We start from the raw sequence: 115,343 nt of genomic DNA on the forward strand, positions 1-115,343 counted from the left end.
ATGAATTATTATATTAATGTAATAAAGACCTGGAAGAAATAAAATGATCTAAAAAATTAATATTCCAAACATGAATAATACTGGTTAAACAGTAATTTTTATTAAAATAATTTAATGCTTGAAAAATATTAATTAATAAATTGAGTTGAAATTTTGCTTTTAAAAAAGGATTAATAAATTGACAAGCTGGAAAAGTTGTTATAATCTCATAAACATAAATTCATCGGGAGGTCTTCTTATGCTTTTAGATAATACTCAAAGTCTATGTTGTTGTGGCTCGCATCTTTTGCGAACCATCATTTTGAGTGTCTAAAATTTTTCGAGGACAATAATGATGTTTGTAAAAGGTGCGGATTCTTTTGAATCTGCACCTTTTTTATTTTAAAAAAATAGGAGAGTGGAAGAAATGAAATTTAATACAAAACTTATTCATGGCGGAATCAGTGAAGATCAAGAAACAGGAGCAGTTTCAATTCCAGTTTATAGAACATCAACTTTTCATCAGCACAAACTTGGCGATAATCCAACTTGGGAATATGGAAGAACAGGCAACCCAACCAGACATGCTTTAGAACAATTGATCGCTGATATTGAAAATGGTAAATATGGATTTGCCTTTGCATCTGGTTCAGCAGCAATTCATGCTGTGTTCTCATTATTTTCAAGTGGTGATCATATTATTGTAGGTAATGATGTTTATGGTGGAACCTTCAGATTGATCAACAAGGTACTAAAACGATTTGGACTAGAATTTACAGTCGTTGATACACAGAATTTAAAAGAAGTTGAAGCAGCTATAAAATCTAATACTAAAGCAATTTATTTAGAGTCACCAACTAATCCACTTTTAAAGATCTCTGATATAGCAGCAATTTCAGAAATTGCACATCAACATGATTTGAAAACGATCGTTGACAATACTTTTGCGACACCATATAATCAAAATCCATTAACACTAGGTGCTGATATTGTCTTACACAGTGCTACTAAATATTTAGGTGGACATAGTGATGTTGTTGCAGGATTAGTAGCAACAGCTGATGCGAAGATTGCCGAAGAGTTAGCATTTTTACAAAATTCGATCGGTAGTGTCTTGGGACCAGATGATAGCTGGCTACTTATGCGTGGGATCAAGACTCTTGGCGTTAGAATGAGAGTTCACCAAGAGAATGCCCAGATTATTTTTGATTATCTAAAAGACAACGAAAAAGTAGGACAAATCTACTATCCTGGTAATCCAGATGGTAAAGATTACGAAGTCGCTAAAAAACAAATGAGTGGTTTTGGAGCCATCATCTCTTTTGAATTAAAGGAAGGATTGGATCCTAAGAAATTTGTTGAAAGCTTAAAGTTAATTGATTTAGCAGAAAGTCTGGGTGGAATCGAAAGTTTAATTGAAGTTCCAGCCATTATGACTCATAGTGCTATTCCCCGTGATATTCGTCTAAAGAACGGTATTACTGATGAATTGATCAGATTTTCAGTCGGAGTTGAGGATTCAGAAGACCTCTTAGAAGATTTAAAAAATGCCTTTAGTGAAATATAATATAAGTAAAATTGTTGAGGCAGATTAAATGAATTTTAAAATTGATCCAGTATTGGTTAATAAAACAGCTTTAGGCATAACAGAAATTGATTTTAAAAATCAAACATATGATAAAAAAATGTGGGATGAACTATTGAATCCGCTTAATGAAAAAATAAGTCACGATGATACTTTAGAGACAATTAGAAATAATCCTACTATTATATCTACTAAAAAGGTATATAAAGATTTGGGAAAAGATCCCTCAAGATTTCGACCATCATCTGATAGTTTGTGGCGAAGAGTTGTAAAGGGAAAAGGATTGTATCAAATTAATGCTTTGGTTGATTTGAATAATTATTTATCGTTGATTCATAAAATACCATTTGGTAGTTATGATTTAGAAAATATTTCAGGTGATATTACCTTTACAGTAGGCAAAACAGGCCAGGCATATCATGGTATCGGTAAAAAGAACATTAATCTGGAAAATATGTTGCTTTTAAGTGATGATAACGGTCCATTTGGAGGACCAACGTCTGATTCAACTCGAGCCATGATCAGCGATGACACAAAAAAAGCAGTAATCGTAGCTTATATGTTTAATTTAGATGAATCAATTATGACAAATATTCAAGACTCGGTAGCTAAATATGTTAATGAATATTTGCAAGATGCTGATATTAGAGATCAAAAAATTATTCAATAATAAATAGGGTGCGACGAAGTCGCACCCTATTTTTAACGTTTAAATTTTTTATTATTCTTTAGCTGAATTATTATGTTTTCTTACAAAATAATATACAGGTAAACCTAAAATAGTGATAAACAAACCAAGTAGTGCAAGGGATGTTTGTGTGAAGATTGTTGAAACAACGATGAAGATACCACCTAAAATAGCAATAATTGGAGTGAATGGATATAGAAGAGCCTTATAAGGACGTTTCATATCGGGCTCACGTTTTCTCAAGATTATTGTAGCGGCAAATGTCATCGTGTAGAAAATCCAGATAACGAATACCAACATATCTGTCAAAGTATTGAAGTCGCCAAGAAATACCATGATAAAGGCAATACCAAGTTGCAATAGTGCAGCAGCCGTTGGAATACCAAATTTAGATACGTGTGATAATGTCTTGCTGAAAGGTAAGGATTTATCTTTAGCAAGAGTATACGGAATTCTTAATCCCGTCATTGTATAACCATTAATGGCACCATAAACTGAAATTAAGATACCAATTGTAACTAATCTTCCACCGAAATCACCAAAAATAACTTTAGCAGCATCAGCGGCAGTATTATCATTACCAACGATACTTTGAATAGGTAGAGCTTTTAAGAATGCATAATTAATAAATAAGTAAATTACAGTAATACCAAGTAATCCAAAAATAATTGCTCGAGGCAAATCTTTCTTAGGATTCTTTAACTCACCGGCAATGTTACCAACTTGGATCCAGCCATCATAAGCAAACATCGTAGCAAGAAGACCGTGACCAAGACCGGTTATAAAATTAATATTTTGTCCTGATTTAATTGGGAACAATGGGACAGGACCCCCGTGCTTTGAAACTAAACCAAAAATAATTATAAGTGCAATAGGAATAAGTTTAAATACAGTCGTAAAGGTTTGGAAACCACCACCATATTTTGATCCGCATAGATTGATCAAGGTAATCGAAAGTGCCACTACTAATGCCATCGGTATTAACCATTTCATGCTTATATCAAGTAAGTAAATAAGTTGGGTACTGAATATAATTGATAAAGCAGAGATATTAGCAGGGAAATAAATTATCATTTCTGCCCATCCCAGTAAGAAAGAGGGCGTTTTTCCATAAGTATGATTAATATACTCAACCATACCACCGGTTTTTGGAATGGCAGCGGAGAGTTCAGCTGTTGTTAATCCCGCAGCGATAGTGATAAGTCCACCTAGTAACCAACTAAATAACGTCAAACTTGACGAACCAGTTACTTGAGTAACCACAGGTGTCTTAAAGAATACCCCCCCACCAATCGCAGTTCCAATTACTGTTGAAAGAGCCGCCCAAAAGCCAATATTTCTTTTGAGCTGTCCATCTTCATTCATTATACTTTCCTCCTTATATTGAGAATGATTTCACAATCATTCTACCAAAAAATAAATTTTTTAAAAGGCAAAACAGATATATTTATAAAAAATAGCTCACTCTTCATTGAGGTTTTAGGTGAACAACTTTGATTTTTTTGATTATCCATTCAAAATTCTAGATTTAGCCGTTGCTTTTTTTGCACCAATAATAAACAAGTGTTTATAAAATGTGAACATAAGATTTGTTGATAATTTACTTGTCAAATCAATTTGAAAGTATTAAATTAGCAAGAATCTGCGGCACATTAACGATGTGTTCATTTTGGATGATCATTTATCCCAATGATGTCGAGTGTGTGTAAACAAAACGTTCTGGTTGATTAAATGCAGGTAAAATTGATTTTTAAAGAAATAATACTCAATACAATTAATTTAATAAAATTAGTTTATATTTCAAACTATAATTAGTGAATATAATCACTAATAACTTTCAAAATAAAATATTTTGTATGTTAAAAAAATCACGAAGTTTACCTGAAATTATAAAAATAGTGCTATGATAATAACAATTACAAAAATTTGAAAGCTTGGGAGTAGGGTATTATGCGACGAAAATCAATTGATGATTTAATTAATGTTTCAAAAGACAAGCCCAAAACATTAGGGCTTTTTGATCTAACGATCATGGGAATTGGCGCAATTATTGGTACTGGAATTTTGGTTCTAACTGGAATTGTAGCTGCTACGGACGCTGGTCCGGGTGTAATATTTTCATTCTTAATTGCTGCACTAGCAAGTGCACTAATCGGTTTATGCTATTCGGAACTAACAACGGCTATACCAAGTTCTGGTAGTGCTTACGTTTATTCTTGGATAACGATGGGTGAACAGATTGCCTTTTTCTCTGGTTGGACTTTGCTGGGTGTATATATAACTACAACCGCAACTGTTGCCACTGGATGGACAGGTTATGTCGCTTCATTTCTAAGAGAAGTAGGAGTCAACTTGCCTAAAAGTTTGATAGAATCACCATTCAATGGAGGACTAGTTAATTTACCGGCTATTATAGTTGTATTGCTGATAACACTGTTATTAACAAGAGGGATGAGTGAAAGTAAAGTTGTTAACGATGTTTTAGTCTTAGTAAAAATTGGAATCATACTTTTATTTGTAATTGTAGGTTCTTTTCACGTTAAGACTACAAATTGGCAACCATTTTTACCATATGGAGTAAAAGGGGTATTCACTGGAGCTTCAACGGTATTCTTTTCCTTCTTAGGATTTGATGCCTTGGCAACATCTGCAGAAGACTGTAAAAAGGTCCAAAGAAACTTACCTATTGCTATTATCGCATCATTAGCAATTTCAACATTGTTATATATTATTGTCAGCTTAGTCATGACTGGAGACGTCAAGTATAACTTATTAAATGTCCCAGAAGCAATGTCATTTGTCTTGATAACACTTAAACATCCATATGTTGCTGAAATTGTTTCACTTGGAGCGATTCTAGGAATTTTAGCGGTAATCTTAGCATTTATCTATGCATCTTCAAATATTGCCATGGCAATGAGTCGAGGTGGATTCTTACCTCCAGTATTTAGTAAATTAAATGCTAAAACACAAACACCTAACAAAGCTCTATGGTTAATTGGAATTATCACTGCTGTTTGTTCAGGATTATTGGATATTAAAAAATTAGCCACATTCGCTAATGTCGGATCATTATGTATTTTCTTCTTGATCTCTGTATCAGTTATTCTTTTAAGAAAACAACATCCAGATTTAAAACGTCCATTTAGAGTACCATTTGGAACCGTTTTGCCAGTTCTATCAGCAGCAGTATGTATCTTATTGTTATTTAATTTACCAGGTACAGCATGGCTTAGCTATATTGGTTGGTTAGCAATCGGTGTTATTTTGTACTTTGCCTATTCAAAATCTCATGTTATATATTAAAATCAGTGTTCAGTTAGAGTGAATAAAAAATACTTTTTTGTTCACATTTGTTAAACATTTCACTAAATTTCAAAATGTATAATTTATTTTTGAAAAAAGGAAAGATAATTTTTTGACATGTGAAAATGAATTGAAAGCATAATCTGTCTCTGATCATCAGAATGATATCGAGAGTCAAATGTCCTATATAGTTGACCGATTATAACTTTTAAATACATTTTCTTGAAAAATAAAAATATGTTGTATTGATATAAATGGCTGTAAATCAAGTTTCAGCCATTTTTTTAATGCCGAAATTTTAAATTGATATTAAACTCAAAAAAATCAGTTATCTAATTAAGAAAATGGATTTTAATGATCTCAATCAAAAATAAATTTATTATTTTTTCGCGAAAACGCTTGCAAATCACAAACTATTACGCTATATTTCATGTGTAAGATAAAAGTGAAAAACTTAACAAAGGGGGCTTAAAGAATGGCGAATTTTTATATTTTAACGAATAATCCGCTGGTTGAAGGAAAATATCCTGAAATTACGAATTTTGAGGAAAATTCATCTGTTGAAGATATCTTTAACCATAGTAGAGATTCCATTCATTTAGGGGCCAACTTAATCAATCATCCACTTGCTGGAAGTATTAAACCTAATCAAAGCCCTTATAAAAGTTTAGTTTTGAGCGATCGTAGAGGCGACCTTGATATGTTCTCATTAACGTTGATCGAAGGAGCTAATCAAGTATTAAAAAAGCTTCCTCCTAGAAGGCGCGAGTATGACGAAGGTGTCCTAGAGGATTTCCAAGTAATAGATTTGGACCTATTGGATTCCGCCATTGAAAGTTTACCTTATGAATATCACGAATAAATAGATTTATAAATTATCGTATGTATGGGAGGAGAGTTTTATGTCAGAAGTATATGATCTTTTAATTGTTGGTGCTGGACCTGGTGGATTGGCAGCAGGTATATATGGTAGCCGTGCAAAATTAAAATCCGCTATTTTAGATAAGAATGCTGAACCTGGTGGACAAGCTTCAACAACTGATGAAATGGAAAATTATCCTGGATTTTATAAGGGCACTACTGGTCCTGGTATTATGAAGGAATTTGCTGATCATGCTAAAGCATTTGGCACAGAATTTCTAAGAGGAACAGTTGATGAAGTTGATTTCTCAGGACCTATTAAGAAAGTCCATACACAACAAGGCGATACTTATGAATCTAAAGTTGTTATTTTATCACCAGGTGCTACTCCTAGAAAAATCAATGTTAAAGGTGAAGCTGAACTAAGAGGTAAAGGTGTAAGTTATTGTGCAACTTGTGACGCTGACTTCTTTGTTGATTTGGACGTTGTAGTTGTTGGTAATGGTGATGCAGCGATCGAAGAAGCAATGTACTTAACTAAATTCGCTGAAACAGTAACGATCATCGTTATTCATGAAGAAGGTAATCTTGACTGTAATAAAGCCAGTGCCGAGAAAGCTATGAAGAATCCAAAACTTAAATGGGTATGGAATTCAACAGTTGAAGAAATCGCTGGTGACGAATTAGTCGAGAAAGTTGTTTTAAAGAATATCAATACAGGTGAATTATCAGACCTTGAAACTAACGGAGTTTTCGTATTTATCGGAACAGAGCCACATACAGACTTCCTTAAAGGAAAAGTTGAATTAGATGATCGTGGTTATCTAGTTGCTAATGACATGATGGAAACTAACGTACCTGGTGTTTACGCCGTAGGTGATGCTAGAGCTAAATATCTACGTCAAGTTGTTACAGCCGCTGCTGATGGTGCAATTGCTGCATCTGCTGCTGAAAAATATCTTTCAGAATTAGAAACACTTCAAAATGATGTTTTAGATGTAAGTAAAGAAAAACCTGTAATTCTTGCATTCTGGGCACCACAAGTAGAAGAAAGTATCGATTCAATTGCTATTGTGGATAAAGTTGTTGAAGAAAAAGATGGTGCTGTTGGTTTGGTAAAACTTGATACATATAGAGCTAAAAAAACAGCTACACAATATAAAGTTTCAGAGATTCCTACTATTGTATTGTTCAAAGATGGAAAAGATGTTGGCCGCATTGAAGGAGCAAAGAATATCACCCCTGATGCTGTTGAAAATATCTTAAAGGAATCAGTAGAGGTTTAAAAAGAATTGAATAAAAAGTTTAGAGCGATCTAAATTTTTTATCTTTGAAATTTAGTCCTGCATTAAATTTCAAAGATAAAAAATGAAGGGAGGAAAAAGGTTATGATGGAACATCTTACAAAAGAAAATTTTGAAGAAACAATTAGTAATTCAAAAGGTTTAGTTATGGTGGATTTCTTTAGTCCAAAATGCGTACCATGTATGGCACTTATGCCTGATGTTGAAAAACTATCAGATGAAAAATCTGACGTAGCTACATTCTATGCATTTGATACTACAGGAAATATGAGAATGGCCATGAAACAAAAAGTAATGGGCATCCCAGCATATCTATTCTATAAAGATGGCGAAAAAGTTGCTACTCTTGGGAAAGAAATCCTTGAAGAAAAAGGAATGGCAGCTGTAACAGACAAACTGGATGAATTAACAGTTTAGTTTCATCATTATTGAATTACTGCAAATAGGCAAGGAATGGAGGGATATTATGCGATTAGAAATTGGCAATATCCTAATTAAAGATATTGCCTTCGGCTCAAAAACCGAAGTTAAAGATGGCACACTATTCGTTGATAAGGACGAATTAATCGAAGCTGCAACAGGCGGAGATGAAAGAATCAAATCTCTTGATGTGTATTTAGCAAAACCAGGTGACAAGACTCGTATCATTCCAGTTAAAGATGTCATCGAACCACGTTGTAAAGTTGATGGCAAAGGTAACATCTTCCCAGGTGTTATCGGTGATGTTGACCAAGTTGGTTCGGGACGCACACATGTACTTAAAGGTGCAGCTGTTGTAACAACTGGTAAGATCGTAGGTTTCCAAGAAGGAATCATTGATATGAGTGGTGAAGGTGCTAAATATACACCATTCTCAAAACTAAATAATATTGTAATCAAAATGGAACCAATTGACAGTATCAAACAGCATGAACACGAAGAAGTTATTCGTCTAGCTGGTTTCAGAGCTGCCAACTATATTGGTGAAGCAGGAAGAAATGTTGAACCTGATGAAGAAAAGGTTTATGAAACAAAACCACTTCTAGAACAAGTTAAACAATATCCTGATCTACCAAAAGTTGTATATGTATATGCACTACAAACACAAGGACTTATGCATAATACATTCTTCTATGGCGCAGATGCTAAGAAGATCGTTCCAACATTTATGTATCCAACAGAAGTATTCGATGGGGCTATTACAAGTGGTAACTGTGTTTCAGCTTGTGACAAGAATCCATCATATGTACATCTGAACAGTCCAGTTATTGATGATCTATATGCAAGACATGGTAAAGATATTAACTTTATCGGATGTGTTATTACCAATGAGAACGTAACATTACAAGACAAGAAACGTTCATCAAATATGACAGCTAAATTAGTTGAATTGCTTGGCGCAGATGCAGCAATCATCTCAGAAGAAGGCTTTGGTAACCCTGATGCCGACTTAGTTATGAACTGTAATAACCTTGAAAATAAAGGTATTAAGACAGTTCTTGTAACTGATGAGTATGCTGGACAAGATGGTGCCAGTCAATCATTAGCTGATTCAACTCCAAAAGGTGATGCTGTTGTAACTGCAGGTAACGCTAACGAAGTTATCGACCTTCCAGTTATGGATACAGTTATCGGTCATCCAGAAGTTGCCAACATTATTGCTGGTGCTTGGGATGGAAGCCTTCGTGATGACGGATCGATCGAAGCTGAATTACAAGTAATCACTGGTTCAACAAATGAATTAGGATTCTTTAACCTTTCAGCTAAGACTATTTAGTATAACGAAATTATAGTAAACATTAAATTTAATAAAATTGAAGGAGAGCACATTATGGGTATTCTTGAAAACAAGAAAATCGCTATTTTAGGCGATCGTGATGGAATTCCTGGTATGGCTATCGAGGCTTGTGTAAAAACAGCAGGCGCTGAAGTTGTATTTTCAACAACTGAATGCTTTGTTTGAACGAGCGCGGGAGCAATGGACCTGGAAAATCAACAAAGAATTAAAGATCTTACAGACAAATACGGAAAAGACGATCTAGTAGTTGTACTAGGTGGTGGAGAAGCAGAAGCTTGTGGCTTGGCTGCTGAAACCGTATCAACTGGTGATCCAACATTCGCTGGTCCATTAGCAGGAGTCCAGTTAGGACTTAAAGCATATCATATGTTTGAACTAAAAGATGAAGTAGATCCAGCAGTATATGACGAACAAGTATCAATGATGGAAATGGTCTTGGATAAAGACGCTATTAATAAAGAAGTACAAGAATATCGTGGATAGTTTTCACTACTTCCCAAACCTTTTGTAAAGGAGGAAATAAAATGACCAAAAAAAGAATTGTGCATTACATAAACCAATTCTTTGCCGGGATCGGTGGTGAAGAGAAGGCTGATGTTAAGCCTGAGAAGAGAGACGGTGTTGTTGGACCTGGTATGGCGTTTAAAGGTCAACTAGCTGATGTAGCTGAAATCGTTGGTACTGTCATCTGTGGTGATAGTTACTTCAATGAAAATGAAGCAGAAGCTTCAGAAACTGTTCTTGAAATGATTAAAAGCTACGATCCAGATCTCGTTATCGTAGGACCAAGTTTTAACGCTGGTCGTTACGGTGTTGCCGCTGGTGCAGTTGCCAAATTGGTTGATACGAATTTACATCTTCCAGTTGTTGGTGGTATGTATCCAGAGAATCCTGGTTTTGAGCTATACAGAAAAAACGGATACTTTGTAGAGGTTGGTAATAGTGCCGCTACAATGAGAAAAGCAATTCCTGCTATGTCTGATGTTGTTAAACAAATTATTAACGGCAATAAAGAAATTACAGGTTATATGCCAAAAGGTCTCCGTGAAAATGTATTCAGAGAAGAACGTGGTTCAAAACGTGCTGTAGACATGCTCGTAGATAAATTAAATGGCAAGGAATTCACAACAGAATATCCAATGCCTACCTTCGACCGCGTTGATCCAGCTCCAGCCGTTAAAGATATTACAAAAGCTAGAATTGCTTTAGTATCTTCTGGTGGTCCAGTTCCAAAAGGAAATCCAGACCACATCGAATCATCAAGTGCATCTAAGTATGGTAAATACAGCTTGAAAGATATTGATGACTTTACACCAGAAAACGGTGAAACAGCTCACGGTGGATATGATCCAGTTTATGCAAATGAGGACTTAGATCGTGTTCTACCAGTCGACGTGATTAAAGAAATGCTTGCTAACGGTGAAATCGGTTCGTTACATGATTATTGGTACGCTACCGTTGGTAATGGTACATCTGTAGCAAATGCTAAGAAGTTTGGTACAGAAATTGCAGGACAATTAAAGAAAGACGGCGTAGATGCTGTTATTCTAACATCCACTTGAGGAACTTGTACTCGTTGCGGTGCAACGATGGTTAAGGCTATTGAAGCCACAGGACTACCAATTGTTCATATGTGTACAATTGTTCCTATTTCTAAAACTGTTGGAGCTAACAGAATTGTTCCTACAGTCGCAATTCCATATCCTCTTGGAAATCCAGAATTGGATCCTAAAGATGAAAAAGAATTACGTAGAAAACTAGTAAGAAAAGCTCTTAAGGCACTTGAAACACCTGTTACTGAACAAACAGTGTTTAGCTAGTAGGGAGCTCAAGAGTTTAAACTAGGAGCCGAAAATAACTTTTCGACTCCTTTTTATATAAGTAACATTTTTTTCAAACAATTATTTTGGGGGTGCAGAGTATGACTTTTCCAGTGCTTAAAGGAACCGCTTATACATTAGTTCATACACCAGATATCTTAGTACATGAAGGTAAATTGCAAGAGAGTGAAATGAGAAACAATCCAGACTCAGATTACCTCAAAGCTATCCCAGATCATTTACGCTCATTCGAAGATGTTGTTGGTTATGGACCTAATCAAGCTTATATTGGTAACATTCATCCACGTGATTTAAATAAAATCGAAAAACCTTGGTATGAAAATCCATTAAAGGATGCTACTGCTGATGGTAAATTCGGTTCGATCATGTCAGAAGACGTTTTTTATGGCTGTTTAAAGGCCGTTGATATGTTTGACTTAGTTGTTTTGGAAGCCAAATATCAAGAAGAGACTGCTAAAAAAATAAATGATGATCCTGTAATTGGCAAGTATTGGGTAACTCTAGATAAATTGACAGAAAACCCCAGCACTGTCGATGAAATCAAATCATTGATCGAGGAAAAAGACGCAAAACCATTGTATCTTGATGGCAAACTTGTGGGATGTATAAAACGTGCACATGAATTTGATGCAGCGTTAACAAGTGATGTTATGTTTGAGAATTTGGTAAGTAAAGCTTCAGCTGCTTATGTTTTAGCTGAATTATTTGCTAAAAATGATATTAAACCTAAAGATGTTGACTATCTAATTGAATGTAGTGAAGAGGGCTGTGGTGACATGTTCCAGCGTGCTGGTGGTAATTATGCTAAAGCCATCGGTGAGATCTGTGGATGTGTAAATGCTACAGGTTCAGATACACGTAGTTTCTGTGCAGCTCCTGCTCATTCAATGGTTGAAGCTTCAGCACTCGTTCAATCCGGAGTATATTCAAATGTTGTAGTTCTTGCCGGTGGATCATCCGCAAAATTAGGTATGAATGGTAAAGACCATGTTAAAAAAGATCAGCCTCTTTTAGAAGACTGTTTAGGTGCTTTTGCTATTCATGTGGGTGAAAATGACGGTAAATCTCCTGTTATCCGTACCGATATCGTTGGTAAGCATAAAATTGGTAGTGGTGCTGCTCCACAAGCAATAATGCAAGCTATCGTTGCGGACCCTCTAGAACAAGTAGGTTTATCGATTAAAGATGTTGACGTATTCTCTGCCGAAATGCAAAACCCTGAAATTACTGTTCCAGCTGGTGCTGGTGATATACCTTCAGCCAATTATAAAATGATTGCTGCTTTAGGAATCATGAAAAAGGTGTTTGCCAAAAGTGAGTTAAATCAAGTCGTTGAAAATATTGGTATGCCAGGATTTGTGCCTACACAAGGACATATTCCATCTGGTGTTCCATTCTTGGGACATGCTAAAGAAATGATTGAAAGTGGTGATATTCACCGTACTATGATCATTGGTAAAGGTAGTTTGTTCTTAGGAAGATTAACGAACCTCTTTGATGGTATTTCATTTATTGTAGAAACAAATGACGGCCATGTTGGAGACGATTCTGTTGATAAAGACACAATTCGTCAAATGATCGCCGAATCAATGAAGCAATTCGCTGATTCTCTAAAATAAAGAATAAACCATCCTTAAGGGGGGAGAAAAATGGAAAATAACGTACAGAACACAATTGCCGATGTGTTTAATGAAATTGCCCAAGGATTAGAGAGTGGTAATTTTGGTTCTAGACCTCGTGTGGGTGTAACGTTACTTGGTAGTGAACATGGCGAAGAAGAAGTTCTTCGTGGTGCAGAACTAGCACAAGCTAATGATCCCTCTATTGAAGTTGTTGCTATTGGTACATTGACGGATACAAAACTGGAAACAGTTGCTGCAACTGATCCTGAAGATGGGCACAACAAAATGGACGAGATGTTGGCTGATGGTAGATTAGATGCTGCTGTAACAATGCATTACACTTTCCCAATTGGTGTATCTACTGTGGGTCGCTCAACTACACCAGGTATTGGTAAAGCAATGTTTCTAGCTAATACCACTGGTACTTCAGATATGGAGCGGATCAGTGCTATGGTAAAGAACACTATTTCTGGTATAGGTGTTGCCAAAGCAAACGGTATAGAAAATCCAACTGTTGGTATTTTAAATATTGACGGCGCTCATCAAGTTGAAAAAGCATTAAATAAGTTAAAAGACAAAGGTTATGACATTAATTTTACGCAAAGTCACCGTGCTGATGGTGGTGTAGAAATGCGTGGTAATGATTTACTTCAAGGCGTTCCAGATATTATGGTAATGGACAGTTTGACAGGTAATATTATTACTAAAGTAATGAGTTCTTTTCTAACAGGTGGAAGTTATGAATCTGTTGGTGAAGGATACGGTCCCGGTGCCGGTAAAGGGTATGATAAGATTATCAATATTGTAAGTCGTGCTTCAGGAGCAAACGTTATTGCTGGTGCATTAAGTTACGCAGGTAGGTGTGTGAAGGGTAACTTGATCACTAGAGTAAACGCTGAATATAAAGCTGCCGAAAATGCAGGCTTGTCAGAAATCTTGGATGGTTTGACAGCTGCTCCAAAGAAAGACGAATCAGCTGAAAAAGTAAAAGAACCCGCTAAAAAGGCTGTTTCAGAAGCTATCTTAGGTATCGATATTCTAGTGCTGGAAGATGCTGTTACAGAGCTTTGGAAGGCTGATATCTACGCTACAAGTGGTATGGGATGTACGGGTCCAGTCGTTATGGTAGCTCCAGAAGATGAAGATCATGCTCGTGAAGTTTTAAAGAAAGCAGACTATTTATAAGAAATAAACCCTCTAGGAAAGATCACATCAAGGGATGTGGTCTTTTTGAGTATTTAATTCCGATATTTTTACTATATTTAAAAATAAAAATGTAATTTATATTATATAATAAGAAATATGACTTTAAAAAAGGGGTAACGGAGGGATCAACGTGATTAAATGTAAAAATTGTGGGTATTTAAATCCTGAAGGATCTAAGTTTTGTGAGAATTGTGGAGCTTCAATAGAACAAAATAGTTCATCACAAAATGAACAACAGACAGAGAATTCTCAAAATAATCAAATGCCTAATAAATCACCCAAGAATCGTAAACCTATTATTATTGGAATTATTGTTTTGTTGCTAATTTTAGCGGCTGGGTACGGTTATATGAAAAGCCAAGATAGTGACGACGATACTAGAACTGAAAATACTGAAAAGTCTGATCATGACGACGACGATAGTGATGACGAATCAGATGATCATGACGATGATAAATCAGATTCAGATGTTAAGACATTGATGTCAAATAATCTCTCAAATATAAAGGGTGATACATCGGCCTATTATTATGATTTAAATAATAATTCGACGGCTAGTTATGGGGATGCTAATTCGGCTCAAAGAGCTGCAAGTGATATTAAAGTTTACATTATGGCAGCGGCTTTTCAAAAAATTAAAGATGGCGATATTTCTTTAAATGATCGATATGAATTAACTAGTGATGATAAAGTAGGCGGAACAGGAATTGTCCAAGACATGCAAGTGGGTGATTCGCTAACTTACCGAGATTTGATTGATTATATGATCACTAAGAGTGACAATACAGCGGCTAATATCATTACAAGAGAAATAGGTGGTATAAGTTCTGTTAATAGTGAGATCGATAAATTAGATTTGAGCAGTAGTACAAAAATGGAACGGATGCTGATGGATCAAGATGCATTAGATGAAGGAAAAGATAACATGACATCAGCGCATGACTTGGCAGTATTCATGAAAAAACTTTATCGACATGACGTGGTTTCTGCAAAATACGATAAAAAAATGCTAGAGATCTTATCTAATACAAGTAATCATTCTAAGATACCGGCTAAAATAAATACTAATGTTGTTGATGTTTATAATAAGACTGGTGAGTATGCAGACTATGGTGTAGAAAATGATGCTGCAATCTTAAAACATGGAAATAAGGCTTTTGTATTAGTTGTAATGAGTCAAAATGGTGATTCTGATGAGCAAAAGGATGCAATCAGTTCATTAGGAAAAGATGTAACTCAAGAGGTTTTTGATGATTAGAGGGTAAAGCCTTATATTTGGTTATATTTTGTTAGATGCCGCCACTGTGCACGAGAAGTTTTTGGCTGCTGTGGGGAACGATTGGGGTCACGGTCCCCAATCTCGGTTTTGAACTTCGCAAAGTACGCGAATTTCAAAACTCGTCCTGTGGTGTAAAGGCTAAAGCCTTAACGCCACCTGCACTGCTGCCGAAAATTCTCGTGCTCAGCGGCTAGATTGGTAATTATCTTAAAAAGAGTACAAAAAATCTGTCAGATTAATTTTGTACTCTTTTTTTGACTTTATTTTTCTGGAGCTAAGCGCATTTTTAAAACTGGAAATGGTCTCCCACTATCATCAGTACTTTGTTGTCGATAAGTGACAAAGCCAATGTGTTCGTAAAAGCCGACTGCTTCAGGATTTTGGGTGTTGACAGTAATTTTGTCAGCTTGATAGTTCGTAACAGCTAGTTTGATCAATTGTTTACCAAGACCCTGTTTACGATAGTTTTGGGTTATGAAAAGCATAGCTATTTCGGTTTTATTAATACCTGCGAAACCAATGGGTTGCCTTTGGTCATTGTAGGCAACGAGTAAATGTGAAACCTGTTTTAAAATATCGGGCAGTAAATCTTTAAAGTATTTAATGTCAGCTTCAGTTAAAAATGAATGGGTATTCCGAACAGCACTTTCCCAAACATCAATCAATTGTAAAATTAAATCAGAGCTGCGTTGTGTTTCCGCTATTATTTTCAAAGTGATCCTCCTTGATTTTACGATAGACAAATTTTTTTCTTCTAATAAGTATTCTTATTTGAATGTACACAAAAACCCCTTAGATATACAGACTTTTTGTTATTTAATCTGTCTACCTAAGGGGCATTATATCCGAAAATCGTTGTTGTACTTTTCAATTAACTCTATATTATTATCTATTCAAAACTGCCTTAGAAGTATTCTAGTAAATCTTGTTCTTTCAGTGCGGCTTTTTGATCTTTATCTAAATCTAAAATTATTTTGCCTTTTTTAAGAACGATCAAGCGATTACCATATTTAATGGCTTCAGTTAAATTATGAGTGACCATCAAACAGGTTAATCCTTTTTCTAGAATTACCTTACTGGTTAGTTCCATTAGTTCTTGGCTAGTTTGAGGATCAAGTGCGGCGGTATGCTCATCAAGTAATAGCAATTCTGGTTTTTGAATGATTGCCATTAGAAAACTCAAAGTTTGTCTTTGACCACCTGAAAGCTTTTCAGTGAACGTATTTAGGCGATTATCTAGGGTTGGTAGATCTTTGGTTAATTCTTTAAATTTCTCGATATTTTCGTTTAATTTTCTAAGACGTAATCTTCTTGGAAGACCACGACGCTGTGCTAAAAGAAGATTTTCGGCAACTGTCATTCTTGGGGAAGTCCCAAGCTTTGGATCTTGATAAACACGACTGATATAACGACTTCTTTTAGCAAGGTTTTTTTGAGTAATATCGTCGTCATTTAATTTAATATCACCTGAAGATAATTTGTTAGCACCAGTGATAGCATCTAGCAAAGTGGATTTACCGGCACCGTTAGTTCCTAATACGACAATAAAATCTTTGGGATATATTTTTAAATTGATTCCATCAAGGATATTTAAATTTTGGTTATCATTGTAAATTGTTTTAACTGCGTCATCGATTTCTAGTAATGGTTTCATTTTGACTTGACCCCGTTTCTAAATGCTCTGAAGAATTGTTCTCTTATTGTAGGAAGTGCTAAACATAGTGCCAGGATAATAGCAGATATTAGTTTTAAATCGTTGGTATTGAATCCTAATTGTAGAACGATCATTAAAATTAGTCGATAAACGATCGAACCAATAACGATCGTGATAATTCTGATACTTAGTGGAACGTCTGGATACAAAACTTCACCGATGATTATTGCTGAAAGGCCGATAACAATAGATCCAATACCCATGTTTACATCAGCAAATCCATTTTGTTGAGCAATTAAGCCACCAGTTAAAGCAACGATACCGTTTGAAACCATAATTCCGATAAATTTCATAACGGTCGTATTGATACCAAGAGAAGCTGCCATAATTTCATTATCACCAGTGGCGATAACAGCTTGACCTTTTTCAGTATTTAAAAAGATTATTAATAGGAAAGTAATGATCGCGATGATAATTATTCCTAAGATGATACCGTTGAAATTAACTGGTAACTTGTTCAAACCATATTGATTAAAAATATTATTTGGTTTGGTTAAAGACATGTTAGCTTTACCAAGGATCCTTAAATTGACGGAATAAAGGGCTGTCATTGTTAAGATTCCTGCTAAAAGGCTAGGAATATGTAGCTTTGTGTACATGAAGGCTGTTGCAAAACCAGCTAAATTACCAAAGATAAAAGCTATCAATAAAGCAATTTCAGCTGAATAACCGTGTTGAATTAGCATAACGGCTGTAACGGCTCCAAGAGGGAAACTTCCTTCAACAGTCATATCAGGAAAATCCAAAATTCTAAATGTAATGAAAAGGCCAATAGCCATAATAGCCCAGATGAAGCCCTGGCTGATAGTTGATATTATTAGATTCATTTTATGATCTTCCCTTCTTTTTGAGCTTTTTTAACTAGTGAATCTGGAAATTGGATGTTTAATTCTTGAGCTTTCTTCTCGTTTAGAATTAAATGTCCTTTTTTAATAAACGTTACGGGCATTGTAGCTGGTTTCCCTTTGCCTCGTAGGATCTTAATTACATCTTCGCCAGTCTTTTGACCTAATTCGTATTGACTAAGTCCGATCGTAGCAAGTCCGCCATCTTTTACCATGGTTGTTGCGGCTGGGAAAATAGGTACGTTTTGTTTTCCAGCAACACTTGAAAGTAATTTCATACCACTGGCAACGGTGTTATCAGTTGGAACAAAAATTGCTTGAGAATTTTCTGATAAGTTGGTAGCAACTTGTTGTAAATCATTAACATTACTAATACTTGAAACTTTTACTTGGATATTATTTTTTTGAGCTAATTTCTTCATAGCTTTCATTTCAGTAGTAGCCGACATATCGCTGGAAGTATAAACAATTCCTAATGTCTTTAAATCAGGCATGATTTCTTTGATTATCTTGAGTTGGCTTTCAAGAGGTGCTTGATCGGAAACACCAGTGATATTGCCACCGGGTTTAGTATTGCTAGGGATGATACCAAAGCCTTTAGGATCGGTAACAGCACCCATGACGATAGGAATACTTGAAGTGGCGTTCTTGAGTGATTGAACTGATGGAGTTGCAATACCAACTGCAACGTCAACGTTATCTTCAACAAATTGTTTACTGATAGTTCTTAAATTACTTTGATCACCTTGTGCATTTTGAAATTCGATTTTAATGTTCTTGCCATTGATATAGCCATGCTTTTTCAAGGTGTCATCTAATCCCTTATTAATTTGATCCAAAGCAGGATGTGACATTAACTGAAGAACACCAATCTTTGGAATTCTGTTCTTAGCAGCTTTCTCAGCATGTCCTGTATAAAAGAAAGCAAATATCAAGAATGCGAATAAAAATATAAGAGTGCCATATAATCGTTTCGTGTGTTTCATTTTTTCTCCCCCTAATGTATAAAAAAAGACAATCTCAGCATAGTGAGATTGTCTTGATAAACAAAAAAATCCCACATGAAATTTAAAAGTTATTCCATGTGGGTGTTATTTAAACGTAGTTTAATAAGCCGACATGGATACAATCCTTTTCAGGCTGCATCCATACCGGATCAACCTGAATTATCGGCTTTGCCAACGATTATTTACGATGTTTAGAGAATTAATATTTTTCATGATTGAAATCTCCTAACTAGTTGATGTAAAAAGACTATTTCATAAATTAAATCTTGTCAACAACAAAATGTTAAATATGCTTAATCCATATGAATGGTAACTTGGTCTAATCCCTTGTACAATAGGGAATCAAGCCGTGCTTTAATATAATTAAAAAAATTTATTTGTTATCTCATTTAGGTGATTTTTTGGTTTAAAATCGTACAAAATTGCGGGATAGAAGTATGATATTGAATGTTCACTAAAATGAATTTAAAGGTGTTTTATATGAAAAAAAATATTATCAGAATTACTTTTGTCATTCTAATTGTTTTAACTGCGACAGTTATTACTCACTTTGATACTTTTTTGTATAAAAGTCCGATCGTTAAAATAGAGCAGGTAAAAGTCGTTGATAAGGATAAAAGTACAGATGAATATAAAAATACTGATACACAAGTTAGTCAGAAATTAACTGGGGTATTTTTAAATACTTCTAAAAAGGGTAAAAAAGTCACTCTGAAAAATTCGTACTATCAGTCTCAACTACTTGATCAAGAATATCGCGTGGGACAGCAAGTTCTCTTATCTAGGTCAGGAAATAATTATACGATTAAAAATGTTAAACGCGATACAACTTTGGTATTCAGCTTAGGGTTAGTAATTATACTTCTATTTTGTATGCAATTTAGCCGAGCTAAATTATTGATCAGTGTGCTGCTCAATCTCTTGGTTTACTTTGGGTTTATTAAACTATTGATTCATAATAATAACGGATTGTTGTTATTAATGACCGTCATAACGTCATTGTTGATCTCGGGTATTGCACTATTGGTAATCTTAGGACCAACTAGCAATGCTTTGATGGCATACTTGAGCACGGTCTGTGCAACTACTGTTTCTATATTATTAAGTGTTTTATTGTTAAAACTTTCTGGAAATAGTGGCGTCCATTTAGAGCTGACTGATTTTGGATTGCAGCCATATTTCAGTGTTTTTCTATCTCAAGTAATTTTTAGTGTTTTAGGAGTTATCTTGGATGAGACGATGGATATTTCATCATCACTTATCGAGATGAAAAAAGAAGTTCACGATGTGAAAGAGAAAGTGTTATTTAAAGCAGGCATCAATATTGGTCGAGAATTGATCGGTCCTTTGATAAATATTTTATTATTCATCGTTATAGCGGAGCATCTAAACTTGATTTTGTTATATTTGAGCAACGGAAACTCCATTGGCTATACTTTTACTATGACCTTGAGTCTGGGATTTGCCCAACTATTAATTAGTGCGATCGGAATTGTTTTGACCGTGCCAATAACTAGTTATATTGCCAGTAAAATTATTTCAAGGAGGGCTTATTAATGCTATTTCTATTAGGAGCTTTTATAGTTTTATTATTGATCGTGGCTGGTAGTAGGGGCTTTTCTTTGTTATTTGGTCTAGCGATAAATTTGATTTCAATAGTAGCGCTACTGATTTTAATTGCGGATGGTTTTAATGTTTTAATAACAACTTCAATAATTTCTTTGATCATCTTGATCGTGGCAATCTATATGAATGTGGAAAACGCTAATACGGCAAATATTGCTTTTAAGACTTCGCTCTTGATCGTGGTCATCATCCTTCTTATTACAATTCCACTGGAATTTTGGGCAAGTGCTCAAGGTATGGGGGTTGAGGATCAAGAGGAACTAGAGGCCTTTTCATTAGCCGCTGGAGTGTCCTTTCCTCAATTAGCAGTGGCGATTATTGTTGTAAATAGTTTAGGAGTTATCTCTGAAACTAGTGTTGCCATTTCAAGTGGGTTGAATGAAATTATTTTAAATAAACCTAGTTTGACCCCTAAAGAAGTATTTGCTGACGGATTTTCAGTCGGCAATAAAATCCTCAGTACCCAAACTAATACTTTGTTATTTAATTTCTTTGCTTCAACATTTCCACTATTCTTCCTAATGAATTCTTTAAATTATAAATTTACTGATATTATTAATGATAAATTACTAGTTGCAGAAATTCTCACAATGCTGATTTGTGCGATGGGAGTTATTTTAACGGTGCCAATAACTTCATATTTTGTCTATAATAAGGCACTGAAAAAATCAGCTAACAGTATTAATAAATAATTTTTTAGAAGCTCTGGATAAAGCTGTGTACATACGATTACTGCCTAAACGACTGTGATCATAATAATTATTGTCATCATTAATGACCATCACATTATCAAATTCAAGACCCTTTGCAGTTATTAATGGCAAAACGACAGTTCCAGCTTTTGGTAAAATACTATCTGATTTCAATAACTGGATATTTAAATCAGCTGCTAATTTCTCAGCTTTTTTAAGATTGGTTGTAATTATCGCTGATAGTTCATCAGGTTTAAAAGTGATCAGTTGTTTCTTGAGGGAAGATAGTAATTTTTCCGGTTCAATACTTAAATAAGTTGGTTTTTCACCGTTATCTTGGATAATTTTAATATTTTCTAACAAATCTTTAGTCCCAAAACTGGTAAATGCCTTCGTTATATAACCGCTGGAACGATAGCTAGTATAAAGATTTCGTTGTTTAATAGAAATATTTTTACGTTCAAAAATTTTTACCAGATCTTTAAATATTTGAGTTGATCCGGTATCTTTGATCGATTGGAATTCATCTCCGACTAGAGTCCAGTGAGCTTTAGGCAGGGCAGTTATTAAGAAATATATTTCATCTAAAGTGTAATCTTGAACTTCATCGATCATAACGAATTTGATATTATTCTTAGCCAAATTAAATAATTTCAGTTTGATAAAACTAAAATCCAAAGCATTGTGCTCACTCTTACCCAAAATATCGTCGATAATTTGAGAAAGATTGAGCCACTTTTTTTGTCGTATATTTTTAATAACATTTCTGTACTGCCAATTCAGCATTTTCTTAGTATTCTTTGTGAGCTCATTGTCAGTTGCGGATGAGATCGATTTTCCAAATATTTTTACTTGTTCTGATTCTGATAAATTATCTAAATCATTTTGGATATCGGGATTTCTTGAATCCAGTTGTATTTTCTCAGTCATATTTTGTATTAATAGTTCAGTTAAGGCATTGATTCTTTTTGTTAATGGTAGTTTTTTTGATGTTTTATTGAACAACTCCAATATTTTATCGGCAGAAAAAATGATTTTATTTTCCTTTTTTAAAGGCTTAAAATCATGAATATTTAATATTAAATCATCAAGTGTGTTATTAATGGTTTTTAAATGACTGTGTTTATTTTTAAAATTCTCACCATTCCCAAAATTTTGTAATAATTGATCAAAGGTCATTTGCGAAGGAGAGCTCTCGCCCAAACTAGGTAAAACGTCATTGATATAACTTGTAAATAGGGAGTTGGGAGTTATTAATAAAACATCTTCTGCAATCAGCGTGTCGCGATATTTATACAAAAGATATGCGATACGTTGTAGTATAACGGATGTTTTTCCACTTCCAGCGATACCATTCACTAGTAGTGCAGATGATTTTTCATCCCGAATAATTAAATTTTGTTCTTTTTGGATGGTAGCGGTAATAGAGGACATTTGATTACTTTTATTTTTTTGAAGTGTTTTGATCAGTAAAGGATCTTGAATGGCGATATCGGTATCAAAGAAGTTTTGAAGAATGTCATCGTGTAGTAAAAACTGACGTCGTAATTTCACATCGACATCTATTTTGAAGTTATTTGCTAGGTAAAAGGTTTTACCCATTTGATTGTTATAATATAAATCTGCAAGGGGTGAGCGCCAATCGATAACTAACTGTTCTTCAGCATTCTTAGAGAGTCCAGTTGAGCCTATATAAAAGGAGATATTTTCTGATTCATCTGGATATTTAAGATTTATTTTGGCGAAATAAGGACTTGGCAATAATTGTTCTGCCTTCTTTTTAGTGATCTCCAGCTGCTTTTGTTTGCTATTAAAATAATCGATTTGCTTATTCATAGTTTCTATTGAGGCAAAAGTATCGAGATTGTCGGCGTAGCTGTCAAAATTTAAGGAAGTATCATGACCAGATTGTTTTTTAAATTTTCTAACTTGTTTAGAATTATTAGTTAACAGATCTTTGGTAGTTTCTAAAATAAGGCTTAATTGTTGATGGACGTTTTCCAAATGTTTTTGTTCTAATTCAAAAGTATTGTTCATAAGATCATCCTCCAAGTTTGGCTTAGATAGTAAATGATATTACGATACGTTTGTAAATAACAGTCTTGTATTCATTCAAAGATCCGTTCATAATTATATATGGAAAGATAAAAAAGTACGACAGAACGTAGTCAATTTTAGATGAAGTTGACTATGTTCCGTCGTACTTTTATTTATGAATTATTTATCAAATTTACGAATTAAACAACCCATTATGAACATAATGACAGCAAATCCAGCAACAATAATTAGAGTATTTCTCTTATCACTTGTTTGTGGCAATCTGCCAGTTCCTGTTGCAGATGATTGTTCAGGAATTGAAGTTTCAGGGAAACTAGGTTCAGTAATAGCTCCAGGTTGACCAGGGTTTACAGGTTCAGATGGAATTGTTCCTTCTGAGTTTCCACTGTCATTTGGATAAGTAGGTTCATTTGGTTCATTAGGAATCTCAGGACTTGTTGTAGGTGGAGTTACACCAGGAATTTCGGGTTGAGCAGGTTCTTCAGGTTCAGGAACTGTAACGCCAGGGATTTCGGGTTCTTCTGGTTTTTCAGGTTCAGTAACACCAGGAATTTCAGGTTCTTCTGGCTCTTCAGGTTCACCAGGTTCAGGAGGAGTAACGCCAGGGATTTCAGGTTCTTCTGGCTCTTCAGGTTCACCGGGTTCAGGAGGAGTAACACCAGGGATTTCAGGTTCTTCTGGTTCTTCAGGTTCACCAGGTTCAGGAGGAGTAACACCAGGGATTTCAGGTTCCTCTGGTTCTTCAGGTTCGCCAGGATTTGTTGTTATGCTTTGAGTATCGGTAGCAGAAACGTCAGTTGTTCCGTCGGCAAGAATTGTAAATTCAATAGGAATTGGATTTAGATCGTAGCCATTAGGAGCAGTTACTTCGGTTAATGTATATTTACCAGCTTTTAATCCGCTTAGATAAATTTTACCTTCGCCATCGGTTTTCAAAGTATTTATGACTTCACCTCTAGAATCTTTTAGTTCATATGTAGCATCTGGTACGGCTAAACCAGTATCTTTATCGGTTTTGGTGAAGTCTAGATTACCAAATTCTTCATTATCATTTGTAGTTGGATAATCGTCGGCATCATATGTAATATATGAGTCTCCGTTAGTTAAATCGTAATAAATAGGACTATCATTTACGAGATAACCATCAGGTGCACTTGTTTCAACTAAAGCATATTTACCAAGAGGTAGATTGGATACTTTAATAGCACCATTTTCGTCAGTAGTGATACCAGTTTTAATTACATTTCCATTAGCATCTAATAGGTTATAAACAGCCCCAGCTAATGGTTTCTTAGTATCAGCAGCGTATTTAGTTAGTCCAAGAGTCCCACTAGTTAAGCTATCACTTTGTTCCAAACTTATAGGAGTATTGGAATTTTCAGTAACACTGAATGTGATCGGATTAGGATTTATATCGTAACCATCAGGAGCCTTAACTTCCTTTAATATATAATTTCCAACTGGTAATTTTTTGATTGTAAATTGTCCGTTTTCATCAGTAGTTACATTGCTCATCAAAACGTTTCCATTAAAATCACTTAATTCATATTCGGCACCAGGTAAAGCGGCACCAGTACCATCAGCGACTTTCTGGAAAGTGACACTACCTAAAGTATTGCCAGATCCAGTACCAGAGCCACCCCAGGTTACATCGGCACCCACATTGCTCTCTACTTGATCAGAAGATAATGCAGCATTGTCAGACCAGTTGTTACCTGATTCGGCATTAGGTTCAATTTCAACTCTAAAGGTCATATCAACAGCTGTGTTAACATCACCAAAATCGAACATAACTTTATTTCCAGAAACAGTTACTTTTGGTGATAAGTAAGTTCCGTTTGGTATGAAGTTACCATTTTCATTATATTCGCCAGCAGGTGCATTCACACTACTGTTAACGTATGTTTGACCAGGGCTTAATGTATCGGTGATCACAACATTTGTAAGATTTTTAGCATCAGGATTAAAGGCGATATTCCAAACAACATATTTTGGAAGACCGTTTTCGTCGTAATCGTACAACCAACCAATTTTGTTGATAGTCCAGTCGAAATGTCCTGGGTTATCAGTATTAGTTTCTGTACCATGACCATTGATGTTCAATGTTCCTTCTCTATCGTGAGAAGTTGAAGATAAAACATCGTTGAAGGTGATAGTACCAGTTGTTTGACCAGCTTTGATACTAAATGTACCTATTTGTTGTCCTTCATCGTTATACATAGGTATATTATTTAAATCACCCCTAGAACTAAATCCTTCAGGTAAGGTAAATACTGCGGTATCGCCAGCCTTTATTGGAACTTCGTCGGCAATAGACCACTTGTAACTTACGGAGAAATTCTCCCAAGTATACATAGTGTCACCATTTTGAACAATATTACCGTTTGAATTGGTTAAAGTAGCATCTGCAGCATCAAGACCAGATACTTGAATTGATGATAGCGGTTGAGTATCGGTGGTAGCAGCACGAGCGGTTTCAGAAGTTGGAACTATCCATGCTAGAAGGGCCAGTAGTATCGTTATCATTGCAATTAAAAGTTTAGACTTTTTAATTCTCATGATTACATCTCCCTTAGCACTATGTGCTCTTTCTTTAACCAACACCAATTATAGTTCCAGGAGAATGAGTAATAAAATTATCAGCCCAATTATAAATTAATACCGATATAACAGTATATAATGTTGTATACCAATTATTTTGTTATAAAAAAGAATCGATCATTTGATCGATTCTTTAGCCACTATATAAAACGGTTTAATAACTATGGTAAATCATTACCTGCTGCAAAATAAATGTCGTACCATTCTTGTTTTGTTAAATCTACGTCTGCACCTTGCGCGCTATCAGTGATATGTTCAGGATTCATCGTACCAATGATAACTTGCATATTTGCTGGATGTCTTAAGATCCATGCAGTTGCAATACCGTTCTTGCTGACATGATATTTATCGGCCAGTTCTTGTAATTTCTTATTTAATTCTGGGAACTTATCATTATTAATGAAAACTCCGTCAAAGAATCCATATTGGAATGGAGACCAAGCTTGAATCGTAACGCCCATACGTCTTGAGAATTCAAGGATACCACCGTCATGATTGATGGAACGAGGATCTTTCATGTTAGTATGCATACCAAAATCGACCATTCCCGTATGCATAATACTAAATTGTAGTTGGTTAATGATCAATCGTTGGCTAACTGCTTCTTGGACCATCAAATATTGTTGTGGGTTAAAATTAGAAACTCCAAAATGTCTAACTTTACCACTAGTCTGTAATTCATCAAAAGCCTCAGAAATTTCTTCTGGTTCCATTAATGGATCAGGACGGTGCAATAAAAATGAGTCTAAATAATCTACACCTAAACGTTTTAAACTTCCGTTAACTGCATCTATTAGATGTTGTTTTGAGAAGTCGTAACGTGTGTCAGCAACAATGCCACCCTTTGATTGGATATATAGGTCGTCACGGTTTACATTGCTTTTCTTCAAAGCTTCGCCAAAGATTCTTTCAGAGTCTCCGTTACCGTAAACATCCGCCGCATCAATAAAATTAATTCCACTATCGTGTGCAGCTTCAATTGTTTTGACCGCTTCATCTGCGGTTAACTTATTCATACGCATGATACCAAGAGCAACCGCTGAAGTTTCCCAACTTGTTTCTCCAATATTTCGTTGTTTCATTAAGTTTCCTCCTAAACGATGCATATTTAATACAGAGTCATTATATCAAATTTTAGAAGGGGCTTTGCATTTGAACTACGTAATTAAAGATCCTCGTTGAATATGAAGCCTCATCAAAATTATTTTTAATTTCCTGTTTCAAATCAGATAAATTATCAGTTATTATTCCGTCAACGTCTAGAAAAATCATTTGATCCATTGAACTGGGACTATTAACAGTCCATGCAAAAACTTTCTTATTAATAGCGTGTGATTCATCTATAAAAGTTGAATTTAGAGTTGTATATTCCATCGTAAAAGCATCAGCGTGTGTTTTTGGTACACCAGATAAATTAAAAGATAGGATATAACTTGCCGGAACGTGTGGCATATATTTCTTACTTTCTTGGATATAATTGTAGTCCAGTGAATGCACCATATCGCCGTTATGTTGTAATTGGTGGTTATATTTATGTGCAAATTTTTTTACAAAGTTAGAACTATTGCCATTAACGTCTTTATATTCAATCAGTAATTTTTGATGTAATTTTGTAGATTCAGCTAGATAATCATCAAAACTAGCAATATAGGCAGTTTGACCATTTTCATGGATCTTGATTTTTTTCAGTTGAGAAAGTGTTAATTGGCTGGGTCGTTTATTAATGCCTGCTAAACCATTTAAAGTATTATCGTGAAAGACTACGTACTGGTGATCCTTAGTTTCTTGAATATCCATCTCAACATAGGTAGGTTTCTCTTTTGCTGTTTTTCTAAGTGCCGGCAGAGAATTTTGGACACCGTTACCGTCGTCAACACCGCGATGAGATATTGTAACGGGTCGCTCTAATAACCATCCCTTGAAATAGACCGTATTATAACTCATAAAACTAAAAAGAATCCCTGCAGCAAGTAAAGCCCAAAACCATTTGTGAACTTTGTTTTCCTGATGTGATTCAAAATATGTCGTTTTTGTTCTACTAAGAATAATTAAAGCGGCAATTGAAGTTCCATAAATACTGGCAGCATAATTAATGATTTGAACTAAAGTCATATTTATCACGGCCATAGGAAACCTAATAAAAGGTATTTTATCGATCAGCCACTGTAAACCAATGATGAGAAATAAAAGTCCTTCAAAAATAACTGGAACTATTGTGATGATTATCAAAAAGATAACTAAATAGTGAACCGTCTGATTTTTTGTTTTTCTCCAACTATAGGTTATAGATTGTTTGATAGTTTTATTTTCAAAAATCATCGCTGGCAAGACAAACAGCCATCTTAATCCAATGTAAAAAATGACAAAATATAAAATTACTAGGATCGCTCCATAATAGAAGTGTTCAGTAAATATCCATTCAATAATAAATTCAGGTATTTTAACTTTATTTAGTAAATTTGAATAAAATCCGATATCTCCAATGGGTAATACGATTAAAAAATAAAGCAAGAAAAAGCCAAAACCTCTAAATGATAATTGGTAGACATTCTTAAAAACATTTTTAAAATAATCACGCCAGCGTAAATTTGCGTGTGATTTAATCGCCTGAAAACTTGTCAAAAGTAACGTAAATTGACTGAATATTAAAATCAGGATCAATAATAAAATAAGCAATAACCCAAGTATTACTAAAGGTTTACTTGTCATTAAATTTAATATATTTGTGTAAGAAATATAATTAACATTTCCTAAATCTAAAATACTATTGGTTAAAACGTTTAAAATTGGAATCACGATCAAGTTGATCGATAACTCCACTAAAATAATAATTTGACTGTATTTCCAAAAATTTTCCCAAAAAGTACGATTTAATGCTTTAAACTCTTTAAAACTCCCCATGTTTTAACCCCTAATTGAAATAGTTATATTTAAATATACTACTCTTTACTTAACGTCGCGCGTAATTGCTGTTGTTTATCTAAATCAAAATTAGCAAAATTAAATCTAAAGTCTTTTCTGCTAGTTCCATAAATGGGACCAGGTTTTACAAGAATATTTTTCTTAAGAAGTTTTTCAAAAATTTCGGGATCAGTTTGTTTGATCCACAAATAAAATCCGCCTTTAGGTGAATTAAAATTCCACTCAGATCTGTATTCATGCAATATTTGAGTGATATTTTTCCTGCGCTTAGTGAGTTCTAGCTTTAATCCAGCTATTTCGCTATCAAAAGATTCATCGGTTAAAGCTAAATTTGCCATTACTTGTGCCAGCATGCTAGGTACTATATCTAATTTTTTTTGAACTTGTAGAAGTCTTTGACCTATTGCCCTCGGGGCGACGATCCAGCCAATTCTGGTACTTGAACCTAGAAGTTTAGAAAGGGAACTAATGTAGATGACATTTTCTGGTGCTAAAGATTTAAAGGTAGGAACTTCATCTTTTTGATCAACTAACCAACCAAATACATCATCTTCAATTATGGCTATTTGATAGTCTTGACAAAGTTTGAGAATTCTTTGACGCTGTTCTAAAGAAATGATCTCACCAGTCGGATTTTGAAAAGTCGGGTTTAAGATCAATAATTTTATACGATGTTTTAAAATAACATCTTCTAATACGTCTAAATCGATTCCAAAAGGAGTTAGGGGTATGGAAAAGGTGCGGACTCCCACAGTTTTAAAAAGGGCACTTGAATTGAAATATGATGGTTTTGCAAAAGCGACCGAATCTCCTACTTGCAAAAGGCTGCGTAAAACTAATAATAATGATTGCTGGGCTCCACCTGTGATCAATAAGGTTTGGTCATCAGTTTTAAATTGATTTTTTTGTTCATGTATTTTTCCAAGAGTTTCTATTAAGGGTAAATAACCAGCATCTTGAGACTGTTTTTGTGCTAATAAAAAATTGTGCCAATTTATTTGTAGAGAGCCAAGTTTGGGAATTAATTCCATAGGTAATTCATTGCCAGCTCCATCCAGAAGATTGTCGTTATTCAAAGCTCTAGCTTGAGTGATTTCACTTTGATAAGAGGAATAAGTTGTTTTTTTATTCTCTAAAAATAAATTCCAGTTTACTTTAGTTGGTAAAGAATGAATTTGCGGTAGTTGGGAAATAAAATTGCCACTGCCGCCTTTTTTTATGATCAATCCGACTGATGATAATTCTGATAAGGCTCTGCTTACTGTTGAACGGTCGACCTTAAAGGTATCAGCTAATTTTCTTTCTGAAGGTAATCTTTGGCCCGGGAGAAGTTTCTCTTCTTGAATCAAACTACGAATTAACTTAGTTATGGCTAGATATTTGGGTTTTATATCGGGTAAATCATCGTACCAATTGATCATTAGTATCGTCTCCAACTATTTTTTTCTTCAGTATAATAATTGGCTGGATAAAAAACAAGCCAATTGGCGGTTGTAGAAATAATGCTCTCCAGTAATATTTATTAGTAATGGGGGTGAATGAATGGAGGACATTTTAACAATTGCCGGATCAGATAGTTTGGCTGGTGGTGGGATTCAGGCTGATTTAAAAACATTTGAAGAATTGAATACTTTTGGGGTAAGTGCTCTGACTAGTATTGCATCGATCATAAATAATGAAGTGATTTTAAATCAGATAAATTCAGCGGTTATCTTACAACAATTGGATTCAATTTTGGATCAGTTGCCAATTCATTTCGCTAAAACGGGATTGTTGGGAGATGCATCAGCTTTAAGAATTGTTTGTAATAAGTTAAGGCAATACGATTTAAAACTAGTCGTAGATCCGGTTCTGGTTTTCAAAGAAGGCAGTAGTCAAATAGAAGCTGATTATTTAGAAATTATGAAGGATAAATTAATACCATTAGCATATGTGATCACGCCAAACTTAGAAGAGGCAAAGAGACTAAGCGGGATATCTCAGATTACTACTAAAAATGATTTAGTCAAAGCAGCCAAAATAATTCAAACTTTTGGGTGTCCCAATGTTGTTATTAAAGGTGGTGCCAGATTCTCGGATGATCAAGCGATAGATTATTTAAGATGTGGAAATATAGATTACTGGTTTGAGGGTCCTAAAATTGATAGTCAAGCCATTGATGGAGCTGGATGTACTTTTTCCGCCGTTATAACGGCTAAACTTGCAACCGGACAATCGTTACCTGAATCAGTAAATTTTGCAAAAAAATTTGTACGTGCAGGAATTAAAAGTGGTGTCAAAATAAATTCTCAGTTGGGCAGTGTCTGGCAAGGCGCATACCGAAATTAGGAGTAAAACTAATGAAAAATAATTCAATAAAACAAATAACTTTAGCAGCGATTTTGACGGCCATGACGGTTAGTCTTTCGTTGCTTGTAATAATTCCTATTCCGGCTACTAAGGGAATAGTTACTCTTTGTGAGGTAGGTATTTATACTAGTGCAATTTTATTTGGAAATCCGATGGGATTCACAGTTGGAGCAGTCAGTGGTTTTTTAATTGATATTATATCGGGATACCCAGAGTGGTGCCTGTTCTCTTTGATCATCCATGGTCTTCAAGGTGGAGCGGTTGCGTACTTTACTCCGGAAAGAAATAAGAGAATTAAAACAACAATTGTACCGTTACTTATTGGAAGTATCATCATGGTAGTTGGATATTGCTTAGCGACCGCATTATTATTCGGCTGGCCAGCAGGTATAGCATCAATATTCAGTAATATTATTCAAGTTGGGTTTGGTATGGCAGTTACATTGCTTATTGTTGAAAGTTTGGTTAAGTTCAAACCTAACTTGGTTTAGGGAGTGTTTTTGATGGATTTAAATAAAATAGAAAAAGATTTAGACAGTATCATTAAAGATGTTTTAGAGGCGGCAAAACTAAAAGATGGAGATTTATTTGTCTTAGGTTGTTCAACTAGTGAGGTAGTTGGAGGACATATTGGGAAAGATTCAAATTTAGATGTTGGTGAAGTTATAATTAAGACTTTATTAGCAAATTTATCTCCAAGAGGCATCAAATTAGCTGTTCAAGGCTGTGAACATATTAATAGGAGTTTAGTAGTTGAGAGATCAGTCGCAGAACATAATAATTTTGAAATAGTTACAGTCGTACCAGCACTTCACGCTGGAGGAGCGGCTTCCATTCAAGCCTTTAAACAGTTTAGTGATCCAGTTGAGGTGGAACATGTATCAGCGCAAGCGGGATTAGATATTGGAGATACTTTCATTGGAATGCATGTTAAATTTGTTCAAGTACCTGTTCGTCCTACAATTCAGACGCTTGGATCAGCTCATGTAACCGCACTACGTTCACGACCTAAATATGTTGGTGGTCCTAGAGCTAACTATGATCCAATAGATTAATATTTATAGACGAAAAATTTATCAAATATTCAATCAAAAGAGCTCAGGACAAAATTATTTTGTCTCGAAATATGCAGCATAAACGTGGAACAAAACATAGCTTTTTCCGCTTAAAACAAATAGATCCAGTAATCTAGTCAGATTACTGGATCTATTTGCCTTAATGCTCGAAAGCTGGACATGTTTTGTGCCACTCTTCTAGTTATTGCATATTTAACGAAATTAATTTTTACTTACTCATCATAATATCTAAAATTACTGGATTGGTTTCTTTTAGACCTTCAGTTGCAAAGACACCAAGTCCTCTAATTGTTTGGTCGATATCGTTACCGACTAAACCGTTATTACTAGGAATACTAATACCTTGTATTGCTAAATTCATTGAACGATACATTGAAGATACAGATGACGCTACTTTCATGGCACATGAACAGCCTGCGCCATCGCAAACCATTCCCACAGCATCGCCCATCATATTATTAATAGTAGAAACCGCCATATCATAATTGTCTTCTAATAGATAAATGCAGCCAACACCAGCTCCCATTGACGCGGAGTCTACGGCACAATATGCCGATAAAACAGGTAAAAATGCATGTATATAAAGTGCAGTCAAATGGGATAAAGTAAGAGCTCTGATCAATTTCTCTTCTGATGCATTTGCATATTTGGCAGTTACACAAACGGGGATCGTTGCAGCGATTCCTTGATTACCTGAGCCAGAATTGGTCATGGCTGGTAGTTTTGATCCACCCATTCTAGCGTCTGAAGCAGCTGATGAATAAGAGATAATTTTATTGGATAAGTCATCTGCTGTTGATTTTAGAGGAGACCTTTGAATTGATTTTCCTAATTTTAGACCATAATCATTACTTAATCCTTCTGAAGCCAGAGCCATATTTAGAGTTGCAGCTTCTTTTATAAATGTTAAATTTTCTAAAGGTTCATCTCGACTAAATTTCCAAACATCTTTGAGGGTAATATTTCTCAAGAATTTTTGTGAGTCTGAAATTGATGCAGGTGCTGGACGATCTTTAGAGAAAATTACTTGATCATTTTTTTTGATCAAAAAGATATTTGTGTGGCCACCAGCAATACAAACTTTTACAGTATCTTTTTTGTCTGTAACATTAACCTCAACGTAAAGTTTGTCTTCAACTGGTGCGACTTTTACGGATACTTTTTCAGATTTAACTAATTTATTTATTTTTGGTAAATCTTCATCAATTAAGCCAGCTATGACATTTAGTCCAGCAGTCGGATCACCTGCAACGGCACCTGCAGCGGCAGCTATCAGTAAACCGGGTTTTCCAGTACCTGGGACGATAACAGCCATTGCATTTTTCATGACACCTAAAGAAACGCTAATTTCGATCTTTTGAATATCTTTGTTTTCAAGATATGCCATACAATTAGCAGCTCCAAAGGCAACAGCAACGGGTTCGGTACAACCGGTCGCCGAAGTAACTCCTTCTTTTAGAGCTTTAGTTAAGTTTGTTCTAGTTTCATTTTGTAAGCACATAATCAACGTATCCTTTCTTTGAATGAGTAGTTGATCAGCCTAGATACTGATTCCGTACAAAAGTATATCATTAATGAAAACGCTTTCCTAATTGCAAAATTAATTATAGAAAAATAGTGATTAATTTCACTATTTGACCTAAAATTAAGTTAGAGTACCAGTATTAAACTGGTGAAAAGAGGTTTTTAATTATGGTTGAACAAATAATGGATAAAAGCTTTGTAACTAAAAATTTATCAAATAGAGATTACAATAATGTACGTTTTAAGGATGTAAATTTTTCACATGCAGATCTTGATGGAATCGATTTTGAAAATTGCTTATTTGAAGATTGTGATTTTTCACATGCATCGTTAAAAAATGCTTCTTTAGTTGGAGCTGATTTACGTGGATGTGATATGAGTTACAGCGATATTTCTGGGGCAAATATGTTTCATTCTATGTTAGAGAATGCCGATCTGACGGGAATCGTCTCAAATGAAGGTACTAAGCATTTTAGATTGCATTGTCCAGAAAAAGGAGCATTTTTAGGATATAAGAAGTGCTTTGATTTTCGGATCGTTAAACTATTAATTCCAGCTGATGCCGCTAGAACATCTGCAACGGCAAACTCATGTCGGTGTAATAAAGCTAAAGTAATGACTATTGATGATATGTATACAGATGACATTTATCAGGATGCCATATCATACGTTGATCCAAACTTTGTCTATCGTGTTGGTCATATGGTCGTAGCAAAGAACTTTAATCCAAACCGTTGGGACGATTCGACCGGAGGTATTCATTTTTGGATGACTCGTAAAGAGGCTGAAGGGTATATGTAGTTTACTTTTTGAACATTCTTATAATCATCGATTAGTATATTAAAATCATTGGATGATGCGGTAACAATAAATGATCCACAATTAATGCTGAAATGTATGAGGGTATTAAAGAAATACAAAATATATTGATAGATGCAGATAAGAGAGCAGGAAATCATTTCTAAACAAAAAATTGTAAAGAATTTTAATTAATATTAGTTATTGAATATACTAATATGTCTGTTCAATAGATGTATTCATGTTAACGTGATACAATATCAGTGTACTAAAAAGAGGGATGCTATGAACATCCCCCCAGATAGCCCGTTTAAGACGGTGGCTATTGATTATTAATACTTATAAAACTTAAAAATAACCGTAACTAGCCAAAGTTAGACGGTTATTTTTTTGCTCATTTCTTATCACTATGAATGTATGATAACAGGGCAATTAGAAATATACCGAATGTTAACATAAGATTCAAAGCGTCTGAAACAGACAAAATGCTACTCCTTTCATAGGATATGAATAACTTACAGTAAGAAGACCATAAGCATCACCGCCTTTAAAGTCGTAGCCACCGTCGTTAACTTGCTATCGCTAATAATTATCTATTAAAAAAATTGAAAATGAATAGCAATATAGATAATTCTTAAGGTAATTTATAAAATCCGATGAATCTGAGGCCATAAAAGGGATACAAAAGGTTGTATCTCTTTTTTGATAAGGTGTAACCTCAAATTAGCATTTTAAAACGAACATGGTCAGTTATGTCAGGCCCTAAAGTAAAATAGTTAATCATTTGAATTGTCGGAGAATATCGAATTGTTAACATTTAAAGCATTACAATATTAGATATAAAAAAGCCATCACAGAAAATGTGATGACTAACGCCCGTCCAGTAAATTTATTTTGTTGTAACTGACTACCAAAAACTTAAATTACATAGATATTTAAGTTGTTCGATAAAAATAAAAAACCAGTTATACCAATGCTTTAAGCAATCGGTGTAACTGGTTAAATGTTATATTATGGGTGGCCAGGGGATCGAACCCTGGACCCACGGATTAAGAGTCCGTTGCTCTGCCAGCTGAGCTAGCCACCCATGTGATCTATCAATCAACGAGTTATATCATACCATAAGAAACAAATTGTGGGCAAGGGTTTTTTAAATAAAATTTTTTATTTTTAAGGTTAAATTATGCTGATTTTGTTTTAATATGACATAACTAGTATAATGGTCAAGTCAAGGAGAGATGAATATGGCTAAGAAAATTCTAGTAGTAGATGATGAAAAACCTATTTCAGACATTGTTAAATATAATCTTGAGAACGAAGGCTATGAAGTAATAACTGCTTTTGATGGTCAAGAGGCATTGGATAAAGTAGAAGAAGAAAATCCTGATTTAATTCTACTAGATTTAATGTTGCCTGTAATTGACGGTCTCGAAGTAGCTAGAACTGTTCGTAAAACTAAAGATACTCCGATTATTATGTTAACCGCCAAAGATGCAGAAATTGATAAAGTTATCGGTTTGGAAATAGGTGCAGACGATTATGTTACAAAACCATTCTCCAATAGAGAATTGGTTGCCCGTGTTAAAGCACGTTTAAGAACGCAGCAACATGCTCAAAGTGAAGATAATAAAGTAAGTGAAATCAAAATTGGTGACCTAACTATTCTCCCTGATGCTTATACTGTAACTAAAAATGGTAAAGAGATTGAGTTAACTCATCGTGAGTTTGAATTACTTTATTATTTGGCACAACATATTGGTCAAGTAATGAAACGTGAACACTTGCTTCAGACAGTTTGGGGATACGATTATTTTGGTGATGTCAGAACGGTTGATGTTACTGTTCGTAGACTCCGTGAAAAAATTGAAAATAATCCTAGTCAACCAGAATGGCTAATGACCAGACGTGGTGTGGGATATTACTTGAGAGATCCTGATTCTGAAGTTTAAAATTAAACTGACTTGTAACATTGAGTCAGTTTTTTTGTTGTCTTCATAGCTGTATAATGTAACTAAGACTGTAATTTATGGGTGAGAAATTTTGAAAAATAGATTTGCTTTTTTACATTCCATTAATTTCAAAATAGGACTGTCATTTATTCTAATTTTGATCGTTACTATTGAAATCATTGGAGCATATTTTGTTAGGCAATTAGAGGAACAAAACGTTCAACAGTTTGAGGATTCTGTGGTCATTCCTGCCTATCGTTTGAATCAGGTTTCTGAAAGCTTGAATGATAATGATTCAAAAACTAAAGAAAATATCAGTAATGTTATACAAGATTATACAAGAAATAATAACGATATTACTGATGTACAAATAGTCGATCGTAACGGCATAATTGTCGGAACAAAAGACGTAGATAAAGATTCTATCGGAACAAAAACTCTGAAGGATCAAGTTAAAAAGAGTATCAGCAATGATAAGAAGATAACTCAAATCTACTATGATAAGGCAACTGGTAGTTCTTATGAATCGATTTCACCAGTTTCATCACCTGATAACAGTACGGTTGTGGGGGCTATTTATGTTAGAGCCAGTATGGAATCTGTTTATTCAGGTATAAATAACATTATAGTTATTTTTCTAACAGCTTCATTAGTAGCTGGATTACTTGGTGCTGTGATCGCAATTTTTATTGCTCGTGCGATTACTAGACCAATCGATGAAATGAAACAACAGGCTGTAAGGATGGCCGAAGGAGACTATTCTGGTCAGGTTCGTGTTTATTCTCCTGATGAATTGGGACAATTGGCAATGGCAGTTAATGATCTGTCAGTTAAAGTTGAAGAGGCAACTGAAAACTCTGAATCTGAACGAAGGCGTTTGGATAGCGTTTTGACCCAAATGTCAGATGGGGTTATTGCCACTAATCGTTTAGGAAATATAACGGTTATCAATGAAATGGCTCAGGAGTTTTTGAATAAAGAAGAAGGAGAAGCGGACGGAAAATCTCTTGTAGAAGTATTAGGAGTTGAAGACCGTATTAACTTTGATCAATTATTGGAAAATCCAGAACCAATGATCATTGAAACTAGTGATCTGCCTGATAGTGACGACGACGATGACGACGATAACTCTTTGATTTTAAATGCTGATTTCTCATTAATTCAAAGAAATAGTGGTTTCATCAGTGGTATGGTTTGTGTTTTACATGATGTTACTGAACAGCAAAAGATTGATAGTGAGCGTCGCCAGTTCGTTTCAAATGTTTCGCACGAATTGAGAACGCCATTAACAAGTATTAGTAGTTATATTGATGCATTAAATAATGGTGCATGGGAAAATAAAGATCTAGCTCCGCAGTTTTTAAAAGTTACTGCTGAAGAAACCGATCGTATGATACGTATGATTCAAGATCTGTTAAATCTTTCGCGTATGGATCAAGGACGCTCTAAGTTAGACAAAGAATTAGTAAACTTTAATGAATTCTTTTCTTACATCTTAGATCGTTTTGATATGATGCTTAAAAAAGAAAAGGCCGATGCCAAAGAAGACGATAAGAAGATCGTAAAAAATTATCGGATCAAGCGTATTTTTACCAACAAGGATTTGTGGGTAGAATTAGATACTGATAAAATGACACAGGTAATGGATAATATCATCAATAACGCTATCAAGTATTCACCTGATGGTGGCGTTATAACGTGTCGCTTATTGGAAACTAATAAACACATTATTATTAGTATTTCTGATCAAGGTCTTGGTATCCCAAGAAAGGATATTAAGAAAGTCTTTGATAGATTTTATCGTGTTGATAAGGCTCGATCACGTAAACAAGGCGGTACTGGTTTAGGACTATCCATTTCTAAAGAGATCGTTGAGCAACATAAAGGTAGAATTTGGGTAAACAGTGCCGAAGGCAAAGGCTCAACATTCTATATTTCTCTACCTTTTGACCCTAATGAGACTGGAGGAGAATGGGATGAAATTTAGTCGATTAGTTGTACAAGTTCTATTAGTATTTGCTGTTATAACCAGTGTTATTTTGTCCTATTTTATCTGGACGAATACAGCTCGATACCAAAGAGGACGCAATGTAGATGTTACGACTTCGGAATCTGATAAAAATAAAATACCGATCAACCAAGTTATCAGTCCTACTCAAATAATTTGGCAAGATGGTAATGATCAACGTTTGATTTATAACAATGAAGAAAATATTTCTTTTAGTGTTCAAAATGTAATGAATGATTGGAAATTTGATCGTGTAACACGTGTCTTTAAAAAAGACGGTGCTAGATATCAAAAGACGATTCAAAAGCATAATGACATTCAATTAGTCTATCCAACTGCTATAACGGTCAGGATGCTGGGCTATTTGTTAGATAGCACAGTATTAAAGCATTCTTCTGACTATTCATTCAACAGAATTATTATTAATTTAAATGATAAGAAAGATAAAAATATATATTTAGCAAACGATAGTAACTATGCGGTTTACAAAGTTGGGGTTAGAGATGCTTCAGCAGAACCAATTTTGAAATTGGCTAAAAAAGCTAATATAGATTTGAAAGTACGTTTAAACTTGATGAAGCATGGAGTATTCACTTTCTATACCGAACCTATAAAGATGCGAACTTATTCCTATGTTATTGATGAAAAACAAGATAGTGAATATACTACTTCGCTTTTTGATGCTAACAGCGATGATTTGGTCACTTCACAAGATGGAGAAACTTATACCTATAATTATAGTGAAACGAAGCGCTTGATATCAGACCATGATAGAGGTGAGCTGACGTTCTACGATTATACTGACACATCAGTGCCAAAGAATAAGTTGGCCTTTTTCCAGCGAGGCTACAATAAGGCGGTCAATTTACAAAGTTCAGTCTCTAATTTACGTTTGTATGATGCCGATTGGAATGATAAGGATCTTGTTTTCCGTGAATATGTTGAAGGATTCCCAATCTTTAAAAAGAGTCAGTTTGGATCCATTAAGATCAGCTTTGGTAGAAATGGAACGACTGAGCACTTTTTAAATAAAGTTCTAGAAGTCCCAGTACCATCATCTAATTCAGAAACAACTTTGAAATCAACAACGTCCATTTTAAAGGGCTTAGATAAAGCTGGTTATTCAGTTAATGATATTCAAGATATTCAAGCTGGATATCAGTGGGAAAGTGAATCAGAAAATCAAGATGTAGTTGATTTGACACCAACCTACTATATTAAAATCGATAATCATTGGCGTCCATATCAGGAATGGACTAATGAATCTGCAGAGGAGGGATAGTAATGGATTTTCGAAGAATTGAAATTATCTTCTTGATAGTTTTTGTATCATTAGATTTATTCTTGGTACTATCTTTCCGTAATAGTCAGCAAATTGTGACTAGCAGTAGTACGAACACATCAACGATTTCAGAAATGCGCAAACGTGATATAAGTTTTGGCAAATTGGATACAAAGAATGGCTCAGCTTATTATTTAGGTTCAAAGCCAAATAATGCTTTGGTTAATAATGTTGGAAAATTACGTGATCAAGAATTCCAATATGACGAAAGTTCTCATAAGTTGACTAGTTCTTTGAATACTCCTATTACTGTTACTAAGTCTAATACCGTTAAGAAGTTGCATAGCTTTATGAAACGGGAATCAAATGTCCTTTATGGAACAGAATATAAATATGTTCCACAATTATCCACCAGCTCACAAGTAGTTTTCGCTCAAACTGATGAGTCGCTTGGTGAGATATATGACAAGACAGCACAACTGACTTTTACAGTTAATGATGATAAGGTAACAGGATATACTCAGACTTACGTAAATGACGTTATGATCCTGCACGAAAAAGAAGCTACTAAGAGTGAAAAAGATGTAATTATAAATTTGTACACTAACTCTGAAATTTCTAATAATTCTAAAATAACCTATGCTAATTTGGCATATACAAAACTTCTTGAAGCCAAGGGTAGTACGATCTATATCCCAGTTTGGTTCGTAACGGTTCAAAATCGAGACAGCAAAGTTAATTCTTTAAAGAAGGTTAATGCCTTTACAGGAAATGTAATAAAAAGTTCAACAACAGGAGACGATTATAGTGAGTGATGATTTAAAAATAAGTGTTTTGGCCAGTAGCAGTTCAGGCAATGTTACTTATATCGAAACTCCTAAGCACCATGTTTTAGTAGATGCAGGGATGTCCGGAAAGAAAATCAAAGAATCATTGGCAAGTGTTGGTAAAGATATCAATACGATCGATTCTTTATTTGTCACACACGAACACTCTGATCATATAAAAGGCGTCGGCGTTCTTGCTAGACGTTATGATTTAAATGTTTATGCAAATAAGAAAACTTGGGATGCTATGATGCCTAAAATTGGTAAAGTACCTGAGGAAAAAATCAATCTTTTTGAACACAATAAAGTAATGACCTTGGATGATCTGGATATTGAAAGCTTTGCGGTATCTCATGATGCAGCTGATCCACAATTTTATAAGTTTTATCATAATGGTAAAGAATTTGTTATTTTGACCGATACGGGCTACGTTTCAGAACGTGTTCAAAAAACAATTGAAAATGCTGATGGATACTTATTGGAATGTAACCATGATGTAGAGATGTTGCGTAATGGGATGTATCCTTGGCCTTTGAAACAGCGTATTTTGAGTGAAAAAGGTCATCTATCAAATGATGACGGAGCGCACACTTTGATGGATGTTATTGGAAACAATACTAAACAGATTTATCTTGGACATTTAAGTCATGAAAATAATACAAAAAAGGCTGCCCATACAGCTGTGGCTGATATTTTGGAAGATCATGACTTTGGTGTTGAACACGACTTTTCAATTCATGATACAGATCCAGCAATTGCAGATCCTTTGATGACCTTGTAAGAGTGAAAATACCTAAACATCGAATAATTGTGTACTTTCAATTATTCGATGTTTTAGCATTGTGGCGGTAATATTTTAAAGTTGATTATGTTTGGTTTTTTCTTAAAAATATCTAATCTAGTTCATAATTTGTTCAAAATTTAAGGTTATATTAAGAGTAACGAGTATTGGAGAAGTGAATACGTATGGATAATAAACATAAAACTGATTCCAGAGTTGAAGAGAAAAAGCGCAGTTCAAACGACCATTCAGTGCTAAAAATGGCGATTGTTGCCTTTGTTTCGGCCATGTTAGGTGTTGGAATTGCTTTTGCTGGATTCTCTTACTTCGGAAATAGAGTTGCTGATACGGCTTCTAGTGGATCTCCTGGAACTACCCAAGTTAGTGATTCTAAGGCAAATACTTCCAGCACGATGTCTGGTGCCTATAAAAAGGTAAGTAATTCAGTAGTTTCGGTAGTTAATTTACAAAGACAAAGTAAATCAAGTGACGGAGATCTTTCATCTATCTTTGGAGATTTGTTTGGTGATAGTAATTCCGATTCCAATAGTAATTCGGATTCAACTGACGGTTCTACTGATAATTCTGGTGATTCAAGTACCGATAGTAATTCGGATAATTCAGGATCTAGTTCAAACTTGCAAGAATACAGTGAAGGATCCGGTGTGATCTACGCTAAACAAAATGGTAAAGGTTATATTGTAACTAATAACCATGTTGTTTCCGGTTCAGATTCATTGGAAGTTATTCTGGCAGATGGAACCAAATTATCTGCAAAATTAGTCGGAACTGATTCTACTACTGATTTAGCTGTTCTAGAAATAGCCGGTGATAAAGTTCCTGCTACATCAAACTTTGGTAATTCAGATAATATCTCACCAGGTGATCCCGTGATTGCTATTGGTTCTCCACTAGGAAGCCAATATGCTACGACTGTAACTCAAGGTATCATTTCAGCTACAAATAGAACCATTGAAACTCAAGATCAAAATACTGGTCAGGCTAATGGTGAAGCAACAGTTATTCAAACAGATGCTGCTATTAATCCTGGTAACTCAGGTGGACCATTAGTAAATTCGGCTGGACAGATCATTGGTATTAATTCTATGAAGTTAGCATCAAGCACTGATGGTACTTCAGTTGAAGGTATTGGTTTTGCCATTCCAAGTAATGAAGTTGTTAAGATAATTAATCAACTAGTTAAAAATGGTAAAGTCGAACGTCCTTCACTAGGTATCAAAGTGGTGGACTTAGATCAAATAACAGATGATTCTCAATCTAATTTGAAATTGCCAAGTAAAGTAACTAAAGGTGCGGTTGTATACAGTACAACTTCTGGATCAGTTGCTAAAAAAGCAGGTATTTCTAAAAATGATGTGATCGTTAAACTTGGAGATAAAAAAATAAGTTCGGTTGCTGATCTTCACAGCGCATTGTATTCGCATTCAGTAGGCGAAACAGTCAGCGTTCAATATTACCATAACGGTAAGCTGGAAACATCAAAGGTTCATTTAACTAAAAAAACTTCTGACTAAAATGAGGTGTGTGACTATTATTAAAATAGTTTCACGCCTTTTTTTGAACATTAATTAATAATTTGCATATTTTTTTCGTCTTTTTGGAGAATGAATAAAAATATTCTTTCCACATATGTGGATAACTTGTGTATAAGTGGGAAATTATTTATTTTAACGTTGTCGAAAAGTTATCCACAATAAACTATCAACTTGTTGATAAGTGTCAATAACTTGACATTTTAAATTTAGAAAACGCTTTAATATCAAGTGTTATAGCTGTTCCACAAGATTATACAAACTTTTGATCAATTGTGGATAATGTGGGTAACTAAATAATTCGATTTTTACAATTTGGCAAAAAAGCTATTTTTGCTTATTATATTTACGAGGGGAAAATAAATGAACATTAAATTAGTAACAGTTGGTAAATTAAAAGAAAAATATTTAAAGGCAGGTATTGCCGAGTATTCTAAGCGTTTGGGAGCTTTTTGTAAGTTTCAAATTGTTGAATGTCCAGACGAAAAAGCCCCCGAAAACTTGAGTGATGCAGAAGATGCACACGTTAAAGAAGTCGAGGGCGAACGAATATTATCTAAAATCAAAGATAAAGAATATGTAATTTTGTTGGATCTACGAGGTAAAGAACTAACATCAGAAGAACTCGCTAAAAAAGTTGATGACTTATCCACATATGGAACTAGTGATATTACTTTTGTCATAGGTGGATCACTTGGTGTAAGTCCTGAAGTGACAAAAAGAGCCGATTATAGTATTTGTTTTGGAAAATTTACTCTACCACACCAGTTGATGCGTTTGGTAATGACAGAACAGATTTATCGCTCATTTATGATTATTAATCATCGAACTTATCATAAGTAGTGACGATTAATCATTAATGGAAATAATGATTTTTCCTTTAGCATGACCACTTCGAGAATAAGTCAAGGCTTTATTTATATCTTTAAATTCAAAAGTGCGATCAATAATTGGTCGTACTTTTTTATTTTCAATCATTTTTGTAATTGTGGATAATTCAGATCCACTCGGTTTCATGAATAAGAAATTGTATTTAATATTGTTTTGCTTTTCTAACTTAGTGAGATCTCGTGTTAAGAATTTTAATAATAATTTTTTCCAATACGATAACCCATAATTGGTGGCAAAATCAGCATTTGGCAAACCGGAAACACTGACGATTTGACCACCAGGTTTAACGATCTTAAACGATTTTTTTAAAGTTTCACCACCAATAGTATCAAAAACAGCATCATAATCGTTTAAAACATCTTCAAAATTTTGTGAGTGGTAGTCGATAATTTCATCAACACCTAAAGATTTTACTAATTCAAAATTTTTTGGACTGGTAGTTGTAGCAACATATGCACCAAGCTGTTTAGCAATTTGAATTGCAATTGTACCGACACCACCTGAACCTGCCTGAATTAAGACTTTTTGATTAGGTTTTAATTTTATCAAATCATGTAATGCTTGATAGCTGGTTAAAGCCACTAGCGGAATGGCGGCAGCCTCTTGGTAATTTAAATTTTTAGGCATTAATGCAATATCGTCTTTACTAACTGATAGATATTCAGCAAATGTGCCGATGCGTTGTTTTTGAGGGCGTCCGTACACGGAATCACCAACTTTATACGTTTTAACGTTTTTACCTATGGCTACAATTTCTCCTGCAAAATCATTTCCTAAAATTAAGGGCATTTGATAATTTAAAAGCAATTTTAAATCACCAGCCATTATTTTAGTATCAATTGGATTGATACTAGTGGTCATTATCTTGACCAAAACATCATTGGATGCGGGAGTGGGTTTTTGAATGGATTGTATTTTAAGATTAGTTTGCTTGTAGTGATTTATTGTGGCAACTTTCATTTTTTTTGACATATTATTCCTTCAAATGGTTTATTTTTTTAAACGGATGATGATTATAATAATTACATGGATTAAAAAAGTCAATACAATAATTTATTGATATTAATGCATTGACTTTAATTATATTAAATGTTTCAATAGTTTAAAAATATAAACCATAGAGGCTTTAAATGTCAGAATTAATAAAATTGAAACATGAATTCGCTAAATCCAGTGATTTTTTAGTAGCATTGGGAGATAAAAAAAGACAGAATATTATTATTGCTTTGATGAATCAAAAAGTTATTCTTAGAGGTCTTCAAGTGACTGATCTTGTAGAAGTAACAGGGTTGTCCCGTCCCGCCGTATCACATCATCTAAAGATTTTAAAAGATGTAAACTTAGTTGACTATCGACGAGAAGGAACGAAAAACTTCTATTATTTAACGCACGAAAACAAAGAATTTAAAAAAATGAAATTACTCTCAGAGCATGTGATGGAGGTAGTCAAATGCAATCGTCAAATATAAAAAAGGTTCTAATTGTTTTAACTAATACTCTAAAGTATGGGACAAAAAATGAAGCCACTGGATTATGGTTAGGTGAAGCTACAGAGTTTGCCAAGATCATTCAAGATGCAGGTTATAAAATTGACTACGTTAGCCCTAAGGGGGGATTTGTACCGCTTGATCCTCGTAGTATGAAGTATATTGATGACGAGATTATGGATTTTTACGAATCTGAAGATTTTCAAAATCGCGCTTTGAGAAATTCATTAGCACCAGACGAGATTGATCCTGATGACTACACAGCAATCTATTATGCTGGTGGCCATGGAGTAATGTGGGATTTTCCTAACAATATTCCTATTCAACAAATCGCTTCAAAAATTTACCAAAATGGTGGTTTTGTGACCTCTGTCTGCCATGGCATTGCTGGATTGTTAAACATTAAATTACCTAGCAATAAATATTTAATTTCTGGTCATAAGATTACATGTTTTACAAAATCAGAAGAAGTTTTGGCGGGTAAGAATAAACTTGTTCCATTTTTTAATCAAATTGCGGCCGAAAAACGTGGAGCTGATTTTGTAAAAAAACGTGCCTATCGTGAATACGCAATTCAAGATGGACAATTGATAACAGGACAAAATCCATTTTCAGCCAAAGCTGTCGCAAGACTGCTAGTAAAAAATCTTAACAAAAAAATTGGATAAATATCAAAAATTTTAGGATAGTGAAATAATCTACAAGGAAGCGCTTTCGTCGCCTCCTTTTTTTGTTATTCTAATAATGTTCTTTGCCTCAGTAATTAAAAATTACAAAGGAGGTGTAAGAAAGTTTAGTTATTGAGCAAATCTAAAAGAACAATAAAGAAATTTATCAAAAAGAGGGATTTGATGAATGTAACAATGAATTTAACTACTTTATTGGTTTCTTTAGTTGCCTGTTATTTTATTTATGTGCTGAATAAAAAGACCAATTTTACATTTACTTCGGTAGTGGCTTTGATAGTTGGTATAGTCATAGGACTTATCTTTAAAGGAGATACTTCTTATGTTGCCGTTCTGGGAACTATTTATACAAGGGTCATTTCAATGATGGTTATTCCATTATTGATGGTTTCACTGATAAAAAGTATTTACTCAATGCAATCTTTAAAACAACTAAAAAAAATAGGGTCGAAATCACTTTTCTGGTTACTTTTTCAGACGTTATTAGCAGCAATCGTCGGTGCTGCATTAGCTGTTGGATCTGGTATTGGTAAAGGCAGCCATTTGAGTGTTGTGAATGGATTTAAAGTTGAGAAAATTCCAAAATTTACGGAAGTAATTACGGATTTCTTTTCTGATAATCTATTCACTTCAATGGCTGAAGGAAAAGTTATTCCAATTGTTTTCTTCTCGATTATTGTTGGAATTGCCGTAGTAGCCTTATCAAGTAAACGTCCGAAGTCAATGAAAACATTTAAGGCTTTTATTGATGACTGCCATGATATTGTCTATCAAATTATTCGCGTAATTATTAAATTTTTACCATATTCAATTATCTTTTTGATGGCAGATACAATTGGGACTAGTGATGCTAAAGCTTTGATGCCACTAGTAACAATTATCGTTTTAGCCTTTGTTGGTTGTTTCTTCCATATGTATGTAACAGACAGTATTTTATTGAAGCTTGTTGCTAAAAGATCACCGGTTCAATATTTTAAAAATATTATGCCGGCCCAACTGATGGCTTTCTCATCAAGAAGTTCATCTGGAACTTTGCCTTTATATGTTGAATGTCTGACTAAAAAAGAAGGCGTTTCTGAAAGTATAGCTAATTTTGTAGGTCCATTAGGAACTACGGTAGGAATGTCGGGATGTGCTGGGATATGGCCGCCATTACTATCAATTTACGCTATGAATTCATTGGGTATGAATGTTTCTTTGCTTCAAGTTGTTGTAATAGTTCTACTTTGTCCAGTAGTGTCATTAGGAACAGCTGGGGTTCCGGGCGGTGGCATTATGCTTGCAACAGCAATGTTTGTAACGCTTGGATTACCCGTAGAATTGGTAAGTATCTTTGCTGGGATTGATGCTTTTGCCAATATGGCAAGAACAACTACTAATGTCACTAGTTCAATGGTGGCCGCAACCTTGGTCAATGCTTCAGAAAACAAGGTAGCAGTAGCTGATTCACCAAAAACAAAGCCAGCTATGGCTTAGATAGTTGAACCAAATATATTCAGCTTTCTAGTATGAATAAAGATCACAATTCTTGATGGATTGTGATTTTTTATTTGGTCTTTGAATGCCGTCTCCAGTTGAAAACGAGAAAAAGCCCGCTGTGAGGAACGCTTGAAGTCACGGTCTTCAAGCTCGATTTTGAACTTCGCAAAGTGCGCGAATTTCAAAATACGTCCTGTGCTGTAAGAACGAGAAGTACACTCGTTCTAACACCACGTTCACGGCGGGTTTTTCTCGTTTTCAACTTCCGACTGAATTGTACTTGAACTGATTTTTGTCCATCGTTATATAGATAAATAGTAAAAGGTAGCAAACAGATAAAAAATCTATTTACTACCTTTTGTACATTGTACGTGTATCAAAACATATTTTTTTACTAAAAACACACGATCTTAGTAGGCTTCGTTACATGATATTCCATATAAAATTAAAACCAACATTTAGCAACTGAGCATGAGAAGTTTTGGCAGCAGTGCAAGTGGTGTTAAGGCTTTAGCCTTTACACCACAGGACGAGTTTTGAAATTCGCGTACCTTGCGAAGTTCAAAATCGAGATTGGAGACCGTGGCTCCAATCGGTCCCAGTGCAGCCAAAGTTTCTCATGCTCAGTTGCGGCACCCCCAAATACTCACCAGTAATTTATTTTGAATTAACAACATCTTGATAATACTTAGGAGTAAAACCAGTTCTTTCTTTAAATGATTTACTAAAGTGGCTCTGATTACTAAAATTTAACGCTGAAGCGATGGCATTTATTGACATTGAAGTATTTCTTAATAGGTATTTTGATTCAGATACTTTTTTATTAATAATGAATGTTCGTAAAGGTGTTCCAGTCTCGTGTTTGAATAATGACGATAAGTAACTAGGATTCATATCTAAGTAATCGCTGATAGTGTCATTATTTATCGGTTTGTAAATATTAACGTTAATAAATTCAACTGCATCATTAATACATTTAGAATTGTAATTTTTGGCGTTGTTTTTAAGGAGACTGTAATATTCAACGGCAATATGCTCTATGAATAACTGAATATCGTCGGAGCTTTGAATTCTATCTAATTGAATCGTTAATTTGTCAGTTAACCTTAAGGTTATTCCTACTGGGCAATTTTTTCGTATACAAGTTCTTGAAACTAAGGTTAATAAAATAATAATGCGATATTTTTGAGAAGTGAGTTTATCTTTTGATAGGGGCGTATTACTTAAATTTATTATTTTATTAAATAGTATTTGTACGTTTTGTTTATTACCTCGAACAAGTTCATGCATTGCTATTTCTTCTAATTGAAATTTATTCTCAATATTGTACATTTTGAAATCTTGATTAAAATTATTTTCGATATTGCGACGATTTAAATTTTGAGGAAGATTGATCAAATCGGATGTCATTTTATCTGACTTTAAAAAATCAACGCCAATTTCAACGTATTTTTGCATATTAATTAGTTGTTTGTCGAGTCTGCTTTGTTCTTCTTCTGTGACGGCAAACATGTATTCAGCGTCGTTAACTGAAAACTTAGTTGCGGCAACAATATCTGAACTAAGTTTTAAAATATTAACTGTTTTAGAAGTGTTTCTATCCCAAAGTTTTTCGGAAATCGTATTGAGAAAAATAGTGTCATTGATTTCATACTCAAATATACAAACCTTATTTTTATACAGAGCAAATGGAATAGGTGAAATTTTTTTAAGGAAAGGCACTTTAGTGAGCATGGTAAGTTGTCCTCCTAAGTATAATTATTCTACTGTTACAATATACACCATGTGAAACCGATACAACTAATGTAAAGTGAATAATTATTAGGTGATTAACGGACTATTTGTTCTATCATATTGTAACTTTTAAAAAGTAGATTCTATATCTAGTATTGCAAAATTGTAAAGCATACAAGATGTTCCATGTGAAACAATTTACCTTTTAAATATGTCACTATATTAAAATTATTATTGATGTTTGAAAGCAGATACAAATTTTAATTCACGATTCCTAGATCGATCATAGATTGTGCAGTTGCAATGATGGCGTCTTTGGCCGAACGGGGATGCCAATCTAATACATTTACTGCCTTCTTATTACTAGTTTCTGCGTAAACACCTAACAATGATGCAACCATTTTTAATTGAGGATCAAATAAGGAGGCCAACTTTATCAAAAAATTCGGCATAACTTTTGTAGGGAGAACACTTGCATATTTTGGGAATGCTTCTCTTAAAATGTTAGCAACATCAAGCATTGAGAGTGTTTCGCCTGTTGTAGCCAAAAAGCGTTCACCATTTGCTTTAGAAGATGTCATCGCTAATAAATGTAAACTGGCAACATCACGAACATCAACATATCCAGAATCTACATTGGGTACTGCTTTAATTTTACCTTCAAGTAATTGTTGAATTTGGATATTGGAATGTGAATAATCTGAAGCTAAGACCGGTCCCATAACTCCAACGGGATTAACAACGGATAATTCGAGCCCGTTACCTTCAGTTTTAATAAAATTCCAAGCGGCATGTTCAGATAAAGTTTTGGATTTTTGATAAGGATGGATATTTTTTGCCTCTAAATTAGACCAGTCTTCTTCGGTATAAGGAGTGGTCCTATTTTTGTGGCCCGCAAAGATTGCACCATAAGCTGACGTTAAAACAACACGTTTAACTCCTTGATCACGAGCCGACCTTAAAACTCTCAATACACCATTAACAGCGGGTTTAATCATTTCATCTTCGTTTTTAAAATTTAATGTTGGGGTTGGGGAAGCAGGGTGAATAGCATAAGTTGCTCCCTTCATAACATTTTCCCAATTCTTGTCTGAAGTTAAATCGGCTTTAGCAAATGACAAATTTGAGAAATCTGTTATTCCACCTTGAGTTAGTAATTTTTTAACTAAATCTATTTTCTTTGAAGATCTAACAGTAGTTCTAACTCGATAACCTTGTTGTAATAATTGAATAATAATATGTGATGCAATGAAACCACTTCCGCCTGTTACTACTACTAATTGATTTTTCATATTTAATACCTACACTTTTTTTATTTACTATCGTTACACTTGTAACATCTGTAAATGCATATTACAATGTGAGTAGTAAATATTCAAGCAAACAAAGGGCATCTGTGACAGAAAGGAAAAATTGTAATGGCAGCTACTAAACATGCACAATTAATTAAGCAAGACTCTCAAACTTATTTAACGACAGCATTACTAAAGTTATTAGAAAATAAAAATTTCAACGAGATTACTATTAGTCAGGTCGTTAAAATCGCCGGCGTAAGCAGAATGGCATTTTATAGGAATTTTGAGACACTTGATGATTTGTTGAAAGCCTATTTTGAACCATTGATACGGAAAAGATTTGAAGAGATTAAAAATAAAGTGTCTGAACGAGAGAAATTAGAAAGTATAGGAGTATTTTTCACTGATTATGCCGATATTTTAAAATTATCTTCAGAACATGGATTTGAATATATTATCAAAGATATTTTTAATCAGAATATGATAGATTTTTATGAAAATTTATCTTTGCCTAAAGATTTAAGTTCTATTAAAAGAAAGTATTGGACTACTTTTATGAGTTCTGGTGTCTATGCGATTTGGCGAGAGTGGCTGATCGGTGGTAGAAAAGAATCTTTAGAGGAGATACATTCGATATTGGCAAGTTTTCAAAATTCGACAATGCAGTCATTGATCAGAGCGTGATATAAGGCGGTTAGAGACCGAGCATATCCTAGGATATCGAATAATTGTGTACTTTCAATTGTTCGATATTCGTAGATAAGCGGAGGTCTCTGCCTTATATCACGCGTTTAAATAAATCATAATAAGATGGTTTATTTTTTTAATTAAACTTGTTGACAATAAAATAACAAGTTGTTAAGATAATACCTGTAATTAATAAAACAACAAATAAAAGAAGGTAAATAAATATGAAATATGCAATTTCAGCTGCAACTGGTAATTTTGGACAAATCGTGATCCCTGAACTATTGAAGAAAATCAATGCTAGTGATATCACCGCTATTGTTAGAAATACTGATAAGGCAAAAAAGGTTTTACCAGCAGGTATAAATATTGAAAAGGCCGATTATACTGACAAGGATGCTTTAACTAAGGCTTTAAAAGGAATTGATAAGCTATTATTCATTTCTTCTGTTCCTGGTGGAGCTATTCCTCGTGAGACACAACATAAAAATGTAGTTGACGCTGCTAAAGATGCTGGCGTAAGTTATATTGCCTATACTAGTTTTGCTAAAGCAGATGATGCCAAGTCCGCCTTATCATCTGACCATAAAGCAACCGAAAAAATGATCAAAGAGAGCGGCATGAAGTATTCATTTTTACGTAACGCTTGGTATTTAGAGAATGAAACAAGCTATCTTAAAGCTGGAGCAAATGGACAAGATGCTCTATATGCTGCCGGAGATGGTAAGATTGGCTTTGCCTTGGAACGTGAATATGCAATTGGAGCTGCCAAAGTTATGGAATTGGACAATGCCAAAAAAGTTTATGAATTTGCTGGCAAACCAGTTTCATATGCAGAACTAGGACAAGCAGTGAAAGAAGTTACAGGCAAAGATTTTGAATTTAAGAGTGTTTCTGATGATGAATACCGTACAGGTTTGATCAAATCTGGTTTTGATGAAGGAACTGCTGATGTCTTTGTTGGTATGCAAAATATGATGCGTGATAATGAGTTAAATGTTTCATCTAGTGATCTTCCAGACGTTTTAGGTCATGAACTAACTCCCCTTACTGATGCAATCAAAGAAATTTTGAATCGCTAGGTATTTGAGTATAATAGGGTGAGTATGTTTTAGAGAGGAAGTGACCATCATGAAGTATTCCTATAAGTTGAGTGATGCAATTCATATTTTAGTTTATATCGATATTATTCCAGACGAGAATATTAGTAGTACCGATATTGCCGAAAGTATTGAAGCAAACGCCAGCGTTGTTCGTAAATTGATGGCAAATCTTAAAAAAGCCGGTTTGTTAGACAGCCAAGTGGGTGCAGCACATCCAAAACTTGCTAAACCAGCTGATACGATCACACTATTAGATGTTTTTAAAGCAGTGGAAACGAATCATGAACTATTACATGTTGATCCAAGAACTAATATGGATTGTCCAGTTGGAGCAAATATCCAGCAAACACTTAATAGTGCTTATGAAAGAGTGCAAAAGGCTGCCGAAAATGAAATGTCGAATCTAACGATTCAAGATATGATCGATAATATTCAAGATTTACGACAAAATAAAAAAAATGGTACCGAAAATTAAATTTCGGTACCATTTTTTTTGGAAATGCGTGATATAAGGCAGAGACCTCCGCTTATATCATGCCCTATTTTTCATAACTTTGAATTGAATCAAAAATATATTTAACAAAGGCTTCACGATCAACGTCTTCAAGAACTTTAATGTTATTTTCTTTTGAAGCATAGACACGGCGATCGGGATAGGTCATACCGCGGAATTCATCATTTGTAAGTGAAACATCGATTGGATAACTCTCACTCTTAGTAAATAGTTCTGGTGCGATCAAGCTGATAACTGCACATGCGTCATGAACGGGGATTTTTGTGTGGCCATTTTTAAGTTCGGCAGCGGAATAGAATTCCATGATCGAACTTGCCATTACGCCAACATGACCGAGGTCTTTAATATGATCGATCTCGTCCATCTTCATATAGGCTTTGTTTTCAGTTAAATTAAGTCCTGAAAGTGTAATAGGCAATCCAGATTCAAAGACGATCTTTGCAGCTTCCGGATCAACATAGGCATTAAATTCAGCTGCTAAAGTAATATTTCCTTGTAAAGTTGAACCACCCATAATATAGATATGTTCAATATTTTCTTTTACTTCAGGGAAAACCTTGAGTAGCAGAGCAATGTTTGTTAGTGGTGCAGTGGCAACGATATTAACTTTCTCGTCACAGTTTGAAATACGATCATATAAATATGTAACGGCGTTATTACTTGTTAATGGATAGTCTTTACTATTTTCAGGGAAGTCATATCCATCCATACCGGTTTTTCCATGAACTTGACTAGCAGTTTCAATTTCTTTAACTAATGGAGTTGCTTGACCAGAAGCGAGCTCGGCGTTTGAACCTAAAAATGTTAGTAATTTTTTGGCGTTCGCTGTCACGTAGTCCAATTGAACATTTCCACCAACGGTTGTTACACCGATCAGGTCTGCCTTTTCAGGGTGGGCTAATAGAACGGTCAATGCAATGGCGTCATCAATACCAGGATCACAGTCCATAATTACTTTTGTCATTACTTAATTACCTCACTTTTAATTGTTTTTTAACTTCTCAGGTAGTTTTTGCAGAGCATGCAGGAATCCTCTTCGTTCAAAGGCACCCAAACTAGAAAGAATTTTTTGATCATTTTCTTTCATAAAATCGTCGATCTTGTCCTGCATATTTTTAGCACGGGGCAAAATAATGATCTTTTTGAGTCGTGAATCGCTTTTAACCGGTTCACGTTTTATCAAGTCGGTTTTTTCCATATTTTTTAAAATGTTAGTGGCCGTAGAGCGTCTAATATTAAACTCTGACTCAATGTCCTTTTGAAAAGTTTCTTCATTTTCTGGAATATGAGCTAGAAAGTCAATGATTTGGACTTGAGTTCCAGTTAAATCATATTTAGCCGCAAAATCATTTACGCTTCTTGATATTTCATTTGATGCGACTTTGATTAAGTGAGCCACATTACTCGACATAGTATCCTCCTAAGATTTTCAGTATTACAGACAAATTATAGCATGTGATCCAACAAAAAAGATCGTAACAGGGGAATGTTACGATCCGTTTCACTCTTTTCGAGTTTATGTCAGCAGAGCTAGGTAATTTCTAGGAAAGGGCTAATCCAGTAAAACGTCATCATCGTTATCATTATCAGACGCATCACCACCTTTACCTGGAATAGTTGTATCTTCAAGCTCAATTTTAATATTTTTTCTCGAATATAATACGTACATAATTGCGCCGATAAATAGCCATCCGAGATAGTTTAGCCAAGCGTTGAGCGGCAGGTTGGCTAATAAGAATATGCAGACTAGCATTGAAAGAATGGGGATGATTCTTCCAAATGGAACTTTGAATGGGCGCTTTAGATCGGGATGTTGTCTTCTTAATAATAGAACCATTAATGAGATAAGGAAGAAGACACATAATGAGCCAACATTAGCAAAAATTGCTAAATTTTTAATATCTAATAATCCAGCACAAATTGATGCGATAAGTCCTATCAACCATAACGCCTTATTAGGACTACCGGTTTTACTATTTAATTTGGATAAATTATTAGGTAAGAATCCACCTCTACTCATCGACATGGTTATATTTGAGGAAGCGTAAATAAAGGCGAGAACTACCGCGATAATACCAAGAATCGCACCACCAGAAACGATTTGAGCCGCTATACCATGTCCATTTTCAATTAAGACAAATGACATTGCTTCTGGTACATTGAGGCTTTTATAGTGCATAACGCCAGTCATAACTAGACTAACTACTACATAGAGTAAAGTTGAAACGACTAATGAAATGATGATTGCTCGGGGCAGGGTTTTCTGAACGTTTTTAACTTCTTCGGCTGAAGTTGCCAAAGCGTCAAATCCTAAAAAGGCGAAGAAAACAGTTGAAGCACCTGCAAATACACCAGCGGTTCCATATGGAAGAAATGGAGACCAATTAGAAGTTTTAACATCAGATAAACTAACAAAGATAAATAAGAGAATTATTGTTAATTTTACAAGTACTAAGATATTATTTAGAACTTTACTTTCACTAGTACCACGAGTCAGGATCAAAGTGACTAATAAAATCATAATTACAGCGGGTAAATTAATAATTCCACCATTAAACGGGGATTGTATGAGGGCATTCGGGAGGTTAATGCCGAATTCTCGTAGGAATGAATGGACATAACCAGTCCACCCGTTAGCAACAGTCGCAGTTGTCGTTATATAAACTCCTAATAAAGTCCATCCGGCAAAGAAGGCCATTTTTTGACCAATAGTTACCCATGCATAAACGTAGGCACTACCAGAGTTAGGGATACTAGTTGTTAATTCTGAATAACATAAACCGATCAATCCACTGGCTAGGGCTGCAATCAAAAAGGAGTAAATAACGCCAGGACCAGCATCAGTTGCTGCCACGATCCCAGTTAGAACCAAAATACCAGTACCGATAATTGCTCCGATCCCTAGTATGGAAAGATCAAATAATCCAAGTGTTTTTTTTCGATCTGTTTTTCCGTGCAATAAAGAATCCAGATCGATCTTTTTACCCATGGTTAGACAAGGTTAGCATCAGCTGAGTATTTCTTGTAAGGCATGTTTAAACTTTCAGCTACTGCTTTTTCCGTTAGATTACCGGCAAAAGTATTTATCCCGGTGAAGATAGTATTATTTTCGGAGGCACGTGCGAGTCCTTTATTAGCAATTTGTAGAGCATAAGGGATAGTTGCACTTGAGAGAGCTTCCGTAGCTGTCTTTGGAACAGCACCAGGAATATTAGCAACAGTATAATGAACAACTCCGTCTTTGATATAAACTGGATCATCATGTGTTGTTGCATGTGTACTAGTTTCAAAGATCCCACCTTGATCGATCGGAATATCAACGATAACAGAACCAGGTTCCATACTCTTGATCATTTCTTCTGTTACAAGTGTAGGAGCAGCTGCACCAGGAATTAATACCGCACCAATAACAAGATCAGAATTTTTAACGCATTCAGCGATATTATGTGCATTTGACATTAAGGTTTGAATCTTTCCGTCAAAGATATTCTCTATTTCAGCTAAACGTTGTGCATTGATATCTAGGATAGTTACATTAGCTCCAAATCCAATTGCAATTTTGGCAGCATTGAAACCAACAGTACCAGCACCAATAACTGTAACGTTACCACGTCTAACTCCAGGAACACCACCGAGTAAGAGTCCTTTTCCTTGATGTGGTTCTTCTAAGAAGTGAGCACCAACTTGTACAGACATTCTACCGGCAATTTCACTCATCGGTACAAGTAGTGGTAATCCGCCACGAGGACCAACCATTGTTTCATATCCAATACCAGTTGTCTTTGCCTGCATAAGAGCATCTGTTAATTCCTTATCAGCTGCCAAATGTAGGTATGTATAAATAATTAGATCTTCTCTAAAATATTTATATTCAGATTTAAGCGGTTCTTTTACTTTGATAACCATATCGCAGTTCCAAGCATCTGTTGCACTTCCTATAGAAGCTCCCATTGCCTTGTAATCACTATCAGGATAACCTGAACCAATACCTGCACCTGTTTCAACAATTACTTCATGTCCAGCACGAACTAAATTTGCTACTCCAGAAGGTGTTGAGCCAACACGCTCTTCTTGATTCTTAATTTCCTTAGGTATACCAATTTTCATTTTAGTGCCTCCTTAAAGTTTGAAATCGCTTACATATTACGATTCCAATATAGCAAGGTTTGAATAATTTCACAATATGAAAATTCAAAATAAATGATTTTCAAATAAAAAATAGCCCTTAATCATTGATATAAAGGGGAAAACTTTTTAAATATTTTAATTATCATATATATAAGTATTTCACAAACTCGATTTATGAAAATGAAAGTATACCAATTTCCTTGATATGAATGAGATCGCTGCAGTTTTTATAATTCCTATTTTCAATAAGCAAATAACTTGCCAAATAAGAAACCAAATCTAACGCCAAAAAAATAAGAATTGCTTTCATACTTTCTGAAAACAACCCTTAATTTGATTTTATAAGAATATAAATAAAATATGGTGCACCAATTAAAGCTACGATTATACCAACTGGTATTTCTGAAGAAGAACTGATCAATTGTCCAATCGTGTCTGCTGCTAACAACATAAAACTTCCTAGAATCCCAGATAAGACTAATTGTCGGCTATGTTTGTAGCCAATGATCCTTCTAGCCAAATTAGGTGTTATTAAACCGATAAAACCGATCCCACCACTGATAGAAACACTAACACCAGCTAAAATTACTGCCAGACTAATTAGGAGCACCCGTTCTCTTTTTAAAGAAATTCCAAGAGATTGAGCGGCATCATCACCAAGATTAAAGGCATCAAGGATAGTCATTTTACTAAAAATAAAAACAGTACAAATAATTAACCAAGGCAAGGCGATAATAATATATTCCCAACTAGTGCCCCAGATACTACCGGTTAACCAGTTCATAACAAATTGATAATTATCTGGAGATAGTTTTAATGTCAATAAAACCATGATCGATGAAAAACATCCTGATAAAGCAACTCCGGTCAGTAATAGTCTGTTAGGAGTTATTCCGCTTGATCGTTTATAGGAGAAAATAAAGACAAGCGCCGTACTAATTAGAGCACCGAGCAATGCTAAGATCGGCAACAAATAAATGTTGGCATCTTGATTTTTAACTAAGGCGATAAAGAGCATGACAGCAATTCCTGCACCAGAGTTTATCCCTAGAAAACTAGTGTCGGCCATAGGATTTTGTGTAGTTGTTTGAATTACACTACCGGCAAGCGCTAAAGAGAAGCCAACTAGTAAAGTTATTACGATCCTAGGCATTCTGAAATCAAAAATAACAATTGATTGCGAGTAAGTTCCGCTACCAAATATTAAATTCAAAATTTCTGGAGGAGTGATTTTCATATCACCAGTATTAAGGTTGATGATTGCCAAAATAATCATTAATATGACCAAAATCAATAACCAAGAAGTTAGTTTGAATTTCTTTTTCATTAGCTATTACCATCCTTTCTTGCCAGGTAGATGAAGAATGGCACTCCAATAAGAGAGATGATCAATCCAAAAGGAGTTTCGTTTGGAGGGTTGATCGTTCGGGCAATTAAATCGGCACAAACCGTCAAATCAGCACCCAAAATTAAAGTTAAAGGTATGATTTGACGATAATCAGTTCCAATTAGAAACTTGGCAATATGAGGGATGATCAAACCGACAAAGGCAACAGCACCGACTAAAGAAACCGAGATCCCAGATAGGATGACAACACATATCAATGCTAAAATTCTGATTAAATTAATATTTTTACCTAAACTTTTAATAGAATCATCACTTAGATGAAGCAAGTTTAAATTGGGAGCGAGAAATATCAAAACAACTAATCCAACAAGGATCCAAGGTCCGAGATTTTTTAATTGAGACCAGCTGACTGCTGAAACTCCACCAAAATGCCAAAAGGCTAAATCTTGTTTTAGGTGCATCACTAGCGCTAACCCTTCACTAATAGCAGTAAAAAAAGCACTGATTGCCATACCAGATAGAACCAAAATAGTTGGACTCATTTGTGATTTTTTTAATGAGCTGATCATAAAAACTAGGATAGAAGTGAAAGCTGCACCGAAAACTGAAAAAACAGTTGTCCCTTGGGTAGAAAGATGCGGGAAAAAGACAAAACTTAACGTCAGCATCAAGGCAGCACCTGAATTGATTCCCAAAATACCTGAATCAGCCATAGGATTTTTTGTAACGCTCTGCATCAAGGCCCCACTACCAGCAAGAGCAGCGCCGATTAAAATAGCACCTAAAACTCGAGGTATTCTAATATCACGAATTATCCTTTGATCAATATCGCCTGCTTGATAATTGAAGATAGCGTTAAAAACAGTTGAATTATTGTTTTGATTGGCACCAAAACGAATACTTAGCATTGTTAGTAGAATTAATAATCCTAAACCTACAATTATATTGATTGAGAATTTTAGTCGTTGATTCAAACTTGACCACCTCGCCAGCGATTATAAGTAAGGATCATAGGCTTAGACTTGTCTTCAATTATTTTGGCATCAATGTCAAAAATATTGCGAAGATTATTTTTGGTGATCACCTCTTGTACAGGTCCACTAACTTGTAATACTCCTTTTTTAATAGCGATAAGTTGATCAGAAAATCTGGCCGCGTGATTTAAATCATGTAAAGCCATGATGATCGTACGATGTTCTTTTTCGTTTAACTCTTTAATAAGAAGCATTACGTCTAGTTGATGTGTTAAATCAAGATAAGTAGTCGGTTCATCAAGGATGATCGTATCCGTATCTTGGGCAATTGCCATGGCGATCCAAGCACGTTGTCTTTGACCACCAGATAGGGTACTGATGCGACGATTTCTTAAATCTTTTAAAGAAGCTTTTTCCAATGCCCAGTCAATTTTTTCATGATCTTCTTTAGATAAAGTAGAAAATCTCTTTCGATAGGGAATACGGCCAAAAGTTACCAGTTCTTGAACCGTTAGGTCATTGGCAAGATTATTGGTTTGTGGAAGAACAGCCATCTCTTTAGCAATGTCACTGATTTTCTTTTTATCAATATTTTGACTATCTAAAAAAACTGCTCCGTCGCTAGGTTTAAGTAAATGAGCAATTGTTCTGATCAACGTTGATTTACCACAACCGTTTGGACCAATGAGAGTCGTGATTTGTCCCTTTGGAATTTGAATAGATAAGTCATGAATTGTTAATTTTTTATCATAACTAACACAAACATTTTTTGTCTCAATGACATTCATAATTTATTCCCTTCTTTACTGAATATTTCTACATATAGATGGAATATCTAACACATAATAATGTAATATATTTTAACGCATTTCATTGACATTTGATAACCATTTCACAGATAATCTAGGTAACTTGTAGATATGGGGGAAGGAAATTGAAGAAAAATAAAATTGTGAGAGTATTTGTCTACATTGCTTTGTTATTTACGGTATTTCTAACAGCATGTTCAAATAGCGGATCAAAGGATGCCACTAGAACTTTGACCGATTCGATGGATCATAAGGTTTCAGTACCAACAGAACCAAAACGTGTTGTCGGAAGTTATTTGGAAGACTATTTAGTAGCAGTTGGAGTGAAGCCAGTTGTGCAATGGTCAGTTAAAAATGGCTCCAGTACTCAAAAATATTTACAAAAGGATCTAAAAAAAGTTCCTTTGATCGATTATTCTTTGCCATATGAGGCCGTTACTAAAGCAAAACCTGACTTGATCTTGATGGGAACAAATAGTGCTGTTGCTAATGGTAAATACAATCAATATAAAAAAATAGCACCAACCTACGTTGTGAAAAACGGGAATAACGTAAGTTGGCGCGCACAATTTTTAGATGTAGCTAAGGCAGTTAATAAAACTGATAAAGCCAAAAAAGTTTTAACTAAGTATGATAAAAAAGTTAAATCAGCACGTTCAGAATTAGAGGAAGCAGCACCTAATAAGTCGGTGGCTGTACTTTGGGTAACTAATAACTCTGCCTTTATTGTTAGTGATAAATCGGCCAGTGGGTTACTATTATATGGAGATTTAAAACTAAAAGAGCCAGATCTTGTTAAACAAGTTTCTAAAAAAGCTACCGCAGATTGGTCAGCCGTATCACTAGAAAAACTAGCTAAATTGGATGCGGATTATATTTTCCTAGTTAATAGTGATAAAGATGCCTCGATGTTTAAAGATCCTATTTGGCAAAATATTTCAGCTGTAAAAAATGATAAATTATTCCAGTATGGCGATGATTCCAGTTGGCAATATAAAGGCCCAATTGCCTATACAGAAATGATTGACAACGTTTTAAAGGATATTGTTAAGTAGCATGCACAAATAATTATATGTATTAAAAAATAAATAAATTATTGTCAATTTTATGTCTATTGATAATTTTGCGAGAAACATTTTTTGTAATAAACGCTAACCTCAACTATATTAAGTATGGATAGAAATATAGGAGGAATATTATGGCTAGAGTATTGGTTTTAGGAGCAAATGGTAAGATCGCGCGTTTGGCAGAACAAATTTTCTTGGATTCAACAGGTAATAGTTTGAGATTATTCCTTAGAAGACCAGAACGTCTGCGTGACATTAAGAATGATCTAGTAGAAATTGTCGGTGGCGATGTTACTGATGTTAAGACACTAGAAGATTCGATGAAAGATGTTGATGTAGTTTATGCTAATTTGGCTGGTGGAAACATTGAAGATCAAGCTAAAGCAGTTGTTGAAGCAATGCACGCTGCCGGTAAGAAACGTCTGATTTGGATCTCGACATTAGGTATTTATGACGAAGTTCCAGGTAAGTTTGGCGAGTGGAATAATGAAACATTAGGAAACTACATCACAACTTATGCCGCTGCCGCTAAGGTTATTGAGGATTCAGATCTTGATTACACAATTATTCGTCCAGCTTGGTTAACAAATAAAGACGAAGTTGATTTTGAACTTACTCAAAAAGGTGAAACATTTAAGGGTACTGAAGTTTCAAGAAAATCAATTGCTCAATTAGTAGTTGATATTACCCAAGCACCAGATAAGCATGTTAGAGAGTCACTTGGTGTTAATAAACCTAATACTGATGGCGATAAACCAGCTTGGTATTAATAGTTTAAGTTTTAAAGAGACTGTGGATTTTCCACAGTCTCTTTTTTTTATTCCTGTACAGTTAAATTCTTTTTACTTTCTTTGCGGACAAAATTTACGAATTCTTCGACTTCTGGTTGTTCAAATCTACGTTTCAAAGTTGCCATGTAAAAGACACGTTTCCATTTTGGATAAGATATGGGGATGACTTTTAGTGGCATAGTATGTAATAATTCCATATCAGGCGTTATAGCGATACCAAAACCGTGTGCCACTAGTCCTGCCATAGCTTGATCTTCTTCGACAGAATAGACTCCAATTGGATGGCCACCGCTGTTTTCAAACATTCTTTCGATTACGGAATATAAACCACTGCGTTTTGAGAAGACTACTTGAGGATAGGGCAGGGTCTCTCTTAAAGCTAAGCTAGATCTATTTGCCAAATCATGTTGTAACGGTGTTATACAAACCATATTTTGCTCTTCAATGGGAAAGTATTCAATATCTCCATATTCCTCCATTCGAGAACAAAACGCGACATCATACTTCTTTTCCCTTAATGAATTTAAGATATCAGGTGATAAACCAGTATCACTACTGAATTGAAATTTTATTGAAGTGTCGTTGGTTTCTTCTTGAAATCTTTGAACCATACTTGGTAACCAGTCGATACTCAAAGTTCTTAAAGCTCCGATCTGGATGGTAGTTTTTTTACTATTCAATTCTTCAATCTCTGAGACACTTCGATCTAGCTGCAAAAGAGCCGATCCAACACCCTTAGAAAATATTTTTCCAGCAGTTGTCAGTGTTACGTTTCTTCCCTTTTTTTCAAACAATTGAACATTGATTTCTGATTCCAATGAGTGAATAGCTTTGGTCAAACTAGGTTGTGTAATATGTAACGACTTTGCCGTTTGTGTATAGTTTTCACTTTGTGAAAGTTCAATAAAATAACGAAGATGATCCAAATTCATATTCAAATTCCTCCTTCAAAAAGATGCTATATGTCGTGATATCATTATGATTCTATAAATATTAATAGCTTTTGGCTATAAATGCAACCTAAAAAAGCAATTGGACGGGGAGGCATGTTACCGATTACATTGTTATTTGTAAACAGATACATGTGAAGAAATGAACATGCAAATAGAAATATATTCGGAGGAATCTACCATGACAAAAACACATCCAATTACAATTAGCTCTTGGACATTAGGAGATAAATGCAGTTTTGAAGACAGAGTAAAGGCTGCTAGCGAAGCAGGTTATGACGGTATCGGATTACGTGCAGAAACATATGTTGATGCAGTTAATGAGGGACTTTCAGATGATGATATCTTAGCAATCCTTGATAAATACGGTATTAAATGTACTGAAGTTGAATATATCGTTCAATGGTGTGAAGAACCTAGATCATACGAACAAAAATATAAAGAACAAATGTGCTTCCACATGTGTGAACTATTCGGAGTAGAACATATTAATACAGGTTTGATGGAATCATATTCAGTGGATTATTCAGCTAATAAATTACAAGAATTGGCAAGTCGTGCCGGCAAATGGACCATCGCTTTGGAACCAATGCCATACAGTGGACTTCCTAATCTAGACAAAACTTGGAAGATCATGCAAAAGGCAAATTGTGACAACGTTATGATGTTGCTTGATATGTGGCACTGGGTAAGAGCCGGACAACCTTATGATCTTTTGACAAAAGAACAAGCTAAGAAAGTTATCTCAATTCAAATTGATGACGCATACACACGTCCGTACGCAGAATCAATTCTTCGTGATGAATCAATGCATGACAGATTAGCACCAGGAATGGGTGAAATGGATACAGCCGGCTTCGTCAAAATGATCAAAAACGCTGGAGTTGATCCTAGAGTTATTGGTGTTGAAGTTATTTCAGATAATTACCTATCAAAAGGCATTGATTATACAGCTGACTATACATACAAAGGAACAGTTCAAGTTCTTGAAGAAGCATGGCCAGAAATTTTAAAGGATGAAGTTAAGGAGTAAGAAATATGGCAGAAGTAAAAAATAATACTAAAAGATTTTTACCAACAGCCTTAGCCTTGTATTTTGCCTACTTTATGTTGGTGATTGCTTCATCAATTTTAAGCCAGTATAAAGAACAGTTTGCAAACGCCTGGGGTGCGACTAACCTACCATCAGGAGTAATTGATGTAAGTATGGTTGTTTCAGTAGTTGCTGCTTTTGGACTTGGTAGATTAATTGCCTATCCATTCGCTGGCCCAGTGTCTGATAAATTGGGAAGACGTGTTAGTGGTTTGATCGGAACACTTTTATATGCATGTTACTTCTTTGGGATAGCTTTCTCACCATCATTTTGGTTTGCCTATGCAATTGGTATTTTGAACGGAATTGCTAACTCATTTCTTGATACATGTGTATCACCAAGTTTGATGGAAATGTTTCCTAAATCAGCTTCGATTGCTAATATTTTTACCAAATTCTCCGTTGTTGTGGCACAATTCCTCTTACCATTCTTCATTGGTTGGGTTGCCATGGCACATATGTCATATAAGACAATTTTCATTATTTGTGGATTCTTAATGCTAGTTGATGCTTTCTTAGTATTAACTTTGCCATTACCAGTTGCCAATGCTGTTGCTGGTGAAAATAAAGATGAAGTTAAAAAAGAAAAACACAAGATTCATTTCACACCAGCTTCAATTGCAGCTATTTTAATCGGTTTTACAAGTTCAACGACCTTTATGCTCTGGTTGAACTGTAATCAAGAGCTAGGTAAGAGTTATGGCGTTAAAAATCCTAGTGCTTTGCAATCATTCTATGCTGCAGGTGCCGCCATAGCGGTGTTATTAACAGCACAATTGATTCGCTGGGGACTTAAAGAATCAACAGTTCTTGTTTTATATCCAACTATTTCAATTATTACGTTATTACTAAGTTACTTTATTCAAACACCAACAATGCTTTATATTGCTAGTTTCTTTATTGGTTATGCTGCTGCCGGTGGTGTTCTTCAATTAGCCACATCGACAACGATCGAATTTTTCCCAAGAGATAAAGGTTTGGCTACATCTTTATGTATGATCAGTTCTAGTATTGCCAACTACGCAATGCTTTCTCTAGCAGCGTTTATCACTAAGAGTACCGGTGGTAGTGCTCCGAGAATGATTATTTTATTAAATGTCATTATCACAATTATTGGAGTTTGTTTAGCATTAATCGTTAAGAGTGGTCAAAAAAAGACTGTCGCAAAAACTGAAGCAGCCGTTGAATAAATTATTGTTTTGAAATTTGAGTGGGGATATGAATTGAGACTCTAAAGAAATTTTAGAACAAGGATAAGAGTTGTGAAAACTATGAATACAAAAAAATATCGTCCTAGTTTAATAGCCGCAACTATTTACTTTAATTATTTCGTTTGGGGTTCTTCAATTCTGATCGTCTCTCAATACAGTCAGCAGTTTATGAGATTGTGGAATACAGATGTAAAAGGGATCTCAACAGTTATTTCCATGGTGGGTATCGGACACTTGGTGACTGTTATCTTTGCCGGATGGATGTCAGACAAATTCGGTCGTCGAAATACGATGGTCATCGGGTTAATTTCTAATATTATTTTCTTAATGGGATTGATCCTTAGCCGCAATGTTTATATGGCTTGTTTCTTTACTCTTTTCTTAGGTGCCGCTAATTCATTTGATGACTCTGGGGCATATCCGGCTTTGACTGAAGCATTTCCCACCAAAGCCGCAAGTATGAATTCACTTGTTAAAGCGTGCATGTCGTTATCTCAAACCTTATTACCATTTCTAGTAGCCGCCGTTTCAAGTGTTTCCATAGTTTTACCAATCATGTCAGTTCTTTTATTCTTAGATGTCGTTGCCATCTTTATGATCAAATTTAATAAAGAAGATTTAGATCCAGTTGAAGCAACAGAGATAGCGAAGGAAGAAAAAGAAGAGATAAAAGAAGAGGTAGCTGAAGAAAAAGAGGCCACTAATGGGCATCTGCCAAAGATGAGTATTGACGGAGTAGGATTGATCATTATCGGTTTTACGATTTCATTTACATTTTATATGTACTCACAATATATTCCACATTTTGGAAGTACCGTTTTAAATCTTTCAGAAGCCGCATCCAAAGAATTAGTTTCATGGTATGCACTATCATCATTAATTTCAGTATTTATAACTTCGATAGTTATCAGAAAGGCTCAACCATACCACGTTATGATGCTTTATGCCGCCATAGCGGGTACATTCTTAGTCTTGATGATAACCTTCCCAAGTTATTTGTTAGTAAGAATTACTAGTATCGTAATTGGATTTTTCGCTGCTGGAGGTATCTGGCAAGTTGGATTAACAATAATTTCACAATATTTCCCGGATCAAAAAGGAAAAGTTACCGGATATTATAGTTTTGCTGCAGCATTAACCTATTTCGTTGGACCGTTTATTTCGACCTTTATTATCGACAATACGGCTCAAAGCATGATATATGTTTTTGCGATTGATGCTTTTGTAACCGTTGCTGGCGTTGCAGTAATGTTGTTCTTATTCTTTAGATGTCATAAATATCATTTTTTAAAAGCAAATTAATTGATAACTTTTGGTTATAGATTAATTGAAATATAGCAATTGGACTTAACACGTGACAGAGACTAAATTGTACTTGTAAAGTTTTTCACGTGAAGGAACTAACAATCGAATATAAATCAATTTGGAGAAATCAATCATGACAAAATCACATCCTATTACAATCAGTTCTTGGACATTAGGCGACAAATGCAGTTTTGAAGATCGTGTAAAGGCAGCTAGTGAAGCAGGCTACGATGGAATTGGACTTCGTGCTGAAACATACGTTGATGCAGTTAACGAAGGACTTTCAGATGATGATATCCTAGCAATCCTTGATAAATATGGAATCAAATGTACCGAAGTTGAATATATCGTTCAATGGTGTGAGGAACCTAGATCATACGAACAAAAATATAAGGAACAAATGTGTTTCCACATGTGTGAACTCTTTGGAGTAAAACATATCAATACAGGACTTATGGAATCATATTCAGTTGATTATTCAGCTAAGAAATTACAAGAATTAGCAAGTCGTGCTGGCAAATGGATCATTGCTTTAGAGCCAATGCCATATAGTGGTTTACCAAACTTGGATAAGACATGGAAGATCATGGAAAAAGCAAATTGTGACAACGTTATGATGCTTCTTGACATGTGGCACTGGGTAAGAGCAGGTCAACCATATGATCTATTAACAAAGGAACAAGCCAAAAAAGTTATCTCAATTCAAATTGACGACGCTTATACACGTCCATATGCAGAATCAATTCTCCGTGACGAATCAATGCATGATCGTCTAGCACCAGGAATGGGAGAAATGGACACAGCCGGATTTGTCAAAATGATCAAAGATGCTGGAGTAGATCCTAAAGTTATCGGTGTTGAAGTAATTTCAGACAACTATCTAGCAAAGGGAATCGATTATACAGCAGATTATACATATAAAGGAACAGTTAAAGTTCTTGAAGAAGCATGGCCAGAAATTTTAAAAGAAGAAGTTAATGCATAGTTAAAAAGTAGGAGGAATTATTATGAGTGATAGTTGGTTAGGATTAGACGGAAAAGTTTGTGTTGTAACAGGTGCTGTTGGTGGTATGGGTACTAAGTTCTGTGAAGAGTATGCAAAACAAGGCGCAACAGTTGTAATGGTAGATTTATTGGAAGACAAAGTTAATGATTACGCTAAGAAACTTCATGAAGAGTACAACGTACCAACATTAGCAGTTAAATGTGACACTACTAATGAAGATGAAGTTGATGCAGCTGTTAAAAAAGTTGTTGATACGTTTGGAAAAGTCGATGTCGTGCTTAATACAGCTGCCATTCTAAGATTTTCTCCATTAGAAGATCTTCGTTTAGACGAGTGGAAGACTTCACTAAATGTTAACGTAACAGGTTACTTCTTGATGTCACAAAGGTTTGGTCGAGTAATGATCGAACAAAAACACGGAACATTGCTACACATTTCAACAATCGCTTCACGTTTCCCAGAAACATATAGTGCTGGATACAGTACAACTAAAGCAGCAGTCAACATGTTGTCACGCCAAATTGCCGCTGAATGGGGCCAATATGGAGTACGTAGTAACTGTATCCTTCCATGTTTCGTTAAGACACCATTATCAGCTGGATTCTACAGTGATCCAGAAGTTGAAAAAGGCCGTAAACGTCTAACAGCTAGTCGTAGAATTGGAACAATCGATGATATTGCCAATGCTGTTATGTATCTATCAAGTGATCGTTCTGATTATACAAATGGTGGCGAATTAACCGTTGAAGGTGGATTTGGAATTATGATGGGTGATATGACACCAAAACCAGGTGGCCGTCGTGGATATGCCATTGAACATCACCAACCTGCAAAGAAATAAAACCAACCTGCAAAAAAATTATGAGAGTGTAACATAAGGTCATCCTGGAGGGACGAATAATTGAGCATTTTCAATTGTTCGTCCTTCATAGCTAGGTCTTTACCTTGTGACACACGTTTCAATAAATAAAGAGGAGCTAGTAATCATGGAAAAACATATCTCAGGAACGACAGGTCTATTCACACTTTTAGGAACACCAGTTGGTCACTCAGGTTCACCTGCCATGTATAATTTCAGCTTTCAAAATCAAGGCTTAGATTACGCTTATATGGCATTTGATGTTAAAAAGGAACAAATGCCAGAAGCAATTGAGGCTTTGAAACTATTCAAAGTTAAAGGATCAAACGTAACGATGCCATGTAAGACTGTTGCCGCATCACTTGTCGATGATCTTTCACCAGCTGCCAAAATTATTGGAGCTATCAACGTGATTGTTAATGATGATGGAAAATTAACTGGTCATATTACTGATGGAATTGGCTTTGTTCGTAATCTTAAAGAAAATGGCGTAGATATTAAAGGTAAAAAACTAGTTGTTATCGGTGCCGGTGGTGCCGCAACTGCAATCCAAGTTCAGGCCGCACTTGATGGCGCAAAATCAATTTCAATTTTTAATCAAGATGATGAATTCTTTAGCAATGCAGAAGATACAAAAGAAAAACTTGAAGATGAAACACCAGAAGTAGATGTTGACGTTTATCCATTATCAAATCAAGACTTGTTAAAAGAAGAAATTGAAGATGCTGATATCTTGGTAAATGCTACTGTCGTTGGTATGAAGCCACTTGATGGACAATCATTAATTGATAAATCAATGTTACGTCCTGATTTAGTTGTTGCCGATACAGTTTACAATCCATTAAAGACTAAATTAATTGAAGATGCTGAAGAAATTGGTGCAAAAGCTATCCCTGGTAAAGGAATGTTGTTATGGCAAGGTGCTGAAGCATACACATTGTTTACAGGTAAAGAAATGCCAACCGATGAATATCAAGCATACGAAAAAGAACAAGCTAAGTAACAAGGTGATTATCGAAAGGGCGCGTTAATTATGGAAAAATGGATCGATGGCAGAACCAGAATGTTAGGTTTATTCGGTACTCCGGTATCACATTCCGGCTCACCCGCAATGTATAACTTTAGTTTTGATCATGCAGGTATCAATTATGCATATTTAGCATTTGATGTAACGGCAGAAGAGATGCCAAAAGCTATCAGTATTATGAAAATGTTCAATATGCGTGGCGCAAACATAACGATGCCATGTAAAGCCGTGGCAGCCAAATTGGTCGACAAATTGACACCAGCCGCTGAACTTATCGGCGCTGTTAATACGATCGTAAACGACGACGGAGTTTTAACAGGAAATAATACCGATGGTGCTGGATATGTAGCAAATATTAGACAATATGGCGTTGAGCCTAAGGGGAAAGTGTTTACTATCTTAGGCGCCGGAGGTGCCGGCACGGCGATTGCCGTTCAAGTGGCTTTGGATGGAGCTAAAGAAATTAGAATCTTCAATCCAAAAGATGATTTCTTTAGCAATGCTGAAAAAATGGCCACTAAGATCATGGCTAAAGTACCTGATTGTAAAGTAACAGTCGGTGATATTAATGATAAAGCTGCACTAAAAGCTTCTATTAATAATAGTGATGTTTTAGCAAATGCAACAAAAGTAGGAATGGCTCCAAATGTTGACGAAACTAATATTAAAGATACAAGTGTTTTCCGTGATGATTTAGTTGTGACCGATACAGTCTATAATCCAACGGAAACAAAGATGTTACAAGATGCAAAAGCAAAAGGCAGTAAAGTAATCGGTGGACAAGGGATGCTAGTATGGCAAGGTGCCGCAGCATTTAAACTTTATACCGGTGAAGATATGGCTGTTGAAGATGTTAAGAAGTTGTTTTTTTAGATAAATGTTTATTGGCGATCCTCTTTTGAGGGTCGTTTTTTTCGTAATTTAAATAATCTATAAATGAGTCTAAATAATTAATGAAAGAAGATGAATTTAATGGTTAATCTCGATAATGATTTGAGAGATTTTCTTATATTTTTGCGTATTGGTAATAGCCGGGATCATCCTTTAGTGGTCTGGAATGTTTTGAATATTTTATACGGAGGTCATTCCGTCACTGATTCTCCTCAAACATTGGAATATATTATTGGTCGATATAATTCAAATTCTATTGACGAAAAATTGAATGAACCATTAATAACGAATGCAACTTTAAAAAATATTTTAGAAAGAATGGCTGATGAAGGGGGATTAGTAGAGGTTACATCTCGTAAGGTAAGAGTTCGTATGACAAGTGGTGCTTATCACATGCGCCAGGCTTCAATTTATCGTATTACAAGTAAAGGCATTGAGTTCATTAAAACAATTCCAAAAATTTTGGAGGCAGAAAATACCGTTACAGCCAATGTCTCTAAAATTGATGAGTATTGTGAGTTGATAGATTTTCTATGTAAACCAAATTTGATGACTAATGATACTAAGCTTTATAACAGCTTCAACAATATGATTTCAGCTTATTCGGATGTGTTTAAAGGGATGCATAAATTGAGTGAGGATCTTGATGAAATTTCTAATGATTTAGCATTTAATCATGCTAACGAAATTGCTGAAAATTTAAATAAAATGCTAAAAAATAAGGCTATTCCTGCTTTTAAAAAGATAACTTCTAGAAGTGAAAATATTCAATATTTAAGTAATCAAAAAGACTTTCCTAATAAAGTAGCAAGAAGCAGATACGGTGAAGATAATTTAGATGCTGAAAAAAATACAAATAACTATATAAAAATCCAGGAGCGCATAACGAGTAGTGAAGAATACGTCCGTAAACAATTAAAAATGTTATCGCATAGTTTTGAGCCAACGGCCACAGCTATGGATAATAATTATGATTCTATTTATATTATTTACAATACAATTATTAATTCTATTAGATTGCTAGGTAAAGAATATGATCATTTGCAAGAACAAACAGTTGATATTAAAGAGTTGAATCACCAAATCGATGAGTTGATGATAAATTACCAATCAATTTCATTTCCTAAAAAATTACCAAAACATTTAGCCTATGATCGGCAGGTGGATGATCCAGATGATTTATTGAAAGCAAGTATTCTGGGTCCAGTTAGCTATCAGATTAGTTCGGTATATAAAAAAGTAGCTACTTTTGAAGATAATCCAGTTATTTCTGAAGAAAATTTAGAAATGAGCGATTTAGATGATGCATTGAAGGAGTTTCAAGATTTAGTTATGAAGAATTCTACTGAAGGTGAAGTGAATCATGACTTAGAGTTAGAAACCATAATTGCTCGTGATGAAATTATGAAACTATACAGTGCGACAGGATACGATAATTACGAAGATTTTTCTCCTTTTGGTAGGCCAATCAAAGAAGTCAGATCGATAGATACAGGCCCAATACGATTACATTTTAAAAAGGAAAAGTATAGTGTCCATTTACCTAGAGGATTCAATTTTAAATTTTAGTGTGGAAAGGATAGACTTTGAAAAAGTTAAGTAATTCAGAACGTTTAATCATTAATCAATTAATTGATAATGGTTTGTTTATTCAAACGCCTGTTAAAAGTTCAAATGAGATTTCTGAAGCAATTAATGTGTTGAAAAGACCTAAAGTTCAAAAAAAAATAAGTAATTATTTGAACGATTTGCTTGGTATTTATCCAGAAGGTATTCAAGATAACCTTTTATTGTTGATTGGAGCAAGATATGAATCAGCAGAGACGGTTCACGTGATACTTGCGACATTAAAGGCCGTAATTAATATGCCAGAAATACAAGATGGGGCTGATGATCGTACTGTTTTAGCACGGACCGTCATTCGACAAGTTCAGAGTGAAGTTATGGATCTCGATGAAAGTGAGATTAGACAAATTATTATCGAAATATTTGTTGATAGATTTAGGATATTTAGTTTAGATTATCCAGAAATTTTATTGGAAGATGAAAATAGAGAAGTTGATGAGTATTGGAATATCAATCTAGAATTTAATTCATTTGCGCAAGCAATAGTTAATTATATGACTAGAAAGAAGTCACCTAATTTAAATGATATTCAGAAGGTCAATAGAGCTTTGTTAGTCAACAAATTTGTTAGTTCTAAAACATCTAATTATTTGTGGGAGGCATTTTTAAATAAAAAAGATCAAATTATTGAACAATGGAGAAATTTAGATAGGTTTGATTTGGAATGTGGTGATAATTATGTTCTGCTACTTGATAAAAATCGCCAAAAAGTTAAATCTAAACCAGCAATTGTGTCCATTGTAATAGCCAACACGGTTAAATCAGGCATATCGGAGGCTGATTTAAATAATTTAATAAGATCATATTCAAAATCATTGTTTCCAAAAAGTAACATCAATGTATATTCAGTCAAGGATGCTCTAAAAGATTTTGATCTGATCCATATTAGAAATGGATTTGTTTTTCCAACACCAATAATTAAGCGATTTAAAGTTGAGGATAAAGGATGAATAAAAAAAATTTAGTACCAGTTAGTTTTCATTTAAGAAATTTCAATAATTATATAAAGTTAGATTTGCCGGCATCTGAAATAGGAAATTTAACTTTGATTGGTAGAAATATGTCTGGAAAAACAACATTGGCGCATTGCTTTTATCCAATGCTTATCGATGGTTCAATCGCAACACCATCTTTTAATCCAGCACAAAATACAAATGTTTTGGACAAAATAACAACTCGAAATAGTTCGCATGACACTCATACTTTTGAAGAAATGTTGTTGGGTAGTGGCAAAGGAGCTATGAAATATCGAACCGGATACTCTTACATGTTGATGCGTTCAAATATTAGGAAAGTTATTTTAGGAATAGGTGCTCATCGAGCAGTTGGTGAGAGCAGTAAACCTACATGGTGGTTTGTTGCAATATCTAAAAACGTAGATGATGAGTTGAATCTTGTTACAGTGGATGAGAATGGAAAAAGTCTCGAAAAAGATAAATTTATTGCCGCAAATGAAAATATGAATTTTGATTTTGAAGTGTTTTCACAGGTAAGTGCGTATCAAAGTTACGTTGCCGAAAAAATTTATAGTTTTTCGGATATAAAAGACTTGAATAAATTGGCTAATGCTTATCGGCTAATAGCATCACCAATATTGACTGCTGGAAATGTCAGTTTGACACCCATCTTGGAATCTTTGAAGAATGCACAAGAAGGAATTGACACACAATTAATTGATTCACTGGCCATCAATCAAAGAGAATTGAATACAAAAAAAGCCGATTCGAAAAAGGTTACTCAAGCTATTGAGAGAATTGATAAATTAAAAAAACAGATTTTTTGGAGCAATTTGAATCGTTTAGAAGAACTAACGTTGAGCCCATATAGTAAGAACTGTAAATTAAGAAATGATAAGTTAAATGCGAATGATAGATTGAAACATGAATTGGGATCAATCTTACAGCAATTGAAAAAATTAGATTTGAATTTACAAAAATCTGAAGAAGAATTTCAAAGTTTAGAAGAGAAGCAAAATCGTCAAAAAATCATAGAAGAACAGCGACAATATATGAAGAAGTCCATTGAAAGTTTAGAAAAAGAAATCAATCATTTTGTTGATTCAAAGAAAAGATACGAGAAAATACTTAAAGAATTAAATAAGAAACAAAGTGATAAGAAAAATTTGATCGCTGCTAAAGAAGAAGAGATGAACGGATTGGTATCTCTTAAAAACGAAATTAAAGAAAAATTTAAACTAACTCTTTTGAATTCCTTAATAACAAAAAATGACCCACGTAACTTATCTGAAATTTTAGGTAATTACTTGAACGAAATGATCTCATTAATGAGGCAATATTATAATCTTGAAAACAATCAAAAGAATTTGAGCGAAGATATCGGTATAGTTACTGATATTCAAAAAAACATGGATCTAAAAATCGATATAAGGACTAAAGGTCCGGTAGTAAGTCGAATTAGAGCTGGATTACGTGAAGATAACCACGAGGTTCATGAAGAAGGCCGAAATAAAATGGATAGTCATTTTAAGGAATTTGAAAAGGGAAAAACTATTCTATTGCAATCTAATTCTGACTTAAAGGTATTTATTGATCAAAAATCACTTTTTGAGAAACTTCAGAAAAATGTGATCAAGCTGAATAAAATTATCGATAAAATTAAATTACAAAATCAAGAAATTAAAGATCTGGATAAGGATATTAACAACCTTGAGGATAATAAAAAGAATTGGGAGAAAGAGTATAAAGATTTCAATTTAGACGAAGAAAATGAAAAGGTTAAGACCACAAAACTACAACTAGAAAAATTGGTCATAGACCCAAGTTTGGATGAGAAAGTAAAAAAAGCTAAGAGTTATCTTAATAAGTACCAGAGTGAAAAAGATAATTTAAGTAAGAAGAAAAATAAACTTGAAAATGATGTAGAAACTAATGAACTCAAGATCAAAGAATTAGAAACGGAAATAGAGATTTTGACTAATAGTACAGAAAAAAATTTAAAAGAATTAGCGCCATATGTGATTAATGGATATGAATTGGAAACTATATCAGAGACAGTTAATTTCTTAGGCAAATTTAAAAGTAAGATAAAAAGTTATAGTTTTAGTGACCTATCATATAAAATTAGTCAAATAATTCGAAAGGATAGTGCCGATGGTTTAGATATGATTTTTGAAATTCGAGGCCATTCAAAAATTGCACGAGCCATTAGAGGTCAAAATTATTTAAATAAAGAAAGTTTAAAAGTTCTTTCTTTTGATATCAATGAAGCTAGAAAATTAATGGTAGGAGACGAATCAGCTATCGAAAAATCTTTAAATCAGTGGGAGGAAGGCAGTGAAATGGCTTTGACCACCTTTGCGGAAGCCGCGCGCTATCAGATTTCTGATCAGTTTGATTTAATCAAAGATTATAACGATATGTTAGACAACAAATCTAAAGGTATTAGGTTAAAAATATCTTTGAAGCCAGTTGATATTGACGAACAAGTAATATCAGAAATTCGAGATAATACTTTAATGCAGCATTCTACACTTTTGGACGAGATAAAAAGACGTCTAGATAGATTGGCTAATGATTTAGATTTAGCAGAGGATGAAGATACGTTTATGAATAAGGCTCATGAATTGTTGGATGTTCGACAGTGGCTGGAGTTTCAAATTTGGATTCACCGCAGACATTCAGAAGATGGAGAATTCGAACTGATAGACGATAACTTTGTAAAATCTGGCGGGTCTGGTGCAGAAAAAGCACAGTCGATGATATTGCCATTGCTGTTAGTTCCTAAAGTGATTTTAAATAGAGCACGTGCAAGTGATGCACCTCATTTGGTAATGTTTGATGAGTTTGCTGATAAATTAGATCCTGATACAGCTAAATCTTTTACCAAAATAATTGATCAATTTGGCTTTAATTTTATAGCAACTATGCCCAGTGGAGCTCAAAATAAAGTATTAGCCGATGGAGTGGATAATGTAGCATACGATGTTATTTCTGTAGATAACAAAAATGATGGAAAATTTTATACGAATACTGTTCGTGAAGCATTGATTTGGCGAGAGGCATAGCATGAGTCGTTATACAAAAGTATATGAAAAAGAAACTAAAAAACGCCTTCCAAAAGACGCCGGAAAATTAGATGTTTTATTCGATAAGATCTCTAGTGATGAACCATTGCCACCGCGAGGACAACAAGCCGTAGATTTAGGATTTACAGCACATACACTGAATGATGCCAAAGAGAATCCTGTAATATATGCATATTATAAATGGATCTTAAAATATTTCTTTAATGACAAACCAATCAATGAATTGACTGCGAACTTGATTGGGACATCGTTTGTTAGCGCGAATATTTTTCAAAGTAATTTACCGCAACCTTTAACCTTAAATCCTTGGCAAATTGAGCAGATGACAGATATTTCAATCATGAATAAAAAGGCAGTGATTATCGAAAATAATGGAGTTTTTATCTGGTTGCATAAAAAACATCCTACTTGGCCTTTGATCAACCAATCAGGCAATAACTTCAATGAGTCATATAATAAGATGTTGGAGAACTTAGTAAAAAGAAATTTGAAGATGGCTTACTTAGGCGATCTTGATAGTGAAGGGATAAGAATAGCCAATCGAATCATTGCGACGATCGGTGAAGACGCATTTATGATTCAAAGTCCCAATCAAGTATTTGAGTGGCTGATCAAGTATGGTAAGAATTGTTCTGAGCGTACTAAAAGACTTGAAGTTGAGAATAAAATTTTGCTGGAGGAAATGGATTCAATATGTACACTTCAAAAGTTTGTGGAGCAGGAGCAGTTGATTGATGAGTATGAGGTGTTGATTTGGAAGTGGTTGGGAGATGAAATATAAATTATTAATTATTGTTTATTTAGGATCCCCTTTTTGGGGGTCTTTTTTTGATATAATCGGTTTGATAGATTTGTGGAGGTTTGAGATGGACTATTCATATGAAAATACGCTTAGCAAGCTGATTGAATTTAGAAATTCTAAAAATTGGAACGAATATCATAGTTTAATAAACCTTTCCCGTGCCTTAGGAATCGAAAGCTCTGAAGTTGAAAAAATATTTCTTTGGAAATCAAAAGATGAAGATCTTTCTTTAAAAGATAAGGAAAACCTTAAATTAGAATTGGCAGATGTCTTAACCTATGCATATTATATGTGCGATAAATTGAATGTTAATCCGAATAAATTGGTTATTGATAAGAATGAGATAAATCAACATAGAAGCTGGGATTTTTCTAAGAGATAGGTGATAAGTGTATGGATATAGTAAATAAAGAACCCATTATTAAAAAAGTTAAATATAGTAAAAATGGGTTAGATGAACTTAAACGACAGTTAGAAAGAAACAATAAAAGGGATGAGATACTTTTAGAAAAATATCCAACTGTTTATATCATTTATCATAAGGATAAAAAGGGAAAATTTATAACTTATGTTGGTGAGACTGATGATATTAATCGTAGAACCGTAGAGCATTTAAAAAATAGTAAGGATGATTGGAAATTTTTATCTAAAAATAAAGATTCTCAAATGTTAGTTATAGGTCATCCTTTTTTTAATAAGTCATTAACATTGGATATTGAAAATCAGTTTATTATGTCGCTAAATGCAATGGAGAGTGTTAAATATAATCTTAATCAAAGATCTAATGCTCAGAATGAGTACTTTACATCTTTTTATATGATGAAGTTATTTATAGATATTTGGGATAATTTGCATAACAAATATGAAAAATTGTTTCCTTTGGATGCGGCCTCAACGATTGATACGGCGTTATATAAAATTTCACCATTTCATAGACTTACTGATGAACAATCAAAGGCTGTTCTTGATATTTCTGAAAAAATTTTTGAAGCAAGTGTTAATCAAGAACTGGGACAAATAATTTTTGTAGAAGGTGCTGCGGGAACGGGTAAAACGGTAATGTTGAGTAACTTATTTCATTCTATTATTTCTGGAAAGGGTATTCATGACGGTAAGGATTATCTATTAGTGAATCATGATGAACAACTTAAAGTTTATCGTCAATTAGCCATGAAACTAAAATGGGTAAAAAATCCAAATAACGATATGATTAGTAAACCTACTCACTTTATTTTGGAGCATGAAAAACATCCCGATAAAAAAGCAGATACTATTCTTGTCGATGAAGCTCATTTGATGTGGACTCAGGGAAAACAAAGTTATCGAGGTAAAAATCAGTTAGATGATCTAAGAAAATTTGCAAAGACAATTGTTGTGATATTTGATAGAAAGCAAATTCTTAAAACGGAAGAGTACTGGGAAAATAAAAAAATTTTAGATCTTGAAGAACAGGCTAAGAAGGAAGGTAGATTTATTGAATTAACTCATCAATTAAGAATGAAAGCTGGTACAAATACTACAAATTGGCTAAATGATTTTATTTATAACGGAAAAATAGATATTCTCCCCAGAGACCTTAATTATGAAGTTAAGGTTATGAAATCTCCAAAAGAACTTCATGAAAAAATTATAAATAAGAATAGAAATAAAAAATATGGACATGGTCTTTCAAGAGTCTTATCAACATTTGACTGGAAATATAAGCAAAAGGGTATTCCTGATGATAATGGTGAAAAGTATTGGAATGTTATAATTGATAAGTGGAAGTTACCTTGGAATCTTCAATTGCCAGTAAAAGATAAAAAGATTAAAAAATTACCCTGGGCTGAGCAACCCCAAACAATTAATGAGGTTGGATCAACGTATACTATTCAGGGTTTTGACTTGAATTATGCGGGAGTAATTATCGGTCCATCAGTAAAGTTCAGAGATGGTAAGGTGATATTTTGTCCAGAGGATAGTGAAAATAGTAATGCTATCCGTAACCGTACTTTAGAGAACGGTAAAAAAATAAATGTCGCCCAAGAGTTATTAAGAAATGAGTTAAATGTTTTACTCACTCGAGGAGTTAATGGCCTTTATTTATATGCCGTTGATGAAGCGTTACAATGTGAACTTATTAAAAATATAAAGAAATAGCATCATCACTTTTTTAAAAAATGATGATGCTATTTACTTTAATAGATTGGTATTGCATTAAATTACTAAATGTAGTTCATATTATTGATTAGTTCCATCATATATGATCCCTTGATCCAAATGTATTGTTGATACATTTGTACTCCATTTAAATTTAAAGTCTTATTTTTTGCATCGGAGCCGGTTCCTCGAATAAAGAAAGTATAGTCACTTGATTTTGGAAGATTATTCTGCATTTTAGGTAGTTTTGTTTTAGGGGTGATTATTATTTCTCCCTTTTTATTATGCATAATTTCCATCTTTACCTTATTACTCCAAACCAGATTACGAACCTCAGTCCAAGTTTTCTTCAAATCATTTTGTAAAACGGCTTCATCAAGATTTATTCGCTTAAAGCCCTTAAATACAGTATCAAATAGAGGGGTATCTTTATCTGTCTCTCTGAAGATAATAAGCAGTATTGGATTTAAAAATGAATTATATATATTTGAATCTTCATATTTCACTGATTTATCTGTCCATTCGTTGAAATCTATAGATTCAAATTTCATATCCTCAGTTCTTTTTTTCTTATAATTTTGGACTACCGTTTTAGGAATGATTCCTAATTTATTAAAAGTATCTATATCTTTTAATTTTCCCTTATCTGAACCAAACATCTTTACGATTAATCTTTCAGCGATTGATTTATCAAGACGTTTTTTAGAAACTTTAAAGTTAAGTTTTTCTGCAATTTCACGCATAGTCTTATCTTTATATTGAGTGGTAAATTTGTGTAGTACTTTATCAAGTTCAGCGTAGCTGTTAAATGAATTTTCAGCTTTAAGTGGTTCGTAATGTATACCAAAATGTTCTTTAACTATGTTGGTCACCACCGCTCTTTTTAATCTGAAACGGGGACGATGAGGCCATTTAGGAGCTGTGTCCATGTACATCATCTGATTACGAAGTTTAGATATTTTAGGATATTCAGTATCTATGTCTGCCTCGTTAACGTTTCGTATAAAATTACGTACAATTGACCAGTCATTTTTTAATATTTCTTTATCCTGTTCACTAAATTGATGGAATTGATAACCTTGTATTGTGAAATTAGCATATTCGGCAGCTTGGACGGTTTTATCTGAGTCATATAAATAATATACAAATAGGGTATGAGACATTTTATTCCAAAATTTTGATGTTCCGAATTCTTCATTAACGATACTATCTGGAGATACAGCAGTAATAGACATTGGTTCTTTTGCTTCAACAGATTTATTGTCTTTTTTGGAATATCTAATACCAGTTGTTTTCAATTCAACAGGAGTCCCATCTACCAATAAATCAGCTTCCTGCTTAATATCTGCTGGATACTCTAGAACTGATTGCTCAATAACATCACCAGCAATTCCAGTTATCTTTGGTTTAGTTTTTGTTCTATCAAAAATATGGTTTTTGTCGACTTGACCAAGTGTTTTTCCCGTAGCCATGTTAAGAATATTTTCAAGTTCGTTCTTAGTAAAAACGTGTTCTGGCATAATATCACTCCTATAATTATACTCATAAATTAACTTTACCATATTAGAATGTCGGAAAAGTATTTTTAAATTATTTCGTAATTTGATATTGTAAGAAGTTGGAGAGATATATCTTGATCGATTTATTGATTTAGTCTATACTAGTTTACATTAAGAATTTAAATGATAGATATAGTGATATATAAATAAAAAAGGTGATAAATATGACTAACAAATTTAAAGTTTTTTCGATGTTTGATGGTGTTGGTGGATTTATTGTTGGTCTTGATCATGCCAATGAACTTGCTGGTAAGAATTTTTATAAAACGACTTATACAAATCAATTTGAACCCGGTAGAAAATCACAGGATGCTTTTGAAGTTGGGGAATATAGATATTCTGAGACGAATCATAGCAATACCGACATTATGCAAGTTCCAGATTCTTATTTTGACGATATGAAAGACAATGGCGTCAATATGATTGTTGGAGGTTTTCCTTGTCAGGATTATTCAGTAGCTCGTTCTAAAAAATTTGAAAGAGGAATTGAAGGAAAAAAAGGTGTTCTTTTTTGGGAAATTATTCGTGCGGTAAAACATATCCAGCCTAAATATTTAATTCTGGAAAACGTAGATAGATTGCTTAAAAGCCCTTCAAAACAACGAGGACGTGATTTTGCTATCATGTTAGCTGCTTTTGATCAATTGGATTACTCTGTAGAATGGCGTGTCATTAATGCTGCTGACTATGGACGTGCCCAAAGACGGCGTCGAGTTTATTTTTATGTGTATAGAAATGATTCAGGATGGGGAAAGCATATCGATGAAGAATATTCTAAATCTGAAGACTTAGATGATATTCTGGAGTTAGATGGTCATTCATACGATAAGTATATTTTCAGTGATGGATTATTTGCAAAGAAATTTCCAATAAAAAATGAGCCTTATAAAGGAAGAACTCATTCAGAAAAGCTATCTATTGATTATACAAGAAGTGATGGGTCAAATTATATTCTAGATGTTTCTGATAACTTTACAGGTAAAATTTGGAATACAGGTATTATGCGGTATGGTCAATACTTTACTATTGATACTGAGCCAGTAAAATCTGATTCAGAAACACTTGGGGAGATTGTCGAGAAAGCCAAGGATTACTATATTAAAAACTATGATGGTGGAGAGGCTTCTTATGAAGAATATATTGATAATTATGTAATCAAAGATGAAACTAGAATTAAGAAATTTGAATATCTTCGTGGTCCTAAAAAGCTAGAAAGAACTTCTGCTGATGGACATAAGTATACCTACTCTGAAGGCGGTATGAGCCCATTTGATTCGTTAGATTTACCAGGAAGAACAATGTTAACTTCAGAAGGATCAGTTAATAGATCTACCCACCTATTGAAAATAGGTGATAAGTTTAGAATAATTACTCCTATTGAAGCTGAGCTACTACAAGATTTTCCACCAGATTGGACAAAATATAAAAAGAATGCTGAAGGTGATATTGTAGAAGTGTCTGACCGTATGAGAATGTTTTTTATGGGCAATGCATTAGTTACTACAGTTATCAAACGTATAGGTGAAGAATTGTCAGTTATTGATAAGGAATTTTAAATAGAGATAATACAGTGACGAAAGTCAGAGCTTTTATTAGGCCACTTGTAGCCGCTCGAATTTGAGTGGTGAAAGGTAGCCTATTTTTTATAATCTTTATTCATTCACGTATTGCTAATTTTAAATTTTTTTAGTTGAAAATATTTAATCCGGTCCTATTTAAGACTTTAATTTATTGAAAACATGTTCACAGATTGAATTATCTAGACGTATTGATTTAATTGACATACTTTGTTTCCTATGATTTGTCAATTAGAAGATACTAAGTAATACCGAATCTAAATATAAAGTGATTGCGACAATTTTTTATATAAAGTAAATAGATTATAAGTTTTCCTTATTGGAAGTTTTCTGATTTTCTATTTTTTATATAATACATTATTAATTCTATGCAATAATCAGTGTTTTTAAGAGCCATTTTTTCCCAAAAATGTACAATGTACCATCCATCATTTTCTAGGAGTTTATCGTTTAGTCTGTCGCGTGTCATATTCTCTTCAATCTTTTTTATCCAGTAGTTCCTATTACGTTTTAATTTTTTCTTTTTATCCTGCCAATTATATCCGTGCCAAAATTCACCATCGATGAAAATTGCTATTTTATATTTAGTGATTGCAATATCAGGTGAACCCGGTAGAGCCTTGTAGTTTCTTCTATATCTAATTCCTCTGTGCCATAATCGTATTGCAATTATGTTTTCAGCGGTACCACGTTTTAAATGTACATGTGACATTCTTTTTCTTGTTTTGTTGTCAGTATCATACTTTTTTGGATGTTTCATTTTATACTGTTCACACTTTCTTTAAACGTAATTATAGGCTATTTTAATAGATGAATATTGTTAAATAGACCAATACCTTTTGTGTGTAGACTATATTACCCTCTAATTGGTGGCAAACCACTTAATTTACTTATCATTGATGAAACAAAATGCGATTTCAGAAGAACTTGTAAATTTTGACTATAAAAATTATAACGGCTTTCTTAACATGAGATGTCATTTGATGTCTATTATAAAGAAATATTTTGCTACACTATAAATTAAAAATATCGACTGAGAAGGATATCTTTCTAGGTCGGTATTTTTATTTTGTATAAACCAAAAAACTATTTTCAGAAAAAACTTACGAAAACAATTTTTTTCTGGTATATTAATCAACTGTTGCAACAAATTTGGAGGTATTTTATGAGTAAAACTCAAAGTATGAGTGAACAAGTGAAACATCCATACCTTGCTTTAATGGGTGTTTTAATTGGTGGATTTGTTGGTATGTTTAGTGAAACTTCATTAAATATTGCTTTGCCATCAATTATGAAAGCTTTTTCTATCGAAACTGGTACGGCTCAATGGTTGGTCACAGGTTACATGTTGGTCATTGCCATCGTCTTACCACTATCAAGTCTTTTAACAAAACATTTTTCAACTAGGGGATTGGTCAGATTTGGTCTGATCGATTTTATTGTGGGTTCAGTTATAGCTGCGGTTGCTATAAATTTTCCTATCTTATTAGTAGGTAGAATGATTCAAGGTATCGCCACTGGTATTATTTTGCCATTGATGTTTTCTATTGCTATGAGAATTTTCCCACCTAATAAATTAGGGGCTGCCCTTGGTGTAGCCGCTTTAGTTATTATGTTTGCACCGGCTATTGGTCCTACAATTTCCGGTATTATTTTAGGTGTTTCTTCATGGAGATTTATTTTCTGGTCATTTATTGTCTTTTTGGTTATTGGCTGGATTTTCATGGAAAAGAATTTAGTTAATGTTTTCGGTGTAACAAAGCCAAAAGTTGATTGGCTGGCTATTTGTCTTTCAACAATCAGTTTTGGATTGATCGTCTTTGGAATTAGTTTCCTAACTAATAGCATTCATGTAGCTTTAGTTGCTTTAGTTATTGGATTGATTTTCTTAGTTATTTATATTAGACAACAATTACATGCGAAAACTCCAACTTTGGACTTTTCTGTTTTGAGTAAACCTGAATTCGTAACTGGTTCAGGTCTAGTTATGTTAAACTTCGGAATCACACTATCAGCTATGTATTTACTACCTATGTATTTACAAAATGGTCTAGGTGTAGCCGTTGCGCTAACTGGTATGGTTATGTTGCCAGGTGGTATCGTCAATGCTTTAGTATCATTCTTGGCTGGTCGTGCATATGACAGTATTGGTGCTAAATGGATGTCTCGTTCAGGATTCTTAATTTCTGCCATTGGTACGATCATGTTCTTGTTGAGTAATTCAAATAGTTCATTAGGTTACATAATTTTCGCCCACATCGTCTTAATGATTGGTGTGCCACTAGCCATGTCGCCATCACAAACTTATGGATTGAACTCACTAGATGAATATCAATCTGCAGATGGTTCGGCTATTATTAACACGTTCCAACAAGTTATTGGAGCTGTTGCTACTGGTATTGCTACAATTTTATTGAGTACCGGTCAGGCCAATTTCTTCGCTAATGGTGGACATTCAACATCACTAGCGTTTACTCAAGGTGCACATTACGGATTTGCTTTTACTTTAGTATTAGCTATTTTAGGATTCTTATTAGCATTTAGAGTTCATGGTAAAAAGGATTAATTTAGAAGTATAAATTATATTGATGTAAGTTTTTGTAATTAAGAATTAAAAAGGAAGTTGATAATTCCAATTTTGGAATTACCAACTTCCTTTTTGTTTATATATCAAGGGATAGTTTAATATTAATTTTGGAAGAAGGGTATTTAACATAATAAAGTTCATTGTAGTTGGAATTTTTTTATGCTTTCAATTATTAAGTTAGCAAACCATTTTTGATTAATATGAAATAGTACCTCTGCATTAGGTTTTCTTTTACTTACATTATAGTAATCAATAACGGTTTCCCCAGTTGTTAACTCGCCCTTAGTTTCTATTTCTACATTACAGAATCTACTTGAGAATTTTTCAGGATCTATTAGCCATGCAATCGTACATGGGTCATAAAGGGGAACTCCCTCAAAATCTCGACTGATTAAATCAAATGAGAGTCTGTAGGTACTGATTAATCCTGTTACTGCTTTTGCCACGTCATTATTCTTAATTTTAGATATATTTTCTATATCTGAATCCAGTAATTGAGCCTCAAAGCCAACATTCAGAGGAGCTAAGGTGATAGGGATACCTGATTCCATAACTATCTTAGCCGCTTCAGGGTCAACTGCCATGTTGAATTCTTCGGTTAATCCAATATTACCAACGCCCATACCACCACCTAAAATAACTATTTTTTTTATGAGTGATTTTATCTCAGGATGAACGGAGAGCAGTAGTGCAACGTTAGTACATGGGCCAGTAACTACCAGAGTTATGTTCCGAGGGTGGTCGGAAATAATGGAATTCATTAATTCTACAGCATTTTCTTTTCTGGGAGAAAAGTCTGGGTTAGGTAATTCTGCTCCGTCTAGGCCTGTAATTCCATGCATTGTGATTCCGGGAATAAGGTCTCTGACTAAAGGTTTGCGATTGCCATAAGCAACAGGGATATCACGCTTTTTCATTAAAGTAAGTAGTGACATGGCATTTCTTAGGGTTTGTCTATACGGTTGATTTCCTGCTGAAGTAGTGACGGCAAGAACGTTTATTTTCGATGATGCAATGGCCATGATCATTGCTATTGCGTCATCGTGACCTGGGTCGCAATCTAAAATTATATTTTCCAAAAAAATTCAGTCCTTTGCACATAGTTATTACATCTTTATAATAACCTTACCATTAGTATTGCCATTTTCAACAGTATCTTGTGCTGAACGAATACCTTGTAAAGAAAACGATTCTAGCTTGTCAATTGGAACATGTAGTTGATTATTACTAATCATTAATGAAATTGCAGCGAATGCATCACTATCACGGTACTCTCGCTTCGGTGTCATTTGCTTGAAGTTAACGTTTGGTTTTTTGCTTTGATCATTTGGTAAAGTGGTCAATGAAACGTACGTTCCAGTATCCTTTACAATATTAATTCCTGCTTTTGAGCCAGCACCATTGTTTGTTGCATCGACCAGCACATCAGCAATGTTTGCAAACTTATCACTTACTCTTTCTGTATCAAAAGCTCCAAACTCTGAGGCTCCTAAATTTAATACTTGTTTTTTAGCTGATGAAATATCAGTTCCAATTACATATAATCCCAGTGCTTTAGCCATTTGAACTAACATAGAACCTACACCACCACCGGAACCTAAAATCGCAATTGTTTGTCCTGCACCGACATGTGCCACATGGACCAAAGTGTTGTAGGCGGTAATTCCGGATAAAGGTAAACCTGCGGCTTCATAAATATCATAATTTCTTGGAATTAATCCAATTCTATCGGATCCAACTTTAAAGTATTCAGCGTATGTTCCAATTCCGGGATGTGCTAAGATGTCGTCTCCAACTTTGAATGTATCAACATTGGGACCAACTTCGATAATCCTTCCAACAGCATCACTTCCAAGTATCATAGGGAATAGCATAGTTACGTTATTTCTAAATTGACCATTTCGAACGGCAATGTCAAAAGCATTAATTGCGAATGCGGATGTTTTTACCAAAACATCATTTGTTCCAATTCTTGGTTTTTGTAATTTAAATTCTGATATAACACTGGAATTACCATATTGATTAAAACCGTATGCTTTCAATAATGATTACCTCCATAAATAATTAATTTATTGATGATTTAAAATCTAGCAAAGCGTTATATGCCAATTCATGGTCACCGGTATCCGTTAAGCCTGAAACTATTAGACTACCAATTACCCCAGTATTTTCGATGGCTATTGGGTATCCACCACCGACAATGGCGTAATCTTTAGGGCTTAATCCACTTTCCTTATAAAAGCTTTCTGGATTATCCTGATAGGCAATTTTTTTGAACAATGAACTATGGTCGAAAGCATCTACAACATTTTCTTTCTTTTTTATCCAAAGATTATTTTCATTAGTTGTTTGATCACCGGCGTGGAAATATACGATACGTTGATTAATCTTAATTAATATACAAACCTTGTTGAAATCATCTTTTCCAATCTTTTTGAGCGAATCTACGAGACCGTCTACATCCTTCAAATTAAAGTGGGATAGTTCGGTCTTTTTTTCTTGTGCTAAAACATCTTTTAGCGTAATCATATTGATTCTCCATTTTCTTTAAAATTTAATAATCAAATTTTTATTGTAATTTAATCTAATGAGAATTTTGTATTTACCTTTTGTGGAAGACCTGTATCTAGTGATTTCTTAGCAGCGTTAGCAACACGTTGAGCCATGATAACATCACTACCTTGAGCAACCAAAGGGGTGTCATTCAGAATTGAATCAACAAATGCTTTCATTTCTTCCGTATAGGCTTCTTTGTAGCGCTTTTGGAACATTGGAAGTGGCTTCTTTAACTCTTCACGTTTGTCATTGTATAACTCAACAGTACTATTATTAACATTTTCAGCTTTAAGCATACCTTCTGATCCAAATACTTCAACTCGTTGATCATAACCATAAACTGCACGTCTACTATTATCAATCACCCCAAATGCACCATTTTCAAATTGTAGTACTAGAGCAAGGGTATCAACATCATCGATATCTTTAAGCGTTGGATCAATTAAGGTACCTCCCTTAGCATAAACTTCAGAAATATCACTGCCCATCATATAACGAGCCATATCAAAATCATGCATTGTAAAGTCTTGTAATAGTCCACCAATTCTTTGAATCAAGTCATGTGGCAATAAGTCGGGATCACGAGAGGTGATTTTCACCATTTGTGGAGTACCTATTTTTCCTTCACGAACGTTTTCAAAAATTGTTCTAAATTGTGGATCCATACGACGGTTAAATCCAATTTGAAGTTTAACGTTATTTTTTTTGACAGCTCTTAGAACATCCAAACTAGCTTCTTCATCATGGCTCATACTAAGCGGCTTTTCACAAAAAATATTTTTACCTGCGTTTGCTGCATCTGTAACAATTTGTTCATGTGTATCTGTTGATGTAAATACAAAAACAGTATCAATATCAGGATTACTTAATAATTCGTGATAATCAGTTGTTTGATTAGTAACACCAAGGTCGTTTAATTTTCCAGAAATTTTATCGATAAATACATCAGCAACTTGAATAATATTTATCTCTGGAATTGTCATTAGATTTCTTAAATGCATTTGTCCTGCACGACCTAAACCAATAATACCTGCGTTAACATGTTTCATCATAATATAATCATCCTTTACTTTTTTAATATTAATTATTTATCTTCTGGATTAACGCCAGAAGAAGAACCATATTGAAATTCCATTTGGATACGTTCTAGGGATTTACCTCTAGTTTCTGGTGCATATTTATATGCAAACCAGAATGATAGGATATTAAATCCTACAAAAATCAAGAAAGTATAAGTCATTCCCATTGTGCTTAATAATACCGGGAAGAAGTATCCAACTAAGAAGTTAGAAAACCATAGGAAAAACGTTGATACTCCCATGCCTAAACCACGAAGATTTTGAGGGAAAATCTCTGAAAGTAGTAGCCAAACTAGTGGTGAGATGAATCCTTGGAAAAATCCTAAAAATAGCATGGTACATAAAATAACCGCGATTGGTAAAAGACTACTATTCGATAGAGTTGCAGAAATAATTGAGATTAACGCTAACGAAAAAGTAGTTCCTATAATACCCGTCATCAGCATTTTCCTTCGATTAACTCTGTTCATGAATGACATTCCAATAATAGTGGCAATTGTTGAAACAACTCCGTTAAATATATTAGCAATCAAAGCAGCGTTATGTGAAAAACCTGATTGCTGTAGAATCGTTGTACCATAATACATCATTATATTGATTCCAATGAATTGTTGCATTACACCAAGTCCAATGCCGATTAAAACTAATCTACGAATCCAAGGAGTTGCCAAATCTTTAACGGTAGCCTGTTGAATTTCTGATTCTTGAGCTAAGGCATCTGAAATTTGATTGATTTCATCCTCACAGTCTTTTTTACTATTCCTGATTCCGCTTAGGGCGTCCATAGCTTTGTCCTTTTTACCGACCATAACTAACCATCTAGGTGATTCTGGAATTAATATCATCCCTAAAAATAGTGCAGCTGCCGGAATAGTTCCAAAGCCAATCATGTATCTCCAAATGCTGGAGATATGTCCAAAATAATTTCCTAGCCCAGCATTTACTATGAATGCCAATAATTGTCCTGAAACAATCATTAACTCATTTTGTGTAACAACGCGTCCTCTTATATCCGGTGTAGAAATCTCTGCTAAATACGTCGGAACAATTACCGATGCACCTCCGACTGCTAAGCCTAGCAATGCCCTAAAAAGAATCAAAGTCCAGGCCGTTGTCGCAGTCGCACATAAAATTGTAAATATGAAGAATAGGACTGATAAATACCACAGAAGTTTTTTTCTACCAATCTTATCAGACAACCGCCCGGCTATGACGGCACCAAAAGCAGCTCCTAGTGTTATACCACTAGTTACTAAACCTTCATTACTTGGTGAAAGATTTAATTCTTGTGGAGATGATATATATCCAATAGCACCGTTTATAACGCCGGTGTCAACTCCGAATAATAATCCACCTAAAGTAGAAATTGATGAAATAATCCTTAAGTGCTTTTCTGATTTAGTTTTCTTTTTTTTCTCACTTCCTTGCTCACCAACATCTTGTAGCTTAACAACCTGAACTGACTCTTTTTTGGTCATTATATTCACCCCAATTTTATCGGTCACAAAACTTTATCCGAATACTACTAATTAATAAATCTTAATTTCAGACATATCATGTAATGATTTAAATCTTTTTAAGAATTGACAAATTATTTATTACACAAGATGTTTATGTATTACAAAAATGATTATTTCACTATTGATTGTGAATGTCAACGCTTTCTTAATAATCACACATTTTTGTTAATTTAATCACAATCACCCTTGACAAACCTTGACCTAGAGGATATTCTGATAGCGTACACAGGGATGAGATGCAAAAATGATAGCTGATAAAGAGTATCTGTGAATGATATTTCACAAGCACTTGTGCATGTGTTAAATGTTGACGAAAGGGGTGTTATCGTGGAAAAAGGTACAGATTTCACAAACAAGAACGTCACAATCGGTATTATTGGAATGGGACGAATCGGAAATGTGCACTATAAGAATTTGAAGAGGATTTCTAATGTTTCTATTAAGTACATTGCCGATATAATTGCAACCGACGAATGGACAGCTAAATATAATGAAGCTCAGAAAATTGTGACTGATTATCGTGAAATTTTGGATGATCCTGAAGTTCAGGCTGTTTTAATTTGTACGCCAACTGATCTTCATCCAGAAATGACTATTGCAGCTGCAAAAGCAGGTAAAGATATTTTCTGTGAAAAGCCAGTAGGCTTTAATGACAAAGATATTTTGGAAGCTTTTGAAACTGTAAAAAAATGTAACGTGAAATTTGAAGTTGGATTTAATAGAAGATTTGACAAAAATTTCAGACGGATCGTCGATCATCGAAAAAATGATGATATTGGAAATGAGCAAATTTTGAAGATTACTTCAAGAGATCCTGAGCCACCATCAATGGATTATGTAAAACGTTCTGGCGGTATTTTCATGGATATGACAATTCATGATTTTGATATGGCTAGGTATATTACCGATGCAGAGGTAGATCAAGTATACGTTGCAGGTAATGTAATGATTGATCAAAAAATTGGTGATGCGGGAGATATTGATACTGCAATTATTACGTTGCAATTTAAGAATGGCATGATGGGCGTTATAGATAATAGTCGTCAAGCCGTTTATGGATATGATCAGAGAATAGAATTATTCGGATCAAAAGGAATGTCAAAGGCCGACAACGTTTTAGATAGTACGACTACATTTTCAGGAGAAAGTGATGTAAGTTCTGATAAACCAATGTTCTTCTTTCTTCAGAGATACATTGATGCCTATAAAACAGAATTGGAGTCTTTCCTTGATGCGGTTAGAGGTAATCATGAAGTTGAATGTACCTTTGAAGATGGCATCAAAGCAATTAGATTAGCTCAAGCAGCCAAGAAATCACTAGATAGTGGAAAACCTGAAAAAGTTCAAGATATATAAAATTTTGAGGAGGTATAATTATGGCTTCAGATGTTAAGAATGATATTAAATGGGGAATTGCACCAATTGGTTGGAGAAATGATGATATTCCTTCAATCGGTGCAGACAATAATTTACAACAATTACTAAGTGATATTGTTGTTTCTGGATTTCAAGGAACGGAAATTGGTGGATTCTTCCCTGGACCTGAGAAGTTAAACTATGAATTGAAATTAAGAAATCTACAAATTGCCGGACAATGGTTTAGTAGTTTTATTCTTCGTGATGGTCTTGATAAGGCTAGTGAAGCTTTTGAAAAACATTGTCAATACTTAAAAGCTGTTAATGCACCAGTCGCTGTTGTTTCGGAGCAAACATATACAATTCAACAATCAGATACAAAAAATATTTTTACTGATAAAGCCCATATGACAGACAAAGAATGGGACGAACTTTGCAATGGATTGAATCACTATGGTGAAATTGCATCTAAGTACGGTATTAAGGTTGCATATCACCACCATATGGGAACTGTTGTCCAAACAAAGGAAGAGACTGATCGTCTGATGGCCAATACGGATCCAAAACTAGTTGGACTTTTATATGATACAGGTCATATTGCTGTATCAGATGGAGATTACATGTCACTTCTAAAAGACCACATTGATCGTGTTGTTCACGTTCATTTCAAAGATGTTCGTTTGGCAAAAGAAAAAGAATGTCGTGAAAAAGGTATGACATTCCAGCAATCATTTTTAAATGGTATGTTTACAGTTCCTGGTGACGGAGATCTTGATTTCAAACCTGTATTTAAAGAACTAGTTGATAATAACTATAAGGGATGGATTGTAGTTGAAGCAGAGCAAGATCCTGATAAGGCAAATCCATTGGAATATGCCTTGAAAGCTCACAACTATATTGAAAATGATTTATTAAAAGAAGCAGTTCACTAAAATAATAAAAAGTATATAAATTGGGAGTTTATTATACTAAAAAAATAAATAATTAGGAGAATATAATTATGGCTGAAGCACACGTAACAAAAGTAGGTATCGTCGGAATTGGTTTCATTGGATCTGATCATTTACATCGTTTAACAAAGACTATTGCTAATGTTGATGTAACCGCTGTCTGTGATATTGTTTCTGGTAAAGCTCAAAAGCAACTAGATGAACAAGGCCTTAAGGCAACAGATTATAGTGATTATCATGATTTAGTTAATGATCCTAATGTTGATGTTGTTGTATGTACTGCAAGTAATGAAGCACATTATGAAATCGTTATGGCAGCCCTAAAAGCTGGTAAGTTTACATTCTGTGAAAAACCATTAGCTTTGGATGCTAAGCAATGTATGGATATTATTAATCAAGAGAAAAAACTTGGACGTAGAATGTTGCAAGTAGGATTCATGCGTCATTATGCTCCAGAGTATGTACAAATGAAGAAAATGATTGATGATGGTGTAATCGGTAAACCATTAATGATGGATCAACGTCATTATAATCAAACACAACCAGAGGAATATGATTCAACACGTTCAATTATTGAAACAGCTATTCATGAAATTGATATTGACCACTGGTTAGTAAACGACTCATACGCAAATATTCGTGTGTTCAGTCCAAAACAAACAAAATATGTTCAAAACGATAATATTCAAGATCCACAAATCGTTATGATTACAACTAAGACAGGAATCAACATTATCAATGAAGTCTTTGTTCGTTGCCAATATGGTTATGACATTAAATGTGATGTTATTGGTGAAGAAGGAGTTCTTGAATTGCCAACAGTTCCACAAGTAGCTACAAGATTAAATGCCGAATATAGTACAGCTATTTTGACGGACTGGAAAGCAAGATTTGAAAGTGCTTATGATATTGAATTCAGAGACTTTATTGATCATGTATCACAAGATCAATCACCAGTTGGTCCTTCATCATGGGATGGTTATATTGCTGCTGTTACAGCTGATGCAGCTATCAAATCGTTGAATGAAGATGGAGCAACACAAGACTTAGACTTCCCTGATACACCAGAATTCTATCAAGAAAGCAGTGTAGTTAAGTCTGTATAGTAACTTGTGAAATTTGGGGGAAGTACAATGTCAGAACAAATGAATGTAGTCAAAGCGGGAATTATTGGATTAGGTAGATTAGGTTCAAGACATGCAAGACATTTAGTTGAAAAAATTCAAGGTATTGATTTAATCGCTGCCTGTGCCTTGGATGATGAACAATTAAAATGGGCACATAATGATTTAGGTGTTGCCAATACATATAAAGATTACAAAGAAATGATAGACAAAGAAGACATTGACGCAATCTTTATCGTTGCTCCAACACCATTTCATCCAGAAATGACTATCTATGCGATGAATGCGGGGTTAAATGTATTTTGTGAAAAACCATTAGGACTTGATTTTGATGAAGTAAACAAAATGGCAGATGTAATTAACCAACATCCAAAGCAAATATTCCAAAGTGGATTCATGCGCAGATATGATGAATCATATCGATACGCAAAGAAATTAGTAGACGAAGGTAGAATTGGGAAAATCATTTACATGCGTGGATACGGAATTGATCCAATTTCAGGTATGGAAAGTTTTACGAAGTTTGCTACTGAAGCAGATTCTGGTGGAATCTTCGTTGATATGAATATTCACGATGTCGACTTAATTCGCTGGTTTACTAAACAGGAGCCAGTGCAAGCTTATGGGCTAACAAGTAATATTGCGGCTCCAGAACTTGAGAAAATTGGTGAGTTTGAAACAGGTGTTGCCCAACTTAAGATGGATGGTGGTGTAATTGCCACGCTCATTGGCGGTCGTCACGCAGCACACGGTAACCAAGTGGAGTTAGAAATAATGGGTTCAGATGGATGGCTGCGAGTGGGCGAACATCCAGACTTGAATCGAGTAACAGTCTTTAGTGAAAATGGGGTCACTAAGCCATCACTTCAAAGTTTCGGAGAGAGATTTGATAATGCCTTTACTGATGAAGTTCAAGACTTTGTTTATAACGTTAAACGAGGAACTCAACCAGAAGTAACGGTTGAAGATGGAATTAAAGCACTCAAAATTGCTAAGGCATGCCAAGAGTCAGCGAACAGCGGTCAATTGGTAAATATCAAACTATAAATTTAGTAGGATAATTCAAATCTCTTAACGAAAGAAGGCTTAACAATGGATACTAGTACAACTACTAAGAAATCAGAATCAAACCATAGTGGTTTTCTGTGGTTAGCTACATTTATTGCCGCCATGGGTTCATTACTTTTCGGTTATGACACAGGTATTGTTAATGGTTCACTTGTGTTTATCGCCGATAAGAGTCAATTAGACTTAAATGCCTTTCAACAAGGTATCGTTTCATCAGGATTAACATTGGGTGCTGCATTTGGTGCTATCTTTGGTGGACCATTTGCAGATAAGATAGGTAGAAAGAAAATTCTTACTATTTTAGGTATTGTATTTTCTGTTGGTGCACTTGGATGTGCATTTTCTACGAATATTACTATTTTAATTATTTTTAGATTCTTATTAGGATTAGCCGTTGGTTCAGCCTCAGCTAATGTTCCAGTATATATTGCTGAAATTGCTCCGTCAGAACTACGTGGAAAGATGGTTACTACTGCGCAAGTTATGATTGTTACTGGTCAGTTTGTTGCTTTTGGAGTTAATGCTGCATTAACTCCATTAGGTACTGGTAACGCCGCTATTTGGCGTTGGATGTTAGGTTTAGGTACAATCCCAGCTATTGTTTTGTGGTTAGGTATGTATCTAGTTCCAGAATCACCAAGATGGTTAGTATCACAAGGAAAAATGGATAAAGCTTTGAATGTTTTGAGACGTATCAGAGCTGCCGCTGTTGTTGATCCAGAAATGAAAGAAATCAAGGACAAAGACCAACAAGATAAAGCGGAATCAGCAGAACAAGCTACATTCAAAGAATTAGTAAGTACAAAATGGATCCTTCAAATTCTTATTACGGGTTCAGTATTAGGATTGATTCAACAGTTTGCGGGAATTAATTCAATCATGTATTACGGTGGTCAGATTATATCTGATTCAGGATTCAGTACAACGACTGCTGCTATTCTAAATACTGGTAATGGCTTATTCTCAATTGTAGGTGCTGTTTTGGGTATGTTTACTATTGATTGGCTCGGTAGAAAGAAACTTGAGTTTGCGGGATTAACAATTTGTGGACTTGCATTAGTTGCCGCTGGTGTCATTCATACAGCATTTGCAAGCGCAAGTTGGGCAGGAATTACAATTGTTGTATTAGTCTATGTTTACATTATCTTCTTCCAAGGAACATTAGGTCCTGTTACTTGGTTGATCAATTCAGAAATTTTCCCACAAAGATATCGTGGGATTGGTACAGGAATTACAATTTTTGTACTTTGGTTAGGTAATTTCTTTGTTGGATTACTTTCACCAGTTCTACTACAATGGAACATGGCTTATACCTTCTATATCTTTGCCGCATGTTGTGTGTTCGGAATAATTTTCGTTGCAGCAAGAGTACCTGAAACAAAAGGTGTTCCTCTTGAAGAAATTGAAAAATATTTCAGAAATAAATATGACAAATAATAATCTAGTATCGATTTAATGATATGTTTGTTGTCGGATTTATAAATTCTTCTAAGTTCTAACTTAGAAGAATTTTTTTTATACCATTGAAGTTAGTTGAGTGTTATATAAGTGTGCAAAATAAAAAAATGCTGTGCGGTGGGGGTGTTAATCGTTATACGGAAGTTCCCATTAGTTTTAAAACGAAAGCTTTAGATTCGAACATTTAAAAAATAAAGGCAACTTTTCAAATTGTGAATAGTCTTAATAGACTTTCACATACGAAATGGATTGGATGTGTAAATACAATATTATATTCATACATAATGTGTAGAAGGAAAATCATATAAGGGTTTCTTTGCGGTTACAATGATATCGAGATTATCTAAGGATATACGATACTAAATTATGAAATCTGTAAAATATCTGTATGGATTAATTTCGTTAAGCTAGTCATTCTTTTCCTCTCATAGCTTGTGATGCAAACATGCACTAATTAATATACTTACTAGATTATCAATGAAACTGATCGAACACTTTTAGACAGAGTATTCACTACAGGAAAGACAACAAGTTCAATCTGTTTCTATTGATCTAAACGCTAATTATCAAAGCGTGATTCGAAGACTATTTCCGAATGCCAAAATAATTGTGGATAGATTCCATATCGTTCAACTCGTGGGAAGAGCCCTAGATCAAGTTAGAATATCAACTCTGAAATCCATTAATGATAAGCGTTCAAGAGAATATAAATCACTTAAATTACATTGGAGAATGTATCATTTATTTGAAGATGAGTTGGATCAATCAAATATAAAGTTTATGTTTGGACTGAACGAATACATGACTCAACAGAACCTAGTAGATATAGGTACTGGAGTGAATCGAAGTATGAACCTTGTTTATGAAACATATCAAAAAATCATAAGAGCAATAAAATCAAAAGATAGCACGTTATTAAATGAAACTTTAAAAGACTATACAAAAATCAACTCTTCAATGGACACGGCAATATCAACATTAAAACGCAATTTGAAATATATTGAAAATAGCTGTGAACTTCCATATTCCAATGGTCCATTAGAAGGACTAATTGGAAAAATCAAAAAGCTTAAACATAACTGTTATGGATTTAGGAATCTAAAACATTTCTTCATAAGAATAAGACTAATTTTGGCGTAAAAAAAACCACATCATTTCTGATGTGGTAAATGGGCTAAAAAGTCTCACCAATACGATTTGACTTAGATTTAATAAAGGACATGTAGTATGAATTTAATGGTTAATTGTATATTAAAAGTCGCTTAGCAACTAATTGTTAAGCGACTTTTTGGCTTGACACACTTAATAAAATTAATTCAATCCTAAGCCTTTTTTTATTGAAGGCAATGTCTGTTCATTTGACCATTCTACTTTGTCTGGCCAGGAGAAAACATTATTGGTAACTATACCATCGAATTTTATGTCCTTGAGTGCTTGATACATAGCTTCGAAATCTACTTCACCTTCACCGGGATTTAGGTGTTGGTGAATAGTTACGGGTGCCTCAGGTGGGTTAATAATATAACGTAACCCAAAGTTACTCTTAAAGTTCAATGTGTCAGCAATCAATATATGAGTTAAAACATCTGCACTATCATGAATTTGTTTGGTGACGTCACCGATTCCACCGTCTGAATAAAATGTATGGGCAGAGCACCATACTTGACTGATCCAATCTTTATCTAAAGAGCGAATCAATTTTGCGGCTTCATTACTTGACTCAATAAAGTCATTGGGATGAGCCTGAATTTCTAACTTTATGTTATTTCTTTCGAAATCAGGAATTAGTTCCTCCATGGACTTGTACCATTGACCCTCAGAGGCAACAGGATTTTGTTTGTCCCCTGAGAATTCCGTATTTAAAGTGTCGACTCCTAATTCTGATGTGATTTCAATGGTTCTACGCATATTGCGGACCGCTGCTTGACGTTCTTGCTCGTCAGGGGACGACCATTGTTGAACGGGTAGAACCGAGGAAAGTTCTACACCGGCATCGGACAACCATTTCTTAACATTTTTAATCATTTCTGAGTTAACTTTTGGATACTGATAGAACCAAATGAAATCCGTTCTTGGTGATAATTCTATATACTTGTATCCTAAGCGAGCAGTTTTCTCAATCATATCGTGAAATGATGTGTTATCACGAAACATTGATGGATCATAAGCTAATTTCATTTGTGATGCCCCCTAAACAGATTCTTTGTTTTTTGAAACACCATAGAATTCTGGATTTGGACAATCAATCAAATTGATTGGTTCTGTTTTTCCAGTTTCACGGGATTTTGATGCTGCAGCGGTTGAAACTGAAGCGCAGTATCCATCCCATGCAGAAGGACCACTAGTCTTGTCGGCAATGACTGAGTTAGTCCATGATTGGAATTCAGTATCGTATGCTTGTACAAAACGATCACTCCAATCTTCGGAAATTGGAACTGAGTCTTTATTGGCAGTTTTTACTTCATGATAATGTGGATCTAATAGGCTGAGTTCGCCAGTTTCGCAAACAACTTTACAGTTAATATCATATCCCCATTGACAGTTTACGAATACTTCCAAGTCAACTAACACACCAGATTCGGTTTCTAGATAAATCATCTGAGGGTCATGTAAATTGCTGTGAGTGTTTCTTGTTTGCTTTCTAGGTAATGTTACCTTAGCGCTGATAAAGTTTTCACCAAGTAACCATGGTAAGGTGAACATTTCATGAACGGCAGTATTTTCAACGGCCATTGGTGTATCATACTCTGTTCCTACCGATGGATTTCTGTGTGTACAGTGTAGTAAGAGTGGCTCACCATATTTATGACTATCTAGTTCAGCCTTAACTTCATCGTATCCACGATCAAATGCACGCATGAAACCAACTTGTACTAATCTCTTACCATGTTTCATCTCAGCATCCATGACCTTGATACAATCTGCAGGATCAACTGCCATAGGCTTTTCACAGAATACATGTTTGTCAGCTTCAATTGCTGCTAATGTATATTGTGGATGAGCAGGGTCGTTTGTAGTAATTACGACTGCATCAACTTTATCACTTTTAATTAATTCAAATCCGTCAGCAAAATATTCTGCACCGATTGCCTTGGCGATTTTTTTGGTTTCAGCTTCTTTTTTTGGTAAATCACAAACTGCAACGACCTGAGCGCCACTAATTCTGTTCTGAATTCTTTCAATATGTACCTTTCCGATAGCTCCAACTCCGATTAATCCAATATTTACAACCATTTTAAACATCCTTTCTTTATGACGATTTTATTTACTTAAGGTTTGTTGCATTGCGTCAATAGAAGTTTTGACACCTGCTTCAGGACTCATTGTTAAATCTTCCATTTCAAGTGAAACGTAATCGTTATAGCCCATCATTCTTACAACTGAGAAGAATTCCTTCCACCATTGCAGGTCCTGTCCACAACCAACGGCGACATAATTCCATGCACGATTTGCAGTATCAGTAACTGGTTTTGTTTCTAATACACCGTTTGCTTCGACTTTTCCACGTTCTAAACGAACATCCTTTCCGTGAACGTGATATATTGCAGGACCTAACTCACGAGCAGCTGCAATTGGATCAGCACCCATCCAAAGTAAGTGACTAGGATCGAGATTTAATCCGACCATTGGTCCAACAGCATCTCTTAATCTAAATAATGTCTCTGGATTATAAACTAATTGAGCACTAAAGTTTTCCAAAGCAATTTTTTCGATTCCAGATTCTTTGGCCAACTTTACTAGGTTCTTCCAGTAAGGTATTGCAACTTCATTCCATTGATAGTCCAAATTTTTCTTAAGAGATTCAGGCCAACTTACTGTGTAAGTAATCCAATTTGGTATCTTATCCTCGGGACTTGCAGCAGGTAAACCACTCATCATAACAATTGTTTTAATACCAAATAATTTTGCTAATTTAAAAGTTTTTTCGGTGACTTCACGGTGTTCTTTTCCCATGGGACCAGGATCTAATGGATTTCCGGAACAATTAAGTGTGACTAATTCCATTCCTCGTTTGTCTAGTTCATTGAGAAATTTTTTTCTTGCGTCCTCACTTGCTATTAATCCGTCAAGATCTAAATGTGGAGCGGGGGACCATCCCCCTGTTGTCATTTCTAATTTTGTGACACCTAGGGACTTGACTTTATCCAACATATCCGTGAAAGATAAGTATCCAAGGCTGTCAGTAATATAAGCTAATTCCATTGATATTAACCTCCATAAATTCCTTATTAATTAATTCACAAGTTAAATTTAACACGTTGATCTTGATTAATCTTTAGGACAAAATGACGGTAATTTACAAAAAAGTGCCAAATAAAAAAGTATAAATAAAAACTCTCAAGTTTTATTATCACTTGAGAGTTTATAAGGGAGTTTAATTATGGCTATTAATTCTAAACCAATGTGTTTGCAGCATCTCTAACTAATTTGATACTGTTTTCTAGTTCTTCCTTAGCTTTTGTTACGTCCCATTCCTTTAGATCGTCAGAAAATGGTTCAAATGCATAAATGCCTTTGTATCCACGTGCTTCAATCTTTTGAGCAAGTTCTGCGGATTGCATTACATCGTCTTGTCCAAGCATATACCTGTCTTGGTCATCTAATTCCTCACGTTTCTTGTTTGCAAATACGGAACTAAGATGAACCAAACCGATGTAGTCAATATTAACTTTTTCATTAAATTGTTTATCAGTGATATTTGCCAAGTAGTAGTGGAAACTGTCAGCGACAAGTTTAAAGTTATCTACACCAGCTTCATCGATTATGGCCTGACCTTCCCAGGGAGTTCTAAGTGAGCTGTCCGTGAATCCTAAAGGCTCTATTAACCCGTTGACGCCATATTTTTTTAAAACCTTTGAATAGTCCTTTACATTAGCGATTGCTTCGGCCTTCTTCTCATCTGAAGTTCTCTTATCTTCAGTTGATCTAACAGGGCAGAAGACGAAATTCTTTAAGTCGAGATTTTTCGTCATTTCAAGCATTTCAGTTAAACTTTCAATGTTTTCTTTTACCATACTTCGCTTATCCATATTACCAATAGCATTAATTGTCTTAATGACTACGCCATTTTTATTTAATGCAATCTTGACATCGGAATTACTCATACTATCCATAATTGAACTGTTATCTGGATCACCGTACAAATCATTACGTAATTCTATATTATTAACGCCAATAGAACTAATCATTTCGAGGGTCTCATCCAGTTTAACCCCAGGAGCCGCTTTTCTGTTTAGGCAAAATCTGTCAGTAGAAATCATGTAAAATCCTCCTATGAAATTGTTTATTTAATACATAAGTAATTTTTTTAGAGTCCTAGACCTTTTTTTATTGATGGTAGTGTTTTTTTGTTGGACCATTTGACATTATCTGGCCAGGCAAAGACATTATTTGTTACTATTCCATCAAAATTAATATCTTTTAGTGCTTTATACATTGCAGGAAAATCTACCTCACCTTCACCAGGATTTAGATGCTGGTGAATGGTTACAGGTGCCCCAGGTGGATTTATAATATAACGCAGTCCAAAATTATTCTTAAAATTGAGTGTGTCTGCAATAAGTATGTGAGTCAAAACATCAGAACTATCGTGGATTTGCTTAGTTACATCACCAATTCCACCATCTGAATAAAATGCATGGGCGGAGCACCATACTTGGCTGACCCAATCTTTATCTAAAGAACGAATCAGTTTTGCAGCTTCATTACTTGATTCAATAAAGTCATTTGGATGAGCCTGAATTTCTAACTTTATATTATTTCTTTCAAAATCAGGGATTAATTCATCCATTGATTTGTACCATTGTCCTTCAGAAGCCAATGGGTTTTGTTTGTCTCCGGAAAATTCTGTATTAAGAGTATCAACTCCGAGTTCAGAAGTAATTTCAATAGTTCTTCTCATATTTCGAACGGCTGCTTGACGCTCTTGTTCGTCAGGAGATGACCATTGCTGTACTGGTAAAACTGAAGAAAGTTCAACTCCTGCATCGGACAACCATTTCTTAACATTTTTGATCATTGATGAATTTACTTTGGGATATTGATAAAACCAAATAAAGTCTGTTCGAGGAGATAGCTCGATATATTTGTATCCTAAACGAGCCGTTTTTTCAATCATGTCATGAAATGATGTATTGTCACGAAACATTGATGGATCATAAGCTAATTTCATGTAAGTTAACCTCCTCAATTATGCATTTTGTGTTGTTTTATCTTCATATAATGCTGGTTTATTATCAGGTAATTTGATAGTAACTCTTTCGGCATCATTGTCTCGTGATTTAGCTAATGCATCACAAGTTACCATTGCTACTAGGCCATCCCATGATGAAGGACCAGTAACTTTATTTTGTTGAACATCATTTACCCAATGTTGTAATTCATTGTCATAAGCAACTTTAAAACGTTCTGTACAATCAACCGGAATTTTAGTTTGGTTTTTCAAAGTATTAGTTTTGACAGATGTTACAGAAGGAGTGCCCAAGCGTACAATTCCATCTTCACAAACGACTTCACAGTTTATGTCGTATCCTATTTGATCGTTAACAAATACTTCCAAATCAATGTGAACACCAGATTTTGTATCTAAAGTAATGATTTGTGGATCGTGTAATTTAGAATGTGTGTACTTAGTTTGTTTCTTAGGTAGGAATGTTGTACCTGATTCATAATCCTCCCCTAATAACCAGTGCAATACATCTGCTTCATGAATTGCTGTTTCTATAATTGACATTGATGTATCGTAAGTCTCATCAACAGAAACATTTCTATGTGTTGCGTGAATAAGTAATGGTTCACCATATTCGTTAGCATCAATTTCCTTTTTCATTTCCATGTAACCTGGATCATAACGACGCATAAATCCAACTTGAACTAATCGCTTACCACCCTTAACTTCGGCGTCGATAATCTTTTGACAACCTGCCGCGGTCAATGTTAGTGGTTTTTCGCAAAAGACAAATTTTCCAACTTCAATTGCATGGATAACAAATTGTTCATGAGTTTCGTGGGGACGTGTAACAACCATAATTGCATCAATATCAGGTGAATCGATTAGATCCATTCCGTTGTCATATACTTTTGCACCGTATTCACTTGCATATTTTTCTGCTAAATCTTTTTTAAGATCGCAAACGCCAGCTAGTTTTGCTCCATTGATTCTCTTAGCTACTCTTTTTACGTGGTCGGATCCCATAAATCCGAGTCCAATAATACCTATGTTTAAAGTCATGTTAATTCCTCCTAGATTTTTATGAATATGTTGTTTACATGACTGAGAATACAATCTATGTGAAAATGGTTCAATGTACAATTCAATCCAATAATTGTATATTTGAACATATTGCTTGAATAATAGTAATGCTGCTATATCGAGGACTATTGACTTTTGATTAGGATACTTTTGTATAATTGCAAACAAACAAATAAATATAATATTCATTCTTTTTTATTAATAATTAACGACTTTGAGATATAATTAACATAAGAGGTGAGTAAAATGATGGATGATTTCTCAGAATATTTTCCAATAAATGAACAGGGAAAAGAATGCTTACGAGGGATATACTTTAATAATCCTTCAAATAAGGCAAAAAAAATATTCTTCTACCCACTTTGGGGAGCAGAATATAAGGTCTCATACCCATATAGTATTGATCGTAAATATATGAATTCATTTTTGATTATGTATATTCAAGATGGTGAATTGTCAATCACTTTTCCTGACGGAAGTAATAATGTTGCTAAAAAGGACTCTTTCATCATTTTAGATTGTAAAGAGAGAAATAGGTATTTTACTAATACTAACTGTCATTTTACTTTCTTTCATTTTAATGGTAATCAAGCCCAATTTTTATACGACTTCATTACAAAAAATGGATCTCATATTTTTACTGCTAATGATGATATAAAAAATGATATTTATGAAATATTTAATGTTTTTCGCTCACAAATTATTTCTGCCCGTGAAGAATCATATTCTACTTTGATTTATAGATTTCTAATCAATTTGAGTAACTCTTCAAGTGTTATTCAAATTGATAAATCAACATTACATCAAACTCCGAAATTGGTTGAAGAGGCGTTGAGATATATTGATGATCATTTTGATGAAAAATTGACAACTACGAATATTTGTAAGTATTTAGGAGTTAGTTCATCTTTATTAGCTAAAAACTTTAAAACATACACTAACAATAGCATTCATCAATATATCATTTCAGTTAGAGTGATTCATAGCCAGCGCTTATTGACTACTCAACCAGATATGAGTGTTGCCGAGGTCGCTGCCACTTGTGGGTTCAATGATACATCTCATTTAACTAAAATTTTTAAATCTGAAATTGGAATGACACCAAGCAAATTTAAAAAAATGTGTTTTTAAAGGTGGCGAATGTAGTGGATAATAGTAATATTTGTTTTTCAAAAGTTGTTTTAAACAAGTTGATAAAAAACATAGAGTTTCAAAAAACTAATTTTGATATTCCTTATTGGGGTGCTCTGGAACATCATTTTGGGACTCAAAATCATAGACATTATTTTTTTGAGGTATGTTTAATCACTAGTGGAGAAGGATTCTATTATGAACATGATAAAAAATATTCAGTTCACAGGAACTCATTAATATTTACGCAAGCTAGGACAGTTCATCAAATGCATAGTGAAGCAGGGATGAGCTTAGTTTATTTATCATTTGTACCAAAAACTGTCAACGGTTGGGATCTTTATTCGGCTAATTATCAGTTACCTGTTTTAAATTTGAGCGAAAATGATCCAATTGTTTTGACATGGGATGCCTTACTAAATTTAACTTTGGCATATGATGAAAATAATAAGATGAGTGTTTTATCAATGCAGAGTCTGTCCGATACTGTTTTCCAATTAATTATTGATCGTGAAACAAACGGTTTGAATGAATCTGATCGGCTTATTGCTGTTACCGATCAAACTGAATTATTGCGTAGTATAAAACGGTATATTAGGGCAAATATTTCGACACCATTATCTATAAATAAAATTGCTAACCACTTCTTTATTTCCAGAAGACAAATATTCCGCTTATTTAAAAAATATGAACCGTATTCTTGTAATAGTTTCATTCAGCAAACTAGAATAGAGTATGCTGCTAATTTATTGAGCAATTCAACGATGTCAATTACAGATATATCTAGTGCGGTTGGTTTTAGTTCGATTCATTATTTTTCATCAGTCTTCACTAAAAAAATGCGCGATACTCCACAAAAATTTAGGTTATTGTATAGTAACGCGCAAATAAAGGATTTTGGATCAAATGAGTAGAATCAGAAATCTTTTTTAATACAATCTAATCATAATTACTCCTAAAATCATTATTAACAAACTTATTATTTGAACTACTGTAATTGGATTCTTCTTGGATTCCAGAATTCCAAATTGGTCAATGATTAAACTGCCGGTAGTAACTCCGACTAATATGATAACAACGGCTAGACCAGTACCAACGATTGGTACAATATAAGCATTTCCTAAGACACAAAAAGCACCAATCAGTCCGCCAGTCCACATCCACCAAGGATTACCTTTAACAGATTTTTCTACCTTTAATTTTGGATGTAGTATTAATACTATAATGGACAATGTTATTGTTCCAACGAAAAATGACAAAAATGCTGATTTTAGACTAGATTCAACAACAACACCTACATGGCCATTAATAGCTGTTTGTGCAGCACTAAACATACCTGCGATGATACCTAATAAACGCCAAAAGGGTAATCCTTTGACTTTTGGATTACTGTTAATTAATTTGTGTTCAGTTAAAATACTATTCAAAGCGACTGCCCCTGTTACACCTAAAATAACTAATATAGATCCCAGTGCACGAATAACAGTAAATGGCTGATGAATTGAATCAAACAAAGAAAAGTTATCAATCAGGAGCCCCATCATGATTTGTCCTAGTATAGGCATAATTGCTGTTTGAACACTTCCCAAATTAGGAAAGAGTAAGATATTAGAAGTTAAATAAATTACTCCAAAAGTTCCACCAATCCAAAACCAAATGGGTTGGCTATGAAAAAGCTCTTTCGGAAATAAGAATATTGTATGGTAAATAGAAAAATTGAATATTGCTAATAAAATAGTACCAGTTCCAAATGAAAATAAAGAAGCTAAGTAAGGCGAACCCATAGAAACCTTTAACCTAGAATTAATACTAGTTTGAATAGGTTGCCAAATTCCAATAATTAAACCCACTAAAACAGCTATCATAGTAAACTTCCCCACTTTAAATATAAATGATTTTATTGTACTTTCTTTTATTCACTTAAAAAATGTATAAAACGATTTCTTTTTTGTAAATTCCGATATTGTCTTAAAAGTGTTATATTATTTAAAACTTGAAGTAATAATATGCGATATACTACTAAAAACTAACTCTTGAATTAAGAGTCCATGTCCATTATAATGGTATGGTTGAATTAGAAATATACAAATGAGGGAGGAGGGATTCTAGATGTCACAAAATACACATAAAGGTTATACTGGTCACCGCCGTCCCGTTAACGCTAAGAATGGTGCTGAACGCGTAAACAAAACACAAGAAGTTAAAGAATTTTTGAAGAGCCGTGCTGAAAAGGACGCTAAATAGTTAATTAATGAAGACCACCAAGTATTTTCGCTTGGTGGTCTTTTTGTGTGCATAATACTGTATAATTTTATTTATATAAAACTAAATATTTCAGGGAGAATATTATGGAAGAAAACAAGGTGAAATTTAAAGTAAGCGATTACATAAATAAAAATATACTAATGTTGGCTCCAGCACTTTTGTTGTCGGGGATAACTATCGGGGTGCAGCAAAATACAGTTAAAGCTGATGTATCTCCACAAGTTGCAGCAAGTACTGATGAAAATACTAATGATATTGCGACAAGTGCTGAATACGGAAAAATTGGTGGAGAAAATGGTAGTGATTGGGCCATTGATGCCGGTGGAGTTCTTCATATTCAAGCTGGTACTTGGGATGATTCCTCTGTATCTGAATTTTGGAATAATTTGAAAGCTAACGATGGATCAACGGTCGAATTACAAAATGAAATCAAATCAGTTGTTTTTGAAGGCAATGTTATTGCTGGAGCTAGTTTAGAGGGATTGTTCAGTAATGCTGAAAGCTTAGAATCAGTATCATTTTCTGACGGGGTCAAATTCGACACTAGTAATACTACAAACTTTAATCAGATGTTTTTGAATACGGCACTTAAAAGTTTTGATATGAATAATTTGAATTGGGACAATGTTACAAGTAGTGATGACATGTTTAATAATTCACAACTATCTACTGTATCAATGGATGGGATTAAGGCAAATAAGCTCAAGAGCGCAGCATCTATGTTTCTTGGTTGTACTAATCTAGTTAGTGCAAGTTTCAATAATACAGAATTTAGCATGGATGAACTCGATATTCACAATCTGTTAAGTAATTGTATACATTTAAAAGAAGTCGATTTAACTAATGCTTTTACGGGGAATATAAATAATACTAGTTCTTTATTCGATAATGATTATAGTATTGAAAATTTGGATGTTTCTTCAATGAATTTAAGTGACGATACTAGTGTACAAAACATGTTTAGATTTGCTCAAAACGATTTGGCGAATATAAAACTACAATCCATAACTTTACCGGCTAATGCCAATATTTCTGGTTCATCGATTGATTTGTATGATTCTAATAGATTTCAAGGCTGGAAGACTGAATCATCAGATGATATTTTAACTTATTTGATTGAATATTATGAAAAGCATGATATAGGAAAGACAACTTGGACACTTGCAGATAGGGATAAAGCTGATTATAAAGTTATCTATAAGGATGAAAATGGAAAGATTATTAAAACTGTAAATGGGAATGGAATTGTAGGCGATCTGATTGATATTACTAAAATAGCAGGATATTATCCTGTGTCTATGGAACCTAACGATCCCACAATAACTTCAAATCCAAATCAAGAATTCGTAATAACTATGAAAGAATTAAAACCATATACGATCGTTGTATCAGTTGAATATGGGGATGGACATCCTGGAGAATCATTTGAAATTAGTGTTCCGATTGGAGTAACTGATCCTACTAAGGAGATAGATCATTCTATACTCGATAAATACTCTAATAATGATACTTTAAATCTACAAAAATCCACAGTTAGAATTTCCGATATTTTGACGGGTGGGCCTGATGATCAAGCAGAATCTATGGATTTCAACGCGGCAAAAGATCAATTTAGTGTAGTGAATACTAGTTTAAGTTCCTTCTTTGATGGAGCAATTAATGTTATTGAAAAACATCCCTCATCAGTTGGGCCAGGAAGTCTTGAAAAATCCGGCAAAACATTCAATGCTTTCAGTGTTTATTATGATAAATACGTTGAAACAGCAACAAAACCGGGTGGTAATAACGGTGGAACAGCCACAGATAGAGATATTACTGAAATCAATCAAAAATCAGCTACATTCGGAGATAAAGTTACCGATCTTTATGATATTAACGGGAAAATGATTTCTGATATTAAGTTAGCTAAGAATTCTGATTGGAAAAATGATCAGAAAATGGTATTAGATGGGGTAACTTATTATCGTGTATCAACCAACGCTTGGGTAAAGGCCAACGATGTTTACGTTTATATCGACAACTTTTCTAAGGTTAGAGTCAATGAAGATAAAGATACCAGAGTAATAAAGGCAACTAGTGAATTAACTGATCGAGCACTAGAAAAATCAACCGAGTGGAAGACTGACCGTTACACAATGATAAACGGCGAAAAGTATTATCGTGTATCGACTGAAGGTTTCGTTAAAGACGGGGAAGTAAGTGAGTATTTTGACTAATATAAATAAGAAAATAAAATTTATTGCACCACTGATTTTTATGACTGGTGGGATAATTTGGATCAATCAAGATACCGTTAAAGCTGACACAGCACCACAATCTGATATCGTTAAAAACGATGAATATATTGCGACGAGTGCTGAATACGGGAAAATCGGTGGAGAAAGTGGTAGTGATTGGTCCATTGATGCTAATGGAGTGTTAAAAATCCAATCAGGTACTTGGGATGACAATTCTGTTTCCGGTTTTTGGAATAATCTGCAAGACAGCGATGGTTCAGTAGGCGATAAAATAAAGTCGGTAATTTTTGAAGGTGATGTTAAAGCAGGTAGCAGTTTGGAGCGTTTATTTAGCTCTACTCCAAATCTAAAATCTGTTTCGGTTGCTTCTAATGCACAATTTGATACATCTAAAACAACCAGTTTTAAAGGAATGTTCTCAGATGATGGGAATCTTAAAGATATCGATCTTGGAATGTTTAATTGGGAAAATGTTGAAAATAGTGTGAATATGTTTAGCAATACGGGGTTAGAATCTGTATCAATGGAAAATATAAATGCTCCTAAATTGAAACTTACCAGCGCCATGTTTTCTAATTGCCAATTTTTAAAAACAGCCAATTTTGATGGTACAGAATTTAATAAAGACGGAGTGAGTTTATCCAATTTTATATCTAATTGTCCGAATTTAGAAACTGTATCATTGAAGAACGCTTTCACTGGAAAAATTACGGCGGCCGATAGTATGTTTCAGAGTGATTATGCATTGGAAAATTTAGATGTATCTGCCATGCACTTGGATAATGAAAACTCTGGTGATTATAACTTAATGTTTGATGTGTCGAATAACTCAGCTACAGAAGTAAAAAGGAAATCTATAACTTTGCCAGCTAATGCTAATATTACCGATACTGGAATTGATACATTCAATAAGATCAGATATAAATGCTGGTCCAGTGACTTGTCTGAATTTGCTGATAGTTTGGTTGGATATTATAATGATAATCCAAATATAGGAAAGACGACTTGGACGCTGGTAGAAAACGAAAAAGCAAAGTATAAAGTTAATTATGTAGATGAGAATAATGATCTGATTAAATCAGAAGAAAAAACTGGATTTATTAACGCATATGCCGAAGTGGATCCTATATTAGGATATGTTTTTTCAGATGATTTTAATGATGATGACTTAAAAATTGATAATAGTGATCAAGTGTTCACAGTCCATTTAATAAAATTAGCTCCATATGTTGCGACCGTTACGGTTAAATATGATGATGGACATCCCGATGAAACATTTGATATTGAAGTTCCTTTTGGAATGAGTGACCCCGCTAGTCAGATGGATCAAACTATATTGGACAAGTATTTTGATAATGATTCTTTGGAATTGGATAAATCATATTTTTATATGAATAGATATGTTGATCCAACTGATGCAGAAGGACTTCCTTTTTCTTCTTTGAATACAATTGGAGTTTCAGGAGATAATTTAAAAGATATTTTTAATAATTCTATTGATTTTGCTCAAAATAACTTACCAGTAGATGCATCGAAGAATATATCTGGTCAAAAATTAAACTTATTCGAAGTACATTTCGACCACTACATAGAACCTGAGAACAATAACACAAACAACACATCCACAGATAAAAAAATAACCACCATTGACCAAAAAGTAGCAACGTTCAATAAAACAACTACTCTTTATGACAATGATGGCAAACAAATTTCTGATGTGAAACTTTCTCAAAATTCTGACTGGAAAAATGATCAGAAAATGATATTAGATGGAGTAACTTATTATCGTGTATCAACCAACGCTTGGGTAAAAGCAAGTGATTTATATGTTTATACAGATATCAATTCGAAGATTCGAGTTCACCAAGATAAGCGTTCCAGGATTAAAAAAGCAACTGGTGAATTAACTGACCGTGCTTTAGAAAAATCAACCGAATGGAAGACTGACCGTTATACTACTGTCAATGGAGACAAGTATTATCGAGTATCAACTAATGGTTTTGTGAACGCTAATGAAGTTGACGAATATACTGATTAGTTTCTTATTTTAAGATTTCAATCATGTAGTTCAATGAATTTAGAAAATTTAATAGAGCATGGTAAGTAATAACAATTGTTTCAGTATTGGTACCAGCGTGAAATCCTAAATCATTTTTATTTATCAAGTCGGCATTGGCTAAAATGTGCAGTGGCAGGTCGGCTTCCAATATTAGTGGGCTGACCATTCCAGAGACTGTTTTTAAGACTTTTGTGTCCGCAAATTGTAAACTGCTGCGACTGGTGTTTAGTTGATCGGCTAATTTTTTGAAGTCTAATTTGCTATCGGCATTTTCTAAAATCAAATAATATTTTTCGTGTTTTTTATCGAATATAAATAGATTTTTGACGAGGGTACATTTATTCTGCATTTCTGGTAAATCATTCATGTGAAAAACTGGTTGGTGTTCAATGACTTTAAAATCTATGTGCTGTTCTTTGAGCCTATCTAAATAGATGTTTGTTTCCAAATTGATCAATCTTTCTTTCTATATATATTTCAAAGCAAACTATTTATGATAAGTTTAAACCCTAAAAGACTAAATAAGACAAACCAAATTTCTGGTTTGTCTTATTTTTACTGTGTATTCAATTTTGTATAAACATCACTTGGCATATTTTTTTTGAAAACTTCCTTGTATGTATAAACATAGCTGCCTTTAGTGTCTAATTTTAAGTAATGGTTTTGTTTCAGTTTTCCCATCCCCATAAATTCCACTTTGTGCGGGTTTCCGTTTTCATCATAGCTTAATAGGTTGTAGTAATAATTACCATAACCGTCCTTATCTTTGGCATTTGTGTTGTCGATCTTAACGTAGCGAGATTCTCGCTTAACTAGAAAATTGTATTGATTGACTGCTTGTGAGAATTGATCGGTACTATCTTTAGCATGAAAACAAACTGCTAAGTACAATCCTCCGGCAACAATAACTGAAATAAATAAAAACTTTAGTAAACTTCTCATTTATCTTACCTCCAGAGAATATACTAAAGTTTTTATTACTATTTAGACATTTGTTTTACTTACAATACTCTTACGGATTTGTAAGCCCCTATTTAAATCCCCACCAGTCGAAGTTGATGGTATAGTCTACAATTCCGTTGAATATGCGTGCGATAAAGTTCCACATAATAACACCTCCAACTTTTTATAAACCTTTTCTACAACTTCTTTATAACACTTTTTGAAAACGTTTTCAATTATATTAACCCCATACCTCATCAATAATTGACTTAACTAGTTTTAATTTATCCCATTCTTGATTTTCTGAAAGGGTATTGCCTTCTTCAGTTGAGGCAAAGCCGCATTGAGTTGATAACCAAAGACGATCAAGAGGTAAGTATTGGCTGGCTTCTTTGATACGATCAATGATTACTTGACGATCTTCAAGTTTTCCATCTTTTGAAGTGATCAAGCCGAGAACTACATTTTTATCACCAGAAACTTTAGCTAATGGTTCAAAATTACCAGCTCTTGATGAATCATATTCCAAGAAGTAAGTTGAGACATTTTCATGAGCAAACAATGTGTCGGCTACTGGACCATATCCACCGGCAAAGGCGAAATCTGAATGATAATTACCACGACAAACGTGTGTATTGATAGTTAAGTCGTCTGGTAGATCCTTGATAGCACCATTATTCAATTTTAGAAGGATATCTTGAATACCTGATTCTGCATAGGCTTTGCCATCTGGAGTGGCTAAGAATTTATCATCTAAGAATAAGCCCCAAGAACAGTCGTCTAACTGGATAACTCTGGCTCCTTCATCATAAAATGCCAAAATTGCATCATGGTAGGCTGTTTCAATATCTTCAAATAGTTCTTCATCAGTATCATAAAATTCTTTGATCTTATCGGCATTAGTACCACGGACTAATTCGATATAAAGTTGTGCAGGGGCTGGGATAGTTTGTTTTGGTTCAGCTTCTGTACCGTCAGTTAAAGATTTTAAGAATTTAAAATGTTGAATGAAGGGATGGCTTTGAGCGTTAAATTTAATTTTACCTGAAAGAATAGCGGTATCATCACGTGTTTCCTCGTGGGCAAAATTATAACCTTCGCCATAATGAATATGATCGATTCCTTCAAATCCCCAGAAGAAGTCTAAATGCCAGTATGAACGGCGAAATTCGCCATCAGTAACATAGTCTAGTCCGGCATCTATTTCTTTGTTTACTAAATCTCTAATTGCTTCATTTTCAACGGTTGTTAAAGCAGTTTGATCGATTTTTTTATCAGTGAAATCTTGTCTTGCTTGTTTTAAAACTGCTGGTCTTAAGAAACTTCCTACGTGTTGGAATCCAATTTTTTGTTTTGTAATAGTCATATTTTTTCTCCTAGCCCCAAATTTCTTCGATGATTGATTTTACTAATGCTAATTTTTCCCATTGTTGTTCTTCGGTGATAACATTGCCTTCTTCAGTCGAGGCAAATCCACATTGAGTTGATAACCAGAGACGATCTAGTGGTAAATATTTGCTGGCTTCTTTAATGCGGTCGATGATGACTTGACGATCTTCAAGTTCACCCTTTTTAGAAGTAACTAATCCTAAAACAACTCGCTTATCTCCGGATACTTTAGCGAGTGGTTCAAAACCACCGGCACGATCGGAATCATATTCTAAGAAGTATGTGTCGACATTTTCTTGACCAAACAAGTTATCAGCTACTGGACCATATCCACCAGAGAATAAGAAATCTGAATGGAAGTTACCACGACAAACATGTGTATTGATAGTTAGATCTTCTGGTAAATCAGCAATTGCGCCGTTATTCAATTTTAGATAAATATCTTGAACTCGTTCTTTAACCAGTTTTTGACCTTCTGGTGTGGCAACGAACTTACTATCAAGCAATCTGCCCCAAGAACAGTCATCTAATTGGACTACTTTAGCACCGGCTTCATAAAAGGCGATTAAAGCATCATGGTAAGCTGTTTCGACATCTTTATATAATTGGTCTTTATCTGGGTAAATTCGATCCAGAGCTTCTTGGTTTTTGTCACGAGTTAATTCACGATAAAGTTGAGCGGGAGCGGGGATAGTTTGCTTTGGTAATATACCACCAATTTCATCGGTAACTGATTTCAAATATTTAAAATCTTCGATAAATGGGTGAGTGTTCTTATCAAAACTAATTCTATCTGTTAAAACGGCTGTATCATCACGTGATCTTCCTTTTGAAAAATCATAACCTTCACCGTTATGAGTATGATCAACACCTTCAAAGCCCCAAAAGAAATCTAAATGCCAATATGAACGACGAAATTCACCATCAGTTGCATAGTCTAAACCGGCTTCTTTTTGTTGCTCGACTAGATGATAAATGGCTTCATCTTCTACATCTCGTAAATTTTCTTGAGTTATTTTTCCTTCTTTAAAATCTTTTCTAGCTTGTTTTAAAGCTGCTGGTCTTAAGAAACTTCCTACGTGTTGAAATCCAATCTTTTGTTTTGTAATAGTCATATTTAAAATCCTCCAAAAAGTTTTAATAGTTTAAAATTTATTCAATAAAAAAAACGTCCCTACATACACAGAATTTCTCTGCAATGTAGGGACGATCACCCGTGATACCACCCTAATTCATATTTCGCTTACACAAAATACCTCAACGACACTAACATGTCCGGGATGATATCGCATCCTTGCGTACTTTCGGCTTGCACCTAAGTAAGACTCCAAGCTCATCTTCGATCAAGGTTTCGTTCCGCCTTTTCACCATCTGGCGGTCACTATTCAAAACTACTAATTGATCTACTCTTCTCTTCAACGTCTAATAAAATTAAATAAGTTTTAATTGATTGGTGAATAAGTTACACCTTGATAAATTGCTTGTCAATACTATTTGTGAGTATCAACTGCATTTTTTGGTTCTTTACCTGAAATCATCAATTTATTATCATTCATAGAATCAAAAATCATATTGTGGACAGCACGTTCTGTATAGAAGGCTGTGTGCGGTGTAATGATAACATTGTCACGATGAGCCAAATTTTGGAATACTTCATCATCAACGTCTTCGACACTGTTAAATTCATTTTGGAAAATACCATTTTCATTTTCTAGTACATCTAAACCGGCACCGGCAATTTTACCGCTATTAAGACCATCTATTAAAGCTTGATTGTCCAATAAACCACCACGGGCACAGTTGATCAAGTAAACACCGTTTTTCATTTTGTTAATGGCATCGGCATCTAACATATGATGATCTTTTGGAGCTAGTGGGGTATGAATTGAAATAATATCTGATTTTTCCAGTAATTCATCGAGGGTATCAACATAGATACCTAGATTTTCTAGAGCAGGATTTGGATCAATGTCGTAAGCAATGACATTAGCACCGTAACCAAATTGCATAATACGGGCAAAGACACTTCCGATGTGTCCAGTACCAATTACACCAACAGTTTTGCCGCTGATTTCTGTACCTATCGTTGGGAACCATTTGAAGTTTCCACTTTGAAATTTTTTGTCAAATTCTGGTACACGACGAAGCAGACGACCAACTAAAAATGATGCGTGCTCAGCAATCGCATTGGGGGAATAGACAGGGACATACGTTAGAGTAAAGCCAA

Annotated in this window: 100 protein-coding genes, 1 tRNA gene and 1 pseudogene (1 of these 102 cut by a window edge); 59 read left to right on the forward strand and 43 right to left on the reverse strand. The window is 34.4% G+C overall.

Features of this window, described 5'->3' with window-relative positions; genetic code table 11:
* The first annotated feature begins 406 nt into the window (after positions 1-406).
* Together EKM77_RS04285 and EKM77_RS04290 are read left to right on the forward strand one after the other, a co-directional pair.
* Positions 407-1,546, forward strand: a complete 1,140-nt coding sequence (locus EKM77_RS04285; RefSeq protein ID WP_125592822.1) for a trans-sulfuration enzyme family protein — start codon at positions 407-409, stop codon at positions 1,544-1,546.
* A gap of 28 nt (positions 1,547-1,574) precedes the next feature.
* Positions 1,575-2,234, forward strand: coding sequence for a B3/B4 domain-containing protein (locus tag EKM77_RS04290; RefSeq protein ID WP_125592823.1), 660 nt, complete (start codon positions 1,575-1,577; stop codon positions 2,232-2,234).
* 51 nt (positions 2,235-2,285) lie between these two features.
* Here EKM77_RS04290 and EKM77_RS04295 read toward each other — a convergent pair whose 3' ends face one another.
* Entirely contained in the window at positions 2,286-3,617 is a 1,332-nt protein-coding gene (locus EKM77_RS04295; protein ID WP_125592824.1) for an APC family permease, read from the reverse strand.
* Between the two features lie 585 nt (positions 3,618-4,202).
* Between EKM77_RS04295 and EKM77_RS04300 the strand changes: the two genes are divergently transcribed.
* The 10 genes from EKM77_RS04300 to EKM77_RS04345 all read left to right on the forward strand — a co-directional run bounded on the left by EKM77_RS04300 (position 4,203) and on the right by EKM77_RS04345 (position 15,427).
* Positions 4,203-5,558 (forward strand): APC family permease, encoded by a 1,356-nt coding sequence (locus tag EKM77_RS04300; protein ID WP_125592825.1) that lies wholly within the window; start codon positions 4,203-4,205, stop codon positions 5,556-5,558.
* A 475-nt stretch (positions 5,559-6,033) separates the two neighbouring features.
* Positions 6,034-6,420: a GrdX family protein gene (locus tag EKM77_RS04305; protein ID WP_125592826.1), complete on the forward strand. Its 387-nt coding sequence runs from the start codon at positions 6,034-6,036 to the stop codon at positions 6,418-6,420.
* Positions 6,421-6,460: 40 nt separating this feature from the next.
* Positions 6,461-7,705, forward strand: a complete 1,245-nt coding sequence (gene trxB, locus EKM77_RS04310) for a thioredoxin-disulfide reductase (RefSeq protein WP_125592827.1) — start codon at positions 6,461-6,463, stop codon at positions 7,703-7,705.
* Between the two features lie 102 nt (positions 7,706-7,807).
* Complete coding sequence (locus EKM77_RS04315) at positions 7,808-8,140, forward strand: thioredoxin family protein (RefSeq protein ID WP_125592828.1); 333 nt, start codon at positions 7,808-7,810, stop codon at positions 8,138-8,140.
* Between the two features lie 49 nt (positions 8,141-8,189).
* Positions 8,190-9,479 carry a glycine/sarcosine/betaine reductase component B subunit gene (locus tag EKM77_RS04320; protein ID WP_125592829.1) on the forward strand — a complete coding sequence of 430 codons (1,290 nt, stop codon included), beginning with the start codon at positions 8,190-8,192 and terminating at the stop codon, positions 9,477-9,479.
* A gap of 54 nt (positions 9,480-9,533) precedes the next feature.
* Positions 9,534-9,983, forward strand: coding sequence for a glycine/sarcosine/betaine reductase complex selenoprotein A (gene grdA, locus EKM77_RS04325; RefSeq protein WP_083480723.1), 450 nt, complete (start codon positions 9,534-9,536; stop codon positions 9,981-9,983).
* Positions 9,984-10,024: 41 nt separating this feature from the next.
* Positions 10,025-11,320 (forward strand): glycine reductase complex selenoprotein B, encoded by a 1,296-nt coding sequence (gene grdB, locus EKM77_RS04330; RefSeq protein WP_125592830.1) that lies wholly within the window; start codon positions 10,025-10,027, stop codon positions 11,318-11,320.
* Between the two features lie 101 nt (positions 11,321-11,421).
* Entirely contained in the window at positions 11,422-12,960 is a 1,539-nt protein-coding gene (gene grdC / locus EKM77_RS04335; protein ID WP_125592831.1) for a glycine/sarcosine/betaine reductase complex component C subunit beta, read from the forward strand.
* A gap of 30 nt (positions 12,961-12,990) precedes the next feature.
* On the forward strand, positions 12,991-14,148 hold the full coding sequence (grdD, locus tag EKM77_RS04340) for a glycine/sarcosine/betaine reductase complex component C subunit alpha (RefSeq protein ID WP_125592832.1): 1,158 nt from the start codon (positions 12,991-12,993) through the stop codon (positions 14,146-14,148).
* Between the two features lie 151 nt (positions 14,149-14,299).
* On the forward strand, positions 14,300-15,427 hold the full coding sequence (locus tag EKM77_RS04345) for a serine hydrolase (protein WP_125592833.1): 1,128 nt from the start codon (positions 14,300-14,302) through the stop codon (positions 15,425-15,427).
* Between the two features lie 281 nt (positions 15,428-15,708).
* On the opposite strand, the gene EKM77_RS04350 is transcribed toward EKM77_RS04345, so the two are convergent.
* The 4 genes from EKM77_RS04350 to trpX all read right to left on the reverse strand — a co-directional run bounded on the left by EKM77_RS04350 (position 15,709) and on the right by trpX (position 18,993).
* Positions 15,709-16,161 (reverse strand): GNAT family N-acetyltransferase, encoded by a 453-nt coding sequence (locus EKM77_RS04350; RefSeq protein WP_164507713.1) that lies wholly within the window; start codon positions 16,159-16,161, stop codon positions 15,709-15,711.
* 191 nt (positions 16,162-16,352) lie between these two features.
* Entirely contained in the window at positions 16,353-17,102 is a 750-nt protein-coding gene (locus EKM77_RS04355; protein ID WP_125592835.1) for an ABC transporter ATP-binding protein, read from the reverse strand.
* A complete protein-coding gene (locus EKM77_RS04360) occupies positions 17,099-17,989 on the reverse strand; it encodes an ABC transporter permease (RefSeq protein WP_125592836.1) in 891 nt (296 codons plus the stop codon). Before EKM77_RS04360 ends, EKM77_RS04355 begins: the two co-directional genes overlap by 4 nt.
* Complete coding sequence (gene trpX, locus EKM77_RS04365) at positions 17,986-18,993, reverse strand: tryptophan ABC transporter substrate-binding protein (RefSeq protein WP_125592837.1); 1,008 nt, start codon at positions 18,991-18,993, stop codon at positions 17,986-17,988. Before trpX ends, EKM77_RS04360 begins: the two co-directional genes overlap by 4 nt.
* Before the next feature lie 501 nt (positions 18,994-19,494).
* Here trpX and EKM77_RS04370 point away from each other — a divergent pair.
* Together EKM77_RS04370 and EKM77_RS04375 are read left to right on the forward strand one after the other, a co-directional pair.
* The gene (locus EKM77_RS04370) at positions 19,495-20,571 is read left to right on the forward strand and encodes a YibE/F family protein (protein WP_125592838.1); all 1,077 of its coding nucleotides are present in this window, start codon (positions 19,495-19,497) and stop codon (positions 20,569-20,571) included.
* Entirely contained in the window at positions 20,571-21,332 is a 762-nt protein-coding gene (locus EKM77_RS04375; RefSeq protein ID WP_125592839.1) for a YibE/F family protein, read from the forward strand. The genes EKM77_RS04370 and EKM77_RS04375 overlap by 1 nt, the downstream gene beginning before the upstream one ends.
* On the opposite strand, the gene EKM77_RS04380 is transcribed toward EKM77_RS04375, so the two are convergent.
* The 5 genes from EKM77_RS04380 to EKM77_RS04400 form a co-directional block, all read right to left on the reverse strand.
* Positions 21,309-23,369 carry a HelD family protein gene (locus EKM77_RS04380; protein WP_125592840.1) on the reverse strand — a complete coding sequence of 687 codons (2,061 nt, stop codon included), beginning with the start codon at positions 23,367-23,369 and terminating at the stop codon, positions 21,309-21,311. The two genes, EKM77_RS04375 and EKM77_RS04380, sit on opposite strands and share 24 nt — an antisense overlap.
* A 180-nt stretch (positions 23,370-23,549) precedes the next feature.
* A complete protein-coding gene (locus tag EKM77_RS11130; RefSeq protein ID WP_125592841.1) occupies positions 23,550-25,949 on the reverse strand; it encodes a SpaA isopeptide-forming pilin-related protein in 2,400 nt (799 codons plus the stop codon).
* A gap of 203 nt (positions 25,950-26,152) precedes the next feature.
* Positions 26,153-27,073: an aldo/keto reductase gene (locus tag EKM77_RS04390; RefSeq protein WP_125592842.1), complete on the reverse strand. Its 921-nt coding sequence runs from the start codon at positions 27,071-27,073 to the stop codon at positions 26,153-26,155.
* Between the two features lie 52 nt (positions 27,074-27,125).
* Positions 27,126-28,892, reverse strand: coding sequence for a glycerophosphoryl diester phosphodiesterase membrane domain-containing protein (locus EKM77_RS04395; protein WP_125592843.1), 1,767 nt, complete (start codon positions 28,890-28,892; stop codon positions 27,126-27,128).
* A 38-nt stretch (positions 28,893-28,930) separates the two neighbouring features.
* Positions 28,931-30,334: an aminotransferase-like domain-containing protein gene (locus tag EKM77_RS04400; RefSeq protein WP_125592844.1), complete on the reverse strand. Its 1,404-nt coding sequence runs from the start codon at positions 30,332-30,334 to the stop codon at positions 28,931-28,933.
* Between the two features lie 121 nt (positions 30,335-30,455).
* Between EKM77_RS04400 and thiD the strand changes: the two genes are divergently transcribed.
* The 3 genes from thiD to EKM77_RS04415 are packed head-to-tail and all read left to right on the forward strand — an operon-like array spanning position 30,456 to position 32,317.
* A complete protein-coding gene (gene thiD / locus EKM77_RS04405; RefSeq protein WP_125592845.1) occupies positions 30,456-31,241 on the forward strand; it encodes a bifunctional hydroxymethylpyrimidine kinase/phosphomethylpyrimidine kinase in 786 nt (261 codons plus the stop codon).
* Positions 31,242-31,252: 11 nt separating this feature from the next.
* Positions 31,253-31,753 carry an ECF transporter S component gene (locus EKM77_RS04410; protein WP_125592846.1) on the forward strand — a complete coding sequence of 167 codons (501 nt, stop codon included), beginning with the start codon at positions 31,253-31,255 and terminating at the stop codon, positions 31,751-31,753.
* A 12-nt stretch (positions 31,754-31,765) separates the two neighbouring features.
* Positions 31,766-32,317, forward strand: coding sequence for a TIGR01440 family protein (locus tag EKM77_RS04415; protein ID WP_125592847.1), 552 nt, complete (start codon positions 31,766-31,768; stop codon positions 32,315-32,317).
* Positions 32,318-32,546: 229 nt separating this feature from the next.
* On the opposite strand, the gene EKM77_RS04420 is transcribed toward EKM77_RS04415, so the two are convergent.
* Positions 32,547-33,839: an L-cysteine desulfidase family protein gene (locus tag EKM77_RS04420; protein ID WP_125592848.1), complete on the reverse strand. Its 1,293-nt coding sequence runs from the start codon at positions 33,837-33,839 to the stop codon at positions 32,547-32,549.
* A 191-nt stretch (positions 33,840-34,030) separates the two neighbouring features.
* Here EKM77_RS04420 and EKM77_RS04425 point away from each other — a divergent pair, with 191 nt between their 5' ends.
* Positions 34,031-34,663, forward strand: a complete 633-nt coding sequence (locus EKM77_RS04425) for a pentapeptide repeat-containing protein (RefSeq protein ID WP_125592849.1) — start codon at positions 34,031-34,033, stop codon at positions 34,661-34,663.
* 391 nt (positions 34,664-35,054) lie between these two features.
* Here the strand turns inward: EKM77_RS04425 and EKM77_RS11225 are convergent, their stop codons facing one another.
* Both EKM77_RS11225 and EKM77_RS04435 read right to left on the reverse strand, forming a co-directional pair.
* Positions 35,055-35,144 carry a putative holin-like toxin gene (locus EKM77_RS11225; RefSeq protein ID WP_125592676.1) on the reverse strand — a complete coding sequence of 30 codons (90 nt, stop codon included), beginning with the start codon at positions 35,142-35,144 and terminating at the stop codon, positions 35,055-35,057.
* A 530-nt stretch (positions 35,145-35,674) separates the two neighbouring features.
* A tRNA-Lys gene (locus tag EKM77_RS04435) sits at positions 35,675-35,747 on the reverse strand.
* A gap of 157 nt (positions 35,748-35,904) precedes the next feature.
* Here EKM77_RS04435 and yycF point away from each other — a divergent pair.
* From yycF to rlmH, 7 genes are all read left to right on the forward strand, one after another.
* Positions 35,905-36,609 (forward strand): response regulator YycF, encoded by a 705-nt coding sequence (yycF, locus tag EKM77_RS04440; RefSeq protein ID WP_125592850.1) that lies wholly within the window; start codon positions 35,905-35,907, stop codon positions 36,607-36,609.
* A 91-nt stretch (positions 36,610-36,700) separates the two neighbouring features.
* Positions 36,701-38,596, forward strand: coding sequence for a cell wall metabolism sensor histidine kinase WalK (gene walK / locus EKM77_RS04445; protein ID WP_125592851.1), 1,896 nt, complete (start codon positions 36,701-36,703; stop codon positions 38,594-38,596).
* Entirely contained in the window at positions 38,586-39,899 is a 1,314-nt protein-coding gene (locus tag EKM77_RS04450) for a YycH family regulatory protein (protein ID WP_125592852.1), read from the forward strand. The genes walK and EKM77_RS04450 overlap by 11 nt, the downstream gene beginning before the upstream one ends.
* A 2-nt stretch (positions 39,900-39,901) precedes the next feature.
* Entirely contained in the window at positions 39,902-40,714 is an 813-nt protein-coding gene (locus tag EKM77_RS04455; protein ID WP_125592853.1) for a two-component system regulatory protein YycI, read from the forward strand.
* Positions 40,704-41,507: an MBL fold metallo-hydrolase gene (locus EKM77_RS04460; protein WP_125592854.1), complete on the forward strand. Its 804-nt coding sequence runs from the start codon at positions 40,704-40,706 to the stop codon at positions 41,505-41,507. Before EKM77_RS04455 ends, EKM77_RS04460 begins: the two co-directional genes overlap by 11 nt.
* 185 nt (positions 41,508-41,692) lie before the next feature.
* Positions 41,693-43,042, forward strand: a complete 1,350-nt coding sequence (locus tag EKM77_RS04465; RefSeq protein WP_125592855.1) for a S1C family serine protease — start codon at positions 41,693-41,695, stop codon at positions 43,040-43,042.
* A 381-nt stretch (positions 43,043-43,423) separates the two neighbouring features.
* A complete protein-coding gene (gene rlmH / locus EKM77_RS04470; RefSeq protein ID WP_125592856.1) occupies positions 43,424-43,903 on the forward strand; it encodes a 23S rRNA (pseudouridine(1915)-N(3))-methyltransferase RlmH in 480 nt (159 codons plus the stop codon).
* 6 nt (positions 43,904-43,909) lie between these two features.
* Here rlmH and EKM77_RS04475 read toward each other — a convergent pair whose 3' ends face one another.
* Positions 43,910-44,923, reverse strand: a complete 1,014-nt coding sequence (locus EKM77_RS04475; RefSeq protein WP_125592857.1) for an NADP-dependent oxidoreductase — start codon at positions 44,921-44,923, stop codon at positions 43,910-43,912.
* A 158-nt stretch (positions 44,924-45,081) separates the two neighbouring features.
* Here EKM77_RS04475 and EKM77_RS04480 point away from each other — a divergent pair, with 158 nt between their 5' ends.
* The 3 genes from EKM77_RS04480 to EKM77_RS04490 all read left to right on the forward strand — a co-directional run bounded on the left by EKM77_RS04480 (position 45,082) and on the right by EKM77_RS04490 (position 47,600).
* Positions 45,082-45,420 (forward strand): ArsR/SmtB family transcription factor, encoded by a 339-nt coding sequence (locus EKM77_RS04480; protein ID WP_125592858.1) that lies wholly within the window; start codon positions 45,082-45,084, stop codon positions 45,418-45,420.
* Positions 45,417-46,106, forward strand: a complete 690-nt coding sequence (locus tag EKM77_RS04485) for a type 1 glutamine amidotransferase domain-containing protein (protein WP_125593080.1) — start codon at positions 45,417-45,419, stop codon at positions 46,104-46,106. The genes EKM77_RS04480 and EKM77_RS04485 overlap by 4 nt, the downstream gene beginning before the upstream one ends.
* Positions 46,107-46,289: 183 nt before the next feature.
* Positions 46,290-47,600: a dicarboxylate/amino acid:cation symporter gene (locus tag EKM77_RS04490; protein WP_125592859.1), complete on the forward strand. Its 1,311-nt coding sequence runs from the start codon at positions 46,290-46,292 to the stop codon at positions 47,598-47,600.
* 660 nt (positions 47,601-48,260) lie between these two features.
* Here the strand turns inward: EKM77_RS04490 and EKM77_RS04495 are convergent.
* Positions 48,261-49,337: an AraC family transcriptional regulator gene (locus EKM77_RS04495; RefSeq protein WP_125592860.1), complete on the reverse strand. Its 1,077-nt coding sequence runs from the start codon at positions 49,335-49,337 to the stop codon at positions 48,261-48,263.
* A 260-nt stretch (positions 49,338-49,597) separates the two neighbouring features.
* The gene (locus EKM77_RS04500; protein ID WP_125592861.1) at positions 49,598-50,629 is read right to left on the reverse strand and encodes an SDR family oxidoreductase; all 1,032 of its coding nucleotides are present in this window, start codon (positions 50,627-50,629) and stop codon (positions 49,598-49,600) included.
* Between the two features lie 126 nt (positions 50,630-50,755).
* Between EKM77_RS04500 and EKM77_RS04505 the strand changes: the two genes are divergently transcribed.
* From EKM77_RS04505 to EKM77_RS04515, 3 genes are all read left to right on the forward strand, one after another.
* The gene (locus tag EKM77_RS04505) at positions 50,756-51,316 is read left to right on the forward strand and encodes a TetR/AcrR family transcriptional regulator (protein ID WP_125592862.1); all 561 of its coding nucleotides are present in this window, start codon (positions 50,756-50,758) and stop codon (positions 51,314-51,316) included.
* 227 nt (positions 51,317-51,543) lie between these two features.
* On the forward strand, positions 51,544-52,401 hold the full coding sequence (locus tag EKM77_RS04510; RefSeq protein ID WP_125592863.1) for an SDR family oxidoreductase: 858 nt from the start codon (positions 51,544-51,546) through the stop codon (positions 52,399-52,401).
* Positions 52,402-52,450: 49 nt separating this feature from the next.
* Complete coding sequence (locus EKM77_RS04515) at positions 52,451-52,897, forward strand: Rrf2 family transcriptional regulator (RefSeq protein ID WP_125592864.1); 447 nt, start codon at positions 52,451-52,453, stop codon at positions 52,895-52,897.
* 64 nt (positions 52,898-52,961) lie between these two features.
* Here EKM77_RS04515 and EKM77_RS04520 read toward each other — a convergent pair whose 3' ends face one another.
* The 7 genes from EKM77_RS04520 to EKM77_RS04550 form a co-directional block, all read right to left on the reverse strand.
* Positions 52,962-53,900 (reverse strand): nucleoside hydrolase, encoded by a 939-nt coding sequence (locus tag EKM77_RS04520; RefSeq protein WP_125592865.1) that lies wholly within the window; start codon positions 53,898-53,900, stop codon positions 52,962-52,964.
* 18 nt (positions 53,901-53,918) lie between these two features.
* A complete protein-coding gene (locus EKM77_RS04525; protein WP_125592866.1) occupies positions 53,919-54,347 on the reverse strand; it encodes a MarR family winged helix-turn-helix transcriptional regulator in 429 nt (142 codons plus the stop codon).
* A gap of 141 nt (positions 54,348-54,488) precedes the next feature.
* Positions 54,489-55,925, reverse strand: coding sequence for an APC family permease (locus EKM77_RS04530; RefSeq protein ID WP_125592867.1), 1,437 nt, complete (start codon positions 55,923-55,925; stop codon positions 54,489-54,491).
* A gap of 2 nt (positions 55,926-55,927) precedes the next feature.
* Positions 55,928-57,043: an alanine dehydrogenase gene (gene ald, locus EKM77_RS04535; protein WP_125592868.1), complete on the reverse strand. Its 1,116-nt coding sequence runs from the start codon at positions 57,041-57,043 to the stop codon at positions 55,928-55,930.
* Positions 57,044-57,392: 349 nt separating this feature from the next.
* Positions 57,393-58,391, reverse strand: coding sequence for a FecCD family ABC transporter permease (locus tag EKM77_RS04540; RefSeq protein ID WP_125592869.1), 999 nt, complete (start codon positions 58,389-58,391; stop codon positions 57,393-57,395).
* Positions 58,391-59,386 (reverse strand): FecCD family ABC transporter permease, encoded by a 996-nt coding sequence (locus EKM77_RS04545; RefSeq protein WP_225425186.1) that lies wholly within the window; start codon positions 59,384-59,386, stop codon positions 58,391-58,393. Before EKM77_RS04545 ends, EKM77_RS04540 begins: the two co-directional genes overlap by 1 nt.
* Positions 59,383-60,174 carry an ABC transporter ATP-binding protein gene (locus tag EKM77_RS04550; RefSeq protein ID WP_125592870.1) on the reverse strand — a complete coding sequence of 264 codons (792 nt, stop codon included), beginning with the start codon at positions 60,172-60,174 and terminating at the stop codon, positions 59,383-59,385. Before EKM77_RS04550 ends, EKM77_RS04545 begins: the two co-directional genes overlap by 4 nt.
* 146 nt (positions 60,175-60,320) lie before the next feature.
* Here EKM77_RS04550 and EKM77_RS04555 point away from each other — a divergent pair, with 146 nt between their 5' ends.
* Both EKM77_RS04555 and EKM77_RS04560 read left to right on the forward strand, forming a co-directional pair.
* On the forward strand, positions 60,321-61,250 hold the full coding sequence (locus EKM77_RS04555; protein ID WP_125592871.1) for an ABC transporter substrate-binding protein: 930 nt from the start codon (positions 60,321-60,323) through the stop codon (positions 61,248-61,250).
* A gap of 143 nt (positions 61,251-61,393) precedes the next feature.
* Positions 61,394-62,032, forward strand: coding sequence for an SDR family oxidoreductase (locus tag EKM77_RS04560; RefSeq protein ID WP_125592872.1), 639 nt, complete (start codon positions 61,394-61,396; stop codon positions 62,030-62,032).
* Positions 62,033-62,079: 47 nt separating this feature from the next.
* Here EKM77_RS04560 and EKM77_RS04565 read toward each other — a convergent pair whose 3' ends face one another.
* The gene (locus EKM77_RS04565; RefSeq protein ID WP_125592873.1) at positions 62,080-62,985 is read right to left on the reverse strand and encodes a LysR substrate-binding domain-containing protein; all 906 of its coding nucleotides are present in this window, start codon (positions 62,983-62,985) and stop codon (positions 62,080-62,082) included.
* 199 nt (positions 62,986-63,184) lie between these two features.
* On the opposite strand from EKM77_RS04565, the gene EKM77_RS04570 reads away from it, so the two are divergent.
* The 13 genes from EKM77_RS04570 (at position 63,185) to EKM77_RS04630 (ending at position 79,007) form a co-directional block, all read left to right on the forward strand.
* Entirely contained in the window at positions 63,185-64,036 is an 852-nt protein-coding gene (locus tag EKM77_RS04570; protein WP_125592874.1) for a sugar phosphate isomerase/epimerase family protein, read from the forward strand.
* Between the two features lie 5 nt (positions 64,037-64,041).
* The gene (locus tag EKM77_RS04575; protein WP_125592875.1) at positions 64,042-65,286 is read left to right on the forward strand and encodes an MFS transporter; all 1,245 of its coding nucleotides are present in this window, start codon (positions 64,042-64,044) and stop codon (positions 65,284-65,286) included.
* A gap of 81 nt (positions 65,287-65,367) precedes the next feature.
* Entirely contained in the window at positions 65,368-66,609 is a 1,242-nt protein-coding gene (locus EKM77_RS04580; RefSeq protein ID WP_125592876.1) for an MFS transporter, read from the forward strand.
* 136 nt (positions 66,610-66,745) lie between these two features.
* Positions 66,746-67,597 carry a sugar phosphate isomerase/epimerase family protein gene (locus tag EKM77_RS04585; RefSeq protein ID WP_125592877.1) on the forward strand — a complete coding sequence of 284 codons (852 nt, stop codon included), beginning with the start codon at positions 66,746-66,748 and terminating at the stop codon, positions 67,595-67,597.
* Positions 67,598-67,619: 22 nt separating this feature from the next.
* Positions 67,620-68,459, forward strand: a complete 840-nt coding sequence (locus EKM77_RS04590; RefSeq protein ID WP_125592878.1) for an SDR family NAD(P)-dependent oxidoreductase — start codon at positions 67,620-67,622, stop codon at positions 68,457-68,459.
* Between the two features lie 145 nt (positions 68,460-68,604).
* Positions 68,605-69,480: a shikimate dehydrogenase gene (locus EKM77_RS04595; protein ID WP_125592879.1), complete on the forward strand. Its 876-nt coding sequence runs from the start codon at positions 68,605-68,607 to the stop codon at positions 69,478-69,480.
* A gap of 30 nt (positions 69,481-69,510) precedes the next feature.
* The gene (gene aroE / locus EKM77_RS04600) at positions 69,511-70,377 is read left to right on the forward strand and encodes a shikimate dehydrogenase (protein WP_125592880.1); all 867 of its coding nucleotides are present in this window, start codon (positions 69,511-69,513) and stop codon (positions 70,375-70,377) included.
* Between the two features lie 99 nt (positions 70,378-70,476).
* A complete protein-coding gene (locus tag EKM77_RS04605) occupies positions 70,477-71,964 on the forward strand; it encodes a hypothetical protein (RefSeq protein WP_125592881.1) in 1,488 nt (495 codons plus the stop codon).
* Between the two features lie 17 nt (positions 71,965-71,981).
* Positions 71,982-72,971 carry a hypothetical protein gene (locus EKM77_RS04610; RefSeq protein ID WP_125592882.1) on the forward strand — a complete coding sequence of 330 codons (990 nt, stop codon included), beginning with the start codon at positions 71,982-71,984 and terminating at the stop codon, positions 72,969-72,971.
* Positions 72,968-76,045 (forward strand): SbcC/MukB-like Walker B domain-containing protein, encoded by a 3,078-nt coding sequence (locus tag EKM77_RS11050; RefSeq protein WP_225425187.1) that lies wholly within the window; start codon positions 72,968-72,970, stop codon positions 76,043-76,045. Before EKM77_RS04610 ends, EKM77_RS11050 begins: the two co-directional genes overlap by 4 nt.
* A 1-nt stretch (position 76,046) precedes the next feature.
* Entirely contained in the window at positions 76,047-76,847 is an 801-nt protein-coding gene (locus EKM77_RS04620; RefSeq protein WP_125592883.1) for a DUF2399 domain-containing protein, read from the forward strand.
* Positions 76,837-77,250, forward strand: coding sequence for a nucleotide pyrophosphohydrolase (locus EKM77_RS04625; protein WP_225425188.1), 414 nt, complete (start codon positions 76,837-76,839; stop codon positions 77,248-77,250). Before EKM77_RS04620 ends, EKM77_RS04625 begins: the two co-directional genes overlap by 11 nt.
* Before the next feature lie 11 nt (positions 77,251-77,261).
* On the forward strand, positions 77,262-79,007 hold the full coding sequence (locus tag EKM77_RS04630) for a DNA/RNA helicase domain-containing protein (RefSeq protein ID WP_125592884.1): 1,746 nt from the start codon (positions 77,262-77,264) through the stop codon (positions 79,005-79,007).
* Between the two features lie 65 nt (positions 79,008-79,072).
* Here EKM77_RS04630 and EKM77_RS04635 read toward each other — a convergent pair whose 3' ends face one another.
* On the reverse strand, positions 79,073-80,527 hold the full coding sequence (locus tag EKM77_RS04635) for a MutH/Sau3AI family endonuclease (RefSeq protein WP_125592885.1): 1,455 nt from the start codon (positions 80,525-80,527) through the stop codon (positions 79,073-79,075).
* 203 nt (positions 80,528-80,730) lie between these two features.
* On the opposite strand from EKM77_RS04635, the gene dcm reads away from it, so the two are divergent.
* Positions 80,731-82,122, forward strand: coding sequence for a DNA (cytosine-5-)-methyltransferase (gene dcm, locus EKM77_RS04640; protein ID WP_125592886.1), 1,392 nt, complete (start codon positions 80,731-80,733; stop codon positions 82,120-82,122).
* 337 nt (positions 82,123-82,459) lie between these two features.
* Here the strand turns inward: dcm and EKM77_RS04645 are convergent, their stop codons facing one another.
* Entirely contained in the window at positions 82,460-82,903 is a 444-nt protein-coding gene (locus tag EKM77_RS04645; protein ID WP_125592887.1) for a very short patch repair endonuclease, read from the reverse strand.
* A gap of 405 nt (positions 82,904-83,308) precedes the next feature.
* On the opposite strand from EKM77_RS04645, the gene EKM77_RS04650 reads away from it, so the two are divergent.
* Complete coding sequence (locus tag EKM77_RS04650) at positions 83,309-84,709, forward strand: MFS transporter (protein ID WP_125592888.1); 1,401 nt, start codon at positions 83,309-83,311, stop codon at positions 84,707-84,709.
* Positions 84,710-84,867: 158 nt separating this feature from the next.
* Here the strand turns inward: EKM77_RS04650 and EKM77_RS04655 are convergent, their stop codons facing one another.
* The 5 genes from EKM77_RS04655 to EKM77_RS04675 are packed head-to-tail and all read right to left on the reverse strand — an operon-like array spanning position 84,868 to position 89,843.
* A complete protein-coding gene (locus EKM77_RS04655; RefSeq protein WP_125592889.1) occupies positions 84,868-85,809 on the reverse strand; it encodes a nucleoside hydrolase in 942 nt (313 codons plus the stop codon).
* Between the two features lie 27 nt (positions 85,810-85,836).
* Positions 85,837-86,772, reverse strand: a complete 936-nt coding sequence (locus EKM77_RS04660) for an NADP-dependent oxidoreductase (RefSeq protein WP_125592890.1) — start codon at positions 86,770-86,772, stop codon at positions 85,837-85,839.
* A gap of 22 nt (positions 86,773-86,794) precedes the next feature.
* The gene (locus EKM77_RS04665; RefSeq protein ID WP_125592891.1) at positions 86,795-87,259 is read right to left on the reverse strand and encodes a heme-degrading domain-containing protein; all 465 of its coding nucleotides are present in this window, start codon (positions 87,257-87,259) and stop codon (positions 86,795-86,797) included.
* 50 nt (positions 87,260-87,309) lie between these two features.
* Positions 87,310-88,338 carry an inositol 2-dehydrogenase gene (gene iolG, locus EKM77_RS04670; RefSeq protein ID WP_318530707.1) on the reverse strand — a complete coding sequence of 343 codons (1,029 nt, stop codon included), beginning with the start codon at positions 88,336-88,338 and terminating at the stop codon, positions 87,310-87,312.
* A gap of 32 nt (positions 88,339-88,370) precedes the next feature.
* Positions 88,371-89,843 (reverse strand): sugar porter family MFS transporter, encoded by a 1,473-nt coding sequence (locus EKM77_RS04675; protein ID WP_125592892.1) that lies wholly within the window; start codon positions 89,841-89,843, stop codon positions 88,371-88,373.
* A 369-nt stretch (positions 89,844-90,212) separates the two neighbouring features.
* Here EKM77_RS04675 and iolG (EKM77_RS04680) point away from each other — a divergent pair, with 369 nt between their 5' ends.
* The 6 genes and pseudogenes from iolG (EKM77_RS04680) to EKM77_RS04705 form a co-directional block, all read left to right on the forward strand.
* Positions 90,213-91,241 carry an inositol 2-dehydrogenase gene (iolG, locus tag EKM77_RS04680; RefSeq protein ID WP_125592893.1) on the forward strand — a complete coding sequence of 343 codons (1,029 nt, stop codon included), beginning with the start codon at positions 90,213-90,215 and terminating at the stop codon, positions 91,239-91,241.
* 20 nt (positions 91,242-91,261) lie between these two features.
* Positions 91,262-92,173, forward strand: coding sequence for a myo-inosose-2 dehydratase (gene iolE, locus EKM77_RS04685; RefSeq protein ID WP_125592894.1), 912 nt, complete (start codon positions 91,262-91,264; stop codon positions 92,171-92,173).
* 68 nt (positions 92,174-92,241) lie between these two features.
* Entirely contained in the window at positions 92,242-93,297 is a 1,056-nt protein-coding gene (locus EKM77_RS04690; RefSeq protein ID WP_125592895.1) for a Gfo/Idh/MocA family protein, read from the forward strand.
* A gap of 27 nt (positions 93,298-93,324) precedes the next feature.
* Positions 93,325-94,362: a Gfo/Idh/MocA family protein gene (locus tag EKM77_RS04695; RefSeq protein WP_125592896.1), complete on the forward strand. Its 1,038-nt coding sequence runs from the start codon at positions 93,325-93,327 to the stop codon at positions 94,360-94,362.
* 45 nt (positions 94,363-94,407) lie between these two features.
* Positions 94,408-95,820, forward strand: coding sequence for a sugar porter family MFS transporter (locus tag EKM77_RS04700; RefSeq protein WP_125592897.1), 1,413 nt, complete (start codon positions 94,408-94,410; stop codon positions 95,818-95,820).
* A gap of 543 nt (positions 95,821-96,363) precedes the next feature.
* A pseudogene (locus EKM77_RS04705) lies at positions 96,364-96,981 on the forward strand (transposase); the annotation flags it as partial.
* Between the two features lie 171 nt (positions 96,982-97,152).
* Here the strand turns inward: EKM77_RS04705 and EKM77_RS04710 are convergent.
* The 6 genes from EKM77_RS04710 to EKM77_RS04735 form a co-directional block, all read right to left on the reverse strand.
* Positions 97,153-98,019, reverse strand: a complete 867-nt coding sequence (locus EKM77_RS04710; protein WP_125592899.1) for a sugar phosphate isomerase/epimerase family protein — start codon at positions 98,017-98,019, stop codon at positions 97,153-97,155.
* Between the two features lie 12 nt (positions 98,020-98,031).
* A complete protein-coding gene (locus EKM77_RS04715; RefSeq protein WP_125592900.1) occupies positions 98,032-99,075 on the reverse strand; it encodes a Gfo/Idh/MocA family protein in 1,044 nt (347 codons plus the stop codon).
* Positions 99,076-99,102: 27 nt separating this feature from the next.
* Entirely contained in the window at positions 99,103-100,044 is a 942-nt protein-coding gene (locus tag EKM77_RS04720) for a sugar phosphate isomerase/epimerase family protein (protein WP_125592901.1), read from the reverse strand.
* Between the two features lie 191 nt (positions 100,045-100,235).
* Entirely contained in the window at positions 100,236-101,102 is an 867-nt protein-coding gene (locus EKM77_RS04725; RefSeq protein ID WP_125592902.1) for a sugar phosphate isomerase/epimerase family protein, read from the reverse strand.
* A 47-nt stretch (positions 101,103-101,149) separates the two neighbouring features.
* The gene (locus tag EKM77_RS04730) at positions 101,150-102,013 is read right to left on the reverse strand and encodes a sugar phosphate isomerase/epimerase family protein (RefSeq protein WP_125592903.1); all 864 of its coding nucleotides are present in this window, start codon (positions 102,011-102,013) and stop codon (positions 101,150-101,152) included.
* An 18-nt stretch (positions 102,014-102,031) separates the two neighbouring features.
* The gene (locus EKM77_RS04735) at positions 102,032-103,072 is read right to left on the reverse strand and encodes a Gfo/Idh/MocA family protein (protein ID WP_125592904.1); all 1,041 of its coding nucleotides are present in this window, start codon (positions 103,070-103,072) and stop codon (positions 102,032-102,034) included.
* Between the two features lie 267 nt (positions 103,073-103,339).
* Between EKM77_RS04735 and EKM77_RS04740 the strand changes: the two genes are divergently transcribed.
* Both EKM77_RS04740 and EKM77_RS04745 read left to right on the forward strand, forming a co-directional pair.
* Positions 103,340-104,224: a helix-turn-helix domain-containing protein gene (locus tag EKM77_RS04740; RefSeq protein ID WP_125592905.1), complete on the forward strand. Its 885-nt coding sequence runs from the start codon at positions 103,340-103,342 to the stop codon at positions 104,222-104,224.
* Positions 104,225-104,238: 14 nt separating this feature from the next.
* Positions 104,239-105,138 carry a helix-turn-helix domain-containing protein gene (locus EKM77_RS04745; RefSeq protein ID WP_164507714.1) on the forward strand — a complete coding sequence of 300 codons (900 nt, stop codon included), beginning with the start codon at positions 104,239-104,241 and terminating at the stop codon, positions 105,136-105,138.
* A gap of 15 nt (positions 105,139-105,153) precedes the next feature.
* Here EKM77_RS04745 and EKM77_RS04750 read toward each other — a convergent pair whose 3' ends face one another.
* Complete coding sequence (locus EKM77_RS04750) at positions 105,154-106,089, reverse strand: DMT family transporter (protein ID WP_125592907.1); 936 nt, start codon at positions 106,087-106,089, stop codon at positions 105,154-105,156.
* Positions 106,090-106,333: 244 nt separating this feature from the next.
* Between EKM77_RS04750 and EKM77_RS11135 the strand changes: the two genes are divergently transcribed.
* The 3 genes from EKM77_RS11135 to EKM77_RS04760 all read left to right on the forward strand — a co-directional run bounded on the left by EKM77_RS11135 (position 106,334) and on the right by EKM77_RS04760 (position 110,764).
* A complete protein-coding gene (locus EKM77_RS11135) occupies positions 106,334-106,468 on the forward strand; it encodes a hypothetical protein (RefSeq protein WP_263852824.1) in 135 nt (44 codons plus the stop codon).
* Positions 106,469-106,572: 104 nt separating this feature from the next.
* On the forward strand, positions 106,573-108,705 hold the full coding sequence (locus EKM77_RS04755; protein ID WP_125592908.1) for an SLAP domain-containing protein: 2,133 nt from the start codon (positions 106,573-106,575) through the stop codon (positions 108,703-108,705).
* Positions 108,689-110,764 (forward strand): SLAP domain-containing protein, encoded by a 2,076-nt coding sequence (locus EKM77_RS04760; protein ID WP_164507715.1) that lies wholly within the window; start codon positions 108,689-108,691, stop codon positions 110,762-110,764. Before EKM77_RS04755 ends, EKM77_RS04760 begins: the two co-directional genes overlap by 17 nt.
* A 4-nt stretch (positions 110,765-110,768) precedes the next feature.
* Here EKM77_RS04760 and EKM77_RS04765 read toward each other — a convergent pair whose 3' ends face one another.
* From EKM77_RS04765 to EKM77_RS04785, 5 genes are all read right to left on the reverse strand, one after another.
* Entirely contained in the window at positions 110,769-111,152 is a 384-nt protein-coding gene (locus tag EKM77_RS04765) for a YbaK/EbsC family protein (protein WP_125592910.1), read from the reverse strand.
* Between the two features lie 188 nt (positions 111,153-111,340).
* Positions 111,341-111,727: a YxeA family protein gene (locus EKM77_RS04770; protein WP_125592911.1), complete on the reverse strand. Its 387-nt coding sequence runs from the start codon at positions 111,725-111,727 to the stop codon at positions 111,341-111,343.
* A gap of 241 nt (positions 111,728-111,968) precedes the next feature.
* Positions 111,969-113,093, reverse strand: coding sequence for a 5-methyltetrahydropteroyltriglutamate--homocysteine S-methyltransferase (locus tag EKM77_RS04775; protein WP_125592912.1), 1,125 nt, complete (start codon positions 113,091-113,093; stop codon positions 111,969-111,971).
* 10 nt (positions 113,094-113,103) lie between these two features.
* Positions 113,104-114,231 (reverse strand): 5-methyltetrahydropteroyltriglutamate--homocysteine S-methyltransferase, encoded by a 1,128-nt coding sequence (locus EKM77_RS04780; RefSeq protein WP_125592913.1) that lies wholly within the window; start codon positions 114,229-114,231, stop codon positions 113,104-113,106.
* A 375-nt stretch (positions 114,232-114,606) separates the two neighbouring features.
* Positions 114,607-115,343: the 3' portion of a D-2-hydroxyacid dehydrogenase gene (locus EKM77_RS04785; protein ID WP_125592914.1), read on the reverse strand. 271 nt of this gene lie beyond the right edge of the window; 737 of the gene's 1,008 nt are visible here — the last part of the coding sequence; its start codon lies beyond the right edge, outside the window — the gene reads right to left on this strand; the stop codon is at positions 114,607-114,609.

This window comes from Companilactobacillus baiquanensis (genome assembly GCF_003946605.1).
Taxonomy (GTDB): Bacteria; Bacillota; Bacilli; order Lactobacillales; family Lactobacillaceae; genus Companilactobacillus; species Companilactobacillus baiquanensis.

Coding starts and splice junctions, on each gene's coding strand:
- EKM77_RS04285 (WP_125592822.1), top strand. CDS start 407: ATGAAATTTAATACAAAACTTATTCATGGCGGAATCAGTGAAGATCAA.
- EKM77_RS04290 (WP_125592823.1), top strand. CDS start 1,575: ATGAATTTTAAAATTGATCCAGTATTGGTTAATAAAACAGCTTTAGGC.
- EKM77_RS04295 (WP_125592824.1), bottom strand. CDS start 3,617: ATGAATGAAGATGGACAGCTCAAAAGAAATATTGGCTTTTGGGCGGCT.
- EKM77_RS04300 (WP_125592825.1), top strand. CDS start 4,203: ATGCGACGAAAATCAATTGATGATTTAATTAATGTTTCAAAAGACAAG.
- EKM77_RS04305 (WP_125592826.1), top strand. CDS start 6,034: ATGGCGAATTTTTATATTTTAACGAATAATCCGCTGGTTGAAGGAAAA.
- trxB (WP_125592827.1), top strand. CDS start 6,461: ATGTCAGAAGTATATGATCTTTTAATTGTTGGTGCTGGACCTGGTGGA.
- EKM77_RS04315 (WP_125592828.1), top strand. CDS start 7,808: ATGATGGAACATCTTACAAAAGAAAATTTTGAAGAAACAATTAGTAAT.
- EKM77_RS04320 (WP_125592829.1), top strand. CDS start 8,190: ATGCGATTAGAAATTGGCAATATCCTAATTAAAGATATTGCCTTCGGC.
- grdC (WP_125592831.1), top strand. CDS start 11,422: ATGACTTTTCCAGTGCTTAAAGGAACCGCTTATACATTAGTTCATACA.
- grdD (WP_125592832.1), top strand. CDS start 12,991: ATGGAAAATAACGTACAGAACACAATTGCCGATGTGTTTAATGAAATT.
- EKM77_RS04355 (WP_125592835.1), bottom strand. CDS start 17,102: ATGAAACCATTACTAGAAATCGATGACGCAGTTAAAACAATTTACAAT.
- EKM77_RS04360 (WP_125592836.1), bottom strand. CDS start 17,989: ATGAATCTAATAATATCAACTATCAGCCAGGGCTTCATCTGGGCTATT.
- trpX (WP_125592837.1), bottom strand. CDS start 18,993: ATGAAACACACGAAACGATTATATGGCACTCTTATATTTTTATTCGCA.
- EKM77_RS04370 (WP_125592838.1), top strand. CDS start 19,495: ATGAAAAAAAATATTATCAGAATTACTTTTGTCATTCTAATTGTTTTA.
- EKM77_RS04375 (WP_125592839.1), top strand. CDS start 20,571: ATGCTATTTCTATTAGGAGCTTTTATAGTTTTATTATTGATCGTGGCT.
- EKM77_RS04380 (WP_125592840.1), bottom strand. CDS start 23,369: ATGAACAATACTTTTGAATTAGAACAAAAACATTTGGAAAACGTCCAT.
- EKM77_RS11130 (WP_125592841.1), bottom strand. CDS start 25,949: ATGAGAATTAAAAAGTCTAAACTTTTAATTGCAATGATAACGATACTA.
- EKM77_RS04390 (WP_125592842.1), bottom strand. CDS start 27,073: ATGAAACAACGAAATATTGGAGAAACAAGTTGGGAAACTTCAGCGGTT.
- EKM77_RS04395 (WP_125592843.1), bottom strand. CDS start 28,892: ATGGGGAGTTTTAAAGAGTTTAAAGCATTAAATCGTACTTTTTGGGAA.
- EKM77_RS04400 (WP_125592844.1), bottom strand. CDS start 30,334: ATGATCAATTGGTACGATGATTTACCCGATATAAAACCCAAATATCTA.
- thiD (WP_125592845.1), top strand. CDS start 30,456: ATGGAGGACATTTTAACAATTGCCGGATCAGATAGTTTGGCTGGTGGT.
- EKM77_RS04410 (WP_125592846.1), top strand. CDS start 31,253: ATGAAAAATAATTCAATAAAACAAATAACTTTAGCAGCGATTTTGACG.
- EKM77_RS04415 (WP_125592847.1), top strand. CDS start 31,766: ATGGATTTAAATAAAATAGAAAAAGATTTAGACAGTATCATTAAAGAT.
- EKM77_RS04420 (WP_125592848.1), bottom strand. CDS start 33,839: ATGTGCTTACAAAATGAAACTAGAACAAACTTAACTAAAGCTCTAAAA.
- EKM77_RS04425 (WP_125592849.1), top strand. CDS start 34,031: ATGGTTGAACAAATAATGGATAAAAGCTTTGTAACTAAAAATTTATCA.
- yycF (WP_125592850.1), top strand. CDS start 35,905: ATGGCTAAGAAAATTCTAGTAGTAGATGATGAAAAACCTATTTCAGAC.
- EKM77_RS04450 (WP_125592852.1), top strand. CDS start 38,586: ATGAAATTTAGTCGATTAGTTGTACAAGTTCTATTAGTATTTGCTGTT.
- EKM77_RS04455 (WP_125592853.1), top strand. CDS start 39,902: ATGGATTTTCGAAGAATTGAAATTATCTTCTTGATAGTTTTTGTATCA.
- EKM77_RS04465 (WP_125592855.1), top strand. CDS start 41,693: ATGGATAATAAACATAAAACTGATTCCAGAGTTGAAGAGAAAAAGCGC.
- rlmH (WP_125592856.1), top strand. CDS start 43,424: ATGAACATTAAATTAGTAACAGTTGGTAAATTAAAAGAAAAATATTTA.
- EKM77_RS04475 (WP_125592857.1), bottom strand. CDS start 44,923: ATGTCAAAAAAAATGAAAGTTGCCACAATAAATCACTACAAGCAAACT.
- EKM77_RS04480 (WP_125592858.1), top strand. CDS start 45,082: ATGTCAGAATTAATAAAATTGAAACATGAATTCGCTAAATCCAGTGAT.
- EKM77_RS04490 (WP_125592859.1), top strand. CDS start 46,290: ATGAATGTAACAATGAATTTAACTACTTTATTGGTTTCTTTAGTTGCC.
- EKM77_RS04495 (WP_125592860.1), bottom strand. CDS start 49,337: ATGCTCACTAAAGTGCCTTTCCTTAAAAAAATTTCACCTATTCCATTT.
- EKM77_RS04500 (WP_125592861.1), bottom strand. CDS start 50,629: ATGAAAAATCAATTAGTAGTAGTAACAGGCGGAAGTGGTTTCATTGCA.
- EKM77_RS04505 (WP_125592862.1), top strand. CDS start 50,756: ATGGCAGCTACTAAACATGCACAATTAATTAAGCAAGACTCTCAAACT.
- EKM77_RS04510 (WP_125592863.1), top strand. CDS start 51,544: ATGAAATATGCAATTTCAGCTGCAACTGGTAATTTTGGACAAATCGTG.
- EKM77_RS04515 (WP_125592864.1), top strand. CDS start 52,451: ATGAAGTATTCCTATAAGTTGAGTGATGCAATTCATATTTTAGTTTAT.
- EKM77_RS04520 (WP_125592865.1), bottom strand. CDS start 53,900: ATGACAAAAGTAATTATGGACTGTGATCCTGGTATTGATGACGCCATT.
- EKM77_RS04525 (WP_125592866.1), bottom strand. CDS start 54,347: ATGTCGAGTAATGTGGCTCACTTAATCAAAGTCGCATCAAATGAAATA.
- EKM77_RS04530 (WP_125592867.1), bottom strand. CDS start 55,925: ATGGGTAAAAAGATCGATCTGGATTCTTTATTGCACGGAAAAACAGAT.
- ald (WP_125592868.1), bottom strand. CDS start 57,043: ATGAAAATTGGTATACCTAAGGAAATTAAGAATCAAGAAGAGCGTGTT.
- EKM77_RS04540 (WP_125592869.1), bottom strand. CDS start 58,391: ATGAAAAAGAAATTCAAACTAACTTCTTGGTTATTGATTTTGGTCATA.
- EKM77_RS04550 (WP_125592870.1), bottom strand. CDS start 60,174: ATGAATGTCATTGAGACAAAAAATGTTTGTGTTAGTTATGATAAAAAA.
- EKM77_RS04560 (WP_125592872.1), top strand. CDS start 61,394: ATGGCTAGAGTATTGGTTTTAGGAGCAAATGGTAAGATCGCGCGTTTG.
- EKM77_RS04565 (WP_125592873.1), bottom strand. CDS start 62,985: ATGAATTTGGATCATCTTCGTTATTTTATTGAACTTTCACAAAGTGAA.
- EKM77_RS04570 (WP_125592874.1), top strand. CDS start 63,185: ATGACAAAAACACATCCAATTACAATTAGCTCTTGGACATTAGGAGAT.
- EKM77_RS04575 (WP_125592875.1), top strand. CDS start 64,042: ATGGCAGAAGTAAAAAATAATACTAAAAGATTTTTACCAACAGCCTTA.
- EKM77_RS04580 (WP_125592876.1), top strand. CDS start 65,368: ATGAATACAAAAAAATATCGTCCTAGTTTAATAGCCGCAACTATTTAC.
- EKM77_RS04585 (WP_125592877.1), top strand. CDS start 66,746: ATGACAAAATCACATCCTATTACAATCAGTTCTTGGACATTAGGCGAC.
- EKM77_RS04590 (WP_125592878.1), top strand. CDS start 67,620: ATGAGTGATAGTTGGTTAGGATTAGACGGAAAAGTTTGTGTTGTAACA.
- EKM77_RS04595 (WP_125592879.1), top strand. CDS start 68,605: ATGGAAAAACATATCTCAGGAACGACAGGTCTATTCACACTTTTAGGA.
- aroE (WP_125592880.1), top strand. CDS start 69,511: ATGGAAAAATGGATCGATGGCAGAACCAGAATGTTAGGTTTATTCGGT.
- EKM77_RS04605 (WP_125592881.1), top strand. CDS start 70,477: ATGGTTAATCTCGATAATGATTTGAGAGATTTTCTTATATTTTTGCGT.
- EKM77_RS11050 (WP_225425187.1), top strand. CDS start 72,968: ATGAATAAAAAAAATTTAGTACCAGTTAGTTTTCATTTAAGAAATTTC.
- EKM77_RS04620 (WP_125592883.1), top strand. CDS start 76,047: ATGAGTCGTTATACAAAAGTATATGAAAAAGAAACTAAAAAACGCCTT.
- EKM77_RS04625 (WP_225425188.1), top strand. CDS start 76,837: ATGAAATATAAATTATTAATTATTGTTTATTTAGGATCCCCTTTTTGG.
- EKM77_RS04630 (WP_125592884.1), top strand. CDS start 77,262: ATGGATATAGTAAATAAAGAACCCATTATTAAAAAAGTTAAATATAGT.
- EKM77_RS04635 (WP_125592885.1), bottom strand. CDS start 80,527: ATGCCAGAACACGTTTTTACTAAGAACGAACTTGAAAATATTCTTAAC.
- dcm (WP_125592886.1), top strand. CDS start 80,731: ATGACTAACAAATTTAAAGTTTTTTCGATGTTTGATGGTGTTGGTGGA.
- EKM77_RS04645 (WP_125592887.1), bottom strand. CDS start 82,903: ATGAAACATCCAAAAAAGTATGATACTGACAACAAAACAAGAAAAAGA.
- EKM77_RS04650 (WP_125592888.1), top strand. CDS start 83,309: ATGAGTAAAACTCAAAGTATGAGTGAACAAGTGAAACATCCATACCTT.
- EKM77_RS04665 (WP_125592891.1), bottom strand. CDS start 87,259: ATGATTACGCTAAAAGATGTTTTAGCACAAGAAAAAAAGACCGAACTA.
- iolG (WP_318530707.1), bottom strand. CDS start 88,338: ATGATGAAACATGTTAACGCAGGTATTATTGGTTTAGGTCGTGCAGGA.
- EKM77_RS04675 (WP_125592892.1), bottom strand. CDS start 89,843: ATGACCAAAAAAGAGTCAGTTCAGGTTGTTAAGCTACAAGATGTTGGT.
- iolE (WP_125592894.1), top strand. CDS start 91,262: ATGGCTTCAGATGTTAAGAATGATATTAAATGGGGAATTGCACCAATT.
- EKM77_RS04690 (WP_125592895.1), top strand. CDS start 92,242: ATGGCTGAAGCACACGTAACAAAAGTAGGTATCGTCGGAATTGGTTTC.
- EKM77_RS04695 (WP_125592896.1), top strand. CDS start 93,325: ATGTCAGAACAAATGAATGTAGTCAAAGCGGGAATTATTGGATTAGGT.
- EKM77_RS04700 (WP_125592897.1), top strand. CDS start 94,408: ATGGATACTAGTACAACTACTAAGAAATCAGAATCAAACCATAGTGGT.
- EKM77_RS04710 (WP_125592899.1), bottom strand. CDS start 98,019: ATGAAATTAGCTTATGATCCATCAATGTTTCGTGATAACACATCATTT.
- EKM77_RS04715 (WP_125592900.1), bottom strand. CDS start 99,075: ATGGTTGTAAATATTGGATTAATCGGAGTTGGAGCTATCGGAAAGGTA.
- EKM77_RS04720 (WP_125592901.1), bottom strand. CDS start 100,044: ATGGAATTAGCTTATATTACTGACAGCCTTGGATACTTATCTTTCACG.
- EKM77_RS04725 (WP_125592902.1), bottom strand. CDS start 101,102: ATGATTTCTACTGACAGATTTTGCCTAAACAGAAAAGCGGCTCCTGGG.
- EKM77_RS04730 (WP_125592903.1), bottom strand. CDS start 102,013: ATGAAATTAGCTTATGATCCATCAATGTTTCGTGACAATACATCATTT.
- EKM77_RS04735 (WP_125592904.1), bottom strand. CDS start 103,072: ATGACTTTAAACATAGGTATTATTGGACTCGGATTTATGGGATCCGAC.
- EKM77_RS04740 (WP_125592905.1), top strand. CDS start 103,340: ATGATGGATGATTTCTCAGAATATTTTCCAATAAATGAACAGGGAAAA.
- EKM77_RS04750 (WP_125592907.1), bottom strand. CDS start 106,089: ATGATAGCTGTTTTAGTGGGTTTAATTATTGGAATTTGGCAACCTATT.
- EKM77_RS11135 (WP_263852824.1), top strand. CDS start 106,334: ATGTCACAAAATACACATAAAGGTTATACTGGTCACCGCCGTCCCGTT.
- EKM77_RS04755 (WP_125592908.1), top strand. CDS start 106,573: ATGGAAGAAAACAAGGTGAAATTTAAAGTAAGCGATTACATAAATAAA.
- EKM77_RS04765 (WP_125592910.1), bottom strand. CDS start 111,152: ATGAATGATTTACCAGAAATGCAGAATAAATGTACCCTCGTCAAAAAT.
- EKM77_RS04770 (WP_125592911.1), bottom strand. CDS start 111,727: ATGAGAAGTTTACTAAAGTTTTTATTTATTTCAGTTATTGTTGCCGGA.
- EKM77_RS04775 (WP_125592912.1), bottom strand. CDS start 113,093: ATGACTATTACAAAACAAAAAATTGGATTCCAACACGTAGGAAGTTTC.
- EKM77_RS04780 (WP_125592913.1), bottom strand. CDS start 114,231: ATGACTATTACAAAACAAAAGATTGGATTTCAACACGTAGGAAGTTTC.